Genomic DNA, 115,343 nt, shown 5'->3' with positions numbered 1-115,343 from the left:
ATGATGGCGCTATTAAGTATTATTGATAATCCATATCAAGATATTCCACTAGTTGCAGTCCTTCGTTCACCAATTGTTGGTTTAAATGAAAATCAATTAGCATACTTAAGAATTAATTCTAAAACTGGCGATTACTTTAATGCGGTACTGAAATTTATGCACGATTACTCAACTTCCACAAGTACTGAATTCGGAAATCAAGTCTTTGAAAAAATAAAAGTCTTTTTAGCCCAACTAACTGAATTTAGAAATATTGCACAACAACATGAAATTGTGGATCTAATCTGGCATATTTATCAAACGACTGGATTTCTAGATTATGTTGGTGGAATGCCTGCTGGAAAGCAGCGTCAAGCCAATTTACATGCATTGTATGAGCGAGCTTTTGACTATGAAAAGACTAGTTTTAAGGGATTATTCCAATTCGTACGTTTTGTTCGTCACATGCAAGAACGCAATGAAGATTTAGATGAAGCTAATGCTGATGAAAATACGAATGCAGTTTCTGTCATGACCATTCATGGCAGTAAAGGATTAGAGTTTCCCGTTGTATTTTTAATTGATGCTTCACATGGTTTTAATCAACAAGACAGTAAACAACCATATGTCTTAAATGATCAATTAGGTTTAGGGATTACTTATTTAAATCCTGATAATCGAGTTAAAGAAGATACTTTGCAACGCCAAGTGGTTACGCAAGTTGAAAATAGAGGACTACTTGCAGAAGAAATGCGAAAGTTATATGTAGCTTTAACGCGTGCAGAACAACAATTGTTCATTGTAGGAGCTACTAAAAATGGCAATGATCAAACTAAAATTATTGATGCATGGCAAAAAGCCGCCCATAGTAATGAACTCTTGTTATCGAATGCGCTAAGAAGTGGGGCTAAAAATTATTTAGATTGGATTGGACCAGCATTAGTCCGCCATCCACTTTTCCGCGCAAAATTTGGTGACGATACTACTTACTCAGACTTAGATAAAGATCAAACTCAATTTGATGTAAAATTTTATAATCAAAAGGATTTGTCTGACAAGCTGATTAGTGGTGATAATACTGATAATAAAGAATGGTTATCAGCATTTGCTAAATTGGCTAAAAAACCATTGCCAGAAGATATTAACGTGGATCAGATTGATCAGATTATGGATTTTCAATATCCTGATCAAGTCGCCACTCAAACGACTGCTTACCAATCCGTTTCAGAAATTAAACGCTTGTTTGAAGATCCCGATAACATTACTTTGGGAAACTACGATGAAGATTGGCAAGAAAATAAACAAAGTAGTCGTTATGTAAACAGTGATTTTAATGAGCCACAATTTATGCAGTCGGTTAGTCAACCAAGTCCAGCAGAAGTGGGAACGGCGACGCATTTAATCTTGCAGGAATTAGACTTATCTAAGCGCCCATCAAATCAAGAAATCATTGATTTAATTGAACGATTGGTTGCAGATCAAGTTATCACTAAAGAAGTGGCTGCTAAGATTGATGTTGATGAAGTGGTTAAATTATTTGATACTGATTTGGGCCAATTAATTTTAGAAAATAATGATAAATTGGCGAGAGAAGCACCATTTTCAATGTTAATGAATGCTAATTTAGTATTTAATGGTTTTGCTAAAGATAGCGATGAAAAAATCTTGATTCACGGAATTATTGATGGATACCTTGAATTTTCTGATCATGTGGTTTTATTCGACTACAAGACTGACTATATTGGCAATCGAAACGTTGATCAACATGTAGATAAAATCATTGAAAAATATCGGGGACAAATCAATTTGTATGCCCAAGCGTTATCTAATATTTTGCATAAACCAGTTACTGGGAAATATTTATATTTATTGTCGATTAATCAAGCAGAAAAAATTGATTAGATTCGTCTCAGAAATATTGAATGCATTTTGTGAAATTTGATACAATTTAAGAGTAATGACATATTAGGATTTTCTGAAGGAGGATGTTCTTAATGGTTCAAGTTGATGAAATGATTGATAAATTAGTAACAAAATCAAACGATGCATTAAAAGTTATGATGAATTTTGATCAAACAAAAGTTGATCAGATTGTTGATGCAATGGTAAAAGCTGGTTTGGAAAATAGTAAAGAACTAGCTGACATGGCCTATGAAGAAACTGGTCGCGGTGTTGCTCATGATAAGGCAATCAAAAATATCTTTGCTTCTGGTCAAGTTGGTCATCGCATTAAAGATCATAAAACAGTTGGAATTGTGGATAAAAATGATGAAAGAAAGACAGTTACAGTGGCTGAACCACTAGGTGTCTTAGCTGGGATTACACCAGTTACTAATCCAACTTCAACAACCTTGTTCAAAGCTATTTTGGCAATGAAAACTAGAAATCCAATCATTTTTAGTTTTCATCCTCAAGCAATGAAGAGTTCATCAAAGGCTGCACAAGTAGTATTAGATGCTGCGATTAAAGCAGGTGCTCCTGAAGGAAGTATCCAATGGATTACTGAACCAAGTATTGAAGCAACTAATAAATTAATTAATAATGATGGGGTCGCAACTACGTTAGCTACTGGCGGTCCTGCCATGGTAAAGGCGGCTTATTCAACTGGTAAGCCAGCATTGGGTGTAGGTCCTGGTAATGGTCCACTTTATGTTGAAAAATCAGCTGACTTAGAAGCGGCTGCTAATGATATTTTGGCATCAAAAACTTTTGATAACGGAATGATTTGTGCTACTGAAAATAGTTTAGTGATTGATAATGATATTTATGATGATTTAAAAGGTAAATTAACTGATAAGGGTGTTTACTTTATTAAAGAATCAGATCAAGAAAAATTAGCTAAAACTATGTTTAATGAAAAAACTGGTGGTGTGAATGGACCAATTGCTGGGCGTCCAGCTACTAAGATTGCTGAAATGGCTGGCATTGAAGTACCTTCTGATACTAAGGTACTAGCTGCTGAATTAACTGGCATTGGTCATGATTATTTGCTATCAGGTGAAAAATTATCGCCAGTGGTTTCAGTTTACAAGGCTTCCGACCACAAAGATGCTTTCAGAATTGTTGAAGCATTATTAAATTATGGTGGTTTAGGCCATACTGCAGCTATTCGTACTACTGATGATGACTTAATCACTGAATTTGGTTTAACCATGAAAGCTTGTCGTATTTTAGTTAATACCCAATGTGGTATTGGTGGTGTTGGTGATATTGTTAATGGAATGGATCCATCATTAACACTTGGAACCGGTTCATGGGGTTATAACTCCATTTCTCATAATGTAACTGATTCAGATTTATTAAACTATAAGATAATTGCTTACCCACTAGAAAATAAGAATTTTGAAAAATTAGTTGATAAATATATGTAAGAATAATAAAAAATGCTCTCAATTATTGAGAGTATTTTTTATTTTGTTTATGATATAATTCAAAAAGTTAGGGAGAAATTTTTTTGAATAAATATGATGAAGATTTTAAAATTCGTAGAAATAATATGATTCAACATAAAATTATTTGGATCTTAATTTTTATAGCTATATACTTAATATCTTGTATCATTTTGAGTTTCATCCCACTACTATTGTTATTAGATGCTCTTTTAGTTTTTATTATACCGTTACCGTTTATAATTGTTTTAATAAATTTATTAGTCATTTGGATCATTTCAGTATATCTAACTCATAAAATATATGGGACCTATGAATTTTAAAAACTTTTAGATGTTATAAGATATGGAGTATATAAATGGATATATATTTGCTATACATAATTTCTGTGTTACTTGCTACTATTGGATTAATTTTTTCTTTGTTATTACAAGTATTTGAAAAAAGGATTGAGTTAAAAACTGCTGTTGTAGCTTTTATTATTATTATAATTTCAGTATCGTTGCTTACATTTATTTTAGATACATTTATTTTTAAATGATTTTTCAACTATACAAAAAGCGCACTAAGATATTTTCTTAGTGCGCTTTTTTGTTCTTAAATTACTTTTTCTTTAGCAGGGTGAATGCCTTCTAATCTAATGCTTAATAAAGCATTATCACCTTTTCTAAAAATATCCACATATGGTGAAATTGATTCTTTACCATTTTGCATATATTTTTTGGCGTCATAATTTAATTTACTAATTAAATTCAACAATGATTTTGATAGGTTATCCAAATCATCTTTGTTTAAAATATTGTTATTGCCTGTAATTTTAATTGAATTCTTCTCGTCTTCAATATAGTTGAACATTTGATTCCTAATGCTTTTATCTTTGATCCAATAATCGCATCTAAGAATACTATGCACAAAATATTTTCTTCTGTAGCTATCCTTGTATTTAACTTTTGCTTTTGATTTGTTTTCATATGGATGTAATTGGACATTACTATATTTGGAATTTAATAATATTTTCTTTATTAAATCGTTGATCTTATTATCCCCTTATTAATTATTTTTAAATTTTATTATTTTATTAAATCTATGGTAACACTATTTTTTAGGATTATTACTATAAATTAAGTGAGCTTTTTAAGATATTTTTATTTTTAATTTTGCTACACTATGTAACATCAAATAAAATTAATATATGAAAGAAGTATGATTATGACTGAAAAATATGATGTTATGTTTATTGGAAGTGGCCATGCTACATGGCATGGAGCTTTGAAATTAGCTCAAAAAGGTAAAAAAGTAGCATTAATTGAAGGCGATAAAATTTTTGGTACTTGTACTAATTATGGCTGTAATGCTAAATTCTTGTTAGATCGACCTGCTGACGTTGTCCATCAGGTTGAAAATACTACTGGTCTAAAAGGTGAAGTGAAAATTGATTGGCCAGCTTTAATGGATCATAAACATAAAATGTTAGATTCAGATCCTGATCATAAGGCTATCAGAGAATCATTTCCTAAGTTAGGTATTGATATCATTGATGGTTGGGGTTCGATTAAAGATCAGAATCATGTGCAAGTTGGTGAAGATATTTATGAAACTGACTATATTGTGATTGGGACTGGGCTTCGTCCTTCTAAGTTGAATATTGATGGTCAAGAATACTTGCACGATAGTCGTGACTTTTTAAGCATGCCTACGATGCCTAAACATATAACGTTTATTGGAACTGGGATTATTTCATATGAATTTGCTGATCTAGCACATGCTGCAGGAGCAGAAGTTGAAGTGATTGGCCATTCTGATCAACCATTACGTAATTTCTATTCTAAATATGTTAAAAAACTAACAAAGAGAATGAAGAAAAACGGGATTAACTTTGATTTTAATCAAAATGTTGATTCAATTACTAAGACTGACGAAGGATTAGTCTTAAAGACTAAAGAAGGACTAAAAGTTAATACTGACTATGTATTAGATGCTACGGGAAGAGTTGCTAATTATGAACACCTAGGCTTAGATAAGCTAGATATTACAGCTGGTCCGAAAGGCATTAAGGTCGATGATCATTTAAGAACTAGTGTTAAGAACATCTTTGTTAGTGGGGATACAATTGATAAAAAAGAACCTAAGTTGACACCAACTGCTACTTTTGAATCTAATTACATTGCAAAAGAAATTTTAAATGATGATAATCCAGCAATTAAATACCCACCAATTGCTGAAGCATTATTCTCGTTACCACGTTTGGCCCAAGTTGGACTAAAGGTTCAAGATGTTAAAGACAATGATGATTATGAAATTAAAAGAGTCCCATATGGGATGTTAGTATTTGAACCTGCTTATAAAAATACATCTGAGGCAACGATTATTCTAAATAAAGCGCATCAAATTGTTGGGGCTACCATTTTAGGTAGTCAATCAGTACAAATTGCTAACGCATTGTCAATCATTATTAGTAAAAAAATGACTCCAGAAGAAGTGGATGAAGCTGCTATTATGGCATTTCCCGACGATATATATGGAATTATTCAATTACTTACTGGGTCTTTACCAGGTTAAGATAAATTTTAAGAGGTTAAATTCATTTTTGAATTTAGCCTCTTATTTTTATTTATATCTAGTTATCTAACAGTTTTCTTGAATAATAAGTCTCTTTGCTGATCATTTCCTAATTGGAAAACGTGGTCATCAAATTCTCTGAAGCCCATTCTTTTATAGAAATGAATAGCAGCTTCATTCTTTTCCCATACACCTAACCAAACAGTATTTAAGCCATTCTTTTTGGCTTGTTCCATTGCATAGTTGATTAAGAATGTGCCAAGGCATTTTCTTTTAAATTCTTTTTTGATGTAAATTCTTTCTACTTCTAATGCATTTTTGACTTTAAGTTCTGACTGGCTGTCTCCAATGTTTAATTTTAAATAGCCAGCTAATTTATGATCACAAAAAACAAATTTAAAATTACTATTTTGATCATTAATTTCTTTTTTAAGCTCATCAATATTGTAGGCTGTATCAAAGTGATTTTGCATATTTTCTTTACTATTATAGTCACCAAATGTGTCTCTAAAAGTTTCAATGCTAATGGCTTTTAATGTATCAACATTATCATTCTTGATGGGTGTCATATTAATATTCATAATTAAACCTCCTAGTATTTTTTTAAATGTTTATTCAATGCATTGATTAGTTATTATTTTATATACACAATTTAACTTATCCTTTTTATTATATCTCCAGGATTGCAATTTAATTCTTTGCATATTTTTTCTAGTGTATTAAATCTAATTCCTTTAGCCTTATTGTTTTTTAAAATTGATAAGTTAGCCTGAGTTATACCAATTCTTTTAGCTAGTTCTTTCGATGAAATATGTCTTTTTAACATAACTACATCTAAATTTATTTCTATCATTAAGTTTGCTCCTTAAATAACACTATCAGAGTCTTGCTGAACTTTAATTCCTTGTTTGAATACATTATATATAACGTAAATCGTAATTAAAATGATAAAATATATTATATAGTTAATTATTGAAGAATGACCAATATTAAATATTCCAGATATATTCTGCAATTTATTAATACTAGTATATACATTTATAATTAAATTAAATCCTATAAATGCAATGAAAGAATAAAGAATATTTCTTATAGAAATAGCATTATTTTGAATAAAGTAATTTTTTCTATCTAGATTATATATTATTTTTTTTATGTTTTTACTAATTAATATTAAGGTTACTAACATTAACATAATTAGAATTATAATTATGGAGCCATTAACATATATATTAGTATTAGCAATTCCTCTACTATAGGTTGATGCATTATCATTGTCTAAATGAAATAATAATATAATCATTCCAATTAAAAATATTACTTCAAAGAAATACATTATTATTAAAAAGACCTGGATTAATAATCTTGCAATCCTAAAAACTATTTTGTTCAAAGTATTCATAAAAATTATCTCCTTTTGTTAATTATTTTATTGTAAAACAATATTAAATTATTGTAAAACGATAACTAAGCTTTTGGATTTGTCTTTACTTAAATGAAAGTTTAAGCTTGAGATACATAATATTTAACTAAAGGAGATACTTATGGAATTATATAAAAAAACGGTAATTGGTTTTTGTTGCTCATTACTTTTAGCTTTAACATTATTTTTAGTTGTTAGTAATATATCAACTTACGCAAAGTATAAGGGCCATTATGAAACCCCAACGGAACTAAGAGGCAATTGGTATGAATCTGGGCAAAATAACTATGGAGATTGGCAAACTTATCATATGTATATTGGTAAGAAGGCAGTTTATCAAGATGGAATGAAATTATATGATATTAATGATCATAAAATGAATAGTGCATTTATGTTATATGTACAAAAAATTAATAAAAAAGATATGGATTTTGCTGGAAACACATATGTATTAAATGGAAAATTAGTTCCTTACAAAGATGAAAGCCCATATGTTTGGTTATCTAAAAACCGTATTCATGGTAAAAGAGTACTAAAGAGCTATACTCTTATGAATGGGATTGAAACATGGACTAGAAATAAAATTAAAAAAGACTACTCTGATTTACGTAGTAATATTAGTAAATCTAAAGTAGGAGTATAATTTAATTACAGGAAGTGATTTTATGAAAATTAATAAAAAATTTACATTACTATCATTGATATTAGCGCTTATGTTCTCATTTGTTTTAACTAGTAATGTTCATGCGTCTACTAATGGTGGTTGGAGAAAAGGTAACCCTAAAGTATTAGTTCGTAAGGGTGTTTGGCAAACTAATTATATTAAACATGGTGGAAATAAAAAAAGTAAGTTTAAATTTGAGCAATCTGGATATAATAGAACTTTTACTCTTTTCACAAAAGAAAGGGGATATAATCCACTAACAATTAATTATAATCTTAAGAAAAAAGAAATTGGTAGTGGGGTTCCATATTCAGCTATTGCTGGAATGAATCCATATTATAAATATATTGGTAATAATTATTATTTACTTAAAGCAGGTTCAATTCCATTTAAGCATCATAGTGCCATGTATTATGAATTTAATGATGATGGGATGGCTGGAGTTACTAATTTGATAAAAGTTCATGATAAAAATCATATTTCTATCTGGTCATTTTATAGTAATAAAACTAAAAACAATAAGTTAAATAGCAAGAAAAGTTATGAAGGATATTTTATTTACAACAATAAATAGAAAAAGTCGATGCCAACATTATGACATCGATTTTTTATTTTCATTATTTAACTTCAGAAGCCTTAATCCAGCCAATTTTTTCAACGTGTAAATATTCCACATTCTTAGCTGCTTTATAGCTCTTTTTATCTTTTAGTATTTTAGCAAGTTTAGCCTTGCTTTCTTTAACCACAATCTTTTTATCAACGCGTACTTTTTTGTCATTAACTTTAACTGTTTTAGCGTGGCTGAATGATACCACTGGTTGATCGGCCATAAACAAGGCTTGGTAAATTTTAATATCTTTAGTTTTTAACTTATATGTCTTAGCTTTCTTATAATTATCAACTTTATCTAAAGCAAATGATTTTTCACTTTCCTTATGATGAGTCACCTTATGACTATTTTGAGCAGCACTAGCGGTTACATCGGTAATGGCTGGAGTTACTGTTGCTAAAGGTAGTGCTAATGATAATGTTACTAACATTTTGTTCATTTTCAATTGCATCAAGTCCCTTTTAAGATAATTAAAATTAACCAATTCAGTTAATTTTTTATAATATTACTACCATTAATCTTAAAAGCAATTAATATATACTTTTATTTTTTAATCCGATTGTTTATTAACTTATGCAATAACTCATTATAAGTTACACACTCAGGAACTTTTACAAATTCACGCATATCAAAGTTAGTTTTATCATTAGCTTTATTTTCATAACCATTTAAGTTCATGATTAAGTCATCATCAATCATTTTATCTAAAGCTTTCTTTTGCTTAGGATATTTATTAGTAAAAGCCACATCATCTTCATTAAATAATCTAAAATCTCTAGCTGCCATCATATGGGCATCTAATAAAATACTGCATAATAATAATTTATTTTGTGCATGATTTCCCTTTAATAGACTTAATAAAGTATTCCTAGACGCTTTCTTATCAGGAATTTGGATTGCTATTTCAGAAATTAACTCAATAAATTTATCTATTTGTTGATCTTCTTTATGAACATAATTAGCAACATTAGGTTGATCATCGGTAACAACATAATTTAAATAATCTTTTACGCGATAATCCAACTCTTTATAAGTGACGGGCTTAGGCAAACCATTTTTAATCAAATTGTCCAAAGTGAATTTAACACTAATGCCACCAGTCTTATTAGGATGCTTATTAATATTACCAAATTTATCTAAGTCAATTAATTCATGATTCTTAGAATTATTCATTAAGCTAGTTTTAAATTTATTAGGTAGTTTAATTCCATCATTATCACAAATTGCAATTAATTTCTTAGTTAACTTACCAACAGTTACTAAGTTAAATTGACTTTTGGTTTTTACATATTCGTTAACTAATTTTTCCTTATCTGGAATAGCCATTTTTAAATCATTTTTTACATAATTTAAAATACTATCTAAGCTAACTACTTTGTCAGGATAATCTTTCGCAATTTTTTGTACTAAAGATAAAATATTATAATTAAACATAATAACTCCACCTTTCTCACAAAACCTTCACTTAAAGTATAGTCTGATTAAAATTGAGACTATAATATTTTGTTTCAAAATTGCTAATCATATAATTTGTAAATACCAAGTATATTTGTTATATTTTTCTTGTAGTTAATAATTGTTATAAAGTAAAAACTCTTATAAATTGTTCAAGAAATGAAAGGTAGGTTTATATTTTATGAAAGTTATAGTTTTAGGTTCTTCTCATGGTGGTTATGATGCTGTTCGTCAGATTTTATCAGACGCACCAGATACCGAAATTCAATGGTATGAAAAAGGAGATTTCATTTCTTTCCTATCTTGTGGGATGCAATTATATCTTGAAGGGGTAGTTAAACACGTTAATGATGTTAGTTATGCTAAACCTGATCAAATGCACAAAGAGGGCGTTGATGTTTTTGTAAAACAAGAAATTAGCGCTATTGATCCTGCAAATCATTCTGTTCATGTATTAAATCATAATGATGGTAGTGAACGAGACGAACATTATGATAAATTAATCATTAGTCCTGGAGCTAATCCAGCAAGCCTTGGTGTAAAAGGTGAGGACTTACAAAATATTTATAAAATGCGTGGCCGTGATTGGGCAATTAAACTAAAGGAAAAAACAGTTGATCCTACTGTAAAGAATGTTGCAGTGATTGGTTCTGGCTATATTGGCATTGAAGCTGCTGAAGTATTTGCTAAAGCTGGGATGCATGTTTCAATTATTGAATTTAATGAAAGATTACTAGGTGCTTATCTAGATAAAGAATTTACTGATACTTTAACTAAAGTCATGAAAGACCATAATGTTGATTTTTATGGTAATCAAGGAGTCGCCGAATATAAAGGTAATGATGGTAAAGTCACTACTGCAATTACTTCGAAGGGAAATGAAATTCCAGCTGATTTAGTAGTTGAAGCTGCCGGCATTCGTCCTAATACTGAATGGCTAGATGGTATCGTTGAGTTGGATGATCATGGCTTTATTAAGAACAATGAATATATGCAAACTAGCGAACCTGATATTTATGCAATTGGGGATGCAACGTTAGTACCATTTGCACCGACTGGAGAAAAATCAGTTATTGCATTAGCCACTAATGCTCGTCGTGAAGGTAAAACTGCTGCCATGAATGCATTAGGTCAAGAACATGCAATGGTTCCAGTATCAGGTTCAAGTGCCTTATCTGTATTTGATTACAAATTTGCTTCAACTGGGATTAAAGAAGGAACTGCATCTCGTTTTGATGTAAAAACTCAATCAACAACGGTAACTGATACATTTAGACCGCCATTTGTTCCAGATGAAGCTGGTAACGCTGAAGTACTATTTAAACTAACTTATAATCCAGAAACACATGCCATCTTGGGTGGCCAAGTTATGTCTACACAAGATTCTACCCAAAATATGAATGTAATTTCATTGGCCATTCAATCTCATATGAAAGTTGAAGACTTAGCTTATGCTGATTTCTTCTTCCAACCAGGATTTGACCGTCCATGGAATATTATTAATGTGGTTGCTCAACAAGCACTCAAAGATTTGAAATAAATAATAAAAATACCAATCTTAAAAAGATTGGTATTTTTTAGTATATGGTTTGATATACATCCTTAAAATAATCGAAATTAATATTTTAAAATCATTGCTATAATAAAACTATATTCTATATTAAAAGTTTTTAGAGGGTGTTTTTAATATAAGATATAAATAAATTATAGTAAGGAGCTATCGAAAATGGCAGATTCTATTTTACAAATTGTAAAATCATTTTTAAACATCTTTGGTATGTAATATAGTATTATCTTTTAAACGTTTATAGCTTAAGGTTGGCCTTATTTTAATTTTAAGAACACAATGTGATATTCACATTGTGTTCTTTTTTATTGAAAAATGTTTTAGTAAATCAAAAAGTTTTCCAATAAAATGGAAAACTTTTTAGAGAGAATCATAGCACAAAAGGTTGTGAACAATTTATCCACAATTAAATTATAAAAATAATTTGCATTTTCTGCCACCTAATATATTTGAATTAATTAGTATAATTTGCGAAAAATTATTTTTGATTCTTTGTATTTTTATTCTTATATTGAACTATTAATCCTACAATAATCGCAATTATTGTAATTAGAAAAATAAACATGCCACCAAAATCATCATCGTCATCAGATTCATCTTTAATTTTTTGGACTAGTTGTTTAATTTCGTCTTTAATATGATTTTGATATTTTGTGGTTACAGGTTCAATAACATGGCCTATCATTTTTCCATTAGCTTTATTAAATACCATTGATTCATTATCAAAAGTCAGATGATTATCTTTAATGAATTGTTTACCGACATCACTATTAGCGATAACAATCGGTATGTTAGGGTAAATATCTTTAAAATAATTGCTATAAACATTTTTGAGAGTAATGATTATTTTGTTTTGTTTTTTTAATGCATCCATATTTTCAACTGGATTAGGAATGTTTTTAGTTATCTTAATACGATTATAATAACGTTTTAGTTCACGTAATCTATTATGGTTGTAACCATTTGAATCACTATTATCTAAATGATGATTACTTACAAAATACCAATATGGTAAACCGTCTGCGCTACTATCACTTGGCTTTTTAATTTCGTTATATTTTCCATATTTGTCATTATTATTAATACTTTTGTTGTCATTTTGGTTTATTTTAGTTTGCTGATTAATATCCTTATCGGAAGCATCATCGTTAGCGTTATCTGACATTTCATCATCATCCATATTGTGCTTTGTGTTAGTATTAGTAGTTTCATCCTCATGTTCAGCACCAGTAGTTTCGGTTTCTTCATGAGTTGTTGTGGTTTCTTCGTGGGGAGTGGTTTCAGTAACATGAGCACCAGTACTAAATGCAAAGGCATTAATTTCCAATGAATTTATTCCTAATAATAGTGTTGCGATAATGCATAGTAAAAGTTTGGTTAATTTCATTAATTACTATGCTCCTTTCAATTATGTATTTTTAAAACGAATGCTATTCTAGCACTTTATTTATAAAATCCAATACAATATTTTTAGAATTTGTTTATAAATGTAATATGAATGCTCAGTACATAAGGTGTAAAATATACTTAAATTATTTTAGAAAGAAGCACATTAATTATGTTATTTTCAAAGAAATCAACAATGGCGTTATTAATTACAATGTTATTTATACCAGTTATGCTATTTGCAGTGAATAATGTATCGATTAATGCTAAGTCTAACGTTAGTACATATAGTCATTACAAATTGAACGATAAGAAGTTAGGGATAATGATGACTCTTAAGTATCTATATCCATTAAAATGGGTTAAAGCATATACAAAAATGGGTGCACTTTCCTATGCTGATAGTAAAAACAATATTATGATGAAAGGTTATTCTTATGTCACGGGAAACGGGGATCCAACTAGTTTTATCTACTATAAACATAATGGAAATACCGCTTATTATAAATACTGGTACGTTGGATCCAAACAAGATGTTGCTCATGGCCATTATATAAAGCAACGTCATGTTTCAATCAAATATTTAGTAAACAAATATTATCATAGCAAGTCACAAAAGAATTTTGTTAATTACTATGCAAGTAAGTTAAAAAATGAACAGTAACTTATTCGTCTAATTTGCGGATAGGGATGTTAAAATTGGTAACTTTATCCATATTTATTCGATCATGATAATCTAAAACGGCATCATCAAAAAACTTATATAGTGATTTCGCAATATAAGCATCTTTATTATAAATTTTATGATTAGTGCGTGTTTGAATAATTAAGTTGAGCATGACCTTTACTAAATCACTTTGCATATAATAATTCGTTTCAAAACGTAAAGCGTTTGTTGCTTTACAGTAGCCTCGTTTAATCAAACGATTAAGCGAGGCTTTTTTAGTTTTAAAGATTATTTGAGCGTAGTTATACAGGCAACTAGCATTTTCAGAATATTTCACTAAGGTATTAATTAAATCAGATTCAAAGGCGGCTTTGGATTTTAAACCATCAACTACATTTTGCATTAAATCAAATTCACTAATTTTTACAGTTCTATTTTGTTGTTGAATAGCTGTAACAGCTGTCTTAGATGTATTTTGTTTAAAGTTAGTTTGATTAGAGTTGTCATTTGCAACTTTCACGGGTTTAGAATGTAAACTATCGTCATGAAAATGAGGTAAAAAGAATCTAGTAGCACCATTAAAGACTTTCTTTTTAATGATGTAGCCACAAGTAGCTAACTTCTTATAAACATTAATTACGGTATTGCGACTAACGCCTAAATCTTTAATCATTTCTTCCACCGTATAAATAACGTAGTAGGCATTTACCTTCTGATCAAAAAATTCACGACGTTGAATTGAAGAATTCATTCGATCATATAAGTAAGCATAAGCTAAACGGGTATCATTGTTTAAACGTTCATCTTTGCGCAATTCGACATCAAATTTAATAAATTTTTTCATCATTATCCATCCTTTGGGATAGAAAAAGAGGGCACAAGTAATAAACTTGTCCCCTCATATATGTATTAGATATATTGCAACTACTCCTCAGCTCTTATATAATAACTAAGGAGCGTTAAAGGTTAACAAGTAAGTGCGATTACTCTGTTAGCTGGTCGATAATTACTGTCAATAATTGTCGATCAACGCTCTTTTTCTATGTTTTATTTTTGTATGCTTATAATTATAGCGGTTTTTGAGTGGGGTGTAAATAAGATAATTAGATGTAGATTCAAAATTAATTTTTTATGTATTTATAATTTTATATTAATTAATTTGTGGATATGCTATCATAATAAAAGTGAATGAAAATACTTGATCTGTAATTTTGGATTGTTGATTTGCCGCTGATCTTTTAGTGTATATCCCGCATGCGCGGGAGTGATTCTTGTGCCAATTTGTCTGGAGTTATTACCACTAAGTATATCCCGCATGCGCGGGAGTGATTCTAATTTCATTTCTCAGTGGTCCAAGAGCAGTCTGTATATCCCGCATGCGCGGGAGTGATTCTGAGTTAATGAGTATTTACAGCGATCTAGTACCGTTTATCCCGCATGCGCGGGAATGATTCTATTTAAAATCATACAAGTTATTTAGTTTCGTGGATATCATGAATACGTATGAGTTATATTTTTTACATTTTTTGTATATAAAAAAGGCCACAATTAAAGTGGCCTTTTAGTGTAATAAAGAAAACAAGGAAATAAAATACAAGGAAATTCTTTCTGTACGTATATTTTTAAATATACTATCCATTAATCTTGAATAACTATTGTTATATAATAATAGTTATAATTATTGCAATACCTTTTTCATTATATCTTGTAATACAATTCTTAGATATAAAAAAATTGATTGACTAACAATTTTTTTAATAACAATATGAGCTTGTATTTTTGTATATTCACGAATAATATTTATTATTGGGATTTTATAATCATGGAGGATACATATGAATTTATTAAAACTACTCGGTAATGGTATTGGATTAATATTTAGAATGTGGAAATTTTTATTTTTCATTTTATGCTGTATTGCTTTATTTAATCTATTAGGTGGTAACGATGTTGACTGGGATACAGTCGGTCAATATGCTTTACTCATAATTATTGTGATTGTAGTTTGTGTATGGGTACATTACGCTGATAAAAATAAATAATTTATGAATAAAAAGACTAACTATTTTTACTAGTTAGTCTTTTTATAATATATTTAGAGATAGAACGTCATTAATGGAGAAGAGGTTTTTAAATGTTTTGGAATATTTTTAATATTTTTGTTTTCACTTTTACAATAATTAATACTTTTGTTTATTTTAGAAACGAGAAAAAATCAAAGAAGTTAATTGAATATATTTTAAGAAGTGATAGGAATAAAGAATTGATTATTAAAATATTATCGACTGATCAAGAATATTCAGAAAAAGTGAAAAATTTAAGGAAAAACTTTCATCTAAAATTAGGTGAAAGTTTGGATATATTAGGCAAATATAAACAACATAAAATTAATTAATAACTACAGTTTTAATTTATTAAAAGTATTTATATCTAATTTATTTAGATTTAAATCACTTAAAATAATATTTAACATTTGAAATTGATTTATTTCTTCGTTAATAATTTTTTCATTTTTATTTTCTAGGAAATCATGTGGAATGAACCAATTTTTCATGGAAGTTTTGCTGAATTTTTTTAATTTCTTTGTATTATTTCTTTTGATAGTTTCTTCAAAGGACAAGTTATAATAATAACTTAAAGATTTATTGGCCCTTTCTAAGTTATTAAAAAGCATATGACCATATATTTTTTTAATAAATATTCCTTCAACTATTATATAAGTGCAATTCTGTATCCCATATTGGATAATATTATCAATTAAATTTATTGATAAATTTCCAGGCTTATCTTTTACGTGCAACATATTGCGTCTAATATAATCCTGAGAAACTAATAAACTGTTTGTTACTTCCCAATATTTGATGTAGCTTTTTTGCAACAGTAGTTTTACCACTGCCTGAATTTCCTCTTATTAGAATTATGGTAGCCATACTATTCACCTCTATTTTTAAACGATTATATCAATTATTTAATAAATCATAAATTTGTAATTAAAAATAACAGTGTTATTATTTACACAGATTAAAAATAACGTTGTTATTTTTTTACGGAGGAATTTTATTATGAAAGATATTGATAAGGATAAAATTATTGATTTAACTATAAAAGAAATAGATAATTATGGATATAAAAATATTTCTTTACGTAATATTGCAAGTAAGTTAGATGTTACTACTGGTTCTTTTTATAAAAGATTCATAAGCAAAGATGACTTATTTTTTAATGTAGGTATCATTCTTTCAAACAGGGTGTACTTAGAAATATATAACCAAATAGGTAATTATAAGGTAAAGCCTAAAGAAGCTTTACTTAATCTAGGGATAAATATAATTAAATTATTTAATGATAAAACAAACTTGATGGAATTTTTATTTTTTAATCCTAATATTCTGGGTGCATATAGTGACGATAATATAGAAAAGAATTTTAAACTATTAAAGATAACAAAAGAAATAATCTCTATGTGTATTGATAAAGAAAAAGTTAATGATACTTTTATTCAATTATGGTCATTTATTCAAGGATATGGATATTTAATTAGTAATAATGTATGCGAAATAAATTTATTAATAATTAAAGATGCTTTAAATAAATTAGTTGGAAGTGATAAGAATGAATAAAAATTTTTTAATTGTTTATTGTCATCCTTATGATAATAGTTTTAATCATGCAGAATTACTGGCAATAAAAAATAATTTGAATAAACATAATATAAAATTTAACGTTATAGATTTATACAATGACCATTTCAATCCAGTTTATGATAGTGAAGAATTATCATTATTTCATTTAGGTAAAACACATGATACTTTAGTTGTAAAATATCTAAAATTACTTAAAGAATCTACAGATATAATATTTATAACTCCAATTTGGTGGAATAGTATTCCTGGAATGCTAAAAGGATTTATTGATAAGGTTATGAAAGAAGGAGAAGGATTAACTCATACAATAACTAAAACTGGTGTAAGAGGTTTATTAAATAATTTAAATCACACTTATGTTTTTACAACATCTACAACACCAACTTTTTATTTTAAATTGGCAATGGGTAATAGTATTAAAAAAATATTTATTAATAAAACATTGAAACAATTAGGCATGAAACATGCAAAATGGTTTAACTTTGGCGGTATTACTAATTCTAAAATTAATAGAAGAAAACGATATTTGGAAAAGTTAAATAATTTAAAATTAAATTTAACATATAAATTAAAATGGAGATGACACATATCCAACGTTGCACATGGGTAGGCGACAATGCCTTAATGCAAAAATATCATGATGATGAATGGGGGCGTCCATGTCATGATGATCGTGAGCTATTTGAATTATTGTCATTAGAAATTATGCAAGCAGGACTTAGCTGGAAAACGGTTTTAAACAAACGGAATAATTTTAGAAAAGCTTTCAATAATTTTGACATTACTAAAGCAATGAAAATGAATGATCAAGTAGAAGATTTAATGAGCAATGTCGGCATTATTCGAAACCGTTTAAAGATTAAGGCCATTATTAATAATGCTAAAGTTATTCACAATATGAAAGCTTCATTTAATGATTACATTTGGCAATTTATAGATAATAAACCCATCAATCATCACCATACTAACCATTCACAAATCCCATCAACTGATCAAAAGGCTAAATTGATTAGTCAACAAATGAAGAAGGATGGTTTCAAATTTACTGGACCAGTTACGATTTATTCTTTCATGCAGGCAGCTGGTTTAGTTAATGATCATGAAACTAATTGCTTTTTGTATAAAAAGCATTAATAAATTTGAAAGTAAAATAAACCATACTAAAACCCGTAAGATTATCTTTAATTAACCTTATGGAGTCATTTTATAATTATTCTTTATCTTTATAGATTTTTAATATAATATTAAATAGTCGGCACTGGGTAGCCAATCAGGACAATGATTGGAGGCGTCTTTAATGAACATATTATCAACTATTTTCACTTCTGTTATTGCAGGAATTCTAATTAACCTATTTGATCATGTTATTGATTACTTTATTAAAAAGTTCAAGTGTCGATTTAATAAAGATTAGGTAAAATAAAAAAGCTCAACTATTGGGAGTAGTTGGGCTTTTTGTGTGTCTTTAATGAATTTTTTATCAACTACCAATAATATACCATAAAGAAATAATAATACAAATAAAAACGCAAAATTTATCAAGTATTATCTTGGTGTTTTAATTTTATTCTAGATATTTAGTTTGTAGTTTTTTAGCTCATGGATACTTAAACCAATGCCTTTTTTAAGGTATCCCATCATTGAACCATATTTTTGTTCAGCTAGTTTATATGCTTGATCTAAGTATTGTTTCTCAACAATATCATTGTAGTATTCATTTTTAATAGCTAATTTAGTAGCTCCATTTTTCTTCATGGATGTTAAATCGGAATTAGTAGCTTTAGCACGGTATTTATTAGATAGTAGATAATCATGATAAATTTTCTTTTTGTCAAAATTAAGAGCGGTTAAAATCAGTGCGGTAGCAAAACCAGTACGATCTTTTCCGTAACTGCAGTGATAAAGAACGGCTTTATCTTTGGGCGCATGCAACAGTTCGTTAAATAACTTACGATAATTTTTGCGACCGTTTTGATTAATAAAGTAGGTGTAATAAAGAAGCATTCCTTTTTCACCATTTTTATTGAAAACTTTAATATCTGCTTTGTTTTCTTTATCAGAAACAACTGGCGCTTTTACATATTTGATGCCATTAATCTTTGGATCGTTTGCTTTCGCAATTTCACTTGGGGTTCTAAAGTCTATATCGATGCCAACATTATAATTATCTTTTAGCTTATTAAGATCAGCTTTAGTTGCGGTATTTAGTTGAGCTGCTCGAATTAATTTTTTATACTTAATAGTTTTTCCTTTAGTATTTTGATAGCCACCTAGATCTCTAATATTTACAGTGCCTTTTAGCTTTATTTGTCGGCCTGTTTGAGTGGAAGCTTGTACACTAATTTTTTCATTGCTAGTAATTACTGTTGCCATACTGGTAAATAAAATTAATGAAGTTGCAGAAAAAGTAAAGATTTTTTTGAAATTACGATGCATTTTTATCACTCCTTTATTTTAAGTACAAATGTATTATATAAAATGTTCTTATGATTTAAGTAAAAGGCATGTAAATTATAGGTAAATATTGTACTAAAAAAGATTATGATAATATGATGTTTGGAAAAGAGTTTTTGTACTATTAATAAATATTTTACTGGTATTGGTTTACTAAATATTCTTACTGGAGTTGCAATGGTTGTTTCGATTCCGATTTCTTTTGTAATTGGAATGTCATTGTATAATGTTAATCAAGACTTAGGCGATGTTATTTTACTGACAATTGCCTGGATTTTAATATTAACAAGCATCGCTTGTTCTATTTTGGATGCAATTTTAATCTATCGATATCATAAAAATCATTTTTTCTTTAAGACTGGTTTATTTATTGGGGTTATAGGTGGATTATTACCACTGAGCTGTTTTATATTTATTGAATTTTATTCCCAAGCGCCTGATATCTTAGCTATTCTTGTTCAATTTGTATTGTGCTCATTTATTATGCTTTTGATTGCAGTGTTATCTATCTTAGGCAAAATTCATCTAATTTATCGATAGATTCATTTGAACATGGCGCTTTATTTATATTTTAATCTAACGTATAATATATAAATATAGGAGTGATTTTTAAATATATGTTTAATATATTTTCAATTTTATTAATTGTAGTAGTTGTTGTATATGGAATCGTTAGAGAATTTAGAGAACGTCAAACTTTAACTGACTTCCTAAACGATAAAGATAATGTTTTGAAGGTTAATTCAATCATTCAAAAACATAGTGATGATAAGACAGCAGTAGATAAGATTAAAGATGACTTTAATCTAAATAATGCTGTCGCTACCGATGTGTTTGCCTTTGTGCAAAAGATGAATTAAAGATAAAAAATAAACCTAGGAAAGCATTAAAGCTTTTCTAGGTTTATTTTTTACCAAGTTATTGGTGGGATAATTTCTAAAAACATTAACCAAAATAAGATACTAATAATTAAAAAAGTTATATAAAATATTAATAAAAATTTTTGGTAAAACATCGAATGTTTCCAACCATTATTCTCTTTAATTTTACTTTGATAGAAAAAGACTCTAAAAATGCTAATTGGGCCAATAATTAAGATTCCAAAAAGAACGAATACATCTGGATGAAATAGGCTACCTTTGGCTAACTCAATTAATCCGTATATGATCATCCATAATGGTAAAATTAATAATAGTACATCAATTAGTATATCTTTGAAAATTATTTTTTTATTCATTTATAAACTCCTTCATTTGAAGATTTTAACATGAATTATTTTTTATTATTGTGCAAAGATAAACAATAATAAAAAATATTTATATAGATTTTTGAAGGTTAAGGGAGTCCTGGTTACTAGGGCATGTATTTAAGCATTTCATTAGTAAAATATTACTTTGTTAACCTTTTCATTTGCTTTTGCTAATCTTTGGAACTAGTATTTAGTTGTCAAGTTGATAAAGCGCTTTCATTAATGCTGACAAATTAATTTTTGTGGGGGTTAAAATTATGGCATACGTTACTACTTATCCATATACAAATGAAGTTCTAAAAGAATATAAATCAATGAGTGATGAAGATGTTCAAAAAGCTTTAGACAAGGCTGGAAAATTATATCAAGAATGGAAAAATAAGCCCGTTGCTTCCAGAAAATACTATTTGGAAAATGTCGCTGATTTAATGTTAAATAATTGTGATAGTCTAGCTAAAACAATTGTTAAAGATATGGGAAAACTTTATACTGAAGCGGTTGCTGAAGTTAAATTAAGTGCATCCATTGCAAAGTACTATGCTGAAAACGGTGAAAAATTTTTAGCACCTAAACCATTACTAACAAGTGCCGGTAATTCATGGATAGAAAATAATCCTGTTGGTGTTGTTATGTGTGTTGAACCATGGAACTTTCCATATTATCAATTAATGCGTGTTTTTGCGACTAACTTTATGGCCGGTAACCCAGTGATGGTTAAGCACGCCAGCAATTGTCCAGGTTGTGCGTTAGCATTTGAAAAAATTATTAAAGAATCTGGCGCCCCTGAAGCAGCATACCAGAATCTATTCGTAAGTCATGAACAAATTGCTGACATTATTGCTGATAAAAGAGTACAAGGTGTAGCCTTAACTGGTTCTGAAAAAGCAGGTACTCACATTGCTGCTGAAGCTGGTAAAAACTTAAAGAAGAGTACCATGGAACTTGGTGGCAATGATGTTATGGTTGTTTTAGATGATGTTGATATTAAGAAAGCTGCCAAATTAGCTGCATATGCTAGATTATGGAATGCTGGACAAGTATGTGTATCATCCAAACGTTACATTGTTGAACAAAGTATTGCCGATAAATTTATGACTGCTTTGAAAGCAGAATTTGCTAAATATCAACCTGGTGATCCGATGGATGAAAACACTACTTTAGCACCATTATCATCTAAAGGTGCTCAAACTAAGTTAGATCAACAAGTTCAAAATGCAGTGAAAAATGGTGCCAAGATAGAATATGGTGGTGGAATACCTGATATGCATGGTGATTTCTATAATCCAACTATTTTATCTAATATTTCTAAAGACAATCCTGCATATTATGAAGAATTCTTTGGTCCAGTCGCTCAATTTTATGTTGCCAAAGATGATGCCGATGCAGTTAGAATTGCTAATGATTCTAATTATGGTTTGGGTGGCTCAATTGTATCTAAAAACCATGAAAGAGCATCTAAGATGGCTTCTAAGATTGATACTGGAATGGTATTCATTAATGGCATTACTCAAGTTGCTTATCCAGAACTTCCATTTGGTGGAATTAAACGTTCTGGCTATGGCCGTGAGTTAGGTCCTGATGGGATTAAGTCATTTGTAAATCAAAAATTAATTAGTATTACAAAATAAAATCTAATCATACTTAAATTAAAAAGGAATCTATCTTTTAAGGATGGATTCCTTTTTCGATGTTAATGAAGATTTTTAGTTAATGGATATTTTTTATCTAAATATGGTTCTAACCAATGTATTTTAATTAATCTTATAATATAAAAACCAATTATCCATGAAAATGCCCATATCATACCTAGGATACTTACATATTTTGAACTAGATATAAGGTATGCACATATGAGCATTAAAAAAATGTATGTCATTTTTATTGTTTTATTTATTAAATCAAATTCTTCTTTTCTCTTTTTAATTTGATTAGTTTGATCACTATTCATTTCCATAATATCACGACCTTTTTGCGTATCAGATACAGATTCAAATAAATCTCCAACTTTAACATTTAGTGCTTGAGCAACTAATCTTAAAGATTCTAAACTTGCATCGTCTCCTTTTTCGAGTCTTTGAATCGTTCTAACACTTAACCCACATTTACTAGCTAGATGTTCCTGAGTCCATCCATGTTGCTTTCTTAGTTCAGGTATTAATGTTTTATTCATACTTATAATTATATTATTAATACTGTTTGTGTAAACGACACTAACGCGACATGTCCATGACAATTAGACGACAGGGCATTATATCAGCAATAAACGATTATAGATATAAAAATTAGAAAAAATATTATTAAATTTATAGTAAAAAATTATTTAATATATTCAAAATTAAAAAAGCGCTTACAAAAGCCGTTATCATTGAAAATATTATTAAATTATAATAAAAATATTTCTAATGTTACATAATTCATTAATTATGTAATTATAAAATAAAACTAAAAAGATTTATAATAGTAATAGTTAAATCTTAATTGAATTTATTAATGATATTGAAATGTATTCTTATTATTCATAAATTCAATTACCTTTTAAAATTTAATTTTAATTGGAGGATTTTTTATGAAGTTTAGAAATTTATTAAGTTTATCTGCAGTGACTTTGATGTCATTAGGTTTAACGATGGGTGCTACTGGATTGAGTGCTAATGCTGCTCCTACTGGTAATCCTACTGCTCCTACTGATACCTCTAATGGAACAAAATTAGGATCGACTGTCAATAATAGTATTACAACTCATCCTATGTCATTTGAAAATGTTCCATCACTTCCCAATAATAGTAGCATTGATTTATCTAAGGGACGTGGTGCTAATTTATCTGATATGACTATTGCTCTTAATAACCCTACTGGTAGAAATCAAATAGGATATAAAATAAGTGTACTAGGTTCAAAACTAAAGATGTCGTCAGGTTCTAATGATTCTAAAGATGATAGCACTGTTGATAATGTTGCTATGAATTTGAATGGCTCCTCTTTAACTTTAGGTTCAGGAACTAATGTCACAGTAATTGATAATGGTTTAACGAAAGAACAAGGAATGAACAATAGAGCAAATGATGTTTCTCTAACTAATAATTCTATTTCAATACCTAATAATTCAAATCTTCCTCAAAGTATCGGTAGTACAGCAAATTATAACACAACACTAACATGGACTTTATCTGGTGATGGTGTTCAAAATTCAGGTAAATAATGAAAATAATTAAAAATACTTTGATTGGATTATTTTTAGCATTTACTATTATTTTTTTAGTGAACCTAAATGGTTCAAATGTTAAAGCAGCAGGCGTTGATTTTTCTGTCAGCCCTGTTTTTTCTACCGGGCAGAATAAAAAGCAATCTGCATATTATGATTTGAAGTCTAAGCCTAATCAAACGTATCAATTAAAGGCAGCGGTTAAGAATTCTAGTGATCATGATATTACTATTCATGCTAGTGCTAATACGGCACTTACTAGTGATAATGCTAATATTAATTATGGTGAAAATAATGCTAAAACATTTGATACTAGTATGAAGTATCCTTTTAGTAAGCTAGTTACAGATAATAAAAAGAATCTTCATATTCCAGCTAATCAATCTGTAATAACATCTTTTAATGTAAAGGCGCCAGCTGTTACTTTTCCTGGTAAGATATTGGGAAGCTTAACTTTTACTAATGATCCAGATAAAAATGGTAATACTAAAGGAAAATTAACTATCCATAATGCTTATTCTTATGCTTTGCCAGTTTTAATCAGTGAAAATGTGGATGCACAGCCTAATCTTAAATTATTAAAAGCTGGGGGAAAGCTTATTAATGGAAGCAATAGTTTCTATGGACGCTTTCGTAATAATCAGCCCAATTTAATGACTAGTGTTAAGATGTCAGGAGCTATTTACAGTAAAAATGGTTATGATAACCATGAAAAACCATTGTATACAAACATTAATAGGAATGCTTCAATTGCTCCTAACAGTAGTTTCAAGTTCTTAGTACCTACTAATAATCAAGCTTTTAAATCAGGTGATTATGTATATGTAGGTAAGGTTGATTGGGGAAAACATCATTGGAAATATGTAAAAGATTTCCATATGAGTTTTGCTAAAGCTTATCATGCAAATAAAGAAGCTACTGGTGTGCATGCTGATTATACATGGTTATGGCTATTATTAGCAGCATTATTGATAATTCTAATATTAATAATAATTATTATTAAGCTATACTTAAAGAATAAACATAATTCTAAATAATCCAATATACACGCAAAAAAAGAGTTCGATAATAAAATTATCGAACTCTTTTTGATTTATCAATTAATTAAACTGCTAAAACCTTAGATAGGAAGTCTTGTAGACGTTTATTCTTTGGATGGTTGAAGATATCGTCAGGAGTACCTTCTTCCATGATTTTACCTTTATCAACAAAGACAACACGGTCAGCAACTTCTTTCGCAAAGCCCATTTCATGGGTAACCACGACCATGGTCATTCCTTCTTTAGCTAAGTTCTTCATAACTTGAAGCACATCACCAACCATTTCGGGATCTAATGCTGAAGTTGGTTCGTCAAATAGCATAATATCAGGATTCATAGCTAAAGCACGTGCGATTGCGATACGTTGTTGTTGACCACCAGATAATGAATCAACAGAAGCATTGAATTTGTTTTCTAGGCCCACAACTTTAAGCAGTTTTTTAGCTTGTTTTTCCGCATCAGCCTTATTTAATTTACCCAGTTCTACGGGGGCTAACATGATATTTTTACCAACATCCAAATTATGAAATAGGTTAAAGTGTTGGAACACCATCCCAATTTGTTCACGAATTTTATCGATATTGGCATCTTTTTTAGCAATATCTTCTCCATGAATAATAATGGATCCAGAGGTAGGTTCTTCTAATTTGTTTAGTGAACGCAAAAGGGTACTTTTACCAGAACCAGAAGGACCAATAACTACAACCACTTCGTTATCTTTAACTTCTAGGTTAACGCCCTTTAATACATGGTTATCGCCATATTGTTTATATAGGTCAGTTACTTTTATTTTACTCAAATTTTAGTCCTCCTTTTACCCCAATTAGAAAGCCAAGTAAGTAGGGTGATTACAATTAGGTAAATCAATGCGACCATTGCCCATACTTTGAAACCTTCTAAGTTTCTAGCAATGATAATTTTACCAGTTTGTGTAAGTTCAATGATTCCAATTACTGAAAGGATTGAAGTATCCTTCAATGTAATGATGAACTGGTTAATGAAGGATGGCACAATTAGTTTAATTCCTTGAGGTAAGACAACCTTACGCATAGCTTTACCAAATGGTAATCCTAAACTACGGGCAGCTTCCATTTGACCTTTTTCAACAGATTGAATTCCACCCTTAACGAAAGCTGCAATATAAGCACCTTCATCTAACATTAATGTAATTACTCCAGCAGTGAATGCAGGAATCTTAGTTCCAATTAATGTAGGAATTCCAGTGTAAATAAATAATGCCAAAACAATTAGTGGAAGTCCTCTAAATACATAAATGAAAGTAGTGGATAGTCCTTGGAAAAACTTCATAGGAAGCACACCTAGTAATCCAAAGAAAACTCCAATAATAGTAGCAAAGACAATTGAAACAATCGTTAACCATAATGTTTGTAAGAATCCTTGCCATAAGAAGACACGATTTTGTTTTAGAATACCAAAGAATGAATGATTATCACTAGTATTCTTTTTAGCATTTAAATACTTATCAATAATCTTTTTGTATTGACCATTTTTCTTTAAATTAGCTAAACCGGCATTGAACTTATTTAATAATTCTTTATTTTGCCCCTTCTTAACTCCAAAACCAACTGGGGTACCAGCAGCTGGTTTAGTAACAATTTTCAATTGAGTTCCTTGATTAATACCATATTTAAGGACCGGTTGATCATCAAAACATGCGACTGAGTTTCCAGTCATAACATCTTCATAAACATTATTAGAATCATCAAAAGTAGAAATCTTAAATCCATATTTCTTTTGAATTGATTGTGCATATTGAGCACCAGTAGTACCAGTTTTAACGGCAACGGTTTTACCTTTTAAGTCATTAAGACCCTTAGTACTGTTATTATTTTGAGCAACCCCCATTACAACTCCAGAATTATAGTATGGATTTGAAAAGTCGAAGGTACCTTTACGCTCAGGAGTAACTGACATTCCAGCTAACACTCCATCAGCTTGGCCCGCCTGCACGGCTTGAATTGCAGCATTAAAACCTAATGGTTTAATATCAACATTAAAATGCTGGTCTTTGGCAATGGATCTAATCAAATCCATATCAATTCCTACATATTTATTATTATCATTTGCGTATTCAAATGGTGGAAAAGTAACATCCGTACCAATTTCATAAGTTTTTTCAGCAGCCTGTGATTTAGCAGGCACTGCAAATAAACTTAACGCAATGATAAGGCCACAGGTTATTGCTAAGATGCAACGAACCGCTAGTGTATGTCTTTTCATTTGCATAATCTCCTTTAATATGTAATGTTTTATAACATTGTATATTAAATATGATAACAGAAAATGATTTAAAAGTATATTTTATCTATTATAAAAACTGTTTTTTAAGATCTAATGTTATTATTGTTTACATATTCAAACTTTTTTGAAAAAATTTGCCCTTGATAATCATTGCTATTAAAGGGATAGAGGAACTCTTTTAATTTAAAGGTCAAAAAAGGTCAACAAATTACTTGTATTATGTAAAATAGGTGCTATAGTATAGTTGTAATGAAGAAAGGGAATGAATAAATAAAGAAACTTTCTCCATTAATAAAACTAAATAATAAAGAAAAGCGAGGGATGTACTATGGCTAGAGATCCATTCAATCCATTCAATGATGATTTTGATAAAATTTTCAATCAATTCTTAGGTGATACTGGGAGTTCAAACCCACAACGTCGCTACATGGTTAACGGTCAGGAGGTCACCCCAGAGCAATTAGAACAATTAAGAAAATCTGGTCAATTACAAAATGGTCAGATGAATCCACAACAAAAGCAAGGTAATAATGGTAAGAGCATTCTTGATAAGTTAGGTCGTAACTTAACTAAAGAAGCTCGTGATGGGAAATTAGATCCTGTTATTGGTAGAGATAAAGAAATTCAAGAAGCTGCTGAAGTATTATCAAGAAGAATTAAAAATAATCCAGTACTAGTTGGTGATGCTGGTGTTGGTAAAACTGCTGTTGTTGAGGGCTTAGCTCAAGCAATTGCTAAGGGTGATGTTCCAGCAGCAATCAAGAACAAGGAAATTATCAGTATTGATATTTCTGGGCTTGAAGCTGGGACTCAATACCGTGGTAGTTTTGAAGAAAATATTCAAAACTTAATTAAAGAAGTAAAAGCAAAGAAAAATGTAATCCTATTCTTTGATGAAATTCATCAAATTTTAGGTGCTGGTAATTCCGGTGATGAAAGTGGTTCTAAGGGATTAGCTGATATTATTAAACCAGCATTATCTCGTGGAGACTTTACCGTTATCGGTGCTACTACTCAAGATGAATATCGCAATACTATTATGAAAGATGCTGCATTGTCACGTCGTTTTAATGAAGTAAAAATCAACGCTCCTTCAGCCGAAACGACATTAGCTATCTTGAAGGGTGTCCGTAAGCTTTACGAAACACATCACAATGTAGTATTACCCGATGATGTATTGAAAGCTGCTGTTGATTATTCAGTTCAATATATTCCACAACGTAGTTTACCTGACAAAGCTATTGATTTAGTTGATATGACTGCAGCACATTTGGCAGCTCAACATCCAGTTTTAGATCAGAAACAAGTAGAAGACCAAATTGAAACTGAAAAGAAAGCACAACAAGCTGCTGCAGATAAAGAAGATTATGAAGCTGCTTTGAATCACAAAAATGAAATTGATAAATTGAACAAACAATTAGACAACAAGAGTGATGCTAAGAAGGTTACCGCAACTATTAATGATGTTGCTCAATCAGTTGAAAGGTTAACTGGAGTTCCAGTTGCTAAGATGAGCAATAATGATATTGAACACTTGAAGAATATGGGCAGTCGTCTAAAGGGTAAGGTTATTGGTCAAGATGAAGCTGTTGCTGCTGTTTCTCGTGCTATTCGTCGTAACCGTGCTGGTTTTGATGAAGGTAATCGTCCAATTGGTTCCTTCCTATTTGTTGGACCAACTGGAGTTGGTAAAACTGAATTGGCAAAACAATTAGCTTTAGACATGTTTGGTAATAAAGATAATATTATCAGATTAGATATGTCTGAATATTCTGATCCAACTGCTGTATCTAAGTTAATTGGTGCATCTGCTGGTTACGTTGGATACAACGACAATAACAATACTTTAACTGAAAAAGTACGTCGTAATCCTTATTCAATTGTTTTACTAGATGAAATTGAAAAGGCTAACCCACAAGTATTAACATTGTTACTACAAGTCTTAGATGATGGTCGTTTAACTGATGGTCAAGGTAACGTTGTTAACTTTAAGAATACTGTTGTAATCGCTACTTCTAATGCTGGATTCGGTAATGAAAGTGTTACTGGTGACGATAACAAAGATAAGAAGTTAATGGATCGTTTGGCTCCATACTTCCGTCCTGAATTCTTAAACCGTTTCAATGCAATTGTTGAATTCTCACATCTATCTAAAGATAATTTGAAAGAAATTATTAACTTGATGTTAAATGATGTTAACAAGACATTGGCTAAGAAGAATATGGATGTTAAGGTATCTGAACCGGTTAAGGATTACTTAATTGATCAAGGATACGATGAAGCAATGGGTGCTCGTCCATTACGTCGAGTTGTTGAACAAGAAATCAGAGATAAGATTACTGACTTCTACTTAGACCATGAAGACATTAAGCACTTAGATGCTGATATGCAAGATGGTAAGGTAGTAATTAGTGCTGACAAAGCTGCTGCTTAATATAATCAATAAAAATAGCTATCTGAAAAAATTCAGGTAGCTATTTTTTATTTCTTAAATTAAATTTACAAATGTTATTGTAATTATTTTCTAATTGTTTTATCATTTTAAATAACATAAAACATGTACTTAAATAGGAGTGGATTATAATGGTGTGCATTTTTAATAAATCAATAATAAATTTTTATTTTTGGCATTATTTATTAATGCTCAACTTTTTAATGCGTGCTGTTATAATAACCTGTTCACACAGTAGTTCCGTTTTAAACGAATTATCTGTGTGAATTTTTTTATTTAGATACATGAAAAAAGCTCATGCAGTGTAATTAAAAACTGCATGGGCTTTTTATATATTTTTTAGTTTGAAGGTGGGGGTTATTTATGGTAAATGTGTTTTCAATATTTATAGTAATGTTGTTTTTAATGATTGGTGAATGGGTTTCCAAAATAACCCGCTCTTTAATTCCATCAGTATTTGTAACGGCAATTTTATTTGTGATTGGTTTTTGGACTTTTTTACCTAAAAATATTGTCAGTTCAGCTACATTTGATACTAATTTTGAGGGACTTTGTTTAGCTTTAATATTAGTGCATTTAGGCACTTTGATGAGTTTGAAACAATTATTAAACCAGTGGAAAGCAGTGTGTATTGCACTATTTGGAGTGATTGGTACGATAACTTTAACTTTATTTTTTGGTCATTTATTATTTAATTGGCACTCAGTAGTCGCCTCAGTTCCACCATTATCAGGAGGCTTAGTTTCAGTACTAATTATGACTAATGGGTTAAAAGCACAAGGTTTAGATCAATTTATAGCATTACCAGTTTCAATGTTGGTTTTACATTCCATTTTTGGTTATCCATTAACTTCTTATCTTTTAAAATCAGAATGTAAGCGACTATTGAAAAATTTTAGTAAAGATGATAGTTATGTTGCAAAGCCAATTCCTAAAATTCAGCCAATCAAGTCTAAAATTTCAACTGATTATAAAACCTCAGCATTTTTAATTACCAAAGTGTCCTTAGTTGGATTATTTGCGCAACTATTCAGTACTTTGATTCATAATGTAATTAATGTAAATGTTATTTATTTAGTTTTTGGTGTTTTAGCACATCAATTTTGTTTTCTTGAAGATAATATTCTAAATAAAGCGGGAATTGCTAATTGGTTAATGTATGGTTTGATGGCATACATTTTTTCGCAACTTAGTTTGTCTACTCCACAAGGTATGTTGTCCATAATTGGAGAAATCTTTGTGCTAATTATTTTAGGAATCTTTGGGATGTTTATTACTTCATTTATTCTATCGAAGCCATTTAAGATGTCATGGCAAATGTCGTTTGCTTGTGCACTAACAGCTTTATTCGGATTTCCAGCTGATTATATTATGACATCTGAAGTTACTCATAATATGACTAAAAATAAAAAAGAAGAGCACTATCTGCTAAGTAATATCATGCCCAAAATGCTAGTGGGAGGCTTTGCCACTGTGTCGGTTGCATCAGTAGTGATAGCATCAATATTTTTGAAAATATTATAAGAAAATTTGTTAATACATTGTTATATATTCGAAAATTTGATTATTTGTGTTAATCTATAAATATATCAATTATGAGGTGATTATATATGAGTGTTAAGTCAAAATTATTTAAAGTACTAGCTGTAGTTTCATTATTATTACCACTTGCATTGAGTGCAAATATTAGTAATGTTAATGCGAGTGCAAAGAAGTCACATGTAGTTAAAGTTGCTAAGCACAATAATACTACAGCATTTGCTGATGAAATTTATAATTTTAGTAGCTTTTTTAAGAAAGACTTATTACCAACAGTTAAACAATATAATGCTAAAACTAAATCTGGAAAAGAAACTAAAGAATTTTTATTAGCAGTTTTAAATGATAAAATGAGCAAAAAGCAATTCAGAAATGAATTTGAAAAATCAATGAAATCAAATCCTGAATATAAAATGACTTCAGCTAAAGAACGCAATAAGATGTTTGGTGAAGCTGCAAAACAATTTAAGAATTTTAAGCTTTCAGATCTAAACAAAATTTCTTCATTAGCTAAACGTTGGGTATTAGTTTTATTACAAGTTAATGATGGTAAAACTACTATCCACTTACCAGCAATGAAATAATATAAAAAATAGAAACTACTTTAAGGTAGCTTCTATTTTTTTACATAAATACATCGAAATAAAAGTATTTTATTGCAAAAATGTCTTGTGCTATATAATTTGATAGTGTAATATATTCCGAATATTAATAATTAAATGGTTATCGTAACTATTAGCAAAATGGAGGAATATATGAAGAAAAAATTATTAGTACTATTAAGCATTATGCTTTTACTTTTTGCCCCAGTATATACTACGACTCAAAATGTACTAGCTAATTCTAAACATCAATCAACAACTAAAAGGGTATTTAATGATAGAAATTATAAGGGAAAAGTTAATGATAAGAACACAAGCACATCTGTTTTACCTTTTATAAAAGATTACAAAACTGGATTAAGTATTAAACAAAAAATTAATGATGATGGAACCATTCATGTAAGATATGATGGGAATCCTAGTTTAATAGCTAATTTTCAAACAGCTATTGCTACTTGGAATAAATTAGGTGTAATTAAGTTCAAAATTGTAGATGATTCATCAGCGGTAGTTAATGTGCATGGTAATTTAACTTCAAAAGAAGATAATGATAACCCTTACTATATTAAGGGTAACTTGGGTGATACTAATAATTATGTTGACTATAACTCGCTAATCGTTCTTTCAGATGGAACTAAAATGAATTATATTTCTAATAGTAATATCTTTCTATATTCTGATGTATCAAAATTATCAGATAATAATAAAAATCACATTATTATTCATGAATTAGGCCATGCTTTAGGCTTTGATGATTTATATAGTCAAAAAGATCGTGGATTAATGATGTTTTACAATGCGCAAACTGGATCAACACTTTTGAATAAATTAGGCTCCGACGAAAAAAATTCACTAAAACACTATTATCAATAAAAAAAGGCCAGATCTTATGATCTGACCTTTTTTATATACTGATTATGAATAATCTTCGCAAAATATAATGTAATTCCTACTAAGAATGGCAAAATATAATAAGTTACTCGATAAATAATTAGCCAAGTAATTGCTTGATTAACATTTAATCCATTCATATGCATCCCGGTAATCATAATTGAATCAAAACTGCCCAATCCACCAGGAATGAAGCTAATAATTCCAATCATTCCAGCAATCGCAACTAATGCATAAATTGATGGAATACTGAAATGATAATCTAAGAATAAACCAATTGATACAAAGAATGATAGACAACAAATCCATTCAAAAAATGATCCAGTTAGTAATAAAATTGTATCATGTCGACTTAATGATTTAGCTCTGAAAAATACTAAAGTGATTAAATAGATAATAAATCCAATTAACACTAGCCAATAAAAAAAGTTTAATTTAATATCGAAGAAAAAATGCATAATTATAACAATGATTGCATTCATTGATAATCCAGTAAGAGTGAATAAAGCAATTTGAGAAACTTGTACGATGGTTTGTTTAACATCTTTGACTTTACCAAATAAATAAGTTCTTAAACTCCCACCAATAAGTCCACCACCACCAGCTAGGTTAGTGACAGTATTAATTACATAACTATTGACTAAAATTGTTGATAGTTTAAATTTCTTATGACTTTGTTTAACATATTCATAGTCATAGATGGCCATGGGAACCACTGATAGTAAACCTAATACAATTAGCATAACTATTTTAGTTGTTGTTAAACTACCAAATGAATGTAACACTTGATGCCATTCCACTTGTTTACGAATGGAGTTAAAGGCAATTGCAACTAAAATAATAATTGCTATGATATATATACTTTTTAAAGCGCGACTATGTTTATTGAAAAAACTGGTTATTTTTTTACTGATTTTCATTTATATTAACCATTCCTTTTACATATTGATAAAACATTTATTACCATTTTACTATATTTAAGTCAAAATTGCTTTTTGACATATTCATTAAAAATTGTTTAATATTAAACATGAAAAATGAGGTGAATTGAGTGAACAAATATAAAAAAGTATTTTTTATTTTTTTGTTATGTTTAACGGTTTTATTTGTAATGCAGACAATTATTAGTATTCCAAAGTATTTACATAAAACAAATCATTTAGAAGCCCATCATAAAATTACTTATCAGGATTTAGCAAAAAATAATTTTTATGTAGGTAAGACTTATGATTTAAACAATGTCCATGTGGATCAACAATTTTCTAGAAATAATAGTAAAGAGGCTACGGTTTCTGATAATAATAATCATTTATACTTCGTTAAATTAAAAGATCAATATTTACCAAAAGAAAAGCTATCCTTGCATTGTAAAGTAGAGTCATATCGTACTTTAAAAACTAATCTTGGTTATAAGTATCACTATCCAGTTTTAGAAAAATTAGACATAATAAAATAAAAATGAATGTTCTAATAGATAGAACATTCATTATTAATACATATTTAATTTAAGTGAAACATCAACTATAATTTTTTATTTGACATATGCTTTTGCAAAATCCCAAACAGGGCCATTACCTAAGTAGCGAACATCATGAATATTACTTTTTATTAATTCAGGTTGCCCAATTTGATATAAAGGAATAATTGCTTGATCATTTAGCAATATCTTTTGTGCATTTACTAAATCATCCCAACGTTTAGCCGGATTTAATGCATCTTGATCATTGGAACGATCAACTAATTTATCATATTCATTGTTTTTCCATTTAGAAGTGTTAATTGGATTAGTAGAATATTTAGTATTTAATGGGGAAATTGGATCACTAATTGATGGATCCCATCCAGAGATGGAAATTTGGTATTGAGATTTAAGTGAACGTGGAGTAGCTACATTCGATGGTAATAATTCTAATGATATTTTCATGCCAGGGAGCTTTTCCATTTCACTTTGTAAGAATTCAGCGACATTTTTATTAGTTCCATCATTACTACTCATAATTGAAGCATTAATTGACTTTTTACCTAATTCTTTCATGCCAGCTTTCCATAATTGCTTTGCTTTATTGACATTAGTAGAAGTATCATCAGTAACGCCAGCATAATCATTAAAGTCTTTACCATTATGATAAGCTAATGTATCTGGGACCATTCCGCGAGAAACAACTGAACCGTCACCTAAAATATCATGAATTAATTGATTGCGATTGATAATTAAAGAAAGTGCTTTTCTAATTTTAATATTGGAAAACTCGGGAATCTTCATTTGGTTTAGTGATAGATATTTCACAGTAAAAGTTTTTCTTAAATGAAAGTCTTTATTATCCTTATAATTATTGTATTGTTGTTTTCCAGATAACAGTGTTTGATCTAATTTACCACTTTGATATTCATTTAAGGCAGTTGAAGGATCTTTAATAACTGAGTATTTGATATTGTTTAACTTAGTTTGGGCATTATCATAGTAATATCTATTTTTAGTTAAATTCCAAGTATCATTACTGCCAGTCCATTTAGTCACTTTAAATGGACCGTTGTAAACAATCTTGTTACTCATGGTTCCATATGCACTACCATATTTGTCTACTGCTGATTTTAATTGTGGATAGAAGATTGGTAACGTTAAAATATTTATAAAATCAGCCTGTGGTTTAGATAACTGAATTTGTAATTTATAGTTATTAAGTGCTTTTACACCTAATGAAGAAAGCGGCTTTTTACTATTTTTAATTTCGTTATAGTTTCTAATGTTGGCCATATAATAAGCCATTTGTGAAGCTGTTTTAGGGTTGGCACTACGTTTGATAGCATATTCAAAATCTTTAGCAGTCAGGGCACGTCCATTGCTCCAACTAGTTTTCTTTAAATCAAATGTATATGTTTTACCGTCTTTTGAGACTTTATAATCCTTGGCAACCGCTAATTTAACTTTATTGCCACCATCAGGAGTAACTAAACCTCTGAAAGCATTAAATAAAATTTGATCACTATTAACGTCAACGGCCTTAGATGGATCTAAACTTTCAAGTGATGCACTGGTCATCCAATTGATTGATTTTTTATTTTCAGCATTATTGTTACCACAGCCGACTAATACTAAGGCTAGTAAAAGTAAACTGGTCGATAATATTGATAATCTAAATTTTTTCATAAATTATTGCTCCCCTTAAATAATAAAATACAAATTCAGATGGCCATCTAAACAAAAAAGGATATTATAAAACAGCAAAAAAAGCTGATTTATAATATCCTCATGTATTTTTAATAAATTAATAATTTAAATTATAATCCACTTGAAGACATTAAAATCAGTTTTATTCATACAACATTGAAATTGTTTGTTAAACATAATAATAACCTCCTCAAGATTGATTAATTACAAGTATATCTTAATGATTATTAAAAATCAATTAGAAAATTTTTAGTGGAATTTATATTAATATTTAGCCACTAGATATAATATATATTGATTAAAAAGTATAAACAATATATACTGTTTATATCATAAACAATTTAAACATAACAAATAATTAATCGTTTATGAATTATATATTTGGAATAGGAGTGTATTTGATGAGTAAACTTAAAAGGATATCTATTATCTTAGCAATGTGTATTGGAACGTTTATGTGTTTAGTTAATGAAACCATCATGAACGTTGTTTTGCCAGAAATTCAAAGGGGATTACATACAAACCTATCCTCAATGACTTGGGCAATAAATGCTTATACTATTATATTTGCAGCATTAACAATTCCATTTGGACGATTAGCTCAAAGAATTGGTGTAAATAAATCCTTTTTAGGTGGAACTGTTGTTTTCTTAGCAGGGGCAATTGTTGCAGCATTCGCACCTGATGTTAATATGATTATTTTGGGTCGTTCTATTCAAGCACTAGGAGTTGCATTTGTTTTTCCTTTATCTATGGTAATTGGAATTTCTTCTGTTTCAGAAAAAGGAAGATCGGTAGTAATTGCTTTGCTCAGCATGACTCAAGGATTAGCAGGAGCACTTGGACCTACCATTGGTGGAACTTTGTCTGAAAGATTTAACTGGAGATGGGTTTTCATTATTAATATTCCACTAGCAATCATAACTATTTTATTAGGAGTATTTTCTTTAAATCTTAAAGAAAAAGTTGTTAATAATAAAATTGATATTTTTGGTAGTATCCTAAGTGCCTTGATATTGTTCTCGCTAACTTTAGGATTGGTACAAGGTAATAAATGGGGATGGAATAGCATTGGAATAATTGGATTATTTTTGACAAGTGCAGTAGGTCTAATTATTTTTATTGTATATGAAAGACACATTGATTATCCAATGATTCCAATGAAACTATTTACTTATCGAAAATTTAATGGAGCTGCTCTTTCAATGTTGTTAGGAACAGTTTTCTTTGTTGGAGTTTTAACAGTACTTCCTACTTATTTTGTTAGTCTACAAAACAAAAGTGATTTAACAGCAGCATTATTAATTACTCCCGCTTCAGCAATGATTGTATTATTTTCACCTATTTCTTCTATGCTAGTAAATAAATTAGGTGGGAAAATTGCTGTTATATTAGCAGCTTTGTCGATGGGAATATCATATATCTTGCTTTGGAATATAGATATGAATAATGAATTTCATGTCGGAATAACCTGTGCAATTTTGGGAGCTGGTTATGGGATTATTACTGGGGCTATGCAAACACTTGCTGCTTCTGATTTTCAAGGAGAGTTATTATCTTCTTCACAACCTGTAATTTTAGTTATGCGGTTAGTCGGTTTTGCTTTAGCGGCATCGATATTTATTACAGCTTTAAGTAATAATGTATCAACCGCTAAAAATAGTTCAATTAGATATGCATATACTCAAATTGATAATTTGAATTTAAACTCCAAACAGTCAAATAGTATGAAGAATCAGGTTTCTTATCGAATTAGACATCAAAAAAATAATAAAGATAGTAAATATAAAGTATCTGATTATCAAAAACAGTTAATAGTCAGTTCAACATTAGAAAAAGTACCAGTTCAGTTTCGTAATAAAATTAAACCAATAATTGAGGAAAAAGTTGGACATAAGATCCAAAAAACTGAAAATAAAATTAATCTAAGCACTACTAGAATTAGTAATCATACTAAATCACAGTTTACTAAAGCGTTTATTGATATTTATAAAGTAGCAACACCATTTGTATTTTCATTAGTATTACTTTCATTCATCTTTAAGCGTAGAACAAAATAAATTTCTAAAAATTGATAATTTTGATTGGGGTGTTTGTTTATGAAATATTTTACATTAAATGATGGCAATCAAATTCCAGCTAATGGTTTTGGAACTTTTAGAATACCAAACACACAAAAATGTGTTGATTCAGTTACACAAGCTATTAACGCTGGTTACAGATTAATTGATGATACAGCAGAAATTTATGGGAATGAAGAAGCAGTTGGGATAGGAATAAATAATTCCTATGTCTCAAAGGATGAACTATTTATTACTTCTAAACTATGGGTTAATCATTATGGATACGAAAAAGCTAGTAAATCTATTGATGATATTTTAAAACGCTTGAATACAGATTATTTAGACTTATTATTATTACATCAACCCTTTGGTGATTATTATGGTGCATGGAGAGCAATGGAAGATGCTCAAAAACAAGGTAAAATCTTATCAATTGTAGTTTCTAATTTTACAACACGTAATTTAATTGATTTGGATGCTTTTAATAAAGTGAAGCTAGTAATTAATCAAATAGAAATCAATCCATGGCGACAAGAACATGATAGTATTAATAATTTAAATAACCTTGATGTACAAGTAGAATCGTGGTCACCTTTTGCTGAAGGTAGTAATAATCTTTTTCATAATTCAGTATTAAAGAAGATTGCTAAAAAGTATAACAAGACAATTGCTCAAATTATTTTACGTTGGGAATTTCAGCTTGGAATTGTTTCTTTATGTAAAAGTGTTCATTTTAATAGAATAAATGAAAACTTTAATATTTATGATTTTAATTTGGATAATTTAGATATGAAGAATATCAGTAATTTGAATAAAAACTATGGAAGTACAGAAAAAATAGGTGGAAAACTAAGTGATGATGATTCAGAAAATATTATTAAATATTTAAATGTAGCTAATAACTTGAGCACTAACATTTAAAGATATATGATATAATTTTATTATATTATTAAAGCTATATTAGGAGATGAGAGTGATTGGCTTATTCTGCTGCATTTTCTCAGTCTATTGCTATTTTGGCGTATATAGACATCAGTTCTACAAAAGAAGACTGTAAATATTTATCAATTAAAAATATTTCTGAACAATTGTCTATTCCAGTTCCTAGTATTAAAAGACTAATCTCAATGTTAAAAAGAAATGGTTTACTAGATACTAAAGCAGGTGTGGATGGTGGACTTGCATTAAGCAATGATGATAGTAAAATATCTCTTTTTGATATTTTTAATGCAATTGAGGGAATTAATAATCCACTGTTTAAAATCTATAAGGATTTTGATTTTAAAAATTTCGAAGAAAATAAATCTAAAGTAGAAAATATTTTAGATAAACAGGAAAGAGCTTTAAGCAAAGTAGAACTAGATATGGAAAAGAGTTTGAAGAATATTAGTTTAAAAGATATCGTTGATGGATAAAAAAATAAGCATCGAGTGAATTCATTAAAATTCATTCGATGCTTATTTAATTTATATATTAGTATTCAGGATCCCACTTAGTATTTTCGATAGCTTTAACAACATCATCAATCTTTTTACGAGTTAAATTACGTTTTACAGCACTATCAGCCACAGCCTTAGCAACAGTAGTTGAGAATTGATCTAATTTAGAAACTGGAGGTAAGACAGCAGCACCCGGTTTGTCAGTATCAACAATACCACCAAGTGAGTGGGCAGCTGCGGAAATCATTTCATCGTCTAGTACGGTTGCAGTGGATGCAATTGCACCTAAACCTAGACCTGGGTAAACTAATGCGTTATTAGCTTGACCAATTTGGTAGGTGGTGCCATTGTATTCAACATCTTTAACTGGAATACCAGTACCGATTAATGCTTTTCCATCAGTCCATTTTAGTAAATCTTCAGCTTTAGCTTCTGCCAACTTAGTTGGGTTAGAAATTGGGAAGACAATTGGGCGTTCAGTATGAGCAGCCATTTCTTTAATAATATCTTGAGTAAAGCTACCAGGTTGAGTTGATGTACCAACTAAGATAGTAGGGTGAACAGCTTTAACAACTGCTTCAAGATTTGTTAATTCATCAGGATTTTCAAATTCATCACGTTTGTGAGCAAATGGTTTTTGTTGAGGAGTTAATGTTTCATCATCATCAAATAGTAGACCTTGCTTATCTACTAAATAGAAGTGTTTTTTAGCTTCTTCTGGATCCATTCCTTGCTGAATGAACTCATCATAAACACGAGAAACAATTCCAGTTCCAGCAGTACCAGCACCAAATGAAAGATAAACTTGGTCAGTCATCTTTTCGCCAGAAATATTTAATGCACCCAAAATACCAGCTAAAACAATAATTCCAGTTCCTTGGATATCATCATTAAAGACAGTGTATTTGTCTTTATAACGATCTAGAATTTCGGCAGCGTTTCCCCGACCAAAATCTTCAAAATGTAAGTACATTTCTGGGAATAATTCCTCAGCATCTTCAACAAAAGTATCTACAAATTTATGGTATTTTTCACCATAAACTCTTTCATGGCGATTACCTAGATACATAGGATCATCTAATAGTTCTTTGTTATTAGTACCAGCATCTAAAACAACTGGAAGAACTTGGCTAGGATCAATCCCAGCAGCGGCAGTATATACCATTAGTTTACCAACAGCGATGTCAACACCATTAGTACCCCAATCACCAATTCCTAAAATACCTTCAGCATCTGAAACAACAATTAACTTGATGTCACGACCATCAGCAGCGTTCTTTAATGAGGTTTTGATAGTATCTAAATCATCATCGATTGATAAGAAAGTTGCGTTTTGTGGTTGAACGAATAGTTCACTGTAATTTTCAATAGTTTCAGCAATTGTTGGATCATAAACAATTGGCATGAATTCTACAACATGTTGTGAAAATAGTTTGTAGAATAATACTCTGTTTTCATTAAAAATTTGCATTAAGAAAACACGTTTTTCTAAATCAGATGGTTTTGATTGAAATTGTGCGTATGTTTGATCTACTTGTTCTTGTAAAGTTTGTACATATGGAGGAAGTAATCCTTCTAATCCCAAAGATTTACGTTCTTCTTTAGTAAATGCAGTACCCTTATTCTTGAATGGGTCATTTAAAATATTGTATCCCATAGTCATAGTACATACCTCTTTTCTTAATTAATATATTAGATAATAATACATAGTTTTTTGATAGTCAAAACTTAGTGTTATAATAAAAATAATTTATATGTAAAAAATAAATGCCGTTATTTCAATAATTAAAGGTGGTTAAAATGAATACTAGAGATCTTGAATATTTTATAAGCTTAACCGAAATAAAAATTTTTTCGAAAGTAGCAGAAGAATTTAATGTGAGTCAGCCCACCATTACTTTTGCATTAAAAAGATTAGAAAAAGAAATGGATTCTAAACTTATTATTAGACATCGTACACATGGTGAATTAATTGTTACCGATAGTGGAAAACAGTTATTAAAACATGCTCGAGCAATTATTCGCCATTTTGAAGTAGCTAAGCAAAATATCGAAAATCTAAAATCAAATAAAATTTCAATTGGCTTGCCACCAATTATTGAAACTAAATATTTTCCTAAAATTGCCCAACATTTGAAGGAAGAAAATCTATTAAATAATATTACTACTTTTGAGTATGGTTCTGAAACCACTTTAGATGCATTGAAGAGTGGAGAATTAGACTTAGCATTATTAGGATCAATTAATCCGATGGAAGATGCACGCATTGAAACTGAGGAGATTGATCAGATTCCTTTTTATGTATATGTATCGAAAGAAAATCATTTAGCTAAGCAAGATTCAATCAAATTTAGTGATTTAAAAAATGAAGATTTCATTTTATTTAAACAAGGTTTTGTCCAAAACGAATCATTTCGTCAATTAACGAAGAAAAATGGGATGCATCCCAACATCATTTTACGTTCGAATGAAACCAATAACATTATGAATCTAATTTCTAATAACGTTGGAGTAGGCTTTTTTAACTCATTTGTTAGCTATCCTGAAAATGTAGTTAGATTGAAGCTAGAAGATGATAACATGCCCAAGTTCGTTACCAATCTAGTTTATTTAAAATCACATTATTTCAATGAATTGCAGCAAAAGGTGCTGGATAACATTAGAAAATCAATTAAATAAAAAGGAATGCCATATAAAATAGGCATTCCTTTTTTGTTTATCCTTTTGAAATATCTGAGATAACTTTGTTATTAGGTAATGTAATCCCAGCAGCCTTAATAGCTTCTAGATATAATTGTAGGAATTCAAATTGAACATCGAATCTAGCTTCATCAGTTGTTGGAATATATTCTTTAACAGCAATGGTGCCATCACCCATATCAACGGTACCTAACAATTGAGGAGTATCAATAATTCCTTTAGTTTTTGGTACGTATTCTTTGTTAATATCTTTCATAACATTAATTACCTTGGTAATTGGAGTATCAGGATTAACACGAATATTAATTTCAGCTTTCATGCGTTCCTTAGACATATTACTAATACCTGTAATATTACGATTAGGAATAAAATTCAAAGCATCATTATTACTTCTAATCTTAGTAGTTCTTAATCCTAATTCAGAAACAGTACCAGTAACATCACCAATTGTTACATAGTCACCAATATTTATTTGTTTTTCAAATAAAATGAAAAATCCATTAATAATATCGCTAGCAAGGCCTTGTGCACCAAGACCAATTGCTACTGAAAATAATCCAGCACCAGCTAATAAAGTACCGATAGGAACCCCGATAATGGTTAACGCCGAATAAATCCAAAAGAATACTAACATATAAATGTATGCATTCATTGATAATGAGTGTAAAGTTTTCATTCGATTAGATGAAATATTACTATTTTCCTTGTGTGCATAATTACTAAATAAACGATTAATAATGGCCTTACCGATAGCTCTTATAATTAAAAAGAAAATGGAAATTAAAACTAGGTCAATCACTATGTCTGTGATGTTACGTAGAATTTCATCCCATTTAAATCCTTCAAGATATTTAGTAAATACACTAGGATTGTCAGCTTGTGCAAGCATTTGATTCACTCCCTAAATATTTTAATTAAATATAATAATAACATTTATACATTTAATAATGATAGCAAATAGACTACTGTGCAAGCATTTTAAAAATGATACACTAAAATTAACAATTTTTTGTAAGTAGAGCTGTTATAATGTTTACATAAATACACATAAAATGAGGTATGAAATATGCATAGAAAAAAATTAAGTGTTCAAAGTGTGGTTGCAATCGGTATTGGAACTGCAATTTTATTTTTACTAAAAAGATATGTTTCGATTCCTTCAGGAATACCTAATACTAATATTGATACCTCTTATGGATTTTTAGGCTTTATATCAATTATGTTTGGTCCGATTGTTGGCTTTTTTGTTGGTTTCTTTGGTCATTCCTTATCTGATTTCACTCAATTTGGAGCTCCATGGTGGACCTGGGTATTTACAACTGGTTTTATTGGCTTTGCTATTGGATTACTAAAAAGATACATTGTATTAGCGGATGGTAAAATTGGTTTAAAAAAATTAGTGGTATATAACATTTATCAAATTTTTATTAATATTATTGGCTGGGTTTTACTTGCGCCAACTGGAGATGTATTAATTTATTCAGAGCCCAGCAATAAAGTTTATTTACAAGGGATTATTTCAGCAATTACTAATAGTATTTCAACTGGAGTAATTGGAACTATTTTATTGGTAATGTATGCTTCAACTAAAGTCGAAAAAGGTAGTTTAAAAAAGGAGTAGTTTATGCCCAAAACAATGATTGAATTTAAGAACGTTACTTTTCGTTATAATGCGCAGGCAGAACCTACTTTAAAAAATATTAATCTGCAAATTAATGAGGGCGAAAAGGTTTTAGTAGTGGGGCCTTCTGGTTCCGGTAAATCAACACTAGGTAACTTAATCAATGGAATAATTCCAGAAAACTTTCGTGGTGATTTATCTGGTGAAATATATATTGATGGTAAGGATGCCAAAGATATGTCGATATTTGATACTTCATTAAAAGTCGGTACCTTATTACAAAATTCCAATGACCAGTTTGTAGGATTGACAGTGGCTGAAGACATTGCTTTTGGGATGGAAAATGATTGTTTTGATAACCCAACTATGCGCGCTAAGGTTAACCAATGGTCTAATAAATTATCAATTAATAATTTATTGAAACAAGCACCTAATAATTTATCTGGCGGTCAAAAGCAACGGACTGGACTAGCTGGTCTGTTAGTTGATGATTCACCAATATTATTATTAGATGAGCCTTTAGCTGCATTAGATCCAATGGCAGGTCATGAATCAATTCAGTTACTACAAGATTTACATAATGAATTGAAAAACACGATTGTTATTATTGAACATCGTTTAGAAGAATCCTTAACTCAAGATATTGATAAAATAGTTTTAATGGATGACGGTGAAATTGTTGGTATTTATCATCCAGCAGAACTTTTAAAAAAGAATATTTTGAATAAATATGGAATCAGAGAACCATTATATATAGAAGCTCTTAAAAAGATGGGTGTGAGTTTAAACACACTAAATGAGATTGATTCAGTTGAAAAGGTTAATGGCCCAGAAGTTGCAGATCGCATAAAAAAGGTTAGCGCTAATGTCAAGCCAATTAGTAATTACAATGATTCAGATGACATTTTATCAATTAAAAAATTAAGCTTTTCATATGGTAAAAAAGAAATTTTTGATAACCTGAATGTTGACATTCAAAAAGGTGATATGGTTTCTTTAGTGGGTAAAAATGGAGTAGGTAAAACAACTTTAAGTAAACTCATTGTTGGATTTTTGACACCCAATGCTGGAGAAATTAAGTTCAATGGTGAAAGCTTATTAAACAAATCCATTAAAGAGCGCGCTGATGATATTGGTTATATTATGCAAGATCCAGATAAAATGATTAGCAAGGTTATGATTTATGATGAAGTGGCTCTAGGTTTGAAATTACGACATTATCCTAAAGCACAAATCAAGGCAAAAGTTAATCATGCATTAAAAATATGTAATTTATATCCATTTAGGAATTGGCCAATTTCAGCATTAAGCTATGGACAAAAGAAACGATTAACCATAGCTAGTATGTTAGTCTTATCGCCGAAATTGTTAATTTTGGATGAACCAACTGCTGGACAAGACTACTATCACTATACTGAAATCATGAATTTCCTAAGAAAATTAAATCATGAACAAGCCTTAACGATGATCTTTATTACTCATGATATGCATTTGATGGCTGAATATTCAACACGAACTTTAGTTATTGGTGATCATAATATTTTACGTGATAATACCCCAGCAAAAGTATTGGATGATGAACAACTGCTTGCTAAGGCGAACTTAAGAAGAACTAGTTTAAGTATTTTAGCCAAGCGCTTTAACGTTAAATATAATGATTTTTCAAATTACTTAATTGGCAAGGAGCGAGATAATCAATATGAACAGTAATTTATTTGGATACGATCACAATAACACTTGGGTACATCAATTAACTGGTACCAGTAAATTAATCTTTTTTATCTTAGTATCAATTATTGCAATGATTAGCTATGATTATCGTTTCATCATCTTGGTTTTATTATTATCTATTTTTGCTTTTAAGCAGTCACAAATTAAATGGGTACAAATTAAATTTGTAGTTAAGTTAATTTTTATTTTTGCAGTATTAAATTTAGTAATGGTCTTTGTATTTTCACCTAATCATGGTGCAGCTTTATATGGCACTAGGCATGTTCTTATTAATCTAGGATATTTTACAATTACTAAGGAACAATTGTTCTACGAATTGAACTTAGGATTAAAATATTTAGTTACGGTTCCGATATCGTTAATCTTTTTAATTACTACTAATCCTAGTGAGTTTTCTGCTAGCTTAAATAAAATTGGTGTATCTTATCGTTTAAGTTATTCTCTTTCATTATCATTAAGATATATACCGGATGTGCAAAATGACTTTAAAGAAATTAGCTTAGCCCAACAAGCTCGTGGATATGAAATTTCTAAAAAAGGAAAATTATTTAGTCGATTGAAGGGCACTACACAAATTTTAATTCCGTTAATTTTATCTAGTTTAGATAAAATTCAAACGATAAGTCAGGCGATGGAACTACGTAGATTTGGTAAAAATAAACATCGCACTTGGTATATGAACCGTAATTTTAATAAAAAGGATTATTCTATAATATTGTTGTCAATTTTCATTGTTATTTTAGGAATTTTATTTATGAAAATGGATGGTGGCAGATTCTATAATCCGTTTATCTAAGGTCGTGATTTAGTAATGGCTATTTATGAAGCCAAAAGGCAACGCACAAGGCAAGATATTATTGATAATACAATTATGATTGCCCGAAAAAAAGGATTAGAAAAAGTAACGGTCAGTGATATTATAAAAATTACTGGGATTAATCGTAGTACTTTTTATCGTCATTTTGCAGACAAATTTGATTTAGTTAATTTTATTGAATCCAGTATTTTAAATGAAATAAAAATTAAATATAATGTTTTTAGTAATTGTAGTAATGAGGAATTGGAACAAGGTAAACCGCAAGATATTTTTATCAAATCACTATTAAACATAATTGAAAAAAATCATCAATTATTGTCTTTTTTATTGAGTGAAAAAGGTGATTTTGAATTTCATTTTCAATTAGTCCGTTTCTTTGAATCAATTATTAGAAAGTCTTTAGATAAAAGTCCAGACAACTTTGATAGTAAAAGAAATAAAATATTTTCTTTTTATTGTGCAGTTGAAGCAATTGGATTAATTTCTTTTTGGGTTCATAATTTTGATGACTATTCAAAAGATTATATATACAAGTTTATAAATAAAGACATGTGGTATGTAATATAAAAAGGATGCTCGATAATGAGCATCCTTTATTTTTATTCAGCACTTAAACTTTCAATTGGATCTAACTTAGCACCTTTATTTGCAGGTAGAATTGAAGCCAACAAGTTAATGATAATTGAAATGATAATGCCAAAAATTGCATTGCTAGGAGTAATTTGAATAATTGAATATCCGATTGCATTATCAACAGCAGCGTTAATACCAAATTGTAATAGATAACCAATTAAAACTGATAATACTGATGAGAATAGTCCTAGTAATACTGCTTGAGAAACAAATAGCATTCTAATGCTTCCTTTAGTTACACCTAGTGCACGTAGAATCCCGATTTCTTTAGTACGCTCTGAAACACTAATGTATAATACAACAATAATCATAATTGCTGATACTAATAATGATATTCCAGCAATTGCAGCTAGGACATAAACTGCTAAATTAATGTAAGTATTTAAAGTAGAAACAATGGATCCAGCACCTGAAACACTATATGTGTTCTTTCCATTAACTTTCATATTGTTAATACTATTTTGAACAGGTGTGACATTACCAACACCACCTTTAATTTTGGCATCAATGAAGGTGGTAGTCATCTTAATCTTGTTATCAGCTAAAGCATTCTTTACAGTATTGTAAGTTGTAATAACTAATGGTGATTGTGAGTCATAAACACCAGCAATCTTAAATGTTTTAGTAACAGGGAAAGGACGACCATCTTTTTGTGCGGTAAATGTAGTTTGAACTTTTTTGCCAACTACAGAACGATAATTCTTTTTATCTAAACTTTGAGCAGTTGTCTTATTAATCAATACTTCATTATCTTTAGGAGTAGTTCCTTTTTTAATATTATTACTGTTAATTGTAGAAGCACTGGTAGTCAACATTTGACTTTGAGCAGTCTTCTTACCGTATTTAAATTGAATCCCGCTTGAGGCATAACCTTTTTCAGCAGAAGAAATGTCTTTTACATTTTTAATCTTATTAATATCAGAAGCTTTGAATGATGAATGATCATTAGAATCTTTATGTTGAATTTGTACACTATTAGGATTTACTTGTGAGTAAATTTCATGATTAATATAACCACGAACTCCATTACCTAAACCAAGCATGAAAATAACTGAAAAGATTCCAATCATTCCACCAAAAATAATTAGCCAATTACGCTTTGCATTGTACTTTAAATTGTCCCAGGTCATTTTTAAGGTGGAACTAAATGCTAATGACTTAGATTCTAGAGTTTCATCTTTTTGTTCAGGAAATTTATCACGAAGGTTTTTATCTTGGTCAATTTTTCCGTCTGTCATATGGACAATACGAGTTCCATAGGAAGCCACTTTATCAGAATGAGTAACAGTTAAAACCAATTTACCTTCTTTTGCAATATCTTCTAGGATTTGAAGAATTTCTTCAGTGTTTTGTGGATCTAATGCACCAGTAGGTTCATCAGCAATTAACATTTCTGGATCACCAGCTAATGCACGGGCGATAGAAACACGTTGCTTTTGTCCACCAGATAATTGGTTAGGATGCTTATGCATGTGTTCCTTTAAACCAACTTTTGTTAATAATTCTTCAGCTCTTTTACGTTGATCACTTTTTGATAATGTTGTCATTTCCAATGGAACCATAACATTATCTAGAAGGGTTAAATGACTAATTAAATTAAAACTTTGAAAAATAAAACCAATTGTATTACGACGATATTCATCTAGTTGTTTATCAGTTTCATGTTTTAAGGATTTACCATTTAATAAAACATCACCAGAATATTTACTATCTAGACCACCAATAATATTCATTAGAGTTGATTTTCCACCACCAGACTCACCTAAGATGGAAATCATTTCACCTTTATTGAATGCTAAATCAATACCCTTTAAGACTTTGAATTCATCTTTTCCTAAGTAATAGGACTTCTGAATGTTTTTTAATTCTAAGAAGGACATTTTAATACTCCTTTCATGTTTCTATATAAAAGATTGTACCAACTATTATATTAAGAAAACAAAAATATACAATCATCAAAATGAAGAAAAGTGTTGCATTTTATATAAATTTATATAATACGTTCAAATATATTATTAGTATTGTAAAAACTTAAGATTCTCTTTTAAATGTTGATTTAATAGTAATTTAACATTGATTTTATAATATAAATTTATTTAAAATAACAAAATTGTTATATTTTGTAATATTGTCATATCATTCTTGCAACATTTAGCCTTTATACTAGTAATTAGTATTGATATTAGAGAAGTATAAATAGGGGTGAATTATATTGATTAAAAAGAGGTCAATGTTTTTAATGTTGGCAACTTTATTTGCATTTTTATTTTGTGTAAGTTTTGCTAATACAAATAAAGTACATGCAAATAGTAATCGAGTTTATGATCTGTCCGAATGGCAAGGAAATTTTACTGCTAACAAAGTTAAGAAATTAAAACATGAAGTGCCATTTGTTATTTTAAGAGTTCAATATGGTAGTTCTTATCATGATAAAACTTTTAATAATAATCGTAGACTATTAGAAAAGTATGGATTACCTTATGGTGTTTACTCATTTAGTAGATATTCAAGTTCAAGTGCTGCTAAAAATGAAGCTAAGCATTTATATAAATTAGCACCTAATGCTAAGTTTTATGTTAATGACTATGAAATGGCTTCAGTAAAACACGGTAGTTCTAACAATGCTACGAAGGCATGGGTTAGGGCACTACGTCCACTGGTAGGTAGTAAAAAAATCCTATTCTATTCCTATCAACATTTTATGTTGCAACATGCAGCTAAAGCATTGAAATATTATGATGGATATTGGGTGGCAGCATATCAAAGTAAAAAACCTTCGGTAAATAGTGTAATGTGGCAATATACTGATCGTCACTATTCAAGTGCATTAGGTAAAAAGATTGACGCAAGTTTATTAGGTAAAGGTAAAGGTTGGTTTATTGGTAATGTTGAATTGCCAGTTGCTAACAAAGACGATAATGCGAGTAGTAAATCAACAAACACATTAGTACCCGATAGTAAAAAGAAAAGTAGACCTGTTAAAATTCAAGGTAGTGTAAAATATTATAATAGTAATTTAAAACTTACTGTTAAAGATAATGCTAACTTTAACTTTTACAATCATTTAGGCGAGGATAAAACTTATAGCTCTAGAAAACGACTACATTTAGTTAAAGACTATAAAGCTGCTACTCTTTTTGCTAACAAAAAGGGAGTTACTAAAAATGGTGATGTTTATTATCGTGTAACTCGTCATGGTAAGAGCATGGGTTGGATTAAGTCTAATTCAGTTGAAAACTATATTGATTATAAGAATACTGATAATGAAAAAACCATTAAGGCAGATGCTACTGGTGAATTCAATGAACATGTAAAGGGTAGTCATTTTGCGGAAAATAAAGTACTAGGTAACATCCAAAATTTAGCTGGTAAAAAAGTTAAGATTATTGGACAAGCTAAAAAGGTTGGTTGGAATACTCATTATTATCTTGTGCAATATGAAGGTAAAACAATGGGATGGACTTATCAATCAGTATTTGAATAAGAATATAAAAAAGACTAGTCATAATTAGACTAGTCTTTTTTATTTATAAATAGCTGCTCCAGCTGGACTCGAACCAGCAACCTTCGCATTAACAGTGCGCCGTTCTACCATTGAACCATGGAGCAATTAATCATATTAAAATATTTAGAGAAAAATATCTCTAACTGCTCCAGCTGGACTCGAACCAGCAACCTTCGCATTAACAGTGCGCTGTTCTACCATTGAACCATGGAGCAATAATTTTTAGAAGATTGTTATTTATCTCCTTGGATAATATATTACTATATTTTAATTTAAATGCAAGTGTTTTTTAATTATTTTTTAATTAAAATAAAAGGAAACGATATTTTATATCGTTTCCTTTTCTATAGTGCAAACATTTGATCTAAGTTCTTAACAAAAAGTGGTGTCCATCCATATCGATAACCAGCACACGTTGGATGTGCATCATCTGCCATAAAGTATGGATTATCATGATTCATTTTTTTGATTTCTTTGTTGTTCCAAACATCAATAATTGCAAAATGCCATTTCTTTTGTAATTCAAAGAGTTTTTCACGTAATAATTCATATCCAGGATCAGGTTTTCTTAAGCATGTATAAAATACAATAGGACAATCCCAATGCTTTTGTACATATTCGATGATATATTCAATTGCACCGATTGTGGTATTAGTATCGAAATCCTCTAAATTATATGAATTACTAATTTGTCCAATATCTTTTTTCTTTCGTTGATCATTGGTTGATAATTGACAAGCAAACAAGTCAATGTTTTCGTCAGTATTTAAGTTGTTTCTCATTCTTGAAACATATGATGAAGCTTCTTCACCAGCTAAAGTAGTACCACTGACAGCCTCTTTAATAGTATTAACTCCATGTTCAATATTTAAGAAGTCAACAAATGACTTTCCTTTAGATGCTAGTCCATGAGTAATTGATGAACCTAGAAAAACCATTTTTTTACCGTTAATATTACTGTCAACAAAGAATTCTTTTGATGGCATGTAGATTTCTTTATTGGCTTTTCTGAGTTGCATACTTTTTTTGGAAAGTTTATATAAGATTGCACTGGCAAATGTAAAAATAGCTGTTTTAATTAATCCGTTTTTCATATTTAACTCCTTTACTAATTATCGACGTATTTAATAATTAGATTTATCTTACAAGCATTATTTATTAATGGCAATTGATGTAACATAACCTTAATCATAATGAAAAATATTTTTACTTACATAAATTATTTTTTCAGTTATGTTATTTACGTAACACTAATGTAAAGAAGAATTCTGAAAATTGATAATAAAACAGTAGTAAAAAGCTTTAATAATGAATTATTTATGAATGAAAATTTTTCAAATTTAGATGTTTTAATGAAAAATGATTATCTTCAACATAGTTTGTAAGTTAAAAAGCGGTAAAAAGGTTAGATTGAATTCATTAAAGCACTTTTAATATAATTGATGTTATTAATATTATTTCTACTTATAAGTATGTTTATTTATTTTTTTATGTATATTAAAAAAGACTATATTAATAGGCTTTGCGATACTTATCATTTTAAAAATAAATTATTAGAACCTCTGAGTATTATTGACAAAAATGTTGAAAATTTAAAAACAATTATTTTGACTCCATTGTTTTAATCGCTATTAGTCTTTTAATCAAGGATAATCTATTTTTTATATAATCTTAAAAATAATATGATAAAATATATTGTATATTTAGCAGTAATAGGAGGATTATAGATGCCAAACGAATATAATTTTTCAGCGGTAATAGTGATGGGGTCTCAAAATATTTATGTGCAAATTGTTGATATTAATCATGCATCATTAATTGAAAATGCTCATTATGATATTGATTTAGGAGAAGATGTGTTCTCTGATCGCTTCATTGCTGGTGATACAGTGAATGAAATTGTTTCTTCATTAGAAGTTGTAAAAAATTTATTACTGGATTATCAGGTATCTGATTATCAATTTTTTGCAACTAATGCATTCCATGAAGCACGTAATTCTGAATTTGTGCGTGATCAGCTACAGAAGAGAACTAATTTTGAAATTAATTGGATTAGTCAAAGTCAAGAATCTTTATATCGAAATTTAGCCACTAATTTTTATTTGAAAGATTTTAAAAAGATTGTTAAAAGTAATACCTTATTAATCGATATTAGTTCAGGAAATATTGAACTAATGGGATATAGAAATGGAAATTTTATGTACTCTAAAACTTTGAACTTAGGTCCTTTAAGAGTTTATGAAGCTATGAGTGATGTAAAACCGGATATTTCTAATTTTAATGAAGTCCTTCATGATTATATTGATAGTCAATTGTTAGAATTTGTTAGGTTATTACCTAATATTGAATCAACTAAGAATGTTATTTTATTAGGTTCTTCTGTTGCCATTTTGAAACTACTTTTTGGAACTTACAAAGATACTGATAAATTAACGATGGATGATTTTGATAATCTATACCACAAGATGCGCCGAGTAAATAATCAAGAACTAACTCGTCGTTATAAAATAGACGAAAATGATTTATCACAAGTTGTGCCATTAGTTACAATTATTCATGAATTATTAGATAGATTATCTGTGAAAAAAATCTGGTTATCTAGTTTAAAGTTTATTGATGGTTTAACTTGTGAATTAATTGAAGATAAACAAGAGAATAATATTAAACAGATGTTAAATAACCAGACGTTAGTTTCGGCCAGAAACATGGCCAAGCAATATAATGTTGAACCTAATCATCAAGCTATGGTTGAAAAATTTGCTTTAAAACTTTTTGATGGCTTAGAAGATATTCATGGATTAGATGATCGTCAAAGATTATTATTACAGGTTTCATCAATTGTTGATGATGTTGGAAATTTTGTAAACAGCTATAATCATTATACCCATTCTGAATATGTAATTAAGAACTCAGAAATCCTAGGTTTATCTAACATTGAATTAATAATGGTTGCGATGATTTCTAGATATCATGATCATTCGGCAACTGCATCGATATTTAAAATGTTAGATAAGCTTAGCATTTCAGATCGAATGGTTGTTATTAAGTTGGCAGCAATTTTAAGAATTGCTGATTCACTAGATGCTAGTCGATTACAAAAAATTAGGACTATTGATATTAATTTGGATGATCCAACTAAGTTAATTATTTATGTAACTACTGATGATGAACTGACATTAGAAAGCCTTAATTTAAAGAGAAAAGGTGCTTTTTTTGAATCGGTATTTGGTATCAAACCTATTTTAAAAGGAGAAATTAGACAATGAGTTTCAACAAACCTGAATACTTTAATAGTCGCGAATTAAGTTGGGTTGATTTTGATAAAAGAGTACTTGAAGAAGCCAATGATTCGACTAATCCATTATTAGAAAGGCTGAGATTTCTTGGGATTACCCAAAGTAATCTTGATGAATTTTTTAATATTAGAGTTGCTTCGCTGCATAAATTAATTTCGGTAGGTTATGACGGAACTGATTCAGCCGGCTTAACTGCTGCTGATCAGTTAAGTGGTATTTCACATAAAGTTCATGAATTAGTTAGAAATCAATATTCAATCCTATTTAATGATTTGTTACCTAAACTTTCACGTGAAAATATTAATGTCTTAAAAATAAGTCAAGTTAATCAACGACAAAGAAACTTTTTAGATGAATACTTCCATCAAAATCTTTATCCAGTATTAACTCCATTAGCTGTTGATTCATCAAGGCCATTTCCTTTCTTAGCTAATAATACTTTGAATATTGGTTTAATGATTACTAAAAATGATGATATAAAAGATGAATCATTTGCTACAGTTCAAGTTCCGGATGCTTGTCCAAGAGTTATTAAACTGCCAGGAGCAGAAAATGATTTTATTTTATTAGAAGAAGTCATTAAATATTTCATAAATGAACTGTTTGTTGGCTATCGAGCTCATGATATGGCTTGCTTTAGAATTACACGTGATATGGATGTTGAAGCTGATGAAGATACATCTGATTTAATGAAAGAAATTAAGCAAGACTTAAGAAAACGTGAATTTGGACCAGTAATGCGTTTGGAAGTTGAAGCCGGAATGAGCCATCAAATTTTAGATTTATTGTTAAGTGAATATAAAATCGATAAAGAAGGCTTATATGTAGTTGATGGTCCAATTGATTTAAATTGTGTTAATAAGCTAATTAAACAAGTTAATGGTCATAAAGACTTGTTATTTGAAAAATTCATACCATATATGCCCAAAGTATTGCGTAACCAAACGATGTTTGAGGCCATTTCTAAGAATGATATTTTTGTTAGTCATCCTTATGATTCATTCCAACCTGTTATGGATTTCATTAGTCAAGCAGCGCATGATAAACAAACTTTAGCTATTAAAATGACCATTTATCGAGTTTCTGCTAAATCACCAATCATTAAAGCACTTAAAGAAGCTGCACGAAATGGTAAGCAAGTTACTGTTTTAGTCGAATTAAAAGCACGTTTTGATGAGGCTAATAATTTACATTGGGCTGATGAATTAGAACGAGTTGGCTGTCATGTTATTTATGGACTGGTAGGATTAAAAGTTCATTGCAAACTGGCAATGGTTGTTAGACAAGAAGAGAATGGTATTAAACGTTACATGCATATGGGAACTGGTAACTATAATGATGTTACTGCTAAGCTTTATACCGATATGGGTGTATTTACTTGTAATCAACAAATGGGAGTAGATGCTACTAACATTTTTAATATGTTATCTGGTTTTTCTCAACCCCCATATTTCAATGAATTATCAATTTCTCCCGATGGTATTCGCAATTATTTGATGCATATGACGGACAAAGAAATTGAAAACGTAAAAATGGGTAAAAAGGGACTAATTCAAATGCAAATGAATTCTTTATCTGATACCCAGATGATTGAAAAATTATATGAAGCCAGTGCTGCTGGAGTAGAAATTCATTTAATTGTTAGAGGAATTTGTAATCTACGAGTAGGAATTCCAGGAGTGTCCGATAATATTACGGTTCATTCAATTGTTGGTCAATTGTTGGAACATCGTCGTTTCTATTATTTCTATGCTGATGGGGATGAAAAAGTATTCTTATCAAGCGCTGATTTAATGAATCGAAATTTAAGTCGTCGTGTAGAATTAATGTTTCCAGTATTAAATAATTATATTAGAGAACACTTAATTAACGTTTACAAAATCTTATGGAATGATAATGTTAAATCTAGACAATTACATTCTGATGATACTTGGACACACGTTAGAAATGACAAGAAACCTTTGAATTCACAAAAGTATATGATTGATAATCGTAAAAAAATATCCGATAATTTATTTAAAAAGTTATTCCCTAAGAAGCATATTAATCAGCAAAAAACAAAATTTACTCCAATGCGTAAACCCAATGAAAGGAAGCGTTAATTTTGCAACATTTAGCAGTAATTGATTTAGGTTCTAATTCAGTAAGATTAGCTGTTACGGAAATTAAAGAAGACGGTTCATTTAAGAACATTGTTGAAAGAAAAGAACCAGTAAGGCTTTCTGAAAATATTGGATCTGAAATGATATTAAAACAACCGGCAATTGATCGAACTATTAGCACTTTGAAGTCATTTAAAGAAGATTTCAAAGATTTAGAGAATGTTCATTTAAGAGCAATGGCAACTGCTGCTACTAGAATGGCAAAGAATCAAAAAGATTTTTTAGAAGAGGTTAAGGATAAAACTGATATCGATTTAGAAGTGATTCCAGGAACAACTGAAGCATATTATGATTATTTAGGAGTTATTAACTCCTTACCAGTGGTCAATGGGATTATCATGGATACAGGTGGTGCTAGTACTGAATTGGTATTAATTCAAAATAGACAAGCTGTTAATATGATTAGTTTACCATTTGGTTCCGTAACCCTTTCAGAAGGAAATATTGATCCTGATGTGCCAACTGCTGGTCAGATGTTTAAAACACTGGATTATCTAAATGAAATTTTTAATGATATTTGGTGGTTATCACGAGGAACTAATTTACCAATTATTGGTTTAGGTGGTTCAAACCGCACATTAGCTAAGATTAAGCGTCGTCGTGATAAAGATCGTAAACATTGGGATGACATTCATGGCTTTCATTTATCTAATCGCGAAGCTAAAGATATTTTCTTAATGTTATTAAATGATACTCTAGAAGAACGTAAATTAGTTCCAGGTGTTGCTAAAGAACGTGCTGATATTATTGTTGGAGGTCTTTGTCCGGCCATGGAAATGATGAGAAGATTAAATTCTGATCGAATGATTTTTGGTAAACAAGGCTTAAGATACGGTGTTCTTTATGAACATTTAGACAATTTAAGAAGTTCTGGCAAAATCAAGCAAGAATAGTAAATAAAAAGAAGCAACTTTTAAAAAGTTGCTTCTTTTTATTTTTCATGTTGTTCCTTAACGTGTTCAGAAATATTTTGATAAAAACGTTTTTCCAAATCAGATTTACCAGAACTCTTAAATGCTTGCCAACTACCTACTAAATCAATACTAAATAGCACAATTCCATCGGGAACTAAGAATTCTTTATCAAGAGTTTCTTTTAAATCCTTTGCGATTTCTTTAGTGCGATCTAATACTTCGAATTCGTTTTCATCAATGAATGATGATTCAAATTCTTTTTGATATTTATTTAGAAAATTGCTCATAACATCATTTAGTTCATCATTGTATTTTTCAATAAATTGTCTTTTTCCATCTTTATATGTGTGATATTTATCATCAGCTAGAAAAGATAACTTAAACCACTCTGTATTACCATCTCTGGATTCAATATAGGTTAAGTCGGGATCATTAAATTCATTGAACATTTCTTTAACTAACGCAATTGCCATATTGTTCGAACCTCTTAACTTAAAATATCTTATATTAATATATCTATATTATATACTAATATTTTAAGTTATTTACTTCAAACGGTTATTTTTTTGTATTTTCAATACTTGATCATATTGGTTGTCCATCCATTTAATATAATTACTCATATTTACTGGCTTGGTTTCAGTAACATATACAATAGGCAATTTATTCTTTTTGGCTAGGTTAGCTAAGTTAGTGACAATTTTACTGTTAACTTGTTTGTTTACTACAAAGAATGCTAGCTTATGATGAATAATATCATTTTGTAATTGCCGGATGTCGGCAGGAGCAGGATCATTGCCTTTTTCAATTGCTTCCTCAAAGCTTTTATCTGCGATTGAGTAGCCTAATTTATCTAATGAATAGTCAAAAACTGGTTCTGAAACGGCAACTGGTTTATCAATTTTACTCTTCTTAATATTGTTGATTTTATCTTCAACTGGTTTTAATTTATTAACATAATCTTTAGCATTTTGTTCAAATGCTTTTTTATTTTGTGGTTGTAATTTACCAAATTGATTAGCTAGCTCATATGCTAATTTTTTCATAGTATCAATGTTGTACCAAATGTGAGGGTTATCACCGCTATTTTTTCCCATTAACTTTCCAACATTAACTTTTGTAATATCTTTATTGTTGCTAGTTAGATTTTCAGCCCAGCTATCATAGCCTAAACCATTTGATACCATCACATTAGTTTTAGAAACATTTCTGGCATCACTACTTTTAGGTTCAAAATCATGTGGATCAATATTGGGATTATTAATGATAGATGTTACCGAACCATGATTTCCTAGAACATCTTTAGCAACTTCACCATAAAAGTTTAATGAAGTGGTCACATTAATGTTTCTTTTAGGATTATTAGTTTTGTTTGAACATCCAGTAATAAGTAATAGAATACTACTGATTATTAAAAATATGCTTATCTTTTTTAGGTTATTCATATGTTCCTCCGTAAAATAAAAATATCTCTTTTTGTTATATATATCAAATATATTTATATAACAAAAAGAGATATATGTCAATTAATAATATTTAATCATTAATATGAATTTTTAAAGTTATTAATAATTGATAAACATGTTCATCGCTAAGTTGATAGATTCTTTCTTTACCATCTTTAGTACTAAAAACTAAGTTAGCATCTGCTAATATTTTTAAATGCCTAGAAATGTTGGGTTGAGATATATTAAAAATATTAATTAAATTGGAAACGTTACTACTTTTATGTTCAACTAAATAATATAGCATTTTAATTCTTGTTGAATTATCTAATGCCTTAGTAATCATATGTAGTTTTTTGTCGTTAATATTCATTATTTCCTCCAATTAAATTATTGTTTTCCTAATCGATTAATCTTAGCGCTTAGTTTTTCTTCACGATCGTCTGAAGCACGATACATAACTTGTGCATAGCCAGCAATAATTACTATTAAAGATAATACACTGAATAGTGGCAATGTTAGATGCCATCTAAAAGCATCAAAAACTGTTTTGATAGAAACAATTGAATCTAACATACAAGCAAATGAAATATATGCCCAAGCAGTAGATTGATTGGAAATATCATAAAATTTTTTGAAACGTTCAGCATCCTCTTTGGAGTTACCACTGCTTTTAACAATATTTCTTAAGCGGTTTCTTTCAAGTATAATTTTTAGGGGTGGTATCATCCATAGTCCAGTTCTAATAGCTTTAAATTTTTTGGATGAATTTTCAGCTTTATGAATTTCATTTATTTGGGCAGACATATCCAAAACACCTTGAAACAAACAAAAAACAAACATTATGTATCCAGCTATGAAACTGATAATTGCATAAATCATAGTATCCTCCTAATAAAAAATTTGTTAATATTATTATAACATTCTATAAATTGATTATTTGCAAAATTCTAAAATAGATTTATCATTAAAAGTAAATGAATTTATATAGGGGGGTGGTTATCTTGAAGACTTTGATTTTCGGGCATCGTGGATTTCCTGCTGAATATCCAGAAAATTCAATTCAGGGATTTCGATATGCTATTAATCATCATATTGATGGTATTGAATTTGATGTGCATTTAACAAAAGATAATATTCCAGTAATAATTCATGATGAAAAAATTAATCGAACCACTGATGGTCGTGGCTTTGTTAAAGATTATAATTTAGATGAACTTCGACAGTTTTCTTTGGATAACTATGAACCTATTCCGACTTTAAGCGAATTACTAGATTTGGTTGAAAACAAGGATATTTATCTAAACTTAGAATTTAAAACTAATAAAATTCATTATCGTGGAATTGAAAATATTGTGATTAAAATGATGGGTGAATATCATTTGTGTCATCCAGTTATTTATTCATCATTTAATATGGATTCTTTAAAGATTGCCCAAAAGTTGGATAATAGCCAAAAGTTTTGCTTTTTATCAGTAAGAAAAATTAAGCATCCGCAAATGTTTATGCAAAAACATCATCTTGACTCACTACATTTGAAATTCTTTCAAGAAGAAATTGAGAATCAAGAACTAATATTTACTGTTAATCACATTTTACGTTTGCGCTTTTTATTAAAGAAACACATAAAAGGACTATTCACCAATAATTTTGAGCGTGCTAATAAAATAAAAAATGAAATACAAAGCTAGCAAATATTACTGCAAAAGTTATGTTTAAATGGTAAAATATTGCTATTCTTTTCACGGAGGCTACATCATGGCACTTACAACTGCTGAAATGTATTTTTTGATTACTAGTAAATCAAAAGATAGTAGAGTAATGTTAAAAAATATTCGTTCACGTGCATACCTAGTCGATAGCTGTTTGATAGATTTAGCAGCTGCAGATGTTATTAGTATAGGTGAGGATAATAAGATTCAAATTTCTAATAATTTACCACATCAATTGTACTTCTTAAATTCATTTATGGATTTAATTGAGAGAAATAAGGATTCTGATGTTGATACAGTTATTGCTAAATTATTGCAAAATATAGATGTGATGAAACATACCTATATGGCATTAGGCGAACAATTTGCTGAGTATGGACACGTAGTTGAAAAGAAGAAAGGTCTTCTACACAAAGTTAGAACTTTTGTTCCTAAGCATCAAACTAACCAAGAAATTATTGATCATATTGCTAGCCAGATGTTAGGAACGGCACCTATGTCAGTTAATGTTTTTTGTTTAACTGAAATATTGAATGTAAGTCGTCAACTTAAACTATGTTTTCGTAATCGTGAACGTCGTGCAATTATCAAAAGAATGAATCTTTTAGAAACACATGATGAATATTTACAAATTCAAAAATTAATTCGTGATTTTGGTGATCATATGCAAAAAGTTTCAACTTTAGTTGCTAAAGAATCACCAGCTTCATATAATACAAAATCACAAACAATCATATAAAAAATAGAAATCCGTTTGGATTTCTATTTTTTACTCTATAGTAATTAATCTAACTTTACTTGTATCCTTAAATTGTCTTATTTTATTCATCATTTCATCAACTGAAATATTCATTTTATTGATGTCCAAGGAAATTACTACATTGGCCATATTATTTATAGGAATATTTTGATTAATGGTTAAAATATTAGCATTAGTTTTTGAAATTCTATTTAGTACTTCAGATAAGATACCACTTTTATGATTTAATAAAAATGAAATTACAGCCTTACGTTGTTGATTGTTTTCAGCTTCATATACAAAGTCTTTATATTTATAATAACTGGCACGACTAATACCAACTTTTTTGACGGCTTCACTAACATTTTTAACTTTACCGGTACTTAATAATTTTCTTGCATTTATTACTCGACTAAAAGACTCCGGTAATAGTGATTTATCAACTATATAATAATTGTTGATACTTAACACCTCAAAACTTTTATTTATTAAAACTATTTTATCACTATTTCAAAAAAAGCTCACCAACTTAATAGTCGATGAGCTTTTTTTGATTTTAATACCAATGATGTGTTTGCCAGAAATGTTTAGCATTTGTCCATGTACCATAACGGCTTTTAACATAACGATTAGCAGTTAATTCTTGATTCTTATGTGAATAGTTACCATGTAAGTAACCAATACTTAATTGGAACTTACCATAACAGCTACCATTTCTTGCATAGTATCTGTTAGTTGATTCATGAAATGAAACCCAACGTCTAGCAGCAACTTGTGATTTTGATAAACCTTTTTCAGCAACTGTTTGCCAGTTAGTAGCAGCTTGAGCATTATTTTGGTTGTTAGTTGATAGGTTAAACGCAAATAATAAAGCAAATGTACCTAACGCGATTACTGTGTATTTAATAATTGATTTTTTAAGACTATTCAAAATATAACATTTCTCCTTGTATTAAATTATTTAAAATTTATTTCGTTCGTTTAATTTATATTTATAACTATACATGGGAAATGTATCAGTAACGTTATTAGATAATTACAGTTATATTATTTAATATTACAATTCTGACATATTGTGTACAAAAGTATCATACATATGCATAAAAAAAGATTGCCATATCGGCAATCTTCAAAAATATTTATGTTTATTTAGTCTTCTTTGGTAATTTCATCCATGTCTAAACCAAGAGCTTTAGCTACACGAATACCATAATCATGGTCTGCCTTGTAGAACATACGAGTTTCTAAGACTTTGTTTTCATGACTCTTAATTGTACCTAAAGTATTCTTAAGAGTTTCAATTAGACGATCTTTTTCAGCATCAGAGTATACATTGTATAAAGCACCAACTTGTGAGTATGGATCATCATCGTAAGTCTTGTAATTTCCAGCTTCACCATCTACCTTGTAAGGCTTAATTTTTGCATGTGGATCTTCTGTTGGACCATTTTCACCATTAGGTTCGTAATTTACATCACCATTTTGTCCTTGTGCCATGAATCCATCACGAGCATAATTATGAACTTCATTCTTAGGACGATTGATAGGTAACTTTTCGTAGTTTGCTCCAAGACGATATCTTTCAGCATCTTTGTAAGCAAATAAACGACCTTGCAATAATTTATCCATTGATGGTTCAATTCCTGGAACCATATTGGCAGGTGAGAAAGCAGCTTCTTCAACATCGTCAAAGTAGTTAGCTGGATTTTCATTTAATGTAAATTCACCGATTTCTTTAAGTGGATAGTCTTTGTGTGAAATGGTCTTGGTAACATCAAAAATATCATATTTGTAATTTAAACCTTCTTCATAAGGAATAATTTGAACACAAACTTTCCATTTAGGATAGTCACCTTTTTTAATACGATCATATAAATCTTGGATTAAGTAATCAGTGTTTTCTGAAGCAGTTTTGTTAGCTTGTGCTTCAGTCATATTCTTAACACCTTGTTCGGAGATGAAATGATATTTAACCCAGCAAGGTTTACCATCTTCATTGACCCACTTGAATGTATGTGATCCATATCCATTCATATTAGCATAGCTAGCTGGATTACCACGATCACCCATTAAATATGTTACTTGGTGTAATGATTCAGGTGAGTGTGCCCAGAAATCCCATTGCATATCTTGTGATCTTAGGTGAGTAGCAGGATCGCGTTTTTGTGAATGAATAAAGTCAGGGAACTTTAATGGATCATTAACAAAGAAAATAGGAGTATTATTACCAACAATATCGTAATTTCCTTGTTTAGTGTAGAACTTCATTGAAAATCCACGGACATCACGAAGGGTATCTGGATATCCCATTTCACCAGCAACTTCAGAAAATCTGATAGTCATTGGAGTTTCTTTACCTTTACCATTAAATAAATCAGCTTTGGTGTATTCACTCATATCACGAGTTAATTTAAATACACCCTTTGCACCAGCACCCTTAGCATGAACAACACGTTCAGGGATACGTTCACGGTTAAAGTGAGCCAACTTTTCAATTAATTGATAGTCTTGTAATAAAACAGGTCCACGATTACCAGCAGTTAATGAATGGTTATTATCTGCCCAGGGTTGGCCTTCATCTGTGGTTAATTTATCAGTCATAAAATATTTCCTCCTTATCACTTTTACTACAAATATATTATTGTATATATATTATTAATAAACAAATAAAAGGGCTTAATTTTGATAAACATTTAATAGCTAAATTTAAATTATTGATGTTACCATACCAATTGATGTAAAAAATTGTACTTTTGGTTAATATAATAATTATTGATATAATGTTAAATTAATATATAAAATACCGAACATTAAGTATTATCATGAGCAATTAATTTGTGAAATTATTTTGACTTATATTTCACAAATTAAGAATGACATTATAAATATGTTAAATATAATTATTTGATATAATGTTTTTTACTGTTATAAAAGGGATTGATACGTATTTTATTTTTTATGTTAATGATTTTAATTTGCTTGTGGATAACTCTGTGGATAAAAATGTTCCACGAAAAAATATCAGTATTGTATCGTTGATATAATAGTGATTAATAGCTGTTACACAAAAAAATAATTAGTAACAGCTTGTGGATAACTCTGTGGATAGTCTTGACATTTAACTAACCATAATGGTGGTATACAAAAAAATATTTAACACTAAATATGGTACGAACATATATTCGAAAGGAAAATTTCACAAATGAATATTAAATTAGTTGTTGTGGGAAAATTAAAAGAAAAGTACTTTAAAGCTGGAATTGCCGAGTACGCTAAGCGTTTATCACGTTTTTGTAAATTTCGGATTATTGAAGTTCCAGATGAGAAAGCTCCAGAATCACTTAGTCAATCACAAATGGATAATGTGATGGATAAGGAAGGAGATCGCATTCTTGCTAAAATTTCAGATCGTGAATACGTCTATGCTTTAGCCATTTTAGGTAAAGAGAGAACTTCTGAAGAATTTGCAAAAGAATTAGATAAGTTAACTACATATGGTAATTCAGATATTACTTTTGTGATTGGAGGATCACTGGGATTATCACCCAAAGTTTTAAAAAGAGCTGATACCCAAATTTCTTTTGGAAAGTTTACTTTGCCTCATCAATTAATGCGCTTAGTCTTAACTGAACAAGTTTATCGAGCATTTATGATTAATGAAGGTAGTCCGTACCATAAGTGATGAGGTTTTTGTAATTTAATATTGTTTATAAAGGTATAACTAATTCGTGTTAAACTTATCTTTAAAGGAGATGAATTCAATGGTTCAAAGAGCAATTAATACTGAGAATAATGAGGAAGTTGATGCAAATACTGCTTATGAATTATATTATCCAGAAAATAAATATAACTATAAATGCTTGGATAGTAAATGTGATATACCTTTAACTTTGTACACTTCTCCTAAAAATAATTTATATCATTTTACTGAAAGTCACCATAATAGTCCACATATTAAAGAATGTCTATCAGTATTAGAAGAACAATTATCTAAAAATCATAATAATAATAAAATAAATGGAATTAAAAAAATGTCCTCATTAATTCCAAAGGACAATATAGTTCTTACATCTAGGACTATTAAAAAAGGTAAATCAAAACGTAAGATAACAAAAAGTAATGGGACAAAAAATATAAAAAATAAATCTAATAAAACCCATATATCTTCTATGCAGACTTTATTGGACAGAATTCATTTTGGATCTATTCGAAAGGATTATATTGTACCTGTTCATTTTGAATATGATGATATAAGAAATAATGCTAATGGTAAAGATGGACAGAGAAAAGTTGAAGAATTAATAAAAGAACTTGATGATAATTTTAAATTGACAGAAAGTAGATTTTATTATTTTAAATTTGTAGCTTTTGTGGATAAATATCCTACATTTTATAAAATAAGTTCTGCTAAGTCTGATGAAAATGGTAGTAGACTTGTCACATTTATTAATGCTGAAGATAAGAGTTTATCAAGGACTTCTCTGGGAAAACAACTAGAACAATTATCTAAGAAAAAGTATCCAGAATTAATTTTTGCAGCTGGAGATGTTATTTATAATAAGAAACACAAATCATATAATTTAAATAAAGAGTTCTTTTCTTCTGCAAGGACTTTTTACATTCCAAAATGGTAATATTTATAAATAATTTTTTAAGAGTAGTTTTATAAATGAACTACTCTCTTTTTATAAACTAAATACAAATATTAATACATAATCATCACTATCATAACCAGACAATAAAAAGCCAATCAGCTACTAATAATAGTTGATTGGCTTTTTTCTTACTTTATATTTTTTGTAATTAGTCTATATGCTTAATGTATAAATGCTATACGGGAACACAAATTTATTCTTTGTATATTTTGTGACGAGATATCGGAATGTATCTTAGTTTTTCAAAGAAATATAAATACATATGTAAGTATTAGGATATATGGGTGTTTAAATAAAATTGTGTAAATAGATAATATGTGATTGAAAACCATACCCTCCTAAAATAAAATAGCAAAGATGTGAACTTTTATTTAAGAAAGGTATGTTTATTCATTGGATAACTCAAGTTATAACGTAATTAAATATTTTGATAAAGAAATTGATGTGAGAGAAAGCCTTAGAAAAACATTAGAAGAAAATATTAATGAATATATGAAACATGAATTGAATCATTTTTTAGGGTATGAGAAATATAATCGTAGTGAATTAAAAAACTATAGAAACGGATCTTATAAACGAAAATTAGTTACACGATATGGTGTTCTTAATCTCACTATACCTAGAGATAGAAGAGGATTGTTTCAATCAAAAGTAATTCATGCTTATAAAAGAAGAACTTTAGATTTTGATAATATTATTACAAGTCTTTATAAAAAAGGCATGAGTACTAGTGAAATTTCTGAAGAAATTAGGCAAATTTATAGAAAAAATTATACACCACAGACCATATCAAATATAAATAAAGTTTTTAATAAGAAAGTATTTTCTTTTAAAAATCGTCTTTTTAATGATAATTATGTTGTTGTATATCTAGATGCAACATATATTAAAGTTAGAAGAAAGAGAGTTCAAAAAGAAACAGTTTATCTTGCAATTGGGGTTAATTCTATGGGTCATAGAGAAGTACTTGGTTATTATACTTATTACAAAGAATCTTCAGATATTTGGGATAAATTTTTAAATAGCTTAAGGTCTAGAGGATTATCTAATGTTATTTTATTTGTTACAGATGGGCTAAATGGATTATCTAAAGTTATTAAGAAAAATTTTACTAATGCTCTTCATCAGAAATGCTTGATACATACTTCTAGATCAATTTTAAAAATAGTATCAAGAAAAGACAGAAAATTAATAATTAATGATTTCAATAAAATATATAGTATTGATAGCTATAATAATGGCAAAAACCTTCTTGAAAAGATTGTAGATGATTGGTCTTATAAATATAAAAAAATAGGTTCTATTCTTAATGAACATGAAGATCTTTTAAATTGGCTTTTGTTTCCATCTTCAATAAGAAGAAGTATTTATAGTAATAATATGATTGAGAGCTTTAATAAAAAATTAAAACGTCAAATTAAAAAAAGGGAACAATTCCCCAATATAAATTCATTTGAACGTGTTCTTATTAATGTAATATATGATTACAACAATAAAAACAGAAAACAAGTTAAGAATATTTTTAAACAAATTTAAAATGAATTTTTTATTAGATATTATCTATTTACACAAAATATTTGACACAAGCTAAAAAGGAGGTGATTGTTTTAAACTACATTAATTTTACATTAATAATCTATAAATAATTAACTAGTAAGGAGTGTATTTATATGTTAAAGAAAAAGAGAATAATGTCATATAGTGTCTTATTTTCTACTTTATTGGGATTAGGTTTATCTACAAACAATGTTATGGCTCATGCTGCTGATACTCACAGTACTAATGGTTCAGTTCCAGATACTAGTGTTTATAATAACGGTAGCCCTATTGACCCTAATAATAGTAAAAATAGTTCAACTGATTATGCTAAAAAGACTTCTAAAGCAAGTGTGAAAGTTGTAAATGGTTATCTAGTTTTAGAAGCAGTACCTGATTTTGATTTTGGTATTCAAACTGACAATAGTAGTGCTATGAGAGCAAACTTATTTGGTAATGGCTCAAGTAATGGTGAAATTGCGGTATCTGATAGTAGAAATGGAGGTAATAATAATTGGACTTTAAATGCTTCTCTTGGTAAGTTTACTTCACCTGATGCAGGATATACTGATAATAATGCAAATGCTGGGGATTGGACTTTAAACTTAAATAATACAAATTCTAAGAATAATCAGAATAACATTATTCAAACTAATCCTGTAAGTTTAAAGGGAAGCGATGATGGTAATTCTAATGCAAAGACAGTAATGCAATCAAGTCCTGGAAAAAACAAGGGTGAGACAACATTAGACTATGCAAGTAATAGTAGTCAAGCCACTCTTGATATGCCAGGTAATTTAAAAGTTGGTACTTATAATGCCCCCGTTTATTGGTCATTGGGAGCTGGATCAACTCCTGATCCAACACCTGGAACACCAACTAATACTCAAGCTCAACAAAAAACAACTAATACTCCAGGTCACTAAAACATATAGACCATCCACTTTAGTATAGTAGTTTTTTATCATTTCAAAATGGATATTAATAATATCCATTTTAATACATATTAAACGGAGAGAGCTATTTTTATGAACAAGTTGTCAAAGAAGAACTTTTTATTTCTAATTTTTTCACTAACACTATTTTCTTCATTAACTTTATTTTTTAACAAATCAAATGTCTATGCTACTAATGCACCTGCATTGGCATTAAAGCCTATATATCCTAATAATCAAATAGTTAAAAATGGAATGTTTTTTGTGGATACTAAGCCTGGAGATTTACAAAATTTAGACTTAAGCTTGATAAATTTATCCAATGAAAAACAAGATATGGTTATTTATCCAACTACTGCATATACCACTAATGGTGGGGCAATTAGTTTTGATAATACAAAAAAATTTCCCAAAGATTATAGTCTTAAATATAAATTTTCTGATTTAAGTATCAAAAAGAAGTATCGTGTTACTTTACAACCCAACAAAGCGACGACTGTGAAAATTCAAGTTCGTATACCTAAAAAACATTATAAAGGTATTATACTTGGATCTTTATATGTTAAGCCTAAATTAGACGAGTCATATTATAAACAAAACGGTGCAAGTATAACTAATAAATTTGCTGTTGCGATGCCTGTATATTTAAGAGATAGAAATATAAAAGTTGTACCTAAATTAACTTTGGGAAAAGTGGGATTTAAGCAACAAAACAGGAATGGAATTATTTATAGTCATCTTTACAATGAGAAACCAACTACATCTACTAATATTACAATGAGTAATAAAATTTATAGAAAAGGTGATTCTTCTCACATTTTAAGTAGTGCAAAAGAGACTGGTATGAGTTTAGCACCCAATTCTAATTTCACTTATGATAATTATGTAAATAGTAATCTAATGATTCCTGGAGTTTATCATATTCATATTGATGCAAAAGATGGCAATAATAATCATTGGAAAATCGATAAAGACTTTAATGTAAGCTTTGAACAGGCTCTTGAATATAATGCTAAAAAAATATGGTGGTGGTTAATAATAATAATATTACTATTAATTTTGATAATTTTGCTGATGTGTATAATATATAGGCAACATAAAAAACATAAAAATTTAGATAATAAGTATTAACTTTAAGATGATATAAATGTTTAAACTAAAATTTTTGATTATGTTATCAACGATCATTTTAATAATTAATAATTTTTATATTAATATTTTTGCAGATTATTATGATGATAGAAAATCTAGGATTATTACTAGGACAAATAAACCTCAACCAATGGTCAGAATTGAACCTAATTTAAATGACTTCTTTCCTCCAATAATAGACATCTGTAAAACAATAATAATTATTTTATTGATAATTGTTTTAATTTTATTATTAAAAATAATTATTAATAAGATAAAAAAATAGGAGGCATATGATAATGAAGAAGTCATGTTTTATGAAAAAAAATATTATTATTTTTATAATATTTTTTTGTATACTTTCTTTTAAGGTTAATGTTGGTGCTAAACAAAAAAATCATGTATCAGTTAAACCAATGTTAAGTGGACTTCCAATTATCAAAAATAGCCATTATTTTAATCTATCTGTTGAGCCAAATAAGCATTATGTTGTTTCATTAATGGTAACGAATAATACTAGTAAACAAGTGCTTTTTAAATCTGTTATTAGAAATGCAAGTACAACTGATAACGGTAACATAGTTTATAATAATTTAAACCATAATAATGACATGTTATTGTCTAATTTAATAGACAAAAATTTGAAATATAATACATTAAAGCCATTTACTCAAAAAGTTGTAAGTTATAATTTTTATACTAAAAGTAAATTGTTTTATGGAAGTAAACTTGGAGGCTTAATTACAACTTTTTATGATGTAGGACAAAAAAAAACAATAATGAATGAGGTTAGTTATATTAATGGCATTTCTTTAAATGAGAATAGTTTAAAACCTGATTTACAAAAATTATCCATTGGAAATTATTTATATTCTGACAAAAATCATGGATACATGATACAAATTAAAAATCCAAATAATATTTTATATAGATATTTAAGCTTTGATTTAAGAAGCAATGATGGTTTGTTAAAAAAATCTTTTTCTGGTGTTAATGTTGCCCCTAAAAGTAGTTTTTACTTAATTTTACCAAGCGATAATAAACACATATCATTAAAGAATATATCTATTATCGTTAATCATAAATTGAATCTAAACAAAGAACTTAGTAAATGTTCTTGGATGTCCTATAATCCACTAATCTTTACTATATTGATTATTATGTTGCTTGCTTTATTAATTATTATTTGGAGATGATAGTTTGAAATTTTGTAAGAATTTATTACCTTTTTTTCTATTTTTAGTATTTTTCTGTCTAAATTTAAATATTAAAAGTAATGCAGATGTAAACATTCCAGCACCACCTTCAGGTGGTCCATCAATGCAAGGTAATTTTAATGTTGTTGGTTCCAATGTTCCTAAACAAATATATGATAAATATGATAATGTCCAAATCATTACTAACGGTTCACGAAGAACTAAGCAGGCAATGTGGTGGAAAAACAAAGTTAATGTTAATAAGCCTTTTACAATTAAATTCTATGCTTATATTACAGCACCAGATTTAAATAATGTTGCTGATGGTATAACATTTTCATTACAAAATGATGATAGAAAACAGATTAATGATAATAATGGTAACCCTATTAAAAGTAATGCTATTGGTAATAATGGTGAGTCTATGGGTGCTTATGGTGATGTAAGAAGTAATGATTATTATGATGGAGACTATATAAAAAATGATTTTTCATATGAATTTGATCCATATTATAATGGTGACTATAGTGATAGAAATTTACAAGATGAATTTGGAAATCCAATAACAGGCCAACATACTGCATTTACTACAACAGATTCTACTGGTATTAATGGTCTAAGCGATTCATATGGTAATATTAATGGATTCAGCCAAAATCATTATGATGCTCATTCTTTATCAGACTGGCCTGGAATTTTACTTCCTAAATGGCATAAATTTATTTATAATTGGACACCAAATGGTGATGGGACAGCAACAGCTGATGTTCAGATTGATGATAGTAGTATTCATCAATCTCATGTAGTTGATATTAACCAAATATTAGGTGCTAACGATAATAACCCATATGTATGGTGGGGATTTACAGGTTCAACAGGATTATATACAATGATTTCTGCTATTGCTGATACTGCAGTTACGGGAGACCCTGGTATAACTAAATTGGCTTTAGATATATCGAATTTGTCAGATGATAAGAAGAAACAAATAAAAGACAATATAGATAATTCTAATCAATCAGAATTAACAAAGAAGGAATTAACGGATTGTATATATAATCCTAATTCATCATCTTCTGATGCAGATTTATCAAACATGCTTGTATCTTTAATTCCCTCAGAATATTTTTCAGCATCCGTTAAAAACGCTAATGTTGGTGATGTTATACTTTATAAAGTAAGTATTTATAATTATAAGACTATTGATGGAATTGGGAATGATTGGACTAATGTTAAGGTGGCTGATGATAATTTATCTGATAAAGGAATGACTTCGTTAGATAATCGGAACAATATTGATGCTACTTATGAAGATATTCCACCTATTGATATTAATTCTAGTAGTGATGTGCAACCATCTTCCGTTGGAATAAGAACAATAATTAATTCTAATAAAAATATTTCTAACCCAAGAAGTAACATAGTTGTTGCTAATGGAAGTAATTTTTATGGTGATAGTATTGAGGGAAATAATGCTAATCGTTCAAGTATAGCTAATGTATATGTTAATAAAACACCCCCGCCAATTAATAGTAGGATATTAGTGGATAATAAGATGACTAATTTTAATAAAAATGATTCATTGAAATCTGATAATCTTTCAGATGTATCTAGTTATAATTCTATTAAGTATAGTATTAATTTAAAAAATATTATTGATGGTTCTAAAACAAGAAATAATGGTACTTATAGTTTTTGGGTTCCAAGTTTAAATGAAAATAAAGCCAATATATTAGTCAATAATAAAAATATATCATCCAATTCTACTAATAGTTCACCTTACTATAAAATTAGTGATAATTATGATTATGATAATTCTATAGGAAATTCTTTGAATAAAGATCCTAATGATAGTAAAAGAAAACTTGTTACTATTTATAATTTACCACCTATTAGTGTTAATAATGATGTGAATATTTTAGCTACAATAAAACTAGATAATAAAAATCCAACATCATTTTCATCTACTCCTACATTTAATGAGGGAAGTAATTATTATACTGGTGAAAAAGAAAACTATAATTTTGATAATGGAAATTTATCATTTAATTATATAAATGATATTGATTATGGAATAAAGAGTAATTTTTATATAAATAGATTACTTTCTCCGGTAACTACAAAAAGACAAGATAATTATTATAATGTTGATAAAAATAAAGTTTATAATATGGCTCAAATTTATGACTCACGTAGGTATAAAATCCCTTATAGCGTGTATTTATCTCAGATACCGATAAATGATAGCTCAGTAAATGAAATTGGATCTAAAGAATCTCCATTTATTTTACATTATTTTAAAAATAATAATGACAATATTTTGAATCCAAATAGTGAACCTATAGACGTATTTAATAATAATGTAACTAATGATGATGATAATGATACTATTTATAATATAAATTGGGATAATCAAAATGAATTAAAATTAGGCAACAATACTAATTTTAATGAACATAATTATAGTATACAAAAAGGGACAACTGGTTATAATGCAGAATTAAATTGGAGTATTAAAGATAATGGTACTCCTTAGAAGCGTTATAATTTAAAAAATAATACGTAGAAAATACATTTTATTGTATTCAAAAATTAACATTATTAGGAAATATCATTGAAATAGGTTAAAGTAGTCTATACAATAAGTGATTCATCGGTTATTTATATAGAAAAAATTTATTAGTTTGATGTGTTAATTTATGATAAATAAAATAATTTTAGAAACAAGAATTAAAACCTAGACAAAAATATGAAAAAATATAGATGTGTCTCCAACGGTATTTGGATGGAACTTTCAAATAATATCTGGAATAATACTATCGATAAATAATATAAAAGAGTTATCTAGAATTGAGGTTGAGGGGGACACATAAGATATTGAATTATATTTTACAAATAAAGAGTCATAGTATATACAAGTAAAAGCAAAACAAAAAACGGTGGATAATAAAATAATAGTACAGCTTCTTTAGCTATGAATACATTAATTAATACTATTAATATAACAAAAGAATATTATTCTAAATTAGTTTATATAGCTAATTTTAGAAATCCATTAGGATTAAAAGAAAATATATTAAAAGCTAGTTGGCAACCAGATATGAATAATATATTTACTCAACCTTATAGTTCTGTAACTTTGGATGGAAAAATTTATAGATAGCAAAATTGAAAATGCTAAAAGTTAACTTAAAGCTCATGGCTATCTTTCTAGCAATAAATATTTTGATAAAACAATCTTTATATTTATACAGCTCTAGTTGATGAAATTAAGTATGTAAATAATGATTTGGCTAGTAGTGAAATTATTAAGAATTATGGAGTTAAATACATCTACTCTATAATTACTCAACATTTAATTGAAAAAGGTTAATTTTAATATTTGTTTTATATAATAAAATTCCTAGCTTATTTTATATGATTATTTCTTTAATAAATTAAAGCTAATTATCTATTTAATTAAATAATTATTGAGCATAATTATCCTTATAGTAATAAAAAAATGGTATATTCAAATTAATACATTTTAAAGAAATGTGGGAAAACAATGAATTTATTTAAGAAGGTATTAAATGTTAAATAAAAAATTATTAATTATCACTATATTATTATCTGGAATGCTTTCAACATTAACCATTATTGATGCTTCAGCTAATTCTGCCAATATGACTAATGATTCTGTTAATACTGATACCAATATTCATAAATGGGGTAATGGTCAATGGAACTATAACTCACAAACTAAAACACTTGTTGTTAGTGGTGAAATAAATCCGAATCATTTTGATAATGATTTAGAAAATGCTATTAGGAGTACGGTTGATGATCCAAGTGTAAATCCTAATGCTAGTTCTACTCATATAGATATTTCAAAAGCAACAGTAAATGGTCAACATATTAAAGGTCTTGGTGTTTGGGGAACTGCGCCACTTCTGATTACTGAAGATGATAAAGCATATGTTGGTAGTGGAAATTTAAATTATATGTTTGCTTATTCAAAACTATTTAAAGATATACCTACAGATGCTAATAACAATTATGAATACCAAAATGTGAAATCAATTAATTTGACAGATAAGGTAGTAGCTCCAGCTGACAGTCATGGATTATTTGTAACAAGCAATCCTGACTCTGATAAAGTTAATATTACATCTAATGAACTTTCTGAAATAAATGGACTATCAAATCTTGATACTTCTAATGTTACAAATATGTTTGCGATGTTTTACAATCTTTATAATTTAAAGAGTCTAGACTTATCACATTTTGATACTTCTAAGGTTAATGATATGAGTTTTATGTTTTATGTTTTACCTAATTTGAGATATTTGAATGTAAGTAGTTTTAACACTAGTAAAGTAAAAAATATGACGGCGATGTTTTACGAATTACTTAGTCTTGATAATTTAGATGTTTCAAATTTTGATACTTCAAGTAATAATAATAAATTCACTTATATGTTTTATCGAGGCTTATTTAAATCGCTTAATTTGGGAGGTAGTTTCAGTCTAAGTGGTAATTATGATCAGACAGGATTATTTTTTGATGGAGGTTATGATGGTAGTTATGATAATAACTATAGTAATTATGATCATTATTCTCCAAATTATCCATTAGGAGCACAACCAGAGAAAATTATATTAGGCTCTAATGTTGAAATTAATTCAAATTCTGGATTTGCACAATTACCAGTTCCAAGCAATGATTATACCGGCAAGTTTCTTGATTCTAATAATAAGATTTTTAGTAGCGATGAATTATCTGATGGTAAAAATCATTCGGGAACTTATTATGCGCAATTAACAGACAAAGCAGAGAGTCAATTAGGATATAATGATGCTATAAAATCTATGATTGGGCAAAAAGATATTGATCCTACTAAGTTTGTTTTGCCAGACATTAATGAAAAATCTAAAATATATAAAGATTCATTTAATAGTGGAGTTAGTGACTTTATTAGAGGAATTAATGATGCTAAAAAAGTATTTAATAAAGAAAAAGTGGATACTGATTTTTCAAATTCCGGATATAAAAACGGTTATGATTTTGCAACTAATTATTTAAAATTACATGATCATAATAATGGTGGTAATACCAATAACAACGATCATAATAACAGCGGTAATACCAATAACAACGATCATAATAACAGCGGTAATACCAATAATAATGATCATAATAATGGTGGTAATACCAATAATAATAATGATCATAATAACGGTGGTAATACCAACAATAACAATGATCATAATAACAGCGGTAATACCAATAATAATGATCATAATAACGGTGGCAATACCAACAATAATAGTGATCATAACAACAGTGACAGTACCAATAACATAATCAATAAAAAAACACTCATTGGGTCTAGAATTTATGCTATTAAAGGATTGAATCTATATAGTAAAAATTATTTTTCTCCTAAATATAAAATAATGCATTTTAGTTATAAAAAAAGAACTAATCGTCCTATGTTTAAGATACTGGGATATGTATTTTCATCTAAAGGAGATCTCAGATACAAAGTAGTTATGATTGACAGTAAAACTGGTCGTATTATGGGAAAACATAATATTGGTTATATTACCGCTAAAGATAATTATGTTGAACCTTTGTATTACTCTAAAGATGTTAGAAAAGTAAGAGTAATTGCCAATAAAATTATTTCTTATAGGAAACCAACTCTTAAACAAAAAATTAAGACTTTTAAAAAAGGTAAAATATTAATTGTTAAATCTGTAATAAAAAATGGTACAGTTTATAGACTAAAGTTGTCAGATCATTCATACATTACAGCTAATAAACGATTGGTAATTAAAGTACATTAAATATTAATTAAAAAACTCTCATGTTATCATAGACATGAGAATTCTTTATTGGTTTAATATATGTAAATCTTATTAAATATATAAATTAAATTTATGTTATTATACTTAATTAAATAACCTTAATATGAAAGGGTATGTATTATTATGCAATATAGAGAAAATCAATTTAATAATAAAAAATGGGTGATTGCTTCTGTTTCTATGCTTTCGGTCATAGGATTTTACTTTTTATCTAATGGGCCTACACCTATTAAAGCGGAAGCCGCAACAAATATTGCGCCCAATTCTGCAAGTGCAGCAAATGGYCAAGGAGCATCAGGTGCAGCAAATGGYCAAGGAGCATCAGGTGCRGCAAATGGTCAAGGAGCATCAGGTGCAGCAAATGGTCAAGGAGCATCRGGTGCAGCAAATGGTCAAGGAACATCAAGCACATTAGATGTTCAAGGTACGCCAAATAAACTAAGTGCAAACAGTTCACTTGGTAGTGTATTAAGTCAAAAAAATGCTACAACAGAATTGCAAGATAATAAAAATGTTAGTTCTGCAACTTCATTATCAATTCCATCTTCTAAAGATAAATCCTTGTCACCTAATAATGTTAAACAAACTTATGGATTAACTTTGTCTAATAATAATCAAAATAATATCAATAACTTAAAGGTTAATGTTAATATTTCAGATCCTAATCAAGTTTCAGATGTTCAATATGATTCTAATATTTTTCATGAATATAAAAGTGGTGGTAATTATACATTTACAGCAAGCCAATATCCACCTGTACAATCTAATATTGTTTTTAAATTGACTACTAGATCACAAGAGGATAATGATAATGTTCAACCCGTAACCATTGATGGGAATTATAGTTATGAGGGTAGTTCAAATAATGCTATACCTGATCAGGTATATTATGTTCACAACATTCCTAAAGGAGCTTCACAAGGTGGCGTAGGATATCCTAATTATTTAGTTCAGGGTGATGAATTTGAATATACTAATGCTAATCCTAAATATGCTAATGCTAATACCGCTGCACTTGGAGCTGATAGTAGTAACATTCATTTGTTCTATGATTTAAATTCATCTAAAGTTGATGGGGATTACTATCAGACCTTTGAAGCTGTTAATAATTCAAAACCAAACTCTCTAGAATTTTCTTCTGATAATTATAAAATTGATACCTCCTCAACAAGAGCGATTATTCGAAGTAATGATGGTAAGTATAATTATGTTATTGATCCTCAAAATAATATTACTATTTATAATACAGACGGTAGCAAGGTTAGTAATGAAGAATTGTCTAGTAATAAGAATATTAATAATGAAAAGCCTCTAATTAATTGGGATATAGTTAATGATCATCAAGTGAATATTAGCCGTGCTAATTCATATGGCTCAATTTATTATTTGATAAATCATGTTTTAGTTGATGCTCATAATGAGACAGACGCATTAAAAGCAAATGTTGAAGTACAATCAAGCGCAACTTATGATGGTGGTAATCATTCACTTAGCGAATCTGGTAGATTTGTTAATGTTCCAGAAAATTATACTAATGGATATCCCTTTATCTCTGGAGTTGCAGATAAAACAATCGATTTAACTACTAATCAACCAACTTATAGCTGGAGTCCAAAAAACGATATTAGCAGTGGAATTGTAACTGCAAGAGTATACAATAAAAATATTGCTGAACCTAGATTTAGCAGTCTCCAATTTAATGAACCTTCTAGTAATCTTCCTAAAAATGGAGTATTTGATAAACCTGGTGTTTATACTGTTACTTATAGTATACAAACTGCTCCTGATGGAAGAGGATATATAGAAGGTGGTGGTACAGCAAATATTAATAATCAAAATCCTAAGGTAACACAAACAATCACTGTTATAAAAACTATTAATAATTACGTTAATTATTATGATGATACATCAAATAAATTGATTAAGACTGATACATTAACTGGAAGTCAGGGAAGCTCAATCAACTATGTTCCTGATAGCTCAATTTTGAATGATTCAAGATATAAGTTTAATAAATTGACTAGTAGTCCTTTGAGTAGTAGTTCAATCACCTTAAATAAAGAAAATGATAGATACACATTACATTTTGCTCATAATATCAGTCATTCTTTAGAACAAAAAGATGTTACAGCTACTGTAAAATATCTAACTGTAGATGGAAAAGAAATTGCTCCTAACGATGAACAAAAATTATCATTTAGTAGAGATGTTGCACATGATCCAGTAAATAATACAGATACTTATGGTCAATGGAATCCCAACAATAATATTTTTAACCAAGTTACTTCACCTCAGATTGTTAACTATAGCCCAGATAAAACAGTTATTGCATCAATTCCTAACATAAGTGGTGATTCTTCTAATATTGTAAATTACGTTACTTATCGTTTAGTGAATAATGGTAGTGATGTTTCACCATCAACACCTAATACAAATGATAATAATGGTTCTAATTCTCAGATACCAAATGCAAATGATGACAATTCTAATCCACAAAGTCCTAATAATCATATTAAGCCTGATCATTCAAATCCAAATAAACATGACTCACATAAAAAGTATCATGGTATAATCGGCAAAAGGATTTATGCTATTAAGGGTTTAAATATGTATAGAAAAAATTATTTTATTTATAAATATAAAATACATGGATTCAATAAACATATCAGAATAAATAGACCTATGTTTAAAGTAATTGATTATGCTAGATCATCTAAGGGAAACTTAAGATATAAGGTTATTAGAATTAGTCCTTATACAAATAGAATTATGCATGGACGCAATAGCATTGGCTATATTACAGCTAGAAGAAACTATGTCACTAAGCTTTATTATGAAAAAAAAGTTAGAAAAATCAAAATTATTGCTAAAGGTATAAATGAATACAAACATTTAAATCTAACTAAAAAAGTTCGTGGCTATAAGAAAAATACAATTTTAAAAGTTAAGTCTGTTCGTAAAATGGGCACTATTTATAGACTTAAAATATATAATAATGATTATATAACTGCTAATAAACGTTATGTTAAAATCATTAATAAATAAATTTAACATTAAACTATCTATAATTTTGAAAAGATAAATAAAAGCACTTTCGATATATTATTATTTTAATAATATAATTTGAAAGTGCTTTTTGTATAGACCTATGTTTTCCTAATATTTTATTTATTAAATATATCTATTCTATAATTAGCCATTATTATAATTTTAAAAAATAAGAATCTTTGTTTATCTATTAATTTTGATTTTATTTCAAAAAGTATACAAAGTAACACATTCAATAAAAATATATACTTTATTTGTACAAAATATATTTTGAAAGGAATGATTTTTTGAAAAAAGTTATTAAAATTGCTGCTGCATCATTACCAATTACATTTGCAGGGTCATTTTTCATGATGAGTGGTAATGCACATGCAGATGAAATTAATAGTAATAGTTTAACTAACTATACCTATAATATAAAGGATAGTTCAAATAATGATGTTACTCAAAGCAATTCATTAGATAAATATTCTGACTATACAATTAGTCGATCTTTTTCAATTAGCGATAGTATATCGATCAAAAATGGTGATTATGTATATATAAGCTTACCGGATAATGTTAATTCTACTAGGAATAATAGTTTTTCTGTTAAGAATACTAGTGGAGCAGTCATTGGAAATTTCACTGCCGAAGCCGGTCAAAGAGTAGGAAAGTTAACATTTACTGACCAAAATTATAATGATTTAAAAAATAAATCAATTAATATCGTTGAATCAGTTAAAGGGATGAAAGATAATTCCATCACTGACAATAGTTGGATGATTAACAAATACGGATGGATTTCTCATGATGATCCCAACAAAATTATTTGGAATATCAACTTTAATCCATCCAATAAGACCATTAGTAATGTACAAATATCAGATACTTTAAGTTCTAATCAAACCTATTTAGGAAATGTTAGTGCTACTTTAGGCCACGTAGATACAAGTAATGACAACCAATTTATTTCTGATAATCAAAATGTTCCAGTTAATGTAAGTAATAATAATGGTAAACTTCAGTTTAGTATTAATAATGGTGGATCAATTAACAAGGATGTTAGCTTAGTTTATGAAACTAAGATGAATCAATCTAGTGAAAATAATTTAAGCGATGCTACTAATAATGCCACTATTTCTGCACAATATAATAATGGTAATGCAAGTGATAATGGTAATCCTAGTTTCATAAGCCAATCATCTAATGCACGTATTTTAGCAGGTGGATATGGAACTGCGAACGGTAATAATAACAATCAAACTAATCAAAATTCACAACCAAATGATGACAATAAGGGGACTACGGTTCCTAAAAATAATAATCAACCAGACACTAACAATAGTTCTAATACATTAGTACCATCATCAAATAACGATAATAATCAAAATAATAGTAACGTTAATCCTCCAGTTAATTCTAACCAGAATACGGTTCAATTAAATAACAATAATCAATCACCTGATGAACATATTACTAATACTTTAAAGAAACCTGATAACCTATTAAAAAATAAAACTAACAACAGCCAATTACCTAAAAACCACATTACTGATGTTTTAAAGACACCTAATAATCTATTAAAAAATAATACCAATAGTAATCCAACACCAAGTAATGATGGAAAAGATACTGTTAAACAAGAATGGACATATAAAAAGAATGTTGATAACCATCCTAAGGCTAAACCCATTGAACAACATCACGAGCCAAATTTATTTGTTAATAAACAATCAAATAAATTACCACAAACTGGTGCAAGTGATAATAGTAAATTATCAATACTTGGAGCTTTAATGATCGCTATTTCTTCAATTGCTTTTGCTATTTTTAAGAAGCGCTATTAATTAAAATGATTCTATATTATAAATATAGAATCATTTTTTGTAGTCATATATTTTATCCAAATTTCCTCTAATCATAATTCGATTAGTTTCACCAGGATTACCAGTTGCACAAGTTATTAATGTAATAACAGGCTTTTTACTATTCTCATTAATCCATTTAGTTTGGTATTCATTAATAATTTTTTTAAGCTTGATTTTGTATCGATAAATATGAATTCCATTAGTGATGTAAATTGAATGATTAACGTTCACCTTTGATAACGGTCCAAATAATAAGTTGTTATCTTTCATATGATGGCCAGCTAAAGTATAATTATTTAATCCCATTTTTTGGCCCTTGATCATAGTTCCGACGCCAGATAGTAAATTATTATTTGCCAATCCTAAATATATGGGCAATTTAATATTTACAGATGGAATAGATATTTTTCCAATCGGTGTATTTTCATTGTCCTTATTAATCACTGCTTTAAAAACACTGGTTGTATCCACATTTTTAACATTGTCAAAATTATATACAGCTTTTTGTTTATTCTTATGTATATTTTGCTTTAGACTATTAGTAGTCATGGTAATAATCATATGATTTGCAATACTTTGATTAAATAATAGCAACATTCCAACTACCGCAGTTATGATAATAAAGGTATATCCTAATTTTTTCTTCATGTGTTCAGTCCTTTCATATATTAATTCATATTTAAGTTATACTTTTTTATGCCTTTTTTCCTCTTATAATAATATATATTAATTCATATTAGTTTACTGATTTATTTAAAAATACGCCTCCAAATTATATTGGAAGCGTATTTTTTTAATTTGGATGATCTGTTTTATCCCACTTAAGATTATTGGTTAAAATATTTTTAATACTTATAATTGGAATGAAAAAGGTTATTAAATTTACAATTGAAAAGCTGATCGAAAAATATAAAGTCTCTGTTAATGAAATCTTTTTTTGATCAGTATGAATAATGAAAATGCGATATGAATTAGCAATCCCAATATTTAAGATGAACCATATTAAAATTAATGTAAAAAAAGAGTGATTAGATTGAGGAAATATAATTAATAATCTAATTTGTATTATTAAAGATAAAAGATTAAAAAAGTTAATGAAAATATAAGCAAATGGGGTAATGGCATTAATAGTTAAAGCAAATTTTTGCAATCTTTTCACGTTATGCGATTTATAGACTGCTAATAAAAAATGTGAACATTGAATACCACCAGTACACCATCTTACCCGTTGCTTTATATACTTTTTAATACTTGTCACTGCTTGCTGTTTAACTACAGCTTTTTCAGTAAAGTAACAGTGATATCCCTTTAGTAGTCCTCTTAATGTGAATTCCATATCTTCTAACAATGAATTTCCCCATTGCACATCTAATGCCATTTTAAGGGTTACAAATTGTCCATTGCCAGATGCAATTCCATCACCATAATTGTTACGAGCAATTTGTGCTTTTCGGTTTAGACCACCAAATTCAAAATCTTGTGCTTTTTCTACCATATTATTGGTATTGAGCATTTGAACCGCACTTTGAATCATGTCATATCTATTAGATTTATCATCATATAATTTGATAATATGATGAAAATCCTTAAATTGCATGATTCCGTCAGCATCAATTACACCAATAATATTATTCCTTCGATGATCACAAATAGCATTAATAAAATTTACACCACAATTCAGCACTGCACCTTTGCCACAATGTTTATCCTTATTAGAAGTCTGAATCACATAAGCTGATGTTCTTTTTGCTTCATTCAAGGTCTGATCATTGGAACAATCATCAATAACTACAATTTGTGCGTTAATATTACCAATCTTACATAATTTATGTAATTCATTTTGCAGCCTAATAACGGTATTTTTAATAACTGCAGCCTCATTTAGAGCTGGAATAATAATCCAGAGCGTATATTTACCGTCTATTTTGTTATCAACTTTTAATGTTTCCTTATTTACATGAAACTTATTTAGCAACAAGTAAATAATGTTAAATATATACACTATATAAAATAAAACGGAAAACTTAAGTATTATAACTATCATAATTTATATTTTTATATATTCTTTTTGTAAATGTCCTTAATGTTAGTATTGAATAAAGTCTTTGCTTTTTGACGTAATATATCAGGACTATCAATTTTATTATTGGATAACCAAACAGATATTAAGTCAACGCCAATATTAATGGTAATCTCAATAGCAATTGTGTTTTGTTCATATCCAGCAAAAAAAGGGGTAAACAATCTTAGATATTCCTTTTTTAAATATTGTGTCCAGATACCACTGATATTTTCCTTGGTATATAGGAAATGTAGTAAGTCTTTTCGCTTATATAAAACATCCACAATAATATACATGAAAAATTCTATGATATCTTCTTCTTTATTCACTCTTCTTTGTTCATAAATTTCTTTTTTTATTTTTTCATCAACGGTTTTAAAAATAAAATAAATTAAATCTTTGTCTTTATCGAATTTAGAATGAACTTGACTAGTAGTTAATGAAGAGTATTCAACAATATATTTTAAAGTAGGTTCTTTGCCATCTTTTAATATTTTTAAAAATGCATCGATAATAATATCATCATATTGATTATTATCTTTATCTAACGCTAAGATATCATCAATTGAAATGTTAAATTCTTTTGCAATAATAATTAATGTTTCAATATTAGGGGAACTTTTATCACGTTCCCAATTAGATACCGATTGGTAGGAGGAATAGATTCTTTCAGCTAGCTCCTCTTGTGTTAGACCATTTTGTTGTCTTATCTTTTTTAATTGTTTACCCAGTTTCATAAAATAACACCTTTCATAACTCGCTAAATAATAATTTCAAAAACATTTGTATTAGAAATTACATTTTTTAGCCATAAATAATAATACCACGCTCATATTTTAAGAAAAGCATATTGTTTTTGAATTATTTTGAAAATTGTTTCAACAAAAATTTAGTATTCATTGCTTGAATTGTACTAGATAAAATGGTAGAAGATTTATTTTTGCTTAAAAAGAAAGACAACTATTTTCTTAGTTGTCTCCTCACTTTATTTATTATAAATTTCTTATTATATTTTTTAATATATTAGCATAGCACAAGATTAAATATATAAATAATTAATCACTTTGCATATATATTTGCATCAGAATAGTAAATCTTTTTTGCTAATGCAGTATTACCAATGATAGATAGTTTTGTGCTTGAGTTTGAAGGTGTAGTAATATAATTGTTTAAATTATTATTATCGCCAACACTTAAATATCCATTAAATAGTTTTTGAAATTGTTCTTTTATTTTTTGTATTTCGATTTTATTAATAATATCGCCACCAATAATGATTTTTTGTGGCCTAATTAAAAGAGTAGATTGTATTGCTGATTGTGCAATATAGTATGCAACAATATCCCAAATAGGATTAAACATTGAAATTTCTTTATAGCTTTTATTGAAGCGAGCTTGAAATGCTGACTCAGAAACTAATCCTTCTAAACAGTCACCTTGGTATGGGCAAGTCCCCTTAAAGACTTGATCCTTAGGATGCCTCTTTGGATAGATATGACCAATTTCAGGGCTACCTTTATACCCAACTAATTCACCAGCATTAACGATGCCAGCACCAACGCCCTTACTGATGGTCATATATACCAATGACATAACGGGATTGTTCTGCAATACTGAAAAGATATATTCACCATAAGCAGTACTATTAACATCAGTTGTAAATGACATTGGAACTTTTAAGTGCTTTTTTAAAGTACCTAATAAATTGATATTAGACCAATTTGGCCTTGATGAATCAGTAATGTAACCATAGTTAGGTGCATAGTTTCTTAATTCTAATGGACCAAATGAAGATATTCCGATTGCTTTTACTTCAGTGACATTTTTAAAATATTTAATAACGTTACTGAGCGTTTCATTAGGTGTGTTTAACGGGAAATCAACTTTATCCTTAATATTCATTTGATTATCACTAATGGCACATGTTACATCGTGATCGCGTAATTCAATGCTTCCTAATAGCATAGTAATCCCTCTTTTCATTTTTACATGAAACTTGTAGACAATTAAAAAATACCACTTTATGAAACCGTTTACAACAGTTTTGGTTAATATTTGTTGTAAGCGATTACAGAAAGTGCTATCTTTATCTTGTAGCCTAAACTACAAAAATGATAAAGATATTACAATGAAATTATATATTGTGATTATACGAGGTGATTTTAATGTTATTTGGCAGTATTGAAGCTGGGGGCACTAAATTTGTGTGTGCAATTGGTGATGAAAATTACAACATTAAAGATAGTATCCATATTCCAACAACAACTCCTGAAGAAACACTTGGAAAATGTGTAGAATATTTTCAAAAGTTTATTGATATTAAAGCGATTGGAATTGCTTCATTTGGACCGATTGAAGTAAGGGTTGATAATCCTAAATATGGTTATATTACAGATACACCTAAGAAACATTGGTCTAATACTAACTTTTTAGGCACAATGAAAAAGTATTTTGATATTCCAATGTATTGGACAACTGATGTTAATGGATCTGCCTATGGTGAATACATTACCTCGATTAAAAATCACAAGCCAATCCATTCATTGGTTTATTACACAATTGGAACTGGTGTAGGAGCTGGAATTGTTGATAATGGACACTTTTTAGGATATGTCGGACATCCCGAAGCTGGACATGTTAGATTAAAAAGAGCTAAGGGCGATGAAGATTTTAAGGGTGTTTGCCCATATCATGGTGACTGTTTAGAAGGTTTGGCTTCAGGACCGACTTTTAATGCGCGCACTGGTAAAAATGGTAAAGATGTACCATTAACCGATCCATCATGGGACTATGTAGCATATTATGTTGCGCAAGCAGTAGTGCAAGCAACACTTTTTGTAAGACCTGAGCGAATTATCTTAGGCGGTGGGGTTGTTAGCGAACCATTTTTGGATATGGTTAGAAAACATTTTAAGAAGATTTTTAATAACTATTTAGCAATTGATGATTTAAATGAGTATATTCAAATGCCCCAAGTTCCACATAATGGTTCAGCAACAGTAGGAAACTTTTCGCTTGCTTTAAAACAGTATTATAAAGAAAATATTGTTAAAATTTAATTGGGGTGAAAATAATGACAAATATAAAATTTGATACTTCTGCATTAAGAAATTTTGTTAATGAAAATGAATTAAATGAAATTAAACCCATGTTAAATACTGCTCGCGACGAGTTGTTAGATGGCACGGGTGTTGAATCGAAAATGCGTCAATGGATGACACTACCTAAAGATTATGATAGAGAAGAGTTTTCAAGAATCAAAACAGCTGCTAAAAAGATCAAAGCAAATTCTAAATACTTAATTGTAATTGGGATTGGTGGATCATATTTAGGTGCTAAAATGGCGCTAGATTTTCTGCATGATAATTTCTACGAATCATTATCAGCTGATCAACGTGAATATCCACATGTTATTTTTGCAGGTAATTCAATTAGTGGTTCATATGTTAAAGACCTGATTAAATTAATTGGTGACAAAGACTTTTCTGTAAATGTAATTTCTAAGTCTGGAACTACTACGGAACCATCCATTGCTTTTAGAATTTTTAGAAAACTATTAATTGATAAATATGGAAAAAGTGAAGCTAATAGTCGTATCTATGTTACAACGGATGCTAACAATGGGGCGTTAAGGCAGGAAGTTAGTGAAAATGGTTATGAATCATTTGTTATTCCCGATGGAATTGGTGGTCGTTATTCAGTTCTTTCTGCAGTGGGGCTATTACCAATTGCTGTATCTGGTGCTGATATTGATGAACTTATGCAAGGTGCTGCTGAGGCCCAAGAAAATTATTCTAATTCTTCACTAGAAGATAATTCTGCTCTACAATATGCTGCTTATCGCAATATCTTGTATCGTAAGGGCTATACTAATGAAATTTTAGAAAATTATGAGCCCAATTTACGTTTCTTAGCTGAATGGTGGAAGCAATTAGCTGGTGAAACTGAGGGCAAAGATAATAAAGGAATTTATCCTAGTTCTGCTAACTTTTCAACTGACTTACATTCACTAGGTCAATATATCCAACAAGGTATGCGTAATTTAATGGAAACAGTAGTTAAGATTGATCATCCTAAGTCAGATGTGGATATTCCAATCATAGGCAATAATAATGATGGAATTCAATATCTGGAAGGCAAATCTATGAATTATGTTAATGATAAAGCTTTTCAAAGTGTAATTATTGCACATACTAATGGTGGTGTTCCCAACATGATTATTAATTTAAAAGATCAAAGTGAATATAGTTTGGGAACTTTAATTTATTTCTTTGAATTTGCGATTGCTGTATCTGGGTATTTGAACGGCATTAATCCATTTAATCAACCAGGTGTTGAAGATTATAAGCAAAATATGTTTGCGTTGTTAGGTAAACCTGGATATGAGAATTTAAAAAATAAAATTGAAAATGATAATAATTGATATTTTTGAAAAGGAACTTATTTTGTAAGTGTCTTTTTATATTCATATTTATATCTGATTGTCAAGCAATTGCACTTGTGGTATTATGATTATTGTTATACAAATAATCTTAATATAATAAAATGTTAATTATTTATTTATATTAAAATAGGGAGAAAAAATCATACCATGAAGAAAATCATTATAGCTTTATTTATCGCAGTGGGCACTGCATCTGTTTTTGCTTATAATAGCAACAAAACAGAAGCATCTGCTAAGTTAGCACCTTGGTCACAACAACAAGTATCAGCTGATACTGCTGCCCAGCCAACTCAATTACGACTAAATAGTAATCATGAAGTTTATTATCAATATTCAGGTTATCAATATGCAGCACAAAAAAAGATTTGGCAAAATGCAATTAAAAATTGGAACCGTTTAGGTGTTATTAAGATTGTTCCTAATAAACATGATGGTAAAGCTACAGTGATTAATCTACATGTTGATAATCCTTATGATGATGCAAATGATGATTTACCAGAATCTGATAGTCAACAAGTAGAAGGAATGACAATTAGTCATTTTGATAATGACGGACGTAACGTTACATGTTATCTTACTGGAACTACTTTCTTTAATTCATCAAAGACTAATTCACAAATTGCTACTCATGAAATGGGACATGCATTAGGCTTTGATCATGACAGTCGTCAAATTCATCATCGCTACTTTATTATGCATGCTGATAGTATTCGTACCCATGAATTTAAACTAGGTAATTATGAAAAACGCACTTTACAACATTACTATAAAGATCAATTAAACTAATAAAAAAGGTGGAAAGAATATAATTCTTTTCACCTTTTTACTATATTATATGCTTTTTTCAAAATGTTTTTGGTATATTTCTCAACTTATATAATATTTTACGGCTTTGCATTTAATTATAAAATATAAGAAATATATATAATTTGAGGAGATATTAGATGAAAATAAAAACAAAATTATTTAAATTCTTTGTTTTTTTGATAGTAACATTCATTAGCTATCAATTATTAGGATGCATGAGCGTTGATTGGAATGCTTATTTTAGAAGCTTTATATCACTTTCCTTAGGATTATTTTTAGTGAGGCAATTGTTAATCAATAACTAAAATATTTATTTAATATTTTTTCTTATTAAATTTGAATATTGGAACAACTAACAATGAAATAATAGGGATTGATAGCATAACCTTATAAACATCTAAGAAGGATTTATTCAATTGATGCTTTGCATGATGCTTAATTTTGTGCAATAAGTTATTTATTTTATGATTATCCTTTCGTAAGGTCTCATTAATTTTTTGATTAACTTTTTGTGCAATTATTCCCTTTAACTTTGTTTTCATCGCTTGAGGAATTTTACTTTCTGGAATGTTATTTTTGAATGCAATTAATACAAGTTTTTCGTTATAAACATCGTTAATTTTTGCTTCACGTTGTTTTTGTGATATTCTTTCGCCATTAAAAGATACTGAATTTTTAACGTTAGTGACATTATTACTATTAGGATTTAGTTTATGTTCTAACTTATGATTAATTTTTTTTTGAATAGCGGTGGACAAATTTAGATTAGTAACTTGGCTTTTAGCGTAGTTAAGTGTGTTTTGTTTAGCATTTCTAACGTTTCCTGATAATACTGTCATAAATGTAGCTATGGCTAGGACGATTCCGACTTGTCTTAAAACATTAGCTACACTTTGTGAACTAGTCAATAAGCTGCCTTTAAAATCTGCAACTGCCAAAATATTTGCGGTTGCAGCAACCATTCCATAACCTATACCTAAGACGATCGCACCAATTAATAATTGATGGTAGTTTTTGCTTACATTCATTATAGATAGAAAGTAGTATCCAATGGCAATCATTATAAATCCAGCACCGATAAATAACTTTTTATTTAATTTTTTAACTAATAGTGATGAAATAATGGTAGCAAACATTACAGCAATTGAATATGGAGTAATCAGTAAAGCGGCGTTTAGTTCACTTTGACCATGAATTCTAGTTAAAAAAGTTGGAATTAGTGCGGCAAAGCCACCTAATAAGAAGTTAGCTAAAATTAAAGCTAAACTTGCACCGTTAAAGTTTCTACTTTTAAACAAATACATATCAATCATAGGATGGGAACTCTTTAGTTCAACAATAAGAAACAAAATAAATGCTCCAGCTGATCCTATGAATAGAGAAATAGTTAATAAAGACGACCAACCCCAGTTGTTGCCTTGCACTAAGCCAAGTGACAATGCAAATAGAGTTATCATACTTAAAATGGAACCAATATAATCAATTTTTGCATTATTGGTTTTTTCATTATGCATTGGTAAGATGCATGCAAAAATAATTAAAGCAATTATTACTAGTGGTACATTGATGTAAAATGCCCAACGCCAACTTAAATATTGAGCAATAGTACCACCAAAACTTGGTCCAATTGCTACTGCTAGTCCTTGGGAACCGGCAAGTGCAGCAACCACTTTATTTCTATTTTTAACACTAAAATGTGAAATACCAATGACCATGCTAGTCGGAATAATAGCTGCAGCACCAACACTTTGAATGATTCTAGCACATAACATGATTGGTAAATTTGATGAAAAACCTGATAGAAAAGATCCAGTTCCAAATACAATTAAACCAATAAATACAAATTTATTTTGTCCGATTTTTTCTGCTAATCTACCAAAAGGAATGATTAATGTTGCAAAGACAATGGTATATACATTGATGGTCCATGATAAATTTTCTAAACTTTGATTAAAAGCTGTTTGAATATCTGGTAACAAAATAGTCATTATTGAAACATCCATCATACACAATATGGTGGCTAACATTAAAACTGGCAAAATGAATTTTTTCTTTATCATATTGATAACCTCTTTTTTAATTCATTTTGAATTTATACATGTGTAAAAACTCAGATGCGCATCAATGTCACACTTGTGTATCAATTCATTTTTAACTATAATGTCGTTAATAAATTAAGTCAATATAATCAGCATAAGTGCCACAATTTAGTGACTTGTGTGACATAATAAGGAGAAAAAATATATGAATGGAAAAGAAAAAGTTTCAGAAATGTCTAAAACATGGTTAATAAAATCTTTATTTCAACTAATGAATGAAGGGGATTATGATGACATTACAGTTACCAATATTTCTGATAAAGCTGATTTAGCTCGCAGAACTTTTTACCGATATTTTAAAAATAAAAATGATTTATTAGATTATTACTATAATGAGACAATCAATGAATATTTTGCTGAGTTAAATAATTTGATAACTAGTAATAAGAAAATATCATTCGATATGGTTTTACAAACATTTTTTGAATTTTTTTGGAATAAAAGGGATGAAACTAGAACTTTAATCAAGCAAGGCTTATTTTTTAATCTATTTCTAAAATCATCAGCTAATCTTAAAAGTATTTATAAAAATGTTGATATGCCTTGGCATATTAACAATGATGATGAAAAAATACAATATGTACTTAACTTCTTTATTGGTGGCTATATGAATATTATTAGTCGTTGGTTAATGAAGAAAGAACCAGAAAGTTCAAAAGAAATTAGTAAAATAGTTTACGATGCTATTAAGAAAATGTAAGTTTGACCAATATTTATATTTAAACTAATGTAATTTCTAAAGGAGAGATAAAATATTGATTATATTATTTTTGTTTCATGTGTAACAATTGTATTATTGTTTCTTTTTTTCATGGTGTGTTTTTTGTATAAAGGTCATCACTTTGCTTTAGGAACGTTACTTTTAATTTGTACTTTATTTGCATCTTACGTAATGTATATTGTCGGATCATTTCAAATTGTACAATATCAAGCCGAATCAACTGTTAATCAAGAACTTAATTCTGATGGTGTAAACAGACATGCATTAAATAATACATACACTAGAAAATATTTAGCTAATCATAAAACATTTAAAGCTAAAATCAACGGTGAAGTTGATTATTATAATAAAGTTTTTGCTGGGGCTTTTCTTGTTAATAATAATGCTGCTGATATTACAGTTAAATCAATTAATGGTAGCCTTCATATTGATAAAATGAAAATTTATAAGAAAAATTAGAGATGAATTTTTATGTATAGAATTAAGAATAAAAATTTGGAAATCCTGATATGTACATTAATTTCTTGGTCTTTTATTATTGGCCTATTAGTTCAACTAGAACTTTTATATGAAACTAGCGAATTATTGGGGACCACAATGTCGATTGTTTGGTTGATTGCAAATATGTATTTAATAGGATTCTATATTGTGCATGATGCTTTAGATAAAAATACTAAAACACCTTCTTCTCGTATATTTCTAGCAGGACAAGGTATTACGATGCTATTTTCATATTTAGTTTTGATGGCAATGGTGGGTTCTCCTGGGTGTATGTAGTAAACTTGAATAAAGGTATCTATGATTAAGATATTATATTAATCTTTATGTGATACATGGAAAAAGCAATCTGAATTTATTTGGATTGCTTTTTAGTAGTTATTAATAGCATTTGATAAATACATCTTATACAATATAAATAATGGCTTAGTGCTATAAAATAGTATATAATTAAAAATAAATTAAAATAAGATTAAAAGCGGGAGGATTTTATGGAACAAATTAAAAGGTTATATAGTCGATTCCAACCAGAACATTACGATGTTTATTTATATGTTAATCGTGAAGAAAAGACTATTTCTGGTAAAACTACAATTCAAGGTAATGCCTCTGATCAAAAAATTTCTGTTCATCAAAAAGGGTTAAAAGTAAATGCCGTTAAAGCAGATGCTGATGACTTAGCTTATGATGTTGATGATGATAATGAAATGATTAATATTCAGTTACCCGGCGCAGGAGCAGTTGAATTTTCCATTGAATATACTGCTACTTTAACTGATTCAATGATGGGCATTTATCCATCATACTATGAAGTTAATGGTGAAACTAAAGAATTAGTGGGAACTCAATTTGAAACTAATTTTGCACGTCAAGCATTCCCTTGTGTTGATGAACCAGAAGCTAAAGCTAAATTTAATTTGGCCATTAAATTTGATGAAAAACCAGGTGAAATGGCAATTTCTAATATGCCTGAAATTAATGTTGAAGATGGCGTTCATTACTTTGACGAAACAGTTCGCATGTCAACTTACTTAGTTGCATTTGCTTTTGGTGATATGCAAAGTAAAATGACTGAAACTAAAAGTGGGGTTAAAGTTGGTGTTTTTGCAACTAAAGCCCATAAATCAAATGAATTAGATTTTGCTTTAGATATTGCAAAACGTGCAATCGAATTTTATGAAGACTTTTATCAAACTCCATATCCACTACCACATTCTTGGCAATTAGCACTACCTGACTTTTCAGCTGGTGCAATGGAAAACTGGGGCTTAGTAACTTATCGTGAAGCCTTATTATTAATTGATCCTGATAATACATCATTATCAACTAAACAATTAGTGGCTACTGTTATTACCCATGAATTAGCTCATCAATGGTTTGGTGATTTAGTAACGATGAGATGGTGGGATGATTTATGGTTAAATGAAAGTTTTGCTAACATGATGGAATATGTATCAGTTGATGCATTAGAACCTGATTGGCATATCTGGGAAACTTTCCAAACTTCAGAAGCTCCCGCAGCCTTGCAACGAGATGCAATTGATGGGGTTCAATCAGTCCATGTTCAAGTTAATCATCCAGCAGAAATTGATGCATTGTTTGATCCAGCGATTGTTTATGCTAAAGGTGCTCGGATGTTAGTTATGGTGAGAGCTTTAATCGGTGATGATGCATTAAGAACAGGATTAAAGAATTATTTTGCTGCGCATAAATATAATAATGCTACTGGTAACGATTTGTGGGATGCATTAGGTGCTGCTTCAGGAATTGATTTAGCCAACATCATGCAATCATGGCTAGAACAACCTGGTTATCCAGTTGTTTCAGCAATTGTTGATGAAGGGCATTTGAAATTAACACAAAAACAATTCTTTATTGGTGATGGTAATGATAAAGAACGTATCTGGCAAATCCCATTAAATAGTAATTATGATGAAGCGCCTGAAATCTTCAAAGATAATCATGTTGATTTAGGTAATTATGATGAATTACGTCAAAAGAATGGTAAACCTTTCCGTATTAATGTCGGTAACAACTCTCATTTTATTGTGAAATATGATGAATCATTATTGAATGATATTTTAGAACATGCAGATGAATTAAATTCAATTGATAAAATGCAAATTTTACAAGACTTACGTTTATTAGCTGAAAGTCGTTATATTTCATATGCATCTGTCATTCCAGTATTATCTAAGTTTGCTGATAGTCATTCTAATGTGGTCAATGATGCATTATACCGTTTAGCATTTAATTTAAGAAAATTTGTTAAGCCAGCATCTAAAGAAGAAAAGAACTTAAAACACTTTATGAACCAATTAAGTGTTGATCAAGTTCAACGTTTAGGATGGGATAGTAAAGATGGTGAATCTAATGATGACCAATTAACTCGTCCGTTGATCCTTCATGCATCACTATATGCTGAAAATGAAGACACAATGGATAAAGCCCATACAATCTTTGAAGCTAATAAGGATGATTTAATTGGTTTACCAGCTGATACCCGTGTATTGATACTATCTAATGAGATTAGAAACTTTAACGATATGGACTTGTTTGAAGATTTATTAGATGATTATCGTCATACCGCTGATCCAAGTTACAAGTCTGATATTGCTGCATCGTTAACTTCAACCAAAGATCCTAAGTTACTGGCAATCATTGTTGCTAACTTTGAAGACAGTAATACAATTAAACCTCAAGATTTACGTTCATGGTTTAGAGGAGTTCTTGCTAATAATGATGGCCAACAATTTGCTTGGGATTGGATTCGTAACGAATGGCAATGGTTAGAAGATACAGTTGGTGGTGATATGGAATTCGCATCATTTATTACTGTCACTGCTGGTATTTTCCACACACGTGCTCGTTTTGATGAATTTACTGAATTCTTTGGTCCTAAAGTTGATAATCCAGGACTAACTCGTGAAATTAAGATGGATACTAAATCTATTGATACTCGAGTTGATTTAGTTGAAGCAGAACAACAAGCAGTTAATGATAAATTATCTGAATAATAACTAAAAGTACTGATATATTTATCAGTACTTTTTTTAATATTTAATAACCTAAATGTAACAATTTGTAAACGCACTACCTCTTGAAAAATAGTACTATATAGTTAGTATTGATATTTAGAGAGGTGTCATAGTAATGAATTTTAAATGGATGAAAAAAACATTATTAGTTACATTGAGTTTAGTGACCTTAGGAGCTACTGCTAATGGGATTACTGCTAGTGCTAGTTCTTATAATACTCAAATGAATAATAATGCTAAAACTGCAAAGGCTGCTTATGCATTTGATATGAATGATGGACATGTTTTTTATCGTAAAAATGCTTATAGTAAACTTCCAGTAGCTTCAACTGCTAAATTAATGACTTTATATTTAGCAATTCAAAAAGCACAAAGTATGAGAAATGGTTGGAATCAAAAGATTACCATGCCCAAGAATCTTGCTAATATGAGTCATAATCGTTCTTTGGGCAGTTATAAATTAGTTGCAGGCAAACAATACACTGTGAATAACTTGTACCGTGCGACGGTTATTGCTTCATCTAACAGTGCAGCGATTGCTTTAGGACAATGGGTTGCTGGTTCTAATACCAACTTTATTAAGAAGATGAATCAACAAGCTAGAGACTGGGGATTAGGTCGTCAAGCAACTTTTGTTTCGGCTTCTGGTCTTGAAAACTCAGATTTATATGGATATGGAATTAGATATGGTGGATATTATTCCTACAATAAACTTAGTGCTAAAGCTTTAGGAATTATTGCTTCTAATGTATTAAAAATATATCCAGATATTGTAAATACATCTAAGCTTTATAGAGCTAAACAAAATGGTCAATGGATGCACAATACAAATGAATTATTGAAGGGTGGATTAAGATACTATCCTGAACTACATGTTGATGGTTTAAAGACAGGTTATACACCTTTAGCTGGTAATACTTTAGTAAGTACTAGTCAGTTGCCGGGCAAAGATCGAGTAATTATTGTTACTTTAAATGATCGTTTTAGTGCTTATAGTCAATCGAAGATGTATAAGGCTATTTATAAGTATTCACCATATTTTAATCAAACTGATACAAATAGACAAAGAACAAATGATAGCACGCCTGCAATGGCACAATAAATCTATAATTAAGAGCTGATAATTTATCAGCTCTTTTTTTATAAAAAATTGAGCATAACTATTGCATTAAAAAATAATGAGAGTATTATGAGGATAATCTTAATCGATAGGAGGAGATAAATATGATTAAGAATAATAAAAATCGCTTAAAGTTGTTGCACTTGGTAATGCAAAAAATTAAATTACCTACGGGTATTTACAAAGATGATATGAGAAGTATTTTTAATTATATTGACGTCTCGACTACTCGATTGGATAAGTTGAAGCGTTCCTTTAATTAAATTTCTTTAATTATTAAAGGGGATGTTACTATGAAGAATAAAAATTTAAATTTGTATATTAACATTGAAATTTCTGGTAAACGTTTGGATCGCTTAAAGCGTTAGTTTTATATAAAATCATTTAGGAGATGGTTAATATGACTAGAAAAAATCTGAATTTTAAATCTAACATTAGAAGTTTATCAATTATTTCAAAAGAAGCTCTGAAAAGACGTGATCGTCTAAAGCGTTAACTTAATTATGGTGAGTTACGTTATTAGGAGATGATTAATATGGAAAGATGTTTAAATCAATTCAAATATAAATCATTTAAAATTAAAAATGATACATTTTCTGAACACTTAGCTCGTTTAAAGCACTGATTATAAATATATTTAATCAGTAAGGGAGATGGTATCATGATTAAAAATTTAAACTTAAATTCAAGTAAACATGCTTTACCAATTGGTGTATATAAAGATGGAAAGGGTAATGTATTTATCAATTCATTTAATAATTACATTACTAATTCTATTAAAGTAGAATTACCCCCAACTTAAATTAAAAATGGTGTTGTTCGTGATATACGAATAGCACCATTTTTATTTGGAATAAACAGATTTATTGAAAATAACATATCATGATGTATAATATATTATATTAAATATAATATTAAAAAATACATAAAAAGAGGTGTTAATTAATGGCACTTAAAGTTACAACTGAATTATTAGATGGGTGTGTACTGGGTGTTTTAAGTAAAGATGATTATTATGGTTATGCTTTAACTCAAAAAATTCAAGAGAGCATCTCAGTATCAAGTTCTACTATTTATCCAGTTATGCGGAGACTGAAAAAGCAAGGATTAGTAACTGTTTATGATTCTCCTTATCAGGGTAGAAATCGTAGATATTATAGAATTACTAGTGATGGCAACAGAGAATTATCTATATTAAAAGAGAATTGGGAAAATTTTAAAATAAATATTGATTATCTAATGGGGGAAAATAATAATGATTAAATATATTGATGAATTAAAACAATATTTATCTTCTCTTAATGAGGATGAATATTCAAATGTAATAAAATATTATAGTGAATTTTTGGAAGATGGAGGTTTTTCTAAATATGAAGACTGTGTTAGAGAACTTGGATCTCCAAAAAACTTATCGAAAAATATTTTAAATGGTTTTGGATTAGATACTAACAAAGATATAAATCAAGAATCTCGTCACATTGATTGGTGGGTTATATTATTAATGATTTTAGCATCTCCATTTCTATTAAGCTTTGTCATTATTGTTATTAGCATTGTATTCTCTATTTTAATTACTATTTTTAGTTTATTGTTCGGTCTGTTTTTCGGTGGAATTATTGGAGTTATATCAGGAATTATATATATTTTTGATAGTATGCAAATCGCTTTAATGCAAATTGGTATATCAATTTTTTCAATTGGATTAGCAGTTATTTTGACTCCATCTTGTTATAAACTTTGCATAGGAATTTATAAATTAACTGTTAAATGTTGTATTTCTTTATTTAATAGTATTTTTCATAAAAGTTATAATAAGGAGGTTGCATAATGAAAAAATATATTAAAATAGCAATAATTTTACTAACTTCTGGATTAGTATTATTCCTTATCGGATTTACAACCAATGGATTTTCAATGCCTAAATCAAATGAAACAGTAAACGGAAAAATTACCCAAAGATATACCAAAAATTTGGACAAATTTAATGCAATTGATATTAATAGTAATATACCAATTAATATAAAACAAAGTTCGAATCCCAAAATTTCTGTAGAACTAAATAAAACACAAGATGTTAACTATAACGTTGATGATGGTGTGTTAAAAATTAATGGAAATGGTAATGAATGGTATCATAATTTCTTTAGAATAGGTTTCCTAAATAATTTTAATCGTAAAAATTCAACTAACATTACTTTATATGTACCTGACAAAGAATCTTTAAAATATATAAATCAAAGTGAAAAACATTCTAGAATCAATATTTCAGATATAACAGTTGAAAAGCCATTAAAACTTAATTCAGTTAATAGTATTTATAATGTTAAAGCTCCAAGTATAGATGTTGAATCATCAAATAATGATATGAGTATTGAACATAGTTCTTTTAATGATGATAATAGCTATATTGAAGCGGATAATGGAGATTCTTATATATATAGCAATACATTTCAAAAGCTTAATATTGAAAGTGAAAATGGCGATATGTCAATCAGAAATAACAAATCTGTTAGAGGATTTAGTAAATTAGAAAATGAAAATGGCGATATTGATCTTGGAAATAATAGTTGGTATTCATTAGAACTATCAAATGAAAATGGCGATATCACATTTGGACATCAAGATATTAAGCACATATTTAATGCTGATTCTGAAAATGGTGATATTGAGGGTGAAATTAATTCTAAAGACAATGCAAACATTCATACTTCTTCAGAAAATGGTGATAGTACTGTTATGCCAGGATTGAGTCACTCTAACTCTCCAAAAAAATATAAGTTTACTAATGAAAATGGTGATGTAACTATTCAATAAAATTGCTATTTAGTCAAAATAAAAGCTAATATGACCTCACTTTGTTAAACTTTAGGTAGTAAATATTTTAGATTCATTTTTAATAAAGTGAGGTCATTATTATGGATAAAAAGTATTGGACACTGGAAAGATTGGATCGCTTGTATAAAGATTGGGATCCTAAGGTATTAACTGATTTGAAGGCTAAAATTGAAAAATCAAATTGGCGCTTAGGTTATCATATTCAAACTGAAACTGGTTTGTTAAATGATCCTAATGGCTTTTCATATTTTAATAATCAATGGCATTTATTTTTCCAAGCATTTCCATACGGTGGTGTGCATGGTTTAAAAAGTTGGACTCATATGGTTTCTTCTGATTTAGTAAATTGGAAAAATGTTAATAAGCCAATGATTCCAGATCGCTACTATGATCGTCATGGCTGTTATTCAGGAAGCGCTATTAATATCGATGATAAATTATTCTTAATGTACACTGGAAATGTTTTTGAAGATGATGATGAATATCGTCGTCATCCATATCAAGATGGTGCTTGGATGGATAAAGATAATAATATTGAAAAATTATCAGAACCATTAATTGATGACGCACCATCTGGAATCACCGGTCATTTTAGAGACCCACAAATCTTAAAACATGGTGATTACTACTATGCTATTTTGGGTGCGCAAAATATTGATAATGAAGGTAAAATTTTAACTTATCGTTCTAAGCATGTTGATAAAGGCTGGAAATTTTATAAGAAAATGGATGTGGGTCATGATAATCTTGGCTATATGGCTGAATGTCCTAACCTAGGCTTTATTGATGGTAAAGTTGTATTGATTTTCTGTCCCCAAGGTGCTGATGATACTAAGTTTAGTTATGATAACGTTCATCCGAACGCTTATATCACTGCTGATGATTTTGATTGGGAAAACATGAAATTAATTAACCCATCAGCAATGCATCAAGTTGATGATGGATTTGACTTTTATGCTACTCAATTATTTAATGCTCCTGATGGTAGGCTATTAGAATCAGCATGGATTGGTTTACCAGACACTGAATATCTTTCAGATGATGAAGGCTGGGAAGGTTCATTGACGATGGTTCGTGAACTACACATCAAAGATGGTCGATTGATTCAAACACCAGTTAGAGAAAATGATACATTAATTGGTGATGAAGTTAGTGTTGAAAATGATATGCAATTAGATAAACAAAGTTTAATTAAGTTCAACGTTGAAGCTGACAAAGATAATGAAATGTTAATTGATTCAGATGACAGTTATCTAAAACTATCTTTTGATAAAGAGTCACATAACTTAAAATTAAATCGTAAAAATATTGGTGAAGATGAAACAAGTCGTAGTATTTTACTAGGTTCATCTAGTTTCCACAATTGTTCGATTTATTTTGATAATACCGTCTTTGAAATCTATATTAATGATGGTCAAAGAACAATGACTGGAACTTTCTTTCATGACGGTAAACATTTAAAACTTAAATTTAATAATTTAGCTAATTTAACCGTAAATAAATTAGCTAATATTGGTATTAATGCCTAAAAAAAGATTCTTGTACTTTAGAGTACAGGAATCTTTTTTGTTAACTATTTTTATTTTCTGTTAAAATACCATCAACAATTTCTTGAATACTAATATGATCCATTTCTTGTTCAGCCTTGTGCTGTATTTTGGAGTAAGCACTAGCTAATGTTTTTTGAATATTGGCACCTACAATACATTTTAAATTAGTTTTAGGATCTACATGTAGCAATTCAGGTTCTTTGATTGCCTGATATACATCTAGTAAACTAATATCTTTAGCTGGTCGGCTTAATTCTAGGCTTATTTTTCCTTGATTACTATTTATTAAACCAGCATTACTTAAAGCAGCCATTAAACGCCTTACCAAGCTGGGATTAGAATCAATACTGCCAGCGATAGCACGACTAGATAGATCGGTATTACTATCCGATACACCAATATAAGTTAAAACATGAATGGCATCACTTAGTCGATGTGAGTATTTCATGGCAACATCACCGCCTATTTTTTATTACAATATTTCTTTTAAAGCTTCTTCAATTGGTGTTAGGGGATGCCCAAGAACATTTTCCAAGTCATCAGTTTCTTCTTGTAATTCACCATCTTTAATTAATGCTTGAATATCGGTAACAACTTTAGCAACTGCATCAGGTAAACCAGCCTTTTGCATACCATCTTTGTATTCATCTAAGCTTACGTCTTTAATTGCAAAATCATTAGCAGCAACTGGTTTTAAAGCATTGGCTAATTCATCATAGTTTCTACTTTTACCGGCGAATTCATATATTTCTTTTGGTTTTTCCATGGTTAATACTTTAACGGCACCTTCAGCGTATTCCTTTTCTAATGCCCAACCAACTTTACCATTGTCAGCAGCATATACAAAAGTACCACCGTCATTAGCAGCTTTTAAAGTAGCTAATTCATTTTCTAAGTACCAGTTATTTCTTAAGAATGAACGGTCGATGCCCATTTCTTTGATATATAGTTCAGTTGCAGTGTGGTCTTTTGATAGGAAGTTATCAGCTTTGTCTGCGTGAGGAAAACTTGTGTATGCAATGTATTTTACCCCAGCTTTTTTAGCAGCATCAACTACATTTTTATGTTGTTGTAAACGCGATACGTCACCACCTGGCTGAGATGAAATGAATAATAACTTGTCCACACCATTTAGTGATTCAACGATTTCATCTTTATTAGTATAATCTCCAGGACGAACTTCAATATCATCGGGTAGTTCTTGTTTAGCTTTGTTGACGTTTCTAGCTAAAGCAATAATATCATTGTGATTTACTAAATCCATTAAATAATTAATAACGGCTTTACCAAATTTTCCAGTAACCATTGTAATTGCGTATTTCATAATTAAAAACTCCTTTTTAATATGTTATTTATAAAGTAACAGGTTAAATAAATTTTTGCAATAAAAAAGAATGCAAAATTAATTGCATTCTAATTATTTAGCACTAAATTGACCGTCAAATGTGGAATTATCATTGCTATTAATTATATCAATAGCTTGTTGCTTTTTTAATAAATAATCTTTTCGTAACCATAATTGAATAGAAAAAGCATCTATTACCCACCAAATTCTTATGAATAATATAATAGGTAGTCCTATTAAGATAGGTGTTAAAATCCAACCAATGGCATCAATTATTAGCATAGCTAATGCATTGTTGCGATGTAAATAAAATCTGTGTCCACCAAATTCTCCTAAAAACCACCATAATAACCATGCAATAATAGGATTTGCCTTATTGGCATTGGCACTATTTTCTACCATATTTTGTTGTTCAGGCGAAAGTCTTTGTTCTTCTTTTAATATTTCAGCTTCTAGTTGATCTAAATCTTCCATATGAAACCTCCTAGTTAACATGAAATAATTATAGCATATTTTTAGCAAGTTGCTTTTGTTATGATAATCTATTAATATAACAATCAATACATATTTATTTTTAAGGAGGGCCTTTTATGGTCGGAATGTGGGAAGCATACAAGTTATTATTTACAAATTATATTAATTTTGGCGGCAAAAGTAGTCGTGCAGAATATTGGTGGGTACAATTAATTAATTTTATTATTTCTATCGTAGTATTGTTTTTATTTGCAGTTCTTTTTGGCATTATGATGTCAGGCAAGGGAATTATATTTGGTATCATCTTAGGTGTAATTATATTTTCTATTTATGGACTGGTCATTTTAATTCCTAGTATTGCTTTAATTTTTAGACGTTATCGTGACGCCGGAGTTTCTCCATGGTGGTTAATTGTAACTGCTTTACTTCCATATATTTTAACTATTGTTTCTAAAGAAACTGGTATTTTGTACTATATTGCAATCATCCTTTCATTAATCAGTTTAGTTATTACTATTTTACCTAGTAAACAATAGTCATAGGGGGGTATTAAATTTTTAATTCATATTTAAAATTTTGGAAAAACGCTTTTAATTATAAAGATCATACTAATTTAAAAGATTTTTGGATTCCGCAGTTATTTCATATTTTATTGATATTGATATTTCTTATTATGGATTATTTTAATAAAGGTAATAAATTATTCGTATTATTTAATACAGTCATTATTATATATATCGCAATAGTTTTAGTTCCAACTATCTTCATGATGATTAGACGTTATCGTGATGTTGGTATTCCAATATATTATTTGTTTATCCTATTAATCGGATCAATCATTTTAATGGTATTTCCTAATACTAAATTACATTATGTTGGTAAATTAGTTCACCTAATTAATCTTTGGATTTTAACTAAACCAACTAAAAAATCAGTTAATAAATAACTAAATTATATTTATAAAGAGGTGAGTTCTATAAGAACTCACCTCTTTATTTAAAATAATTATTTTTAAAAATACTCATGAAATAACAATCATGATATTTATTATTTTCAAAATATTGTTCCTTGAGTTTACCTTCAATTTGAAAGCCAATTTTTTTATATACATTTACAGCGGGTGCATTATCCACATCTACATATAAATAAACTTTGTGTAAATTTAGAGTACTAAATGCATAATCTAAACATGCCTTAAATGATTTTTGTGCTAATTTTAATCCTCTAAATTCATCATCTACTATAATTTGAATTTCAGCATGCCGATGTCTTAAATCCACATCTACTAATTCAACAATGCCTGCAAAATTATCATTATAAGTAATGGCAAAACTACGGACAGCATGATCATTTATTAACTTATCAAATTTTTCGTCTAGTTTTTCCTTTTGTAGGTAAGGTTCTTTAAACCAAAATTGCATATTAAATGGATCGTTCATTAATTGATGAACATTAGTTAAGTCGGTTCTTTCTAAAGCACGAATCTTAAATGACATGATTAGTCCTCCTAAATCATAATATAATTTAATTTTAAGTAAGAATTGCTGATAAAACAATTATTATCTATCTTTAATTATAAAAGGATTAAAATAAAATTAAAAAATACTTGATTTTATTAAAATAAGATGTATTATTATTTACAAGTTATCAAATACAAATTTAAACAAGATGATCAGGAAAGTAATTGTTTGCAAAGATGGTTCAGGAAATCTATGTTTTACTGCGAGTAGATCGATTCTTTAACAATGAAAATGGCCTGTAATTTGGCATCGCTGATATTTAAGCGATGATGGGGTGGCAACCATTACTAATTGCACGCGTTTATTTAGACGTTAGTAAGGATTAAAGTGTAAGCTTTAATTAAATTAGAATGGTACCACGGAACTCCGTTTCTAGATTTTATCTAGGAACGGAGTTTTTTTATTTTGTATTTCATACATACTTTTAGGAGGGTTTATTATGAAGAAATTTAGAAAGATTTTTATTGGAGCTTCACTATTATTACTATTGCCATTATTTTTATTAACTGCTTGTGGTAATTCCGGGCATACAGTAAAGCTAGGAATTATGGGTGGCGATAAAAGAGTATGGAATCCAATCGCTGATCGTTTAAAGAAAAAGGGTATTAATCTACAATTAGTTTCATTTACAGATTATTCACAACCAAATGGAGCATTACAAAATCATGAAGTAGACATTAACGCTTTTCAAAATTTTGCTTTTCAAGATAATTGGAATGCTGCTCATAAAAGTAACATTGTTTCTATTGGAAAGACCGTTTTTTCACCTTTAACTTTATATTCACAAAAAGTTAAAAGCTTAGGTGATTTAAAAGATGGTGCAAGTATTGCAGTTGCAAATGATGTAACGAATGAAGCTAGAGGCTTGAAACTATTGGATAGTGCAGGCCTAATCAAACTAGATAACAGTGCATTACCATCAACTAAGAATATCAAAGAAAATAAGAAACATTTAAAGATAGTTCCAATTGATGCATCTCAAACACCAAGATCCTTATCAGATGAAGACGCTGCAGTTGTTAATGGTAACTTTGCTTTAGATGCTAAATTACCAAACAAAGATGAATTATTTACAGAAAAAACAAATAAAGGTGCAATTCCATACATTAATATAATTTCTGCTAATAAGTCTGATAAAAACAATAAGTATTACAAGGCAGTTGTTAAAGAATATCAATCTGACGCTACTAAGAAATTATTAAACAAACTATACAAAGGTAAAAACATTCCAGCTTGGGATATTGATTTTAAATAAGGTGATGTAAAATGGCTCAAATTGATTTAAAAAATATCAGTGTTACTTTTAAGCAAAAAAATAAAATTTCTAAAGCGGTGCAAAATGTTTCATTATCAATTGATAAAGGTGATACCTATGGAATTGTTGGATATTCTGGAGCTGGTAAAAGTACTTTAGTTCGGGTTATTAATCGACTTCAGGAACCAACTAAGGGAGAAGTCTTTATTGATAATCAAGATATATTAAAGTTTAATAGTTCAAAATTGCGAAATTTACGTCATTCAATTGGGATTATTTTTCAACATTTTAATTTGATGAATTCTAAAACTATTAAAGAAAATATTTTATATCCAATGTTAGGTGATAATAAAAGCCATGAGGAAAGAGAAAAACGTATTCAACATTTAATTGAGTTGGTTGATTTGCAAGGCAAAGAAAATTCCTATCCAGCTCAATTATCAGGTGGACAAAAACAAAGAGTTGCCATTGCTAGAGCTTTAGCTAATAATCCAGAAATCCTAATTAGTGATGAAGCAACAAGTGCGCTAGATCCAAAGACAACTAAAGATATCCTGACTTTGCTAAAAAGAATTAATCAAGATTTAGGAGTAACCATTGTTTTAATTACTCATGAAATGGATGTAGTAAAAACTGTATGTAATAAAGTGGCGGTCATGGATTCAGGTAGATTAGTAGAAAAAGGTGATATTTTAAGTATCTTTAGTGCCCCCAAACATCCAATGACAAAAGAGTTTATTAATACTACAAATAATTTTAAAGAGGCGACAGAAACTTTAAAACAACAAGATTATTTTCTAGATGTAGCAAAAAATAACCAATTATTTCATTTAAAATATGTAGGTTATTCAACAGAGCAACCAATCATTATTAATCTTTATCAAAAATTTGGCGTTATTTCCAATATTATTTATGGAAATATTGAATTTATTCAGGACATTCCACTTGGTAATTTGATAATTGAAATTGATGCCAATCAAGATGTTATTAAAGAAATTAAACAATACTTATTAAATAAAAAAATTGCATTGACGGATATAAAATTAGAATAGGTCGTGATTAGATGAGTAGTTTTTTAACTCAATATTTGCCCAATGTTTCTCAGATGGTTCCTGATTTTATTCAAGCTACCCTCGAAACAATTTATATGACAGGAATAACAGCCTTAATTGGTGGTATTTTAGGCTTAATTGTGGGAGTACTTTTAGTAATTACAGAAAGTGGCGGCATCGTAGAAAGCAAAACTTTCTACAATGTTCTCGATAAGATTGTTAACTTATTTAGATCGATTCCTTTTATTATTTTGTTAGCAGTTATTTCACCATTTACAAGAATTATAGTTGGGACCAGTATTGGAACCACTGCAGCTATTGTTCCATTGGTAGTGGCAGTAATTCCCTTTTATGCCAGACAAGTTCAAAATGCATTGTTAGATGTAGATTATGGAATTATTGAAGCAGCTAAAGCAATGGGTTCTTCTAATCTATCAATTATTTTTAGAGTTTATTTAAAAGAAGGCTTGCCTAAAATCATTAGATCTTCAGTTGTTACATTAATTAGTTTAATTAGTTTAACTGCAATGGCAGGAACCGTTGGTGGAGGCGGATTAGGTAACCTAGCAGTAATTGTTGGTTATCAAAGATTTGAAAATGACGTTACCATTGTCTCATTAATTTTAATTTTGCTTTTGATTTTTATCATTCAAATTATTGGCGACTTATTAGCTAAATGGACTGATCATGAAAATTAGTATGCAAAGGAATGTCTTTTATGAATAAAGAAAATAAGTTAAAAATTTTATCTGATTTAATTAATATTAAAACAGTTGATGAAAATGAAGCTGACGTTGCTAGATATATCAATCAACTTTTGAATCATTATGGAATTAATAGCCAAATTATTGAACAGGAAAATAACCGAAGTAACTTAGTAGCTGAAATTGGTAATGGTAACGGACCTAAATTAGCTTTTGAAGGTCATGAGGATACAGTTAGTGAAGGCAACATTAATGTTTGGGACTCAAATCCTTTTTCAGCTAAAGTTATTGGTGATAAGTTGTTTGGCCGTGGAGCTACTGATATGAAGTCAGGCTTAGCAGCAATGATAATTGCAATGATTGAATTAAAAGAACAAAAGGTTCATTTAAATGGTTCATTACGATTGTTAGCCACAATTTCTGAAGAATTAACCCAGGGTGGTGCCCATAAGCTAACCAAATTAGGCTATGCGGATGATTTAGATTCAATGATAATAGGTGAACCTACCGGAGATGAAGTGAATAATCATTCAATTGTATATTCACATAAAGGTGCTTTGATTTATACAGTAGAAAGTATTGGTAAAGCTGCGCATAGTTCTACTCCAGAATTAGGGATTGATGCAATTGATAATTTAATTGAATATCGAAGTCTAGAAAAGCAACTATTTGCATCTTTTACAGTTAGTGATGATACATTAGGCAGAACAATTTATACCCCTGACGTTTTTCATGGTGGAAAGCAGGTTAATTCAATTCCAGATTTTGCATATGAAAAGGTTATGGTTCGAACAATTCCTAGTTTGCCAAACGATGAAATTATCGATAAATTAGAAAATTTGATTGATAAATTAAATATGCAAGAAAATTTTAATTTGAAATTAAAAGTTAACTTTAGTGGACAACCAGTTAAAAGCAATCCTAACGCAAGAATTGTAAAATTAACTAAAAAAATTGCTAATAATCTAATAGAAGAAGATACGCATTTTCCATTAAAAGCAATGTCGATGGGGACTGATGCCTCTCAATATACACGTAACAATGACTTAGATGTGATTATATTAGGACCTGGAAATAATACAGCTCATCAAACTAATGAGTTTATTGATATCGGATCCTATCTTCAGTTCATAAATTTGTATGAAGAAGTGGCTAAAAAGTATTTGAAATAGAGTACTAAAAAAGGTAACGAAAATTATCGCTACCTTTTTTATATTATTTTATTAAAACAACTAAATAATAATTATTCATTTCGTTATGGTTGCCTAAATGTAATGGGCTTTTAATTGCTGAGACACCAATATATTTATTATTAATATTTTTCAAAGCATTATAACTTTGATTATTTTCATTTTGATCAAAGTAAACAAATTTTTTAAATGCTAGATAACTAAATGAAGTAGGCATATATGTCTCATGATACTTTGTATAATATACCATTTGATTATTGGTATTTTTTGGTAAAAAGTTCTTATCAATATTTTTAGCGATTAAATTGGCTTCATGGCTTAATTTATGACTGACTTTTAATTTATCAATTTGATTTGCATCACGATAAGTATTAACTAATTTTCTAAAATTTTTAGAAGCTTGATATGAAAAAGTTAGATTATAATCGATATTTAAGAATCCGTGCCAAACGTAACCTAATAATTTTCTTTTTTGGTATATTGCTTGATATATTTTATTAACGCCGTTAACTGTTACATGATATTGTTTACCCGTCACAACTTTTTTTAGTAAACTTATCCTATTTTTACCATTAAAATCTTTATTATAAATATCAATCTTATTAGGATTATTTATATTAGCGATAGAACCACTATTGGTTTTGGTAATTTTGTAAATGTTAGGGTTAGAATTAGCTTTTGCTGTATTAGTATTTTGAAAAAACACTATTAATGTAGGTAATACCACTAATAATAATAATAATTTCTTTTTCATAATAAACCTTCTTTAAAAAAGAGTTTTCTTTATTATATACCATTTTAAAATCGTGCTAAAATAAAAGTATATTAAATATTTTTGAGGAGGATATTTATAATGAAAAAGCTATTTCTATCATTTGTATTGTCATTATTTTTATTAATTTTCGTTGGAACTACTGCCTCAGCAAAATCTAATCCTAGTCAAATGTCCAAGTATTGGTATCATTTTAGAACGGTTAGGGTTACTAAACCAGTAAAAGTCGACCGTATTAAAATTACTGGTACTCCTGAATATAACCACATTAAAGTCGATAAAAAAATTACCTTGCATAAAGGACAAATTGTTAAATTAACTAGTGCTGGTAGTAATTTTACCTGGGTATTAAAATTAAATCATAAAACTGCTAAACAATTATGGGTTATGTTTAAACCAGAGAATACTCGTTGGTTAAAAATTATTAAATAAAGTTAAAAGAAGGTAATTGATATGCGCATTAATGTTTTACAACATGCATCTAATGAAGGCCCTGGATCAATTCGCTCATGGGCAGAAGATCATGGATACGATATGTATATTTACCATCCTAATGAATTTCACAAATTACCTGATATTAATGAAACTGATATGTTAGTAATATTAGGTGGACCAATGAGTGCTAATGATGGGGACGATTGGATTAAAGCAGAACGCGCATTGATTCATGAAGCGATTGAAAAAGCTATTCCAATTTATGGTGCGTGCTTTGGATCACAACAAATAGCTAAAGCTTTGGGATATCGAATTTCTGCTTCTCCAGTAAAGGAAGTAGGTTGGGCACCCGTATATTTACAAACTAATATAATAGATAATCTACCTAAAAAATTAACAGCTTTACATTGGCATGGTGAAATGTTTGAAGTACCTAATCAAGCTAAATTGTTGTTTTCTAGTGATTTGATGAAAAATCAGGGTTTTGTAATTAATCATCGTATTATCGGATTGCAATTTCACTTTGAACCAATGCAGACAGATTTAAGAGAAATTGTTGTTAATGATGGGAATTATGCTTGTGATAATGCTTTAAATCAGAGTGCTTCTGATATTATTAACCATCCTGTTCCTAAAGAAAATAAGCGAGTTATGTATCAATTATTGGACTATATTAATCAATAAATTAAAAGGGTTCTATCTTAATGATGGAATCCTTTTTTTAGATGTATAAAATTGTTGTAGTTATTATAATCAATATTCCGATTAATAAATTTAATAGCTTATGATTCAACATAATCGCAAAATATTCACGTAGAATACTATTAGATAACGCGGTTATTTTAGTCTTTGAGCCAATTCCATTAATTGGTAGACCAGCAATTTTAGCATATTGATTAGCTCGATAGATGTGATAATTACTTGAAACAAAAATTCCTTTATCAATTTTCAAATGTTTTCGAGCAATTATTTTGCTAGATCTTTCAAAATTAGTCATTGTATTAATTGAATGTTCTTCTGCTGTAACATCAGCTTCATTTACACCATGTTGATTTGCATATTCGCACATGGCAAATCCTTCAGAAACAGTTTCATCAGGACCTTGCCCACCTGAACAAATTATGAAAGGATGCTTATTTGTTTTTTCAATTTGTTGCCAATAAATATTAATAGCTTTATTAATTCTGGCCGCTAGAATCGGGCCAACTTTATTTCCGTGTATTAAGCCAGCTCCTAAAATAATTATATAGTCTTGATTTAATGTAGGTTTGTTTAAATTACATATAATTACTGAAATGCAAAAAGCAATAAAAACACTAACCATATATAATAATCCAAATTCAATAATTCTTTCGATAACTAAACTAAAGGGATTTGGTAAGATATTAAAGCCAAGATGATTAACAATAGGATAAATAATCATTATTAGACCCATGATTAGACTTAAGTTATTTGCCAAATGATGTTTTTCATAATACCAGACAACAATGCCATCAGTCACTAAGATAATTGTATAGATTAAATAAACTAATAAAAGTAATGAACTTGTTATCGTGAACAAAATCATTACTGGAATATTGATTATTTTAATATGTATATTAAATGCTAAATATCCTAAGTTAGCAATAATAGCAAAAATAGATAATAAAATCAGTAGTCCATTTATAATACTAGTTTTGTTTAATTTATATGAAATAATAGATAACCCAATTGATAAAAATAAGGTTAATAATAATATGTAAATCATATATAACCTCCCATTTATCATTTTACCCTATATTCTTTGATACCAATAACTTTTGCATCTAATTTGTTGGTGTTATAATTCTTTATTTATGAGTATGATAAAAATAAAGGAGATGAGTGTCACATTGGGTTCGAAAACTGTTAATTGGAAACAAAACTTAAATGTTTTATGGTTTGGAACCTTTATAGCCGGAATTGGATTTAGTTGTATTAGTCCTTTTATTGCATTATTTATTGGCCAATTAGGTCACTATAACGCCACCGAAACTTCAATCTATAGTGGCTTAGCATTTGCTGCACCATTTATTATTAAAATGATTGTATCACCACTTTGGGGATATCTAGCTGATAAATATGGAAGAAAGCCAATGCTATTAAGGGCTTCATTTGGGATGGCAGTTGTGATTGGTAGCATGAGCTTAGTAACAAGTGCTTGGCAATTGATTATCTTGCGGTTACTACAAGGAGTTTTCTCTGGATTTATTAGTAATGCTAATGCGTTAGTAGCTGCTGAAACTCCAAAAAATAAAATTGGGCATGCCTCTGGTAAATTATCGACTGGAAATGTATCCGGGACATTGATTGGTCCAATGGTAGGTGGTTTGATAGCTGATTTATTTGGGTATCGTTATACCTTTTTAATCACGGGAATTGCAATGTTGATTGCATTTTTCCTAAGTATCTTTTTTGTACATGAAAACTTTATGCCAGTTGTTCATGAAAAAGGTGAAAAGCAACCACATTTCTTAACGGGTATTCCCACAGCTCAAATTTTGTTTGGGATGTTTTTAACGACATTATTTATTCAGGCAACTAATAATTCGATTTCACCAATTCTTAGTCTATATGTAAAACAGCTGGATCCTAACTCAACAAATATTGCGCTGGTAGCTGGTATCATTCAAGCTTTAAATGGGGTGGCAATGATATCGATTGCGCCATTCTTTGGTAAACTAGGTGATCGAATTGGTTCTCATCAAATCCTAAAATTTGGAATCTTATTTTCTATTTTAATTTTCTTTTTAACCAGTTTTGTGCAAAATGTTTGGCAATTAGGAATTACTAGGTTCTTAATAGGAATTTCAGATGCAGCATTATTACCAACAGTTCAGGCGATGTTAGCTAAATATAGTCCAAAAGAAAGAATCAGTCAGGTTTTTAGCTGGAATCAAAGTTTTCAAGCTGCAGGCAATGTTTCAGGCCCGATGATTGGATCAGCAGTAGTTTTAATTGGTGGTTATCGAGGCGTGTTTATTGCAACAACAGTTTTAGCAGCAATTAATTTATTTCTGGTTAGAAAAAATTTAAAGTCAATTAAGAATGATGGAGATTAAATAGGAGTATTTTCATGGAAAATAATAAGATTAATCAAACATTATTAAACCTAAAAAGGACACGTTCGCATTTATTAAATGCTTTTGATAATAAGAATGAACGAAGTAATGTTATTTCAGATATTGATAACTTGACCAATTATTTAAAACAAGCTGAAAATGATGTTGATCAAGAATATGTTGATTATAAAATTAAAATCATTAAAGGCGAAATTAATTGTTCAATGCATTGTTTTACTAATGCGATGAACGCATTATCTTAGCACTCATTTACTGAGTGTTTTTATTTTACATCTAAAAATTAACATGCTAATGTTACTAACATTAAGTAAGCAATAAGAAGGAGCAAAACTAATATGTCTTTATTATTATCGAAAGCTAATATTGGTGGCTTAGATTTAAAAAATAAAGTTGTTATGTCACCAATGTGTATGTATGAGGTTAAGAATGAAGATGGGATTTTAACCCCATTTCATTTTTCCCATTATGGGATGCGTGCCATTAGCCAAGTGGGCTTAATTATTACAGAATCCACAGCGGTAGAGCCTGACGGACGTATTACTAAAAATGATTTGGGATTATGGAATGATCAACAAGCGGATAAACTTAAATCATTAGTTGATTCGATTCACTATTTAGGTAGTAAAATTGGGGTGCAATTGAATCATGCGGGGCGTAAAGCTAGCGATGCTGATATGCCAGTTGCACCTAGTTCATTTGAATTTAGTAGTAACTATCGAACACCGAACGCATTAACAATTGATCAAATTAAACAAATTGTTGATAATTTTGGCAAAGCAGCTAAAAGAGCAGCCAACGCAGATGCTGATATGGTTGAAATTCATGGAGCGCATGGATATCTATTACATCAGTTCTTATCGGCTGTTTCAAATAAACGTAATGATGAATATGGTGGCAGTTTAGAAAAACGTTACCGCATTGTTCGCGAAGTTGTTGAAGCTGTTAAAGCTAATTATAATGGACCAATTTGGATTAGATTGTCATTGAGTGATTATGATACAACAGGTACTCAAAACGAAATGTCTGATTGGCAACAAATTGGTCGTTGGTTAGAGTCATCAGGAATTGACTTAATTGATGCATCAACTGGTGGGTTAACTGATGCTAGTCCTGATTTTTCAGTTCATGATGGATATCAGACTAAATTTGCAACTGAGATGAAGCAGGCTGTTAAAATTCCAGTTTCTACAGTGGGACTTTTAGATAATCCTGGTTTATGTGAATATATTTTACAAAATAATCAAGCTGACTTAATCATGGAAGGGCGCGCATTGTTACGTAATACTAACTGGTTATCAGATGCTGCTAAGTATTTACATGATAAAAACTTTAAGGCGTTTAATGATTCTTATAGTCGTGGACAAAAATAATCAAAGGGAACCTAGAATAATAAATTTTAGGTTCCCTTTTTGTTTTATCTTTCACTTTCTGAGTATTTTTATATATAATGTATTCAAAGAAGGTGAATTTCATGTATTGGACAGACGAAAGAATTAAAACATATCAAGCTAAAATCAAAGGTGCATGGTACATAAAAAAATTTTACACTAATTATCATTATGATTTAAGAAAACCAGAAGATAAAGTTAGACTATATCGTAATATGGATCCTAAACAAGTCAAAAAATATTTTGATGACTTAATGGATAATTATGATGATGAATTTATGACAACTTTGAATAAAATGAGTACTGATGAGTTATTTGAAGAGCTTCAATCGCTACAACTTGATAAATATATTGATATTTAAAAAGCCACTTTATAAAAGTGGCTTTTTGCTTATTATCCATTTAGTTTTGTAAATTTCTTATTATCTAAATTATTATTTTTAAAGGTTAAGTTCACGGCATTTCCATTTTGGTCATTTTGATAAGTTAAGAATTGAACCCCATCTGATATTTGTTCAGCAAGAGGGCTGCCTAATTTATTTATAACCTCATTATATGAAGTTCCCTTCTTTAAATCGTTAATAGTTTGTTTTTTAACTAATTTAGATGATGTATTTTGTTGATAACCTTTGCTTAATATCTTATCTTTATAAACAATTGCAAAAATATATTTTATTTTTGCATCATTCCCTAAGTGCCAAGTGTATTCTTTAGCATTTTGGTTATTAGTTAATTTAGTATCTGAAGTATGATAAGGCTTTCCTAAACTCTTCATAAGATTATCTTTAGAACTGCCACCCTTTAATTGATTGGTAGATACTTTTATATTGTCATATTTTTGGAGTGAAATACCACTTGTATCAAAAGCACTAGATAATGATGGTACTTTAAGTGGTTTTTTATTTTCATCTGATTGCTGTTGTTTACCACATGCACTTAAAATAAGTAGACAAGCAAAAGTTGCCAATATAATTTTTAATAATTTTTTCATTATTTAAGATCCTCCGTATATTTTATAACATTATTATAGTAGACTTTCTAAGCTGATATCAATTATTTACTTTGAATAAGTTCTTTTACTTGTCTCATCATGAATTATTATGTAGCATGTAGATGATTACAGGAATATAGGAGGAATTTTAATATGAGTAAGATTGCTGCTGTTGTTACAAGTGGATATGAAGATTCAGAATTAACTTCACCTAAAAAGGCTTTGGAAGATGCCGGTCACGATGTAGACATCGTTGAAGCAAAAGCTGGCAATGAAATTCACGGTGAACATGGTGATGTTCAAACTGTTGATGTTTCAATTGATGATGCTGATTTTGACAAGTATGATGCTCTATTACTACCAGGTGGTGGATCTCCTGATGCTTTGCGTGTGGATACTCGTTATGTTAATTTTGTTAAAGAATTCTTAATGGCAAATAAACCAGTATTTGCTATTTGTCATGGACCTCAATTCTTTATTCAAACAGGATTAACTAATGAATTGAAGTTAACAGCTTACACAACTATCAGATATGATTTATTCTATGCTGGAGCTGAAGTCTTGAATGCACCAGTTGTTGTTGATAGCAAGCATAAATTAGTTACAAGTCGTACTCCTGATGACTTGGAAGATTTCAATCGTGAAAGCTTAAAGCTATTAAAATAATATTTTAAGAGATTCCACCCAAAGTGGTGGAGTCTTTTTTATTATCATATTTAATACAACTTATTAATAATGTAATTATAGGAAGAAGTTTTT

The 115,343-nt window shown here is 29.0% G+C and carries 113 protein-coding genes, 2 tRNA genes and 1 pseudogene (1 of these 116 only partly in view); 74 read left to right on the top strand and 42 right to left on the bottom strand.

Features of this window, described 5'->3' with window-relative positions; all coding sequences use genetic code 11:
• Together addA and C7N44_RS04985 are read left to right on the top strand one after the other, a co-directional pair.
• A protein-coding gene (addA, locus tag C7N44_RS04990) for a helicase-exonuclease AddAB subunit AddA (RefSeq protein ID WP_105956813.1) crosses the window boundary here: on the top strand, positions 1-1,881 show its 3' portion. The gene continues 1,842 nt to the left of window position 1, outside the view; 1,881 of the gene's 3,723 nt are visible here — the last part of the coding sequence; the start codon falls outside the window, past its left edge; it ends in the stop codon at positions 1,879-1,881.
• A gap of 83 nt (positions 1,882-1,964) precedes the next feature.
• A pseudogene (locus tag C7N44_RS04985) lies at positions 1,965-3,344 on the top strand (aldehyde dehydrogenase family protein); the annotation flags it as partial.
• Between the two features lie 621 nt (positions 3,345-3,965).
• Here C7N44_RS04985 and C7N44_RS04975 read toward each other — a convergent pair.
• The gene (locus tag C7N44_RS04975; protein WP_157945049.1) at positions 3,966-4,280 is read right to left on the bottom strand and encodes a hypothetical protein; all 315 of its coding nucleotides are present in this window, start codon (positions 4,278-4,280) and stop codon (positions 3,966-3,968) included.
• 297 nt (positions 4,281-4,577) lie between these two features.
• Here C7N44_RS04975 and C7N44_RS04970 point away from each other — a divergent pair, with 297 nt between their 5' ends.
• The gene (locus C7N44_RS04970; RefSeq protein ID WP_167387290.1) at positions 4,578-5,927 is read left to right on the top strand and encodes a dihydrolipoyl dehydrogenase family protein; all 1,350 of its coding nucleotides are present in this window, start codon (positions 4,578-4,580) and stop codon (positions 5,925-5,927) included.
• A gap of 62 nt (positions 5,928-5,989) precedes the next feature.
• Here C7N44_RS04970 and C7N44_RS04965 read toward each other — a convergent pair whose 3' ends face one another.
• The 3 genes from C7N44_RS04965 to C7N44_RS04955 form a co-directional block, all read right to left on the bottom strand.
• Positions 5,990-6,508 carry a GNAT family N-acetyltransferase gene (locus C7N44_RS04965; protein ID WP_105956809.1) on the bottom strand — a complete coding sequence of 173 codons (519 nt, stop codon included), beginning with the start codon at positions 6,506-6,508 and terminating at the stop codon, positions 5,990-5,992.
• A 71-nt stretch (positions 6,509-6,579) separates the two neighbouring features.
• Positions 6,580-6,780 (bottom strand): helix-turn-helix domain-containing protein, encoded by a 201-nt coding sequence (locus C7N44_RS04960; protein ID WP_105956808.1) that lies wholly within the window; start codon positions 6,778-6,780, stop codon positions 6,580-6,582.
• A gap of 12 nt (positions 6,781-6,792) precedes the next feature.
• On the bottom strand, positions 6,793-7,329 hold the full coding sequence (locus C7N44_RS04955) for a DUF2975 domain-containing protein (RefSeq protein WP_105956807.1): 537 nt from the start codon (positions 7,327-7,329) through the stop codon (positions 6,793-6,795).
• A 142-nt stretch (positions 7,330-7,471) separates the two neighbouring features.
• Between C7N44_RS04955 and C7N44_RS04950 the strand changes: the two genes are divergently transcribed.
• Together C7N44_RS04950 and C7N44_RS04945 are read left to right on the top strand one after the other, a co-directional pair.
• Positions 7,472-7,993: a hypothetical protein gene (locus tag C7N44_RS04950; protein ID WP_105956806.1), complete on the top strand. Its 522-nt coding sequence runs from the start codon at positions 7,472-7,474 to the stop codon at positions 7,991-7,993.
• 22 nt (positions 7,994-8,015) lie between these two features.
• Positions 8,016-8,588 (top strand): hypothetical protein, encoded by a 573-nt coding sequence (locus tag C7N44_RS04945; RefSeq protein WP_105956805.1) that lies wholly within the window; start codon positions 8,016-8,018, stop codon positions 8,586-8,588.
• Positions 8,589-8,631: 43 nt separating this feature from the next.
• Here the strand turns inward: C7N44_RS04945 and C7N44_RS04940 are convergent, their stop codons facing one another.
• Both C7N44_RS04940 and C7N44_RS04935 read right to left on the bottom strand, forming a co-directional pair.
• Complete coding sequence (locus C7N44_RS04940) at positions 8,632-9,069, bottom strand: hypothetical protein (RefSeq protein ID WP_157945048.1); 438 nt, start codon at positions 9,067-9,069, stop codon at positions 8,632-8,634.
• A gap of 98 nt (positions 9,070-9,167) precedes the next feature.
• Positions 9,168-10,058, bottom strand: a complete 891-nt coding sequence (locus C7N44_RS04935; RefSeq protein ID WP_105956803.1) for a hypothetical protein — start codon at positions 10,056-10,058, stop codon at positions 9,168-9,170.
• 202 nt (positions 10,059-10,260) lie between these two features.
• Between C7N44_RS04935 and C7N44_RS04930 the strand changes: the two genes are divergently transcribed.
• Positions 10,261-11,619 carry an FAD-dependent oxidoreductase gene (locus C7N44_RS04930; protein WP_105956802.1) on the top strand — a complete coding sequence of 453 codons (1,359 nt, stop codon included), beginning with the start codon at positions 10,261-10,263 and terminating at the stop codon, positions 11,617-11,619.
• Between the two features lie 505 nt (positions 11,620-12,124).
• On the opposite strand, the gene C7N44_RS04925 is transcribed toward C7N44_RS04930, so the two are convergent.
• Positions 12,125-13,033: a hypothetical protein gene (locus C7N44_RS04925; RefSeq protein WP_105956801.1), complete on the bottom strand. Its 909-nt coding sequence runs from the start codon at positions 13,031-13,033 to the stop codon at positions 12,125-12,127.
• Positions 13,034-13,204: 171 nt separating this feature from the next.
• On the opposite strand from C7N44_RS04925, the gene C7N44_RS04920 reads away from it, so the two are divergent.
• Positions 13,205-13,696 carry an Lreu_0056 family protein gene (locus C7N44_RS04920; protein ID WP_105956800.1) on the top strand — a complete coding sequence of 164 codons (492 nt, stop codon included), beginning with the start codon at positions 13,205-13,207 and terminating at the stop codon, positions 13,694-13,696.
• A gap of 1 nt (position 13,697) precedes the next feature.
• Here the strand turns inward: C7N44_RS04920 and C7N44_RS04915 are convergent, their stop codons facing one another.
• Positions 13,698-14,543 (bottom strand): replication initiator protein A, encoded by an 846-nt coding sequence (locus C7N44_RS04915; protein ID WP_167387289.1) that lies wholly within the window; start codon positions 14,541-14,543, stop codon positions 13,698-13,700.
• A gap of 991 nt (positions 14,544-15,534) precedes the next feature.
• On the opposite strand from C7N44_RS04915, the gene C7N44_RS04910 reads away from it, so the two are divergent.
• Together C7N44_RS04910 and C7N44_RS04905 are read left to right on the top strand one after the other, a co-directional pair.
• On the top strand, positions 15,535-15,741 hold the full coding sequence (locus C7N44_RS04910) for a hypothetical protein (protein ID WP_105956798.1): 207 nt from the start codon (positions 15,535-15,537) through the stop codon (positions 15,739-15,741).
• Between the two features lie 92 nt (positions 15,742-15,833).
• Positions 15,834-16,094: a hypothetical protein gene (locus C7N44_RS04905; protein WP_105956797.1), complete on the top strand. Its 261-nt coding sequence runs from the start codon at positions 15,834-15,836 to the stop codon at positions 16,092-16,094.
• Between the two features lie 3 nt (positions 16,095-16,097).
• Here the strand turns inward: C7N44_RS04905 and C7N44_RS04900 are convergent, their stop codons facing one another.
• Together C7N44_RS04900 and C7N44_RS08120 are read right to left on the bottom strand one after the other, a co-directional pair.
• Positions 16,098-16,502, bottom strand: a complete 405-nt coding sequence (locus C7N44_RS04900; protein WP_263851160.1) for a P-loop NTPase family protein — start codon at positions 16,500-16,502, stop codon at positions 16,098-16,100.
• A gap of 7 nt (positions 16,503-16,509) precedes the next feature.
• Positions 16,510-16,629: a sigma 54-interacting transcriptional regulator gene (locus C7N44_RS08120; RefSeq protein WP_225362947.1), complete on the bottom strand. Its 120-nt coding sequence runs from the start codon at positions 16,627-16,629 to the stop codon at positions 16,510-16,512.
• Between the two features lie 132 nt (positions 16,630-16,761).
• On the opposite strand from C7N44_RS08120, the gene C7N44_RS04895 reads away from it, so the two are divergent.
• Genes C7N44_RS04895 through C7N44_RS04885 form a run of 3 tightly spaced genes read left to right on the top strand, consistent with a single transcriptional unit; the run spans position 16,762 to position 18,477 of the window.
• Entirely contained in the window at positions 16,762-17,319 is a 558-nt protein-coding gene (locus C7N44_RS04895) for a TetR/AcrR family transcriptional regulator (RefSeq protein ID WP_105956796.1), read from the top strand.
• Complete coding sequence (locus C7N44_RS04890; protein ID WP_105956795.1) at positions 17,312-17,926, top strand: NAD(P)H-dependent oxidoreductase; 615 nt, start codon at positions 17,312-17,314, stop codon at positions 17,924-17,926. The genes C7N44_RS04895 and C7N44_RS04890 overlap by 8 nt, the downstream gene beginning before the upstream one ends.
• The gene (locus tag C7N44_RS04885) at positions 17,923-18,477 is read left to right on the top strand and encodes a DNA-3-methyladenine glycosylase I (RefSeq protein WP_105956794.1); all 555 of its coding nucleotides are present in this window, start codon (positions 17,923-17,925) and stop codon (positions 18,475-18,477) included. The genes C7N44_RS04890 and C7N44_RS04885 overlap by 4 nt, the downstream gene beginning before the upstream one ends.
• Before the next feature lie 435 nt (positions 18,478-18,912).
• On the opposite strand, the gene C7N44_RS04880 is transcribed toward C7N44_RS04885, so the two are convergent.
• The gene (locus tag C7N44_RS04880; protein ID WP_105956793.1) at positions 18,913-19,779 is read right to left on the bottom strand and encodes a tyrosine-protein phosphatase; all 867 of its coding nucleotides are present in this window, start codon (positions 19,777-19,779) and stop codon (positions 18,913-18,915) included.
• Between the two features lie 120 nt (positions 19,780-19,899).
• On the opposite strand from C7N44_RS04880, the gene C7N44_RS04875 reads away from it, so the two are divergent.
• Together C7N44_RS04875 and C7N44_RS04870 are read left to right on the top strand one after the other, a co-directional pair.
• The gene (locus tag C7N44_RS04875; protein WP_105956792.1) at positions 19,900-20,337 is read left to right on the top strand and encodes a hypothetical protein; all 438 of its coding nucleotides are present in this window, start codon (positions 19,900-19,902) and stop codon (positions 20,335-20,337) included.
• Between the two features lie 77 nt (positions 20,338-20,414).
• Positions 20,415-20,657, top strand: coding sequence for a hypothetical protein (locus C7N44_RS04870; RefSeq protein ID WP_105956791.1), 243 nt, complete (start codon positions 20,415-20,417; stop codon positions 20,655-20,657).
• Between the two features lie 50 nt (positions 20,658-20,707).
• On the opposite strand, the gene C7N44_RS04865 is transcribed toward C7N44_RS04870, so the two are convergent.
• Positions 20,708-21,034 (bottom strand): hypothetical protein, encoded by a 327-nt coding sequence (locus tag C7N44_RS04865; RefSeq protein ID WP_105956790.1) that lies wholly within the window; start codon positions 21,032-21,034, stop codon positions 20,708-20,710.
• Positions 21,035-21,303: 269 nt separating this feature from the next.
• Between C7N44_RS04865 and C7N44_RS04860 the strand changes: the two genes are divergently transcribed.
• A complete protein-coding gene (locus C7N44_RS04860; RefSeq protein WP_105956789.1) occupies positions 21,304-22,674 on the top strand; it encodes an NAD-dependent succinate-semialdehyde dehydrogenase in 1,371 nt (456 codons plus the stop codon).
• A 62-nt stretch (positions 22,675-22,736) separates the two neighbouring features.
• On the opposite strand, the gene C7N44_RS04855 is transcribed toward C7N44_RS04860, so the two are convergent.
• Positions 22,737-23,216 carry a helix-turn-helix domain-containing protein gene (locus C7N44_RS04855; RefSeq protein WP_105956788.1) on the bottom strand — a complete coding sequence of 160 codons (480 nt, stop codon included), beginning with the start codon at positions 23,214-23,216 and terminating at the stop codon, positions 22,737-22,739.
• Positions 23,217-23,612: 396 nt separating this feature from the next.
• Between C7N44_RS04855 and C7N44_RS04850 the strand changes: the two genes are divergently transcribed.
• Together C7N44_RS04850 and C7N44_RS04845 are read left to right on the top strand one after the other, a co-directional pair.
• Entirely contained in the window at positions 23,613-24,245 is a 633-nt protein-coding gene (locus C7N44_RS04850) for a hypothetical protein (protein ID WP_105956787.1), read from the top strand.
• Entirely contained in the window at positions 24,245-25,285 is a 1,041-nt protein-coding gene (locus tag C7N44_RS04845) for a DUF916 and DUF3324 domain-containing protein (protein ID WP_105956786.1), read from the top strand. The genes C7N44_RS04850 and C7N44_RS04845 overlap by 1 nt, the downstream gene beginning before the upstream one ends.
• Before the next feature lie 67 nt (positions 25,286-25,352).
• Here C7N44_RS04845 and C7N44_RS04840 read toward each other — a convergent pair whose 3' ends face one another.
• Together C7N44_RS04840 and C7N44_RS04835 are read right to left on the bottom strand one after the other, a co-directional pair.
• Positions 25,353-26,087: an amino acid ABC transporter ATP-binding protein gene (locus tag C7N44_RS04840; RefSeq protein WP_105956785.1), complete on the bottom strand. Its 735-nt coding sequence runs from the start codon at positions 26,085-26,087 to the stop codon at positions 25,353-25,355.
• Positions 26,084-27,529: an amino acid ABC transporter substrate-binding protein/permease gene (locus tag C7N44_RS04835; RefSeq protein WP_105956784.1), complete on the bottom strand. Its 1,446-nt coding sequence runs from the start codon at positions 27,527-27,529 to the stop codon at positions 26,084-26,086. Before C7N44_RS04835 ends, C7N44_RS04840 begins: the two co-directional genes overlap by 4 nt.
• A gap of 349 nt (positions 27,530-27,878) precedes the next feature.
• Between C7N44_RS04835 and C7N44_RS04830 the strand changes: the two genes are divergently transcribed.
• The 4 genes from C7N44_RS04830 (at position 27,879) to C7N44_RS04815 (ending at position 33,016) form a co-directional block, all read left to right on the top strand.
• Positions 27,879-29,984 carry an AAA family ATPase gene (locus C7N44_RS04830; RefSeq protein ID WP_105956783.1) on the top strand — a complete coding sequence of 702 codons (2,106 nt, stop codon included), beginning with the start codon at positions 27,879-27,881 and terminating at the stop codon, positions 29,982-29,984.
• 381 nt (positions 29,985-30,365) lie between these two features.
• Positions 30,366-31,526 carry a hypothetical protein gene (locus C7N44_RS04825; protein ID WP_105956782.1) on the top strand — a complete coding sequence of 387 codons (1,161 nt, stop codon included), beginning with the start codon at positions 30,366-30,368 and terminating at the stop codon, positions 31,524-31,526.
• Between the two features lie 86 nt (positions 31,527-31,612).
• Complete coding sequence (locus C7N44_RS04820; protein ID WP_105956781.1) at positions 31,613-32,125, top strand: hypothetical protein; 513 nt, start codon at positions 31,613-31,615, stop codon at positions 32,123-32,125.
• 171 nt (positions 32,126-32,296) lie between these two features.
• The gene (locus tag C7N44_RS04815; protein ID WP_105956780.1) at positions 32,297-33,016 is read left to right on the top strand and encodes a zinc metalloprotease; all 720 of its coding nucleotides are present in this window, start codon (positions 32,297-32,299) and stop codon (positions 33,014-33,016) included.
• A 14-nt stretch (positions 33,017-33,030) separates the two neighbouring features.
• Here C7N44_RS04815 and C7N44_RS04810 read toward each other — a convergent pair whose 3' ends face one another.
• The gene (locus C7N44_RS04810; RefSeq protein ID WP_105956779.1) at positions 33,031-33,954 is read right to left on the bottom strand and encodes a lysylphosphatidylglycerol synthase domain-containing protein; all 924 of its coding nucleotides are present in this window, start codon (positions 33,952-33,954) and stop codon (positions 33,031-33,033) included.
• A 131-nt stretch (positions 33,955-34,085) separates the two neighbouring features.
• Between C7N44_RS04810 and C7N44_RS04805 the strand changes: the two genes are divergently transcribed.
• Positions 34,086-34,490: a hypothetical protein gene (locus C7N44_RS04805; RefSeq protein WP_105956778.1), complete on the top strand. Its 405-nt coding sequence runs from the start codon at positions 34,086-34,088 to the stop codon at positions 34,488-34,490.
• Positions 34,491-34,565: 75 nt separating this feature from the next.
• On the opposite strand, the gene C7N44_RS04800 is transcribed toward C7N44_RS04805, so the two are convergent.
• Positions 34,566-36,182 (bottom strand): peptide ABC transporter substrate-binding protein, encoded by a 1,617-nt coding sequence (locus tag C7N44_RS04800; protein WP_105956777.1) that lies wholly within the window; start codon positions 36,180-36,182, stop codon positions 34,566-34,568.
• A 422-nt stretch (positions 36,183-36,604) separates the two neighbouring features.
• Here C7N44_RS04800 and C7N44_RS04795 point away from each other — a divergent pair, with 422 nt between their 5' ends.
• From C7N44_RS04795 to C7N44_RS04785, 3 genes are read left to right on the top strand one after another with little or no spacing between them, the layout of a single operon-like run.
• Positions 36,605-38,263, top strand: coding sequence for an MFS transporter (locus tag C7N44_RS04795; RefSeq protein WP_157945047.1), 1,659 nt, complete (start codon positions 36,605-36,607; stop codon positions 38,261-38,263).
• Between the two features lie 39 nt (positions 38,264-38,302).
• On the top strand, positions 38,303-39,187 hold the full coding sequence (locus C7N44_RS04790) for an aldo/keto reductase (protein WP_105956775.1): 885 nt from the start codon (positions 38,303-38,305) through the stop codon (positions 39,185-39,187).
• A 56-nt stretch (positions 39,188-39,243) separates the two neighbouring features.
• Positions 39,244-39,681 (top strand): Rrf2 family transcriptional regulator, encoded by a 438-nt coding sequence (locus C7N44_RS04785; RefSeq protein WP_105956774.1) that lies wholly within the window; start codon positions 39,244-39,246, stop codon positions 39,679-39,681.
• Positions 39,682-39,739: 58 nt separating this feature from the next.
• Here C7N44_RS04785 and C7N44_RS04780 read toward each other — a convergent pair whose 3' ends face one another.
• A complete protein-coding gene (locus tag C7N44_RS04780) occupies positions 39,740-41,368 on the bottom strand; it encodes a malolactic enzyme (protein ID WP_191983097.1) in 1,629 nt (542 codons plus the stop codon).
• Positions 41,369-41,505: 137 nt separating this feature from the next.
• Here C7N44_RS04780 and C7N44_RS04775 point away from each other — a divergent pair, with 137 nt between their 5' ends.
• Positions 41,506-42,384, top strand: a complete 879-nt coding sequence (locus tag C7N44_RS04775; protein ID WP_105956773.1) for a LysR substrate-binding domain-containing protein — start codon at positions 41,506-41,508, stop codon at positions 42,382-42,384.
• 37 nt (positions 42,385-42,421) lie between these two features.
• On the opposite strand, the gene C7N44_RS04770 is transcribed toward C7N44_RS04775, so the two are convergent.
• Positions 42,422-43,294 (bottom strand): mechanosensitive ion channel family protein, encoded by an 873-nt coding sequence (locus C7N44_RS04770; protein WP_105956772.1) that lies wholly within the window; start codon positions 43,292-43,294, stop codon positions 42,422-42,424.
• Positions 43,295-43,471: 177 nt separating this feature from the next.
• Here C7N44_RS04770 and C7N44_RS04765 point away from each other — a divergent pair, with 177 nt between their 5' ends.
• From C7N44_RS04765 to C7N44_RS04750, 4 genes are read left to right on the top strand one after another with little or no spacing between them, the layout of a single operon-like run.
• Positions 43,472-44,026 (top strand): ECF-type riboflavin transporter substrate-binding protein, encoded by a 555-nt coding sequence (locus tag C7N44_RS04765; protein WP_105956771.1) that lies wholly within the window; start codon positions 43,472-43,474, stop codon positions 44,024-44,026.
• Between the two features lie 3 nt (positions 44,027-44,029).
• The gene (locus tag C7N44_RS04760) at positions 44,030-45,736 is read left to right on the top strand and encodes an ABC transporter ATP-binding protein (RefSeq protein ID WP_105956770.1); all 1,707 of its coding nucleotides are present in this window, start codon (positions 44,030-44,032) and stop codon (positions 45,734-45,736) included.
• On the top strand, positions 45,726-46,553 hold the full coding sequence (locus C7N44_RS04755; protein WP_105956769.1) for an energy-coupling factor transporter transmembrane component T family protein: 828 nt from the start codon (positions 45,726-45,728) through the stop codon (positions 46,551-46,553). Before C7N44_RS04760 ends, C7N44_RS04755 begins: the two co-directional genes overlap by 11 nt.
• Before the next feature lie 15 nt (positions 46,554-46,568).
• A complete protein-coding gene (locus C7N44_RS04750) occupies positions 46,569-47,141 on the top strand; it encodes a TetR/AcrR family transcriptional regulator (protein WP_105956768.1) in 573 nt (190 codons plus the stop codon).
• A gap of 32 nt (positions 47,142-47,173) precedes the next feature.
• On the opposite strand, the gene C7N44_RS04745 is transcribed toward C7N44_RS04750, so the two are convergent.
• Positions 47,174-49,087 carry an ABC transporter ATP-binding protein/permease gene (locus C7N44_RS04745; protein WP_105956767.1) on the bottom strand — a complete coding sequence of 638 codons (1,914 nt, stop codon included), beginning with the start codon at positions 49,085-49,087 and terminating at the stop codon, positions 47,174-47,176.
• A 332-nt stretch (positions 49,088-49,419) separates the two neighbouring features.
• On the opposite strand from C7N44_RS04745, the gene C7N44_RS04740 reads away from it, so the two are divergent.
• Positions 49,420-50,691, top strand: a complete 1,272-nt coding sequence (locus C7N44_RS04740) for a GH25 family lysozyme (RefSeq protein WP_105956766.1) — start codon at positions 49,420-49,422, stop codon at positions 50,689-50,691.
• Between the two features lie 53 nt (positions 50,692-50,744).
• On the opposite strand, the gene C7N44_RS04735 is transcribed toward C7N44_RS04740, so the two are convergent.
• The 3 genes from C7N44_RS04735 to C7N44_RS04725 form a co-directional block, all read right to left on the bottom strand.
• Positions 50,745-50,816: transfer RNA gene (locus C7N44_RS04735), tRNA-Asn, on the bottom strand.
• Positions 50,817-50,855: 39 nt separating this feature from the next.
• Positions 50,856-50,927: transfer RNA gene (locus C7N44_RS04730), tRNA-Asn, on the bottom strand.
• 129 nt (positions 50,928-51,056) lie between these two features.
• Entirely contained in the window at positions 51,057-51,806 is a 750-nt protein-coding gene (locus C7N44_RS04725) for an SGNH/GDSL hydrolase family protein (protein ID WP_105956765.1), read from the bottom strand.
• Between the two features lie 633 nt (positions 51,807-52,439).
• Here C7N44_RS04725 and C7N44_RS04720 point away from each other — a divergent pair.
• Genes C7N44_RS04720 through C7N44_RS04710 form a run of 3 tightly spaced genes read left to right on the top strand, consistent with a single transcriptional unit; the run spans position 52,440 to position 57,063 of the window.
• A complete protein-coding gene (locus tag C7N44_RS04720; protein ID WP_105956764.1) occupies positions 52,440-53,978 on the top strand; it encodes a Ppx/GppA phosphatase family protein in 1,539 nt (512 codons plus the stop codon).
• Positions 53,975-56,110, top strand: a complete 2,136-nt coding sequence (locus tag C7N44_RS04715; protein ID WP_105956763.1) for an RNA degradosome polyphosphate kinase — start codon at positions 53,975-53,977, stop codon at positions 56,108-56,110. The genes C7N44_RS04720 and C7N44_RS04715 overlap by 4 nt, the downstream gene beginning before the upstream one ends.
• Before the next feature lie 2 nt (positions 56,111-56,112).
• Positions 56,113-57,063, top strand: coding sequence for a Ppx/GppA family phosphatase (locus C7N44_RS04710; RefSeq protein WP_105956762.1), 951 nt, complete (start codon positions 56,113-56,115; stop codon positions 57,061-57,063).
• A gap of 38 nt (positions 57,064-57,101) precedes the next feature.
• On the opposite strand, the gene C7N44_RS04705 is transcribed toward C7N44_RS04710, so the two are convergent.
• From C7N44_RS04705 to C7N44_RS04690, 4 genes are all read right to left on the bottom strand, one after another.
• A complete protein-coding gene (locus C7N44_RS04705) occupies positions 57,102-57,557 on the bottom strand; it encodes a hypothetical protein (RefSeq protein ID WP_105956761.1) in 456 nt (151 codons plus the stop codon).
• 72 nt (positions 57,558-57,629) lie between these two features.
• Positions 57,630-58,529 (bottom strand): metal ABC transporter solute-binding protein, Zn/Mn family, encoded by a 900-nt coding sequence (locus tag C7N44_RS04700; RefSeq protein WP_105956760.1) that lies wholly within the window; start codon positions 58,527-58,529, stop codon positions 57,630-57,632.
• A 91-nt stretch (positions 58,530-58,620) separates the two neighbouring features.
• Complete coding sequence (locus C7N44_RS04695; RefSeq protein WP_105956759.1) at positions 58,621-58,902, bottom strand: ArsR/SmtB family transcription factor; 282 nt, start codon at positions 58,900-58,902, stop codon at positions 58,621-58,623.
• A gap of 17 nt (positions 58,903-58,919) precedes the next feature.
• Positions 58,920-59,411 (bottom strand): hypothetical protein, encoded by a 492-nt coding sequence (locus C7N44_RS04690; protein WP_105956758.1) that lies wholly within the window; start codon positions 59,409-59,411, stop codon positions 58,920-58,922.
• Between the two features lie 95 nt (positions 59,412-59,506).
• Here C7N44_RS04690 and C7N44_RS04685 point away from each other — a divergent pair, with 95 nt between their 5' ends.
• Together C7N44_RS04685 and C7N44_RS04680 are read left to right on the top strand one after the other, a co-directional pair.
• Positions 59,507-60,220 carry a glycerophosphodiester phosphodiesterase family protein gene (locus C7N44_RS04685; RefSeq protein ID WP_105956757.1) on the top strand — a complete coding sequence of 238 codons (714 nt, stop codon included), beginning with the start codon at positions 59,507-59,509 and terminating at the stop codon, positions 60,218-60,220.
• 67 nt (positions 60,221-60,287) lie between these two features.
• Positions 60,288-60,980 carry a GPP34 family phosphoprotein gene (locus tag C7N44_RS04680; protein ID WP_157945046.1) on the top strand — a complete coding sequence of 231 codons (693 nt, stop codon included), beginning with the start codon at positions 60,288-60,290 and terminating at the stop codon, positions 60,978-60,980.
• Between the two features lie 30 nt (positions 60,981-61,010).
• Here the strand turns inward: C7N44_RS04680 and C7N44_RS04675 are convergent, their stop codons facing one another.
• From C7N44_RS04675 to C7N44_RS04665, 3 genes are all read right to left on the bottom strand, one after another.
• Entirely contained in the window at positions 61,011-61,442 is a 432-nt protein-coding gene (locus C7N44_RS04675; RefSeq protein ID WP_105956996.1) for an ACT domain-containing protein, read from the bottom strand.
• A gap of 94 nt (positions 61,443-61,536) precedes the next feature.
• Entirely contained in the window at positions 61,537-61,911 is a 375-nt protein-coding gene (locus C7N44_RS04670; RefSeq protein ID WP_225362946.1) for an aggregation-promoting factor C-terminal-like domain-containing protein, read from the bottom strand.
• Positions 61,912-62,129: 218 nt separating this feature from the next.
• On the bottom strand, positions 62,130-63,581 hold the full coding sequence (locus C7N44_RS04665) for a catalase (RefSeq protein ID WP_105956754.1): 1,452 nt from the start codon (positions 63,579-63,581) through the stop codon (positions 62,130-62,132).
• A 601-nt stretch (positions 63,582-64,182) separates the two neighbouring features.
• Here C7N44_RS04665 and rlmH point away from each other — a divergent pair.
• The 11 genes from rlmH (at position 64,183) to C7N44_RS04605 (ending at position 81,162) form a co-directional block, all read left to right on the top strand.
• The gene (gene rlmH / locus C7N44_RS04660; protein WP_105956753.1) at positions 64,183-64,662 is read left to right on the top strand and encodes a 23S rRNA (pseudouridine(1915)-N(3))-methyltransferase RlmH; all 480 of its coding nucleotides are present in this window, start codon (positions 64,183-64,185) and stop codon (positions 64,660-64,662) included.
• A gap of 79 nt (positions 64,663-64,741) precedes the next feature.
• Positions 64,742-65,614: a hypothetical protein gene (locus tag C7N44_RS04655; RefSeq protein ID WP_105956752.1), complete on the top strand. Its 873-nt coding sequence runs from the start codon at positions 64,742-64,744 to the stop codon at positions 65,612-65,614.
• Between the two features lie 414 nt (positions 65,615-66,028).
• Positions 66,029-67,171, top strand: a complete 1,143-nt coding sequence (locus tag C7N44_RS04650) for an IS256 family transposase (protein WP_105956751.1) — start codon at positions 66,029-66,031, stop codon at positions 67,169-67,171.
• 134 nt (positions 67,172-67,305) lie between these two features.
• Entirely contained in the window at positions 67,306-68,097 is a 792-nt protein-coding gene (locus C7N44_RS04645) for a WxL domain-containing protein (protein ID WP_105956750.1), read from the top strand.
• Between the two features lie 102 nt (positions 68,098-68,199).
• On the top strand, positions 68,200-69,237 hold the full coding sequence (locus C7N44_RS04640) for a DUF916 domain-containing protein (RefSeq protein WP_105956749.1): 1,038 nt from the start codon (positions 68,200-68,202) through the stop codon (positions 69,235-69,237).
• Between the two features lie 299 nt (positions 69,238-69,536).
• Complete coding sequence (locus C7N44_RS04630) at positions 69,537-70,433, top strand: WxL protein peptidoglycan domain-containing protein (protein WP_157945045.1); 897 nt, start codon at positions 69,537-69,539, stop codon at positions 70,431-70,433.
• 4 nt (positions 70,434-70,437) lie between these two features.
• Positions 70,438-72,969 carry a lectin-like domain-containing protein gene (locus C7N44_RS04625; RefSeq protein ID WP_157945044.1) on the top strand — a complete coding sequence of 844 codons (2,532 nt, stop codon included), beginning with the start codon at positions 70,438-70,440 and terminating at the stop codon, positions 72,967-72,969.
• 438 nt (positions 72,970-73,407) lie between these two features.
• Positions 73,408-73,596: a hypothetical protein gene (locus C7N44_RS04620; protein ID WP_105956745.1), complete on the top strand. Its 189-nt coding sequence runs from the start codon at positions 73,408-73,410 to the stop codon at positions 73,594-73,596.
• Between the two features lie 409 nt (positions 73,597-74,005).
• A complete protein-coding gene (locus C7N44_RS04615; RefSeq protein WP_105956744.1) occupies positions 74,006-76,264 on the top strand; it encodes a BspA family leucine-rich repeat surface protein in 2,259 nt (752 codons plus the stop codon).
• Between the two features lie 144 nt (positions 76,265-76,408).
• Positions 76,409-79,330 (top strand): mucin-binding protein, encoded by a 2,922-nt coding sequence (locus tag C7N44_RS04610; protein WP_105956743.1) that lies wholly within the window; start codon positions 76,409-76,411, stop codon positions 79,328-79,330.
• Positions 79,331-79,620: 290 nt separating this feature from the next.
• On the top strand, positions 79,621-81,162 hold the full coding sequence (locus C7N44_RS04605) for an Ig-like domain-containing protein (protein ID WP_105956742.1): 1,542 nt from the start codon (positions 79,621-79,623) through the stop codon (positions 81,160-81,162).
• A 30-nt stretch (positions 81,163-81,192) separates the two neighbouring features.
• On the opposite strand, the gene C7N44_RS04600 is transcribed toward C7N44_RS04605, so the two are convergent.
• The 4 genes from C7N44_RS04600 to C7N44_RS04585 form a co-directional block, all read right to left on the bottom strand.
• Positions 81,193-81,831, bottom strand: coding sequence for a class A sortase (locus C7N44_RS04600; RefSeq protein WP_105956741.1), 639 nt, complete (start codon positions 81,829-81,831; stop codon positions 81,193-81,195).
• A gap of 145 nt (positions 81,832-81,976) precedes the next feature.
• The gene (locus C7N44_RS04595) at positions 81,977-83,158 is read right to left on the bottom strand and encodes a glycosyltransferase family 2 protein (protein ID WP_157945043.1); all 1,182 of its coding nucleotides are present in this window, start codon (positions 83,156-83,158) and stop codon (positions 81,977-81,979) included.
• A gap of 80 nt (positions 83,159-83,238) precedes the next feature.
• Positions 83,239-83,982, bottom strand: coding sequence for a helix-turn-helix domain-containing protein (locus C7N44_RS04590; RefSeq protein WP_105956739.1), 744 nt, complete (start codon positions 83,980-83,982; stop codon positions 83,239-83,241).
• Positions 83,983-84,304: 322 nt separating this feature from the next.
• On the bottom strand, positions 84,305-85,210 hold the full coding sequence (locus C7N44_RS04585) for an ROK family protein (RefSeq protein ID WP_157945042.1): 906 nt from the start codon (positions 85,208-85,210) through the stop codon (positions 84,305-84,307).
• A gap of 200 nt (positions 85,211-85,410) precedes the next feature.
• Here C7N44_RS04585 and C7N44_RS04580 point away from each other — a divergent pair, with 200 nt between their 5' ends.
• The 3 genes from C7N44_RS04580 (at position 85,411) to C7N44_RS04570 (ending at position 88,475) form a co-directional block, all read left to right on the top strand.
• Positions 85,411-86,304, top strand: coding sequence for an ROK family protein (locus tag C7N44_RS04580; RefSeq protein ID WP_105956737.1), 894 nt, complete (start codon positions 85,411-85,413; stop codon positions 86,302-86,304).
• Between the two features lie 14 nt (positions 86,305-86,318).
• The gene (locus tag C7N44_RS04575) at positions 86,319-87,668 is read left to right on the top strand and encodes a glucose-6-phosphate isomerase (RefSeq protein WP_105956736.1); all 1,350 of its coding nucleotides are present in this window, start codon (positions 86,319-86,321) and stop codon (positions 87,666-87,668) included.
• A gap of 168 nt (positions 87,669-87,836) precedes the next feature.
• On the top strand, positions 87,837-88,475 hold the full coding sequence (locus C7N44_RS04570) for a hypothetical protein (RefSeq protein WP_105956735.1): 639 nt from the start codon (positions 87,837-87,839) through the stop codon (positions 88,473-88,475).
• 335 nt (positions 88,476-88,810) lie between these two features.
• Here the strand turns inward: C7N44_RS04570 and C7N44_RS04565 are convergent, their stop codons facing one another.
• On the bottom strand, positions 88,811-90,556 hold the full coding sequence (locus C7N44_RS04565; protein WP_105956734.1) for an MFS transporter: 1,746 nt from the start codon (positions 90,554-90,556) through the stop codon (positions 88,811-88,813).
• 184 nt (positions 90,557-90,740) lie between these two features.
• Here C7N44_RS04565 and C7N44_RS04560 point away from each other — a divergent pair, with 184 nt between their 5' ends.
• From C7N44_RS04560 to C7N44_RS04520, 11 genes are all read left to right on the top strand, one after another.
• The gene (locus C7N44_RS04560; RefSeq protein WP_105956733.1) at positions 90,741-91,295 is read left to right on the top strand and encodes a TetR/AcrR family transcriptional regulator; all 555 of its coding nucleotides are present in this window, start codon (positions 90,741-90,743) and stop codon (positions 91,293-91,295) included.
• Positions 91,296-91,418: 123 nt separating this feature from the next.
• Complete coding sequence (locus tag C7N44_RS04555) at positions 91,419-91,775, top strand: hypothetical protein (RefSeq protein ID WP_105956732.1); 357 nt, start codon at positions 91,419-91,421, stop codon at positions 91,773-91,775.
• Positions 91,776-91,787: 12 nt separating this feature from the next.
• Positions 91,788-92,093, top strand: a complete 306-nt coding sequence (locus C7N44_RS04550; RefSeq protein WP_105956731.1) for a hypothetical protein — start codon at positions 91,788-91,790, stop codon at positions 92,091-92,093.
• A 212-nt stretch (positions 92,094-92,305) separates the two neighbouring features.
• Positions 92,306-94,831, top strand: a complete 2,526-nt coding sequence (locus tag C7N44_RS04545) for a M1 family metallopeptidase (protein WP_105956730.1) — start codon at positions 92,306-92,308, stop codon at positions 94,829-94,831.
• A 136-nt stretch (positions 94,832-94,967) separates the two neighbouring features.
• Positions 94,968-95,954, top strand: coding sequence for a D-alanyl-D-alanine carboxypeptidase family protein (locus tag C7N44_RS04540; RefSeq protein WP_105956729.1), 987 nt, complete (start codon positions 94,968-94,970; stop codon positions 95,952-95,954).
• A gap of 122 nt (positions 95,955-96,076) precedes the next feature.
• Positions 96,077-96,235, top strand: coding sequence for a hypothetical protein (locus tag C7N44_RS08010; RefSeq protein ID WP_157945041.1), 159 nt, complete (start codon positions 96,077-96,079; stop codon positions 96,233-96,235).
• Positions 96,236-96,633: 398 nt separating this feature from the next.
• Positions 96,634-96,774 carry a hypothetical protein gene (locus tag C7N44_RS08005; RefSeq protein WP_157945040.1) on the top strand — a complete coding sequence of 47 codons (141 nt, stop codon included), beginning with the start codon at positions 96,634-96,636 and terminating at the stop codon, positions 96,772-96,774.
• A gap of 143 nt (positions 96,775-96,917) precedes the next feature.
• Entirely contained in the window at positions 96,918-97,235 is a 318-nt protein-coding gene (locus C7N44_RS04535; protein WP_105956728.1) for a PadR family transcriptional regulator, read from the top strand.
• On the top strand, positions 97,228-97,800 hold the full coding sequence (locus C7N44_RS04530; RefSeq protein ID WP_105956727.1) for a DUF1700 domain-containing protein: 573 nt from the start codon (positions 97,228-97,230) through the stop codon (positions 97,798-97,800). The genes C7N44_RS04535 and C7N44_RS04530 overlap by 8 nt, the downstream gene beginning before the upstream one ends.
• On the top strand, positions 97,800-98,786 hold the full coding sequence (locus tag C7N44_RS04525; RefSeq protein WP_105956726.1) for a DUF4097 family beta strand repeat-containing protein: 987 nt from the start codon (positions 97,800-97,802) through the stop codon (positions 98,784-98,786). The genes C7N44_RS04530 and C7N44_RS04525 overlap by 1 nt, the downstream gene beginning before the upstream one ends.
• 101 nt (positions 98,787-98,887) lie before the next feature.
• On the top strand, positions 98,888-100,336 hold the full coding sequence (locus C7N44_RS04520; protein ID WP_105956725.1) for a sucrose-6-phosphate hydrolase: 1,449 nt from the start codon (positions 98,888-98,890) through the stop codon (positions 100,334-100,336).
• A 40-nt stretch (positions 100,337-100,376) separates the two neighbouring features.
• On the opposite strand, the gene C7N44_RS04515 is transcribed toward C7N44_RS04520, so the two are convergent.
• The 3 genes from C7N44_RS04515 to C7N44_RS04505 all read right to left on the bottom strand — a co-directional run bounded on the left by C7N44_RS04515 (position 100,377) and on the right by C7N44_RS04505 (position 102,176).
• Positions 100,377-100,805: an Rrf2 family transcriptional regulator gene (locus C7N44_RS04515; RefSeq protein WP_105956724.1), complete on the bottom strand. Its 429-nt coding sequence runs from the start codon at positions 100,803-100,805 to the stop codon at positions 100,377-100,379.
• Between the two features lie 24 nt (positions 100,806-100,829).
• On the bottom strand, positions 100,830-101,681 hold the full coding sequence (locus tag C7N44_RS04510) for an SDR family oxidoreductase (RefSeq protein WP_105956723.1): 852 nt from the start codon (positions 101,679-101,681) through the stop codon (positions 100,830-100,832).
• A 93-nt stretch (positions 101,682-101,774) separates the two neighbouring features.
• On the bottom strand, positions 101,775-102,176 hold the full coding sequence (locus C7N44_RS04505) for a TM2 domain-containing protein (protein WP_105956722.1): 402 nt from the start codon (positions 102,174-102,176) through the stop codon (positions 101,775-101,777).
• 116 nt (positions 102,177-102,292) lie between these two features.
• On the opposite strand from C7N44_RS04505, the gene C7N44_RS04500 reads away from it, so the two are divergent.
• Both C7N44_RS04500 and C7N44_RS04495 read left to right on the top strand, forming a co-directional pair.
• Entirely contained in the window at positions 102,293-102,712 is a 420-nt protein-coding gene (locus tag C7N44_RS04500) for a DUF805 domain-containing protein (protein WP_105956721.1), read from the top strand.
• Between the two features lie 17 nt (positions 102,713-102,729).
• Positions 102,730-103,122: a DUF805 domain-containing protein gene (locus C7N44_RS04495; RefSeq protein ID WP_105956720.1), complete on the top strand. Its 393-nt coding sequence runs from the start codon at positions 102,730-102,732 to the stop codon at positions 103,120-103,122.
• Between the two features lie 46 nt (positions 103,123-103,168).
• On the opposite strand, the gene C7N44_RS04490 is transcribed toward C7N44_RS04495, so the two are convergent.
• Complete coding sequence (locus C7N44_RS04490) at positions 103,169-103,672, bottom strand: GNAT family N-acetyltransferase (RefSeq protein WP_105956719.1); 504 nt, start codon at positions 103,670-103,672, stop codon at positions 103,169-103,171.
• Positions 103,673-104,135: 463 nt separating this feature from the next.
• On the opposite strand from C7N44_RS04490, the gene C7N44_RS04485 reads away from it, so the two are divergent.
• From C7N44_RS04485 to C7N44_RS04470, 4 genes are read left to right on the top strand one after another with little or no spacing between them, the layout of a single operon-like run.
• A complete protein-coding gene (locus C7N44_RS04485; RefSeq protein ID WP_105956718.1) occupies positions 104,136-104,951 on the top strand; it encodes a MetQ/NlpA family ABC transporter substrate-binding protein in 816 nt (271 codons plus the stop codon).
• A gap of 11 nt (positions 104,952-104,962) precedes the next feature.
• Positions 104,963-106,003 carry a methionine ABC transporter ATP-binding protein gene (locus C7N44_RS04480; protein ID WP_105956717.1) on the top strand — a complete coding sequence of 347 codons (1,041 nt, stop codon included), beginning with the start codon at positions 104,963-104,965 and terminating at the stop codon, positions 106,001-106,003.
• An 11-nt stretch (positions 106,004-106,014) separates the two neighbouring features.
• Positions 106,015-106,701 carry a methionine ABC transporter permease gene (locus tag C7N44_RS04475; RefSeq protein ID WP_105956716.1) on the top strand — a complete coding sequence of 229 codons (687 nt, stop codon included), beginning with the start codon at positions 106,015-106,017 and terminating at the stop codon, positions 106,699-106,701.
• Between the two features lie 20 nt (positions 106,702-106,721).
• Positions 106,722-107,879, top strand: a complete 1,158-nt coding sequence (locus tag C7N44_RS04470; protein ID WP_263851159.1) for an ArgE/DapE family deacylase — start codon at positions 106,722-106,724, stop codon at positions 107,877-107,879.
• 43 nt (positions 107,880-107,922) lie between these two features.
• On the opposite strand, the gene C7N44_RS04465 is transcribed toward C7N44_RS04470, so the two are convergent.
• Positions 107,923-108,651, bottom strand: a complete 729-nt coding sequence (locus C7N44_RS04465) for a hypothetical protein (protein WP_105956714.1) — start codon at positions 108,649-108,651, stop codon at positions 107,923-107,925.
• 99 nt (positions 108,652-108,750) lie between these two features.
• On the opposite strand from C7N44_RS04465, the gene C7N44_RS04460 reads away from it, so the two are divergent.
• Entirely contained in the window at positions 108,751-109,101 is a 351-nt protein-coding gene (locus C7N44_RS04460; protein ID WP_105956713.1) for a hypothetical protein, read from the top strand.
• A gap of 21 nt (positions 109,102-109,122) precedes the next feature.
• A complete protein-coding gene (locus C7N44_RS04455) occupies positions 109,123-109,788 on the top strand; it encodes a type 1 glutamine amidotransferase (RefSeq protein WP_105956712.1) in 666 nt (221 codons plus the stop codon).
• A gap of 37 nt (positions 109,789-109,825) precedes the next feature.
• Here C7N44_RS04455 and C7N44_RS04450 read toward each other — a convergent pair whose 3' ends face one another.
• Positions 109,826-110,851, bottom strand: a complete 1,026-nt coding sequence (locus C7N44_RS04450; protein WP_157945039.1) for a YdcF family protein — start codon at positions 110,849-110,851, stop codon at positions 109,826-109,828.
• Positions 110,852-110,945: 94 nt separating this feature from the next.
• Between C7N44_RS04450 and C7N44_RS04445 the strand changes: the two genes are divergently transcribed.
• The 4 genes from C7N44_RS04445 to C7N44_RS04430 all read left to right on the top strand — a co-directional run bounded on the left by C7N44_RS04445 (position 110,946) and on the right by C7N44_RS04430 (position 113,955).
• Positions 110,946-112,184: a multidrug efflux MFS transporter gene (locus C7N44_RS04445; RefSeq protein WP_404799037.1), complete on the top strand. Its 1,239-nt coding sequence runs from the start codon at positions 110,946-110,948 to the stop codon at positions 112,182-112,184.
• A gap of 14 nt (positions 112,185-112,198) precedes the next feature.
• The gene (locus C7N44_RS04440) at positions 112,199-112,447 is read left to right on the top strand and encodes a hypothetical protein (RefSeq protein WP_105956709.1); all 249 of its coding nucleotides are present in this window, start codon (positions 112,199-112,201) and stop codon (positions 112,445-112,447) included.
• Between the two features lie 93 nt (positions 112,448-112,540).
• The gene (locus tag C7N44_RS04435; protein ID WP_105956708.1) at positions 112,541-113,575 is read left to right on the top strand and encodes an oxidoreductase; all 1,035 of its coding nucleotides are present in this window, start codon (positions 112,541-112,543) and stop codon (positions 113,573-113,575) included.
• Positions 113,576-113,676: 101 nt separating this feature from the next.
• Positions 113,677-113,955, top strand: coding sequence for a hypothetical protein (locus C7N44_RS04430; RefSeq protein ID WP_105956707.1), 279 nt, complete (start codon positions 113,677-113,679; stop codon positions 113,953-113,955).
• Between the two features lie 32 nt (positions 113,956-113,987).
• Here the strand turns inward: C7N44_RS04430 and C7N44_RS04425 are convergent, their stop codons facing one another.
• Positions 113,988-114,584, bottom strand: coding sequence for a DUF3862 domain-containing protein (locus C7N44_RS04425; RefSeq protein ID WP_105956706.1), 597 nt, complete (start codon positions 114,582-114,584; stop codon positions 113,988-113,990).
• A 153-nt stretch (positions 114,585-114,737) separates the two neighbouring features.
• Here C7N44_RS04425 and C7N44_RS04420 point away from each other — a divergent pair, with 153 nt between their 5' ends.
• Positions 114,738-115,250, top strand: coding sequence for a DJ-1/PfpI/YhbO family deglycase/protease (locus tag C7N44_RS04420; RefSeq protein ID WP_105956705.1), 513 nt, complete (start codon positions 114,738-114,740; stop codon positions 115,248-115,250).
• Positions 115,251-115,343: the final 93 nt, after the last annotated feature.

Source organism: Apilactobacillus quenuiae, from assembly GCF_002994005.1.
GTDB lineage: Bacteria > Bacillota > Bacilli > Lactobacillales > Lactobacillaceae > Apilactobacillus > Apilactobacillus quenuiae.
This window is presented reverse-complemented; position numbering and strand designations above follow the sequence as displayed.

Excerpts from the sequence above, each read along its gene's own strand:
- C7N44_RS04970 (WP_167387290.1), top strand. The coding sequence starts at position 4,578 with ATGACTGAAAAATATGATGTTATGTTTATTGGAAGTGGCCATGCTACA.
- C7N44_RS04965 (WP_105956809.1), bottom strand. The coding sequence starts at position 6,508 with ATGAATATTAATATGACACCCATCAAGAATGATAATGTTGATACATTA.
- C7N44_RS04960 (WP_105956808.1), bottom strand. The coding sequence starts at position 6,780 with ATGATAGAAATAAATTTAGATGTAGTTATGTTAAAAAGACATATTTCA.
- C7N44_RS04955 (WP_105956807.1), bottom strand. The coding sequence starts at position 7,329 with ATGAATACTTTGAACAAAATAGTTTTTAGGATTGCAAGATTATTAATC.
- C7N44_RS04950 (WP_105956806.1), top strand. The coding sequence starts at position 7,472 with ATGGAATTATATAAAAAAACGGTAATTGGTTTTTGTTGCTCATTACTT.
- C7N44_RS04945 (WP_105956805.1), top strand. The coding sequence starts at position 8,016 with ATGAAAATTAATAAAAAATTTACATTACTATCATTGATATTAGCGCTT.
- C7N44_RS04935 (WP_105956803.1), bottom strand. The coding sequence starts at position 10,058 with ATGTTTAATTATAATATTTTATCTTTAGTACAAAAAATTGCGAAAGAT.
- C7N44_RS04930 (WP_105956802.1), top strand. The coding sequence starts at position 10,261 with ATGAAAGTTATAGTTTTAGGTTCTTCTCATGGTGGTTATGATGCTGTT.
- C7N44_RS04925 (WP_105956801.1), bottom strand. The coding sequence starts at position 13,033 with ATGAAATTAACCAAACTTTTACTATGCATTATCGCAACACTATTATTA.
- C7N44_RS04920 (WP_105956800.1), top strand. The coding sequence starts at position 13,205 with ATGTTATTTTCAAAGAAATCAACAATGGCGTTATTAATTACAATGTTA.
- C7N44_RS04915 (WP_167387289.1), bottom strand. The coding sequence starts at position 14,543 with ATGAAAAAATTTATTAAATTTGATGTCGAATTGCGCAAAGATGAACGT.
- C7N44_RS04910 (WP_105956798.1), top strand. The coding sequence starts at position 15,535 with ATGAATTTATTAAAACTACTCGGTAATGGTATTGGATTAATATTTAGA.
- C7N44_RS04905 (WP_105956797.1), top strand. The coding sequence starts at position 15,834 with ATGTTTTGGAATATTTTTAATATTTTTGTTTTCACTTTTACAATAATT.
- C7N44_RS04900 (WP_263851160.1), bottom strand. The coding sequence starts at position 16,502 with ATGTTGCACGTAAAAGATAAGCCTGGAAATTTATCAATAAATTTAATT.
- C7N44_RS08120 (WP_225362947.1), bottom strand. The coding sequence starts at position 16,629 with ATGGCTACCATAATTCTAATAAGAGGAAATTCAGGCAGTGGTAAAACT.
- C7N44_RS04895 (WP_105956796.1), top strand. The coding sequence starts at position 16,762 with ATGAAAGATATTGATAAGGATAAAATTATTGATTTAACTATAAAAGAA.
- C7N44_RS04890 (WP_105956795.1), top strand. The coding sequence starts at position 17,312 with ATGAATAAAAATTTTTTAATTGTTTATTGTCATCCTTATGATAATAGT.
- C7N44_RS04885 (WP_105956794.1), top strand. The coding sequence starts at position 17,923 with ATGACACATATCCAACGTTGCACATGGGTAGGCGACAATGCCTTAATG.
- C7N44_RS04880 (WP_105956793.1), bottom strand. The coding sequence starts at position 19,779 with ATGCATCGTAATTTCAAAAAAATCTTTACTTTTTCTGCAACTTCATTA.
- C7N44_RS04870 (WP_105956791.1), top strand. The coding sequence starts at position 20,415 with ATGTTTAATATATTTTCAATTTTATTAATTGTAGTAGTTGTTGTATAT.
- C7N44_RS04865 (WP_105956790.1), bottom strand. The coding sequence starts at position 21,034 with ATGAATAAAAAAATAATTTTCAAAGATATACTAATTGATGTACTATTA.
- C7N44_RS04860 (WP_105956789.1), top strand. The coding sequence starts at position 21,304 with ATGGCATACGTTACTACTTATCCATATACAAATGAAGTTCTAAAAGAA.
- C7N44_RS04855 (WP_105956788.1), bottom strand. The coding sequence starts at position 23,216 with ATGAATAAAACATTAATACCTGAACTAAGAAAGCAACATGGATGGACT.
- C7N44_RS04850 (WP_105956787.1), top strand. The coding sequence starts at position 23,613 with ATGAAGTTTAGAAATTTATTAAGTTTATCTGCAGTGACTTTGATGTCA.
- C7N44_RS04845 (WP_105956786.1), top strand. The coding sequence starts at position 24,245 with ATGAAAATAATTAAAAATACTTTGATTGGATTATTTTTAGCATTTACT.
- C7N44_RS04835 (WP_105956784.1), bottom strand. The coding sequence starts at position 27,529 with ATGAAAAGACATACACTAGCGGTTCGTTGCATCTTAGCAATAACCTGT.
- C7N44_RS04830 (WP_105956783.1), top strand. The coding sequence starts at position 27,879 with ATGGCTAGAGATCCATTCAATCCATTCAATGATGATTTTGATAAAATT.
- C7N44_RS04825 (WP_105956782.1), top strand. The coding sequence starts at position 30,366 with ATGGTAAATGTGTTTTCAATATTTATAGTAATGTTGTTTTTAATGATT.
- C7N44_RS04820 (WP_105956781.1), top strand. The coding sequence starts at position 31,613 with ATGAGTGTTAAGTCAAAATTATTTAAAGTACTAGCTGTAGTTTCATTA.
- C7N44_RS04815 (WP_105956780.1), top strand. The coding sequence starts at position 32,297 with ATGAAGAAAAAATTATTAGTACTATTAAGCATTATGCTTTTACTTTTT.
- C7N44_RS04810 (WP_105956779.1), bottom strand. The coding sequence starts at position 33,954 with ATGAAAATCAGTAAAAAAATAACCAGTTTTTTCAATAAACATAGTCGC.
- C7N44_RS04800 (WP_105956777.1), bottom strand. The coding sequence starts at position 36,182 with ATGAAAAAATTTAGATTATCAATATTATCGACCAGTTTACTTTTACTA.
- C7N44_RS04795 (WP_157945047.1), top strand. The coding sequence starts at position 36,605 with ATGAGTAAACTTAAAAGGATATCTATTATCTTAGCAATGTGTATTGGA.
- C7N44_RS04790 (WP_105956775.1), top strand. The coding sequence starts at position 38,303 with ATGAAATATTTTACATTAAATGATGGCAATCAAATTCCAGCTAATGGT.
- C7N44_RS04780 (WP_191983097.1), bottom strand. The coding sequence starts at position 41,368 with ATGACTATGGGATACAATATTTTAAATGACCCATTCAAGAATAAGGGT.
- C7N44_RS04775 (WP_105956773.1), top strand. The coding sequence starts at position 41,506 with ATGAATACTAGAGATCTTGAATATTTTATAAGCTTAACCGAAATAAAA.
- C7N44_RS04770 (WP_105956772.1), bottom strand. The coding sequence starts at position 43,294 with ATGCTTGCACAAGCTGACAATCCTAGTGTATTTACTAAATATCTTGAA.
- C7N44_RS04765 (WP_105956771.1), top strand. The coding sequence starts at position 43,472 with ATGCATAGAAAAAAATTAAGTGTTCAAAGTGTGGTTGCAATCGGTATT.
- C7N44_RS04760 (WP_105956770.1), top strand. The coding sequence starts at position 44,030 with ATGCCCAAAACAATGATTGAATTTAAGAACGTTACTTTTCGTTATAAT.
- C7N44_RS04755 (WP_105956769.1), top strand. The coding sequence starts at position 45,726 with ATGAACAGTAATTTATTTGGATACGATCACAATAACACTTGGGTACAT.
- C7N44_RS04750 (WP_105956768.1), top strand. The coding sequence starts at position 46,569 with ATGGCTATTTATGAAGCCAAAAGGCAACGCACAAGGCAAGATATTATT.
- C7N44_RS04745 (WP_105956767.1), bottom strand. The coding sequence starts at position 49,087 with ATGTCCTTCTTAGAATTAAAAAACATTCAGAAGTCCTATTACTTAGGA.
- C7N44_RS04725 (WP_105956765.1), bottom strand. The coding sequence starts at position 51,806 with ATGAAAAACGGATTAATTAAAACAGCTATTTTTACATTTGCCAGTGCA.
- C7N44_RS04720 (WP_105956764.1), top strand. The coding sequence starts at position 52,440 with ATGCCAAACGAATATAATTTTTCAGCGGTAATAGTGATGGGGTCTCAA.
- C7N44_RS04715 (WP_105956763.1), top strand. The coding sequence starts at position 53,975 with ATGAGTTTCAACAAACCTGAATACTTTAATAGTCGCGAATTAAGTTGG.
- C7N44_RS04705 (WP_105956761.1), bottom strand. The coding sequence starts at position 57,557 with ATGGCAATTGCGTTAGTTAAAGAAATGTTCAATGAATTTAATGATCCC.
- C7N44_RS04700 (WP_105956760.1), bottom strand. The coding sequence starts at position 58,529 with ATGAATAACCTAAAAAAGATAAGCATATTTTTAATAATCAGTAGTATT.
- C7N44_RS04695 (WP_105956759.1), bottom strand. The coding sequence starts at position 58,902 with ATGAATATTAACGACAAAAAACTACATATGATTACTAAGGCATTAGAT.
- C7N44_RS04690 (WP_105956758.1), bottom strand. The coding sequence starts at position 59,411 with ATGATTTATGCAATTATCAGTTTCATAGCTGGATACATAATGTTTGTT.
- C7N44_RS04685 (WP_105956757.1), top strand. The coding sequence starts at position 59,507 with ATGAATTTATATAGGGGGGTGGTTATCTTGAAGACTTTGATTTTCGGG.
- C7N44_RS04680 (WP_157945046.1), top strand. The coding sequence starts at position 60,288 with ATGGCACTTACAACTGCTGAAATGTATTTTTTGATTACTAGTAAATCA.
- C7N44_RS04665 (WP_105956754.1), bottom strand. The coding sequence starts at position 63,581 with ATGACTGATAAATTAACCACAGATGAAGGCCAACCCTGGGCAGATAAT.
- rlmH (WP_105956753.1), top strand. The coding sequence starts at position 64,183 with ATGAATATTAAATTAGTTGTTGTGGGAAAATTAAAAGAAAAGTACTTT.
- C7N44_RS04655 (WP_105956752.1), top strand. The coding sequence starts at position 64,742 with ATGGTTCAAAGAGCAATTAATACTGAGAATAATGAGGAAGTTGATGCA.
- C7N44_RS04645 (WP_105956750.1), top strand. The coding sequence starts at position 67,306 with ATGTTAAAGAAAAAGAGAATAATGTCATATAGTGTCTTATTTTCTACT.
- C7N44_RS04640 (WP_105956749.1), top strand. The coding sequence starts at position 68,200 with ATGAACAAGTTGTCAAAGAAGAACTTTTTATTTCTAATTTTTTCACTA.
- C7N44_RS04630 (WP_157945045.1), top strand. The coding sequence starts at position 69,537 with ATGAAGAAGTCATGTTTTATGAAAAAAAATATTATTATTTTTATAATA.
- C7N44_RS04620 (WP_105956745.1), top strand. The coding sequence starts at position 73,408 with ATGAATACATTAATTAATACTATTAATATAACAAAAGAATATTATTCT.
- C7N44_RS04615 (WP_105956744.1), top strand. The coding sequence starts at position 74,006 with ATGTTAAATAAAAAATTATTAATTATCACTATATTATTATCTGGAATG.
- C7N44_RS04600 (WP_105956741.1), bottom strand. The coding sequence starts at position 81,831 with ATGAAGAAAAAATTAGGATATACCTTTATTATCATAACTGCGGTAGTT.
- C7N44_RS04590 (WP_105956739.1), bottom strand. The coding sequence starts at position 83,982 with ATGAAACTGGGTAAACAATTAAAAAAGATAAGACAACAAAATGGTCTA.
- C7N44_RS04585 (WP_157945042.1), bottom strand. The coding sequence starts at position 85,210 with ATGCTATTAGGAAGCATTGAATTACGCGATCACGATGTAACATGTGCC.
- C7N44_RS04580 (WP_105956737.1), top strand. The coding sequence starts at position 85,411 with ATGTTATTTGGCAGTATTGAAGCTGGGGGCACTAAATTTGTGTGTGCA.
- C7N44_RS04575 (WP_105956736.1), top strand. The coding sequence starts at position 86,319 with ATGACAAATATAAAATTTGATACTTCTGCATTAAGAAATTTTGTTAAT.
- C7N44_RS04570 (WP_105956735.1), top strand. The coding sequence starts at position 87,837 with ATGAAGAAAATCATTATAGCTTTATTTATCGCAGTGGGCACTGCATCT.
- C7N44_RS04565 (WP_105956734.1), bottom strand. The coding sequence starts at position 90,556 with ATGATAAAGAAAAAATTCATTTTGCCAGTTTTAATGTTAGCCACCATA.
- C7N44_RS04560 (WP_105956733.1), top strand. The coding sequence starts at position 90,741 with ATGAATGGAAAAGAAAAAGTTTCAGAAATGTCTAAAACATGGTTAATA.
- C7N44_RS04550 (WP_105956731.1), top strand. The coding sequence starts at position 91,788 with ATGTATAGAATTAAGAATAAAAATTTGGAAATCCTGATATGTACATTA.
- C7N44_RS04545 (WP_105956730.1), top strand. The coding sequence starts at position 92,306 with ATGGAACAAATTAAAAGGTTATATAGTCGATTCCAACCAGAACATTAC.
- C7N44_RS04540 (WP_105956729.1), top strand. The coding sequence starts at position 94,968 with ATGAATTTTAAATGGATGAAAAAAACATTATTAGTTACATTGAGTTTA.
- C7N44_RS08010 (WP_157945041.1), top strand. The coding sequence starts at position 96,077 with ATGATTAAGAATAATAAAAATCGCTTAAAGTTGTTGCACTTGGTAATG.
- C7N44_RS08005 (WP_157945040.1), top strand. The coding sequence starts at position 96,634 with ATGATTAAAAATTTAAACTTAAATTCAAGTAAACATGCTTTACCAATT.
- C7N44_RS04535 (WP_105956728.1), top strand. The coding sequence starts at position 96,918 with ATGGCACTTAAAGTTACAACTGAATTATTAGATGGGTGTGTACTGGGT.
- C7N44_RS04530 (WP_105956727.1), top strand. The coding sequence starts at position 97,228 with ATGATTAAATATATTGATGAATTAAAACAATATTTATCTTCTCTTAAT.
- C7N44_RS04525 (WP_105956726.1), top strand. The coding sequence starts at position 97,800 with ATGAAAAAATATATTAAAATAGCAATAATTTTACTAACTTCTGGATTA.
- C7N44_RS04520 (WP_105956725.1), top strand. The coding sequence starts at position 98,888 with ATGGATAAAAAGTATTGGACACTGGAAAGATTGGATCGCTTGTATAAA.
- C7N44_RS04515 (WP_105956724.1), bottom strand. The coding sequence starts at position 100,805 with ATGAAATACTCACATCGACTAAGTGATGCCATTCATGTTTTAACTTAT.
- C7N44_RS04510 (WP_105956723.1), bottom strand. The coding sequence starts at position 101,681 with ATGAAATACGCAATTACAATGGTTACTGGAAAATTTGGTAAAGCCGTT.
- C7N44_RS04505 (WP_105956722.1), bottom strand. The coding sequence starts at position 102,176 with ATGGAAGATTTAGATCAACTAGAAGCTGAAATATTAAAAGAAGAACAA.
- C7N44_RS04500 (WP_105956721.1), top strand. The coding sequence starts at position 102,293 with ATGGTCGGAATGTGGGAAGCATACAAGTTATTATTTACAAATTATATT.
- C7N44_RS04490 (WP_105956719.1), bottom strand. The coding sequence starts at position 103,672 with ATGTCATTTAAGATTCGTGCTTTAGAAAGAACCGACTTAACTAATGTT.
- C7N44_RS04485 (WP_105956718.1), top strand. The coding sequence starts at position 104,136 with ATGAAGAAATTTAGAAAGATTTTTATTGGAGCTTCACTATTATTACTA.
- C7N44_RS04480 (WP_105956717.1), top strand. The coding sequence starts at position 104,963 with ATGGCTCAAATTGATTTAAAAAATATCAGTGTTACTTTTAAGCAAAAA.
- C7N44_RS04475 (WP_105956716.1), top strand. The coding sequence starts at position 106,015 with ATGAGTAGTTTTTTAACTCAATATTTGCCCAATGTTTCTCAGATGGTT.
- C7N44_RS04470 (WP_263851159.1), top strand. The coding sequence starts at position 106,722 with ATGAATAAAGAAAATAAGTTAAAAATTTTATCTGATTTAATTAATATT.
- C7N44_RS04465 (WP_105956714.1), bottom strand. The coding sequence starts at position 108,651 with ATGAAAAAGAAATTATTATTATTATTAGTGGTATTACCTACATTAATA.
- C7N44_RS04460 (WP_105956713.1), top strand. The coding sequence starts at position 108,751 with ATGAAAAAGCTATTTCTATCATTTGTATTGTCATTATTTTTATTAATT.
- C7N44_RS04455 (WP_105956712.1), top strand. The coding sequence starts at position 109,123 with ATGCGCATTAATGTTTTACAACATGCATCTAATGAAGGCCCTGGATCA.
- C7N44_RS04450 (WP_157945039.1), bottom strand. The coding sequence starts at position 110,851 with ATGATTTACATATTATTATTAACCTTATTTTTATCAATTGGGTTATCT.
- C7N44_RS04445 (WP_404799037.1), top strand. The coding sequence starts at position 110,946 with ATGATAAAAATAAAGGAGATGAGTGTCACATTGGGTTCGAAAACTGTT.
- C7N44_RS04440 (WP_105956709.1), top strand. The coding sequence starts at position 112,199 with ATGGAAAATAATAAGATTAATCAAACATTATTAAACCTAAAAAGGACA.
- C7N44_RS04435 (WP_105956708.1), top strand. The coding sequence starts at position 112,541 with ATGTCTTTATTATTATCGAAAGCTAATATTGGTGGCTTAGATTTAAAA.
- C7N44_RS04430 (WP_105956707.1), top strand. The coding sequence starts at position 113,677 with ATGTATTGGACAGACGAAAGAATTAAAACATATCAAGCTAAAATCAAA.
- C7N44_RS04425 (WP_105956706.1), bottom strand. The coding sequence starts at position 114,584 with ATGAAAAAATTATTAAAAATTATATTGGCAACTTTTGCTTGTCTACTT.
- C7N44_RS04420 (WP_105956705.1), top strand. The coding sequence starts at position 114,738 with ATGAGTAAGATTGCTGCTGTTGTTACAAGTGGATATGAAGATTCAGAA.